The 112,086-nt window shown below is 68.9% G+C and carries 119 protein-coding genes (1 of these 119 only partly in view); 27 read left to right on the forward strand and 92 right to left on the reverse strand.

Annotated features, from left to right (window positions below; translation table 11 throughout):
* From AB0E69_RS09810 to AB0E69_RS09850, 9 genes are all read right to left on the reverse strand, one after another.
* Positions 1–614, reverse strand: partial view of a dihydrofolate reductase family protein gene (locus AB0E69_RS09810; protein WP_360142211.1) — the 5' portion only. The gene continues 154 nt to the left of window position 1, outside the view; only the first 614 of its 768 coding nucleotides appear in the window; the start codon lies at positions 612–614; its stop codon lies off the left edge, out of view.
* An 89-nt stretch (positions 615–703) separates the two neighbouring features.
* Positions 704–2,131: an MFS transporter gene (locus tag AB0E69_RS09815; RefSeq protein WP_360142213.1), complete on the reverse strand. Its 1,428-nt coding sequence runs from the start codon at positions 2,129–2,131 to the stop codon at positions 704–706.
* A 628-nt stretch (positions 2,132–2,759) separates the two neighbouring features.
* Entirely contained in the window at positions 2,760–4,061 is a 1,302-nt protein-coding gene (gene coaBC, locus AB0E69_RS09820; RefSeq protein ID WP_360142215.1) for a bifunctional phosphopantothenoylcysteine decarboxylase/phosphopantothenate--cysteine ligase CoaBC, read from the reverse strand.
* 29 nt (positions 4,062–4,090) lie between these two features.
* On the reverse strand, positions 4,091–4,393 hold the full coding sequence (gene rpoZ, locus AB0E69_RS09825; RefSeq protein ID WP_325039561.1) for a DNA-directed RNA polymerase subunit omega: 303 nt from the start codon (positions 4,391–4,393) through the stop codon (positions 4,091–4,093).
* Positions 4,394–4,395: 2 nt separating this feature from the next.
* Positions 4,396–5,010, reverse strand: a complete 615-nt coding sequence (gene gmk, locus AB0E69_RS09830) for a guanylate kinase (protein ID WP_360142217.1) — start codon at positions 5,008–5,010, stop codon at positions 4,396–4,398.
* A gap of 68 nt (positions 5,011–5,078) precedes the next feature.
* Positions 5,079–5,393: an integration host factor, actinobacterial type gene (mihF, locus tag AB0E69_RS09835; protein WP_360142219.1), complete on the reverse strand. Its 315-nt coding sequence runs from the start codon at positions 5,391–5,393 to the stop codon at positions 5,079–5,081.
* Between the two features lie 149 nt (positions 5,394–5,542).
* Positions 5,543–5,917 carry a hypothetical protein gene (locus AB0E69_RS09840; RefSeq protein ID WP_360142221.1) on the reverse strand — a complete coding sequence of 125 codons (375 nt, stop codon included), beginning with the start codon at positions 5,915–5,917 and terminating at the stop codon, positions 5,543–5,545.
* Positions 5,918–6,024: 107 nt separating this feature from the next.
* Positions 6,025–6,402, reverse strand: coding sequence for a hypothetical protein (locus AB0E69_RS09845; RefSeq protein ID WP_360142223.1), 378 nt, complete (start codon positions 6,400–6,402; stop codon positions 6,025–6,027).
* A gap of 9 nt (positions 6,403–6,411) precedes the next feature.
* Positions 6,412–7,377: an EamA family transporter gene (locus AB0E69_RS09850; protein WP_360142224.1), complete on the reverse strand. Its 966-nt coding sequence runs from the start codon at positions 7,375–7,377 to the stop codon at positions 6,412–6,414.
* A 69-nt stretch (positions 7,378–7,446) separates the two neighbouring features.
* On the opposite strand from AB0E69_RS09850, the gene AB0E69_RS09855 reads away from it, so the two are divergent.
* On the forward strand, positions 7,447–8,316 hold the full coding sequence (locus AB0E69_RS09855) for a LysR family transcriptional regulator (protein ID WP_360142226.1): 870 nt from the start codon (positions 7,447–7,449) through the stop codon (positions 8,314–8,316).
* Here AB0E69_RS09855 and AB0E69_RS09860 read toward each other — a convergent pair.
* Genes AB0E69_RS09860 through pyrR form a run of 9 tightly spaced genes read right to left on the reverse strand, consistent with a single transcriptional unit; the run spans position 8,289 to position 19,028 of the window.
* Complete coding sequence (locus tag AB0E69_RS09860; protein ID WP_360142228.1) at positions 8,289–9,245, reverse strand: DUF4037 domain-containing protein; 957 nt, start codon at positions 9,243–9,245, stop codon at positions 8,289–8,291. The two genes, AB0E69_RS09855 and AB0E69_RS09860, sit on opposite strands and share 28 nt — an antisense overlap.
* 11 nt (positions 9,246–9,256) lie before the next feature.
* On the reverse strand, positions 9,257–10,096 hold the full coding sequence (gene pyrF, locus AB0E69_RS09865) for an orotidine-5'-phosphate decarboxylase (protein WP_360142230.1): 840 nt from the start codon (positions 10,094–10,096) through the stop codon (positions 9,257–9,259).
* Positions 10,093–11,268, reverse strand: a complete 1,176-nt coding sequence (locus AB0E69_RS09870) for a quinone-dependent dihydroorotate dehydrogenase (RefSeq protein WP_360142232.1) — start codon at positions 11,266–11,268, stop codon at positions 10,093–10,095. The genes pyrF and AB0E69_RS09870 overlap by 4 nt, the downstream gene beginning before the upstream one ends.
* A complete protein-coding gene (gene carB, locus AB0E69_RS09875) occupies positions 11,258–14,605 on the reverse strand; it encodes a carbamoyl-phosphate synthase large subunit (protein ID WP_360142234.1) in 3,348 nt (1,115 codons plus the stop codon). Before carB ends, AB0E69_RS09870 begins: the two co-directional genes overlap by 11 nt.
* Positions 14,605–15,726, reverse strand: coding sequence for a glutamine-hydrolyzing carbamoyl-phosphate synthase small subunit (carA, locus tag AB0E69_RS09880; RefSeq protein ID WP_360142236.1), 1,122 nt, complete (start codon positions 15,724–15,726; stop codon positions 14,605–14,607). The genes carB and carA overlap by 1 nt, the downstream gene beginning before the upstream one ends.
* Entirely contained in the window at positions 15,726–16,208 is a 483-nt protein-coding gene (locus AB0E69_RS09885) for a hypothetical protein (RefSeq protein WP_360142238.1), read from the reverse strand. Before AB0E69_RS09885 ends, carA begins: the two co-directional genes overlap by 1 nt.
* Positions 16,205–17,497 (reverse strand): dihydroorotase, encoded by a 1,293-nt coding sequence (locus AB0E69_RS09890; RefSeq protein ID WP_360142240.1) that lies wholly within the window; start codon positions 17,495–17,497, stop codon positions 16,205–16,207. The genes AB0E69_RS09885 and AB0E69_RS09890 overlap by 4 nt, the downstream gene beginning before the upstream one ends.
* Positions 17,494–18,432, reverse strand: a complete 939-nt coding sequence (locus AB0E69_RS09895; RefSeq protein WP_360142242.1) for an aspartate carbamoyltransferase catalytic subunit — start codon at positions 18,430–18,432, stop codon at positions 17,494–17,496. The genes AB0E69_RS09890 and AB0E69_RS09895 overlap by 4 nt, the downstream gene beginning before the upstream one ends.
* Positions 18,432–19,028, reverse strand: coding sequence for a bifunctional pyr operon transcriptional regulator/uracil phosphoribosyltransferase PyrR (gene pyrR, locus AB0E69_RS09900; protein ID WP_360142244.1), 597 nt, complete (start codon positions 19,026–19,028; stop codon positions 18,432–18,434). Before pyrR ends, AB0E69_RS09895 begins: the two co-directional genes overlap by 1 nt.
* Positions 19,029–19,236: 208 nt before the next feature.
* Here pyrR and AB0E69_RS09905 point away from each other — a divergent pair, with 208 nt between their 5' ends.
* Positions 19,237–19,752, forward strand: coding sequence for a transcriptional regulator (locus tag AB0E69_RS09905; protein WP_360142246.1), 516 nt, complete (start codon positions 19,237–19,239; stop codon positions 19,750–19,752).
* Between the two features lie 301 nt (positions 19,753–20,053).
* On the opposite strand, the gene nusB is transcribed toward AB0E69_RS09905, so the two are convergent.
* Positions 20,054–20,464: a transcription antitermination factor NusB gene (gene nusB / locus AB0E69_RS09910; protein ID WP_360142248.1), complete on the reverse strand. Its 411-nt coding sequence runs from the start codon at positions 20,462–20,464 to the stop codon at positions 20,054–20,056.
* A gap of 24 nt (positions 20,465–20,488) precedes the next feature.
* The gene (gene efp, locus AB0E69_RS09915) at positions 20,489–21,052 is read right to left on the reverse strand and encodes an elongation factor P (RefSeq protein WP_360142250.1); all 564 of its coding nucleotides are present in this window, start codon (positions 21,050–21,052) and stop codon (positions 20,489–20,491) included.
* A 134-nt stretch (positions 21,053–21,186) separates the two neighbouring features.
* On the opposite strand from efp, the gene AB0E69_RS09920 reads away from it, so the two are divergent.
* Positions 21,187–21,993 (forward strand): hypothetical protein, encoded by an 807-nt coding sequence (locus AB0E69_RS09920; RefSeq protein WP_360142252.1) that lies wholly within the window; start codon positions 21,187–21,189, stop codon positions 21,991–21,993.
* Here AB0E69_RS09920 and fxlM read toward each other — a convergent pair.
* Positions 21,977–23,143 carry a methyltransferase, FxLD system gene (gene fxlM, locus AB0E69_RS09925; protein ID WP_360142254.1) on the reverse strand — a complete coding sequence of 389 codons (1,167 nt, stop codon included), beginning with the start codon at positions 23,141–23,143 and terminating at the stop codon, positions 21,977–21,979. The genes AB0E69_RS09920 and fxlM overlap by 17 nt on opposite strands.
* 6 nt (positions 23,144–23,149) lie before the next feature.
* The gene (locus AB0E69_RS09930; RefSeq protein ID WP_360142256.1) at positions 23,150–23,647 is read right to left on the reverse strand and encodes a MarR family transcriptional regulator; all 498 of its coding nucleotides are present in this window, start codon (positions 23,645–23,647) and stop codon (positions 23,150–23,152) included.
* A 73-nt stretch (positions 23,648–23,720) separates the two neighbouring features.
* Here AB0E69_RS09930 and AB0E69_RS09935 point away from each other — a divergent pair, with 73 nt between their 5' ends.
* Together AB0E69_RS09935 and AB0E69_RS09940 are read left to right on the forward strand one after the other, a co-directional pair.
* Positions 23,721–24,623: an EamA family transporter gene (locus AB0E69_RS09935; protein ID WP_360142258.1), complete on the forward strand. Its 903-nt coding sequence runs from the start codon at positions 23,721–23,723 to the stop codon at positions 24,621–24,623.
* A gap of 2 nt (positions 24,624–24,625) precedes the next feature.
* Positions 24,626–25,228, forward strand: coding sequence for an NAD(P)H-binding protein (locus AB0E69_RS09940; RefSeq protein ID WP_360142260.1), 603 nt, complete (start codon positions 24,626–24,628; stop codon positions 25,226–25,228).
* 12 nt (positions 25,229–25,240) lie between these two features.
* Here the strand turns inward: AB0E69_RS09940 and AB0E69_RS09945 are convergent, their stop codons facing one another.
* From AB0E69_RS09945 to AB0E69_RS09955, 3 genes are all read right to left on the reverse strand, one after another.
* Complete coding sequence (locus tag AB0E69_RS09945) at positions 25,241–25,918, reverse strand: response regulator transcription factor (RefSeq protein WP_360142262.1); 678 nt, start codon at positions 25,916–25,918, stop codon at positions 25,241–25,243.
* 424 nt (positions 25,919–26,342) lie between these two features.
* Positions 26,343–26,780 (reverse strand): type II 3-dehydroquinate dehydratase, encoded by a 438-nt coding sequence (gene aroQ, locus AB0E69_RS09950; protein WP_360143016.1) that lies wholly within the window; start codon positions 26,778–26,780, stop codon positions 26,343–26,345.
* Between the two features lie 53 nt (positions 26,781–26,833).
* Positions 26,834–27,436: a helix-turn-helix domain-containing protein gene (locus tag AB0E69_RS09955; RefSeq protein ID WP_360142264.1), complete on the reverse strand. Its 603-nt coding sequence runs from the start codon at positions 27,434–27,436 to the stop codon at positions 26,834–26,836.
* Positions 27,437–27,490: 54 nt separating this feature from the next.
* Here AB0E69_RS09955 and AB0E69_RS09960 point away from each other — a divergent pair, with 54 nt between their 5' ends.
* The 3 genes from AB0E69_RS09960 to AB0E69_RS09970 are packed head-to-tail and all read left to right on the forward strand — an operon-like array spanning position 27,491 to position 31,123.
* Complete coding sequence (locus AB0E69_RS09960) at positions 27,491–29,470, forward strand: AAA family ATPase (protein ID WP_360142266.1); 1,980 nt, start codon at positions 27,491–27,493, stop codon at positions 29,468–29,470.
* A gap of 19 nt (positions 29,471–29,489) precedes the next feature.
* Positions 29,490–30,131, forward strand: coding sequence for an RNA polymerase sigma factor (locus AB0E69_RS09965; RefSeq protein ID WP_360142268.1), 642 nt, complete (start codon positions 29,490–29,492; stop codon positions 30,129–30,131).
* Positions 30,128–31,123, forward strand: a complete 996-nt coding sequence (locus tag AB0E69_RS09970; protein ID WP_360142270.1) for a hypothetical protein — start codon at positions 30,128–30,130, stop codon at positions 31,121–31,123. Before AB0E69_RS09965 ends, AB0E69_RS09970 begins: the two co-directional genes overlap by 4 nt.
* 691 nt (positions 31,124–31,814) lie before the next feature.
* Here AB0E69_RS09970 and AB0E69_RS09975 read toward each other — a convergent pair.
* The 6 genes from AB0E69_RS09975 to AB0E69_RS10000 all read right to left on the reverse strand — a co-directional run bounded on the left by AB0E69_RS09975 (position 31,815) and on the right by AB0E69_RS10000 (position 36,912).
* The gene (locus tag AB0E69_RS09975; protein WP_360142272.1) at positions 31,815–33,461 is read right to left on the reverse strand and encodes a Gfo/Idh/MocA family oxidoreductase; all 1,647 of its coding nucleotides are present in this window, start codon (positions 33,459–33,461) and stop codon (positions 31,815–31,817) included.
* 113 nt (positions 33,462–33,574) lie between these two features.
* On the reverse strand, positions 33,575–33,811 hold the full coding sequence (locus AB0E69_RS09980) for a hypothetical protein (RefSeq protein WP_360142274.1): 237 nt from the start codon (positions 33,809–33,811) through the stop codon (positions 33,575–33,577).
* Positions 33,812–33,863: 52 nt separating this feature from the next.
* A complete protein-coding gene (gene aroB, locus AB0E69_RS09985; protein ID WP_360142276.1) occupies positions 33,864–34,964 on the reverse strand; it encodes a 3-dehydroquinate synthase in 1,101 nt (366 codons plus the stop codon).
* Positions 34,961–35,461, reverse strand: coding sequence for a shikimate kinase (locus tag AB0E69_RS09990; RefSeq protein ID WP_360142278.1), 501 nt, complete (start codon positions 35,459–35,461; stop codon positions 34,961–34,963). Before AB0E69_RS09990 ends, aroB begins: the two co-directional genes overlap by 4 nt.
* On the reverse strand, positions 35,458–36,657 hold the full coding sequence (gene aroC, locus AB0E69_RS09995) for a chorismate synthase (RefSeq protein WP_360142280.1): 1,200 nt from the start codon (positions 36,655–36,657) through the stop codon (positions 35,458–35,460). The genes AB0E69_RS09990 and aroC overlap by 4 nt, the downstream gene beginning before the upstream one ends.
* A 57-nt stretch (positions 36,658–36,714) precedes the next feature.
* Positions 36,715–36,912: a hypothetical protein gene (locus AB0E69_RS10000; protein WP_360142282.1), complete on the reverse strand. Its 198-nt coding sequence runs from the start codon at positions 36,910–36,912 to the stop codon at positions 36,715–36,717.
* 125 nt (positions 36,913–37,037) lie between these two features.
* On the opposite strand from AB0E69_RS10000, the gene AB0E69_RS10005 reads away from it, so the two are divergent.
* Positions 37,038–38,153 (forward strand): ADP-ribosylglycohydrolase family protein, encoded by a 1,116-nt coding sequence (locus AB0E69_RS10005; protein WP_360142284.1) that lies wholly within the window; start codon positions 37,038–37,040, stop codon positions 38,151–38,153.
* Between the two features lies 1 nt (position 38,154).
* On the opposite strand, the gene AB0E69_RS10010 is transcribed toward AB0E69_RS10005, so the two are convergent.
* From AB0E69_RS10010 to AB0E69_RS10100, 19 genes are all read right to left on the reverse strand, one after another.
* A complete protein-coding gene (locus tag AB0E69_RS10010) occupies positions 38,155–39,738 on the reverse strand; it encodes a BBE domain-containing protein (protein WP_360142286.1) in 1,584 nt (527 codons plus the stop codon).
* An 85-nt stretch (positions 39,739–39,823) separates the two neighbouring features.
* Positions 39,824–40,531, reverse strand: a complete 708-nt coding sequence (locus AB0E69_RS10015; RefSeq protein WP_360142288.1) for an A24 family peptidase — start codon at positions 40,529–40,531, stop codon at positions 39,824–39,826.
* Between the two features lie 19 nt (positions 40,532–40,550).
* Positions 40,551–41,570 (reverse strand): DUF2330 domain-containing protein, encoded by a 1,020-nt coding sequence (locus tag AB0E69_RS10020; protein WP_360142289.1) that lies wholly within the window; start codon positions 41,568–41,570, stop codon positions 40,551–40,553.
* 3 nt (positions 41,571–41,573) lie between these two features.
* Positions 41,574–43,025 carry an FAD-binding oxidoreductase gene (locus AB0E69_RS10025; RefSeq protein WP_360142291.1) on the reverse strand — a complete coding sequence of 484 codons (1,452 nt, stop codon included), beginning with the start codon at positions 43,023–43,025 and terminating at the stop codon, positions 41,574–41,576.
* A complete protein-coding gene (locus tag AB0E69_RS10030; protein WP_360142293.1) occupies positions 43,012–43,836 on the reverse strand; it encodes a shikimate dehydrogenase in 825 nt (274 codons plus the stop codon). The genes AB0E69_RS10025 and AB0E69_RS10030 overlap by 14 nt, the downstream gene beginning before the upstream one ends.
* Before the next feature lie 121 nt (positions 43,837–43,957).
* Positions 43,958–45,133, reverse strand: a complete 1,176-nt coding sequence (mltG, locus tag AB0E69_RS10035; RefSeq protein ID WP_360142295.1) for an endolytic transglycosylase MltG — start codon at positions 45,131–45,133, stop codon at positions 43,958–43,960.
* Between the two features lie 14 nt (positions 45,134–45,147).
* Complete coding sequence (gene ruvX, locus AB0E69_RS10040; RefSeq protein ID WP_360142297.1) at positions 45,148–45,606, reverse strand: Holliday junction resolvase RuvX; 459 nt, start codon at positions 45,604–45,606, stop codon at positions 45,148–45,150.
* Positions 45,607–45,638: 32 nt separating this feature from the next.
* On the reverse strand, positions 45,639–48,308 hold the full coding sequence (gene alaS, locus AB0E69_RS10045) for an alanine--tRNA ligase (RefSeq protein WP_360142299.1): 2,670 nt from the start codon (positions 48,306–48,308) through the stop codon (positions 45,639–45,641).
* Positions 48,309–48,313: 5 nt separating this feature from the next.
* A complete protein-coding gene (locus AB0E69_RS10050; protein ID WP_360142301.1) occupies positions 48,314–48,547 on the reverse strand; it encodes a DUF6167 family protein in 234 nt (77 codons plus the stop codon).
* Positions 48,544–48,954: a DUF948 domain-containing protein gene (locus tag AB0E69_RS10055; protein ID WP_360142303.1), complete on the reverse strand. Its 411-nt coding sequence runs from the start codon at positions 48,952–48,954 to the stop codon at positions 48,544–48,546. The genes AB0E69_RS10050 and AB0E69_RS10055 overlap by 4 nt, the downstream gene beginning before the upstream one ends.
* A 100-nt stretch (positions 48,955–49,054) precedes the next feature.
* Positions 49,055–49,663 (reverse strand): hypothetical protein, encoded by a 609-nt coding sequence (locus AB0E69_RS10060; RefSeq protein WP_360142305.1) that lies wholly within the window; start codon positions 49,661–49,663, stop codon positions 49,055–49,057.
* A gap of 53 nt (positions 49,664–49,716) precedes the next feature.
* Positions 49,717–50,025, reverse strand: a complete 309-nt coding sequence (locus AB0E69_RS10065) for a nuclear transport factor 2 family protein (RefSeq protein WP_360142307.1) — start codon at positions 50,023–50,025, stop codon at positions 49,717–49,719.
* Positions 50,022–51,509, reverse strand: coding sequence for a replication-associated recombination protein A (locus AB0E69_RS10070; RefSeq protein WP_360142309.1), 1,488 nt, complete (start codon positions 51,507–51,509; stop codon positions 50,022–50,024). Before AB0E69_RS10070 ends, AB0E69_RS10065 begins: the two co-directional genes overlap by 4 nt.
* Before the next feature lie 38 nt (positions 51,510–51,547).
* Entirely contained in the window at positions 51,548–52,531 is a 984-nt protein-coding gene (locus AB0E69_RS10075; RefSeq protein WP_360142311.1) for a hypothetical protein, read from the reverse strand.
* Positions 52,528–52,779, reverse strand: coding sequence for a hypothetical protein (locus AB0E69_RS10080; RefSeq protein ID WP_360142313.1), 252 nt, complete (start codon positions 52,777–52,779; stop codon positions 52,528–52,530). Before AB0E69_RS10080 ends, AB0E69_RS10075 begins: the two co-directional genes overlap by 4 nt.
* A 32-nt stretch (positions 52,780–52,811) precedes the next feature.
* Positions 52,812–53,690: a hypothetical protein gene (locus AB0E69_RS10085; protein WP_360142315.1), complete on the reverse strand. Its 879-nt coding sequence runs from the start codon at positions 53,688–53,690 to the stop codon at positions 52,812–52,814.
* Positions 53,691–53,693: 3 nt separating this feature from the next.
* The gene (locus tag AB0E69_RS10090; RefSeq protein ID WP_360142317.1) at positions 53,694–53,936 is read right to left on the reverse strand and encodes a hypothetical protein; all 243 of its coding nucleotides are present in this window, start codon (positions 53,934–53,936) and stop codon (positions 53,694–53,696) included.
* A 74-nt stretch (positions 53,937–54,010) separates the two neighbouring features.
* A complete protein-coding gene (secA2, locus tag AB0E69_RS10095; RefSeq protein WP_360142319.1) occupies positions 54,011–56,503 on the reverse strand; it encodes an accessory Sec system translocase SecA2 in 2,493 nt (830 codons plus the stop codon).
* A 71-nt stretch (positions 56,504–56,574) separates the two neighbouring features.
* Positions 56,575–57,372 carry a GNAT family N-acetyltransferase gene (locus AB0E69_RS10100; RefSeq protein ID WP_360142321.1) on the reverse strand — a complete coding sequence of 266 codons (798 nt, stop codon included), beginning with the start codon at positions 57,370–57,372 and terminating at the stop codon, positions 56,575–56,577.
* 63 nt (positions 57,373–57,435) lie between these two features.
* Between AB0E69_RS10100 and AB0E69_RS10105 the strand changes: the two genes are divergently transcribed.
* On the forward strand, positions 57,436–58,056 hold the full coding sequence (locus AB0E69_RS10105) for a hypothetical protein (RefSeq protein WP_360142323.1): 621 nt from the start codon (positions 57,436–57,438) through the stop codon (positions 58,054–58,056).
* A gap of 12 nt (positions 58,057–58,068) precedes the next feature.
* Here the strand turns inward: AB0E69_RS10105 and AB0E69_RS10110 are convergent, their stop codons facing one another.
* Positions 58,069–60,087, reverse strand: a complete 2,019-nt coding sequence (locus AB0E69_RS10110; protein ID WP_360142325.1) for a GxGYxYP domain-containing protein — start codon at positions 60,085–60,087, stop codon at positions 58,069–58,071.
* Positions 60,088–60,589: 502 nt separating this feature from the next.
* On the opposite strand from AB0E69_RS10110, the gene AB0E69_RS10115 reads away from it, so the two are divergent.
* Positions 60,590–61,309 carry a class I SAM-dependent methyltransferase gene (locus AB0E69_RS10115; RefSeq protein WP_360142327.1) on the forward strand — a complete coding sequence of 240 codons (720 nt, stop codon included), beginning with the start codon at positions 60,590–60,592 and terminating at the stop codon, positions 61,307–61,309.
* A 55-nt stretch (positions 61,310–61,364) separates the two neighbouring features.
* Positions 61,365–61,550, forward strand: a complete 186-nt coding sequence (locus AB0E69_RS10120; protein WP_360142329.1) for a hypothetical protein — start codon at positions 61,365–61,367, stop codon at positions 61,548–61,550.
* On the opposite strand, the gene AB0E69_RS10125 is transcribed toward AB0E69_RS10120, so the two are convergent.
* The 4 genes from AB0E69_RS10125 to AB0E69_RS10140 all read right to left on the reverse strand — a co-directional run bounded on the left by AB0E69_RS10125 (position 61,540) and on the right by AB0E69_RS10140 (position 64,310).
* Entirely contained in the window at positions 61,540–62,133 is a 594-nt protein-coding gene (locus tag AB0E69_RS10125) for a DinB family protein (RefSeq protein WP_360142331.1), read from the reverse strand. The two genes, AB0E69_RS10120 and AB0E69_RS10125, sit on opposite strands and share 11 nt — an antisense overlap.
* Before the next feature lies 1 nt (position 62,134).
* Positions 62,135–63,358: an RNA polymerase sigma factor gene (locus AB0E69_RS10130; RefSeq protein ID WP_360142333.1), complete on the reverse strand. Its 1,224-nt coding sequence runs from the start codon at positions 63,356–63,358 to the stop codon at positions 62,135–62,137.
* Positions 63,355–63,678 carry a YciI family protein gene (locus tag AB0E69_RS10135; RefSeq protein WP_360143018.1) on the reverse strand — a complete coding sequence of 108 codons (324 nt, stop codon included), beginning with the start codon at positions 63,676–63,678 and terminating at the stop codon, positions 63,355–63,357. Before AB0E69_RS10135 ends, AB0E69_RS10130 begins: the two co-directional genes overlap by 4 nt.
* 107 nt (positions 63,679–63,785) lie before the next feature.
* A complete protein-coding gene (locus tag AB0E69_RS10140) occupies positions 63,786–64,310 on the reverse strand; it encodes a hypothetical protein (protein WP_360142335.1) in 525 nt (174 codons plus the stop codon).
* Positions 64,311–64,378: 68 nt separating this feature from the next.
* Here AB0E69_RS10140 and AB0E69_RS10145 point away from each other — a divergent pair, with 68 nt between their 5' ends.
* Positions 64,379–65,302, forward strand: a complete 924-nt coding sequence (locus AB0E69_RS10145) for an aminoglycoside phosphotransferase family protein (protein ID WP_360142337.1) — start codon at positions 64,379–64,381, stop codon at positions 65,300–65,302.
* Between the two features lie 13 nt (positions 65,303–65,315).
* Here the strand turns inward: AB0E69_RS10145 and AB0E69_RS10150 are convergent, their stop codons facing one another.
* Positions 65,316–65,669 (reverse strand): GntR family transcriptional regulator, encoded by a 354-nt coding sequence (locus AB0E69_RS10150; protein ID WP_360142339.1) that lies wholly within the window; start codon positions 65,667–65,669, stop codon positions 65,316–65,318.
* Positions 65,666–66,538 carry a hypothetical protein gene (locus AB0E69_RS10155; RefSeq protein ID WP_360142341.1) on the reverse strand — a complete coding sequence of 291 codons (873 nt, stop codon included), beginning with the start codon at positions 66,536–66,538 and terminating at the stop codon, positions 65,666–65,668. Before AB0E69_RS10155 ends, AB0E69_RS10150 begins: the two co-directional genes overlap by 4 nt.
* Before the next feature lie 84 nt (positions 66,539–66,622).
* Between AB0E69_RS10155 and AB0E69_RS10160 the strand changes: the two genes are divergently transcribed.
* Entirely contained in the window at positions 66,623–67,159 is a 537-nt protein-coding gene (locus AB0E69_RS10160; RefSeq protein ID WP_360142343.1) for a hypothetical protein, read from the forward strand.
* Positions 67,160–67,173: 14 nt separating this feature from the next.
* Here the strand turns inward: AB0E69_RS10160 and AB0E69_RS10165 are convergent, their stop codons facing one another.
* Entirely contained in the window at positions 67,174–67,602 is a 429-nt protein-coding gene (locus AB0E69_RS10165) for a VOC family protein (protein ID WP_360142345.1), read from the reverse strand.
* A 33-nt stretch (positions 67,603–67,635) separates the two neighbouring features.
* Positions 67,636–68,064 (reverse strand): AraC family transcriptional regulator, encoded by a 429-nt coding sequence (locus AB0E69_RS10170; protein WP_360142347.1) that lies wholly within the window; start codon positions 68,062–68,064, stop codon positions 67,636–67,638.
* Positions 68,065–68,146: 82 nt separating this feature from the next.
* Between AB0E69_RS10170 and AB0E69_RS10175 the strand changes: the two genes are divergently transcribed.
* The 3 genes from AB0E69_RS10175 to AB0E69_RS10185 are packed head-to-tail and all read left to right on the forward strand — an operon-like array spanning position 68,147 to position 70,258.
* On the forward strand, positions 68,147–68,830 hold the full coding sequence (locus AB0E69_RS10175; protein ID WP_360142349.1) for a methyltransferase domain-containing protein: 684 nt from the start codon (positions 68,147–68,149) through the stop codon (positions 68,828–68,830).
* 43 nt (positions 68,831–68,873) lie between these two features.
* Positions 68,874–69,470 carry an RNA polymerase sigma factor gene (locus tag AB0E69_RS10180; protein ID WP_360142351.1) on the forward strand — a complete coding sequence of 199 codons (597 nt, stop codon included), beginning with the start codon at positions 68,874–68,876 and terminating at the stop codon, positions 69,468–69,470.
* The gene (locus tag AB0E69_RS10185; protein WP_360142353.1) at positions 69,467–70,258 is read left to right on the forward strand and encodes a hypothetical protein; all 792 of its coding nucleotides are present in this window, start codon (positions 69,467–69,469) and stop codon (positions 70,256–70,258) included. Before AB0E69_RS10180 ends, AB0E69_RS10185 begins: the two co-directional genes overlap by 4 nt.
* A 71-nt stretch (positions 70,259–70,329) precedes the next feature.
* On the opposite strand, the gene AB0E69_RS10190 is transcribed toward AB0E69_RS10185, so the two are convergent.
* The 4 genes from AB0E69_RS10190 to AB0E69_RS10205 form a co-directional block, all read right to left on the reverse strand.
* Complete coding sequence (locus tag AB0E69_RS10190; protein ID WP_360142355.1) at positions 70,330–71,280, reverse strand: glycoside hydrolase family 19 protein; 951 nt, start codon at positions 71,278–71,280, stop codon at positions 70,330–70,332.
* A 123-nt stretch (positions 71,281–71,403) separates the two neighbouring features.
* A complete protein-coding gene (aspS, locus tag AB0E69_RS10195; protein WP_360142357.1) occupies positions 71,404–73,182 on the reverse strand; it encodes an aspartate--tRNA ligase in 1,779 nt (592 codons plus the stop codon).
* On the reverse strand, positions 73,179–74,510 hold the full coding sequence (gene hisS / locus AB0E69_RS10200) for a histidine--tRNA ligase (protein WP_360142359.1): 1,332 nt from the start codon (positions 74,508–74,510) through the stop codon (positions 73,179–73,181). The genes aspS and hisS overlap by 4 nt, the downstream gene beginning before the upstream one ends.
* Positions 74,507–75,196 carry an MBL fold metallo-hydrolase gene (locus AB0E69_RS10205; protein WP_360142361.1) on the reverse strand — a complete coding sequence of 230 codons (690 nt, stop codon included), beginning with the start codon at positions 75,194–75,196 and terminating at the stop codon, positions 74,507–74,509. Before AB0E69_RS10205 ends, hisS begins: the two co-directional genes overlap by 4 nt.
* A gap of 236 nt (positions 75,197–75,432) precedes the next feature.
* Here AB0E69_RS10205 and AB0E69_RS10210 point away from each other — a divergent pair, with 236 nt between their 5' ends.
* The gene (locus AB0E69_RS10210) at positions 75,433–76,659 is read left to right on the forward strand and encodes a DUF349 domain-containing protein (RefSeq protein ID WP_360142363.1); all 1,227 of its coding nucleotides are present in this window, start codon (positions 75,433–75,435) and stop codon (positions 76,657–76,659) included.
* A gap of 53 nt (positions 76,660–76,712) precedes the next feature.
* On the opposite strand, the gene AB0E69_RS10215 is transcribed toward AB0E69_RS10210, so the two are convergent.
* From AB0E69_RS10215 to AB0E69_RS10225, 3 genes are all read right to left on the reverse strand, one after another.
* Positions 76,713–77,480: an SDR family oxidoreductase gene (locus AB0E69_RS10215; RefSeq protein ID WP_360142365.1), complete on the reverse strand. Its 768-nt coding sequence runs from the start codon at positions 77,478–77,480 to the stop codon at positions 76,713–76,715.
* Positions 77,480–78,307 (reverse strand): alpha/beta hydrolase, encoded by an 828-nt coding sequence (locus AB0E69_RS10220; RefSeq protein ID WP_360142367.1) that lies wholly within the window; start codon positions 78,305–78,307, stop codon positions 77,480–77,482. The genes AB0E69_RS10215 and AB0E69_RS10220 overlap by 1 nt, the downstream gene beginning before the upstream one ends.
* A gap of 70 nt (positions 78,308–78,377) precedes the next feature.
* Positions 78,378–79,091: an HNH endonuclease family protein gene (locus AB0E69_RS10225; RefSeq protein WP_360142369.1), complete on the reverse strand. Its 714-nt coding sequence runs from the start codon at positions 79,089–79,091 to the stop codon at positions 78,378–78,380.
* A gap of 80 nt (positions 79,092–79,171) precedes the next feature.
* On the opposite strand from AB0E69_RS10225, the gene AB0E69_RS10230 reads away from it, so the two are divergent.
* Both AB0E69_RS10230 and AB0E69_RS10235 read left to right on the forward strand, forming a co-directional pair.
* Positions 79,172–79,537 (forward strand): DUF2255 family protein, encoded by a 366-nt coding sequence (locus AB0E69_RS10230; RefSeq protein WP_360142371.1) that lies wholly within the window; start codon positions 79,172–79,174, stop codon positions 79,535–79,537.
* 2 nt (positions 79,538–79,539) lie between these two features.
* Positions 79,540–79,845: an antibiotic biosynthesis monooxygenase gene (locus AB0E69_RS10235; protein WP_360142373.1), complete on the forward strand. Its 306-nt coding sequence runs from the start codon at positions 79,540–79,542 to the stop codon at positions 79,843–79,845.
* Positions 79,846–80,287: 442 nt separating this feature from the next.
* On the opposite strand, the gene AB0E69_RS10240 is transcribed toward AB0E69_RS10235, so the two are convergent.
* Entirely contained in the window at positions 80,288–80,953 is a 666-nt protein-coding gene (locus AB0E69_RS10240; RefSeq protein ID WP_360142375.1) for an HAD family hydrolase, read from the reverse strand.
* A 100-nt stretch (positions 80,954–81,053) separates the two neighbouring features.
* Here AB0E69_RS10240 and AB0E69_RS10245 point away from each other — a divergent pair, with 100 nt between their 5' ends.
* Complete coding sequence (locus AB0E69_RS10245) at positions 81,054–81,563, forward strand: hypothetical protein (RefSeq protein ID WP_360142377.1); 510 nt, start codon at positions 81,054–81,056, stop codon at positions 81,561–81,563.
* On the opposite strand, the gene AB0E69_RS10250 is transcribed toward AB0E69_RS10245, so the two are convergent.
* The 4 genes from AB0E69_RS10250 to AB0E69_RS10265 all read right to left on the reverse strand — a co-directional run bounded on the left by AB0E69_RS10250 (position 81,560) and on the right by AB0E69_RS10265 (position 83,671).
* Positions 81,560–82,012: a GNAT family N-acetyltransferase gene (locus AB0E69_RS10250; RefSeq protein WP_360142379.1), complete on the reverse strand. Its 453-nt coding sequence runs from the start codon at positions 82,010–82,012 to the stop codon at positions 81,560–81,562. The genes AB0E69_RS10245 and AB0E69_RS10250 overlap by 4 nt on opposite strands.
* Entirely contained in the window at positions 82,009–82,332 is a 324-nt protein-coding gene (locus tag AB0E69_RS10255) for a YciI family protein (RefSeq protein WP_360142381.1), read from the reverse strand. Before AB0E69_RS10255 ends, AB0E69_RS10250 begins: the two co-directional genes overlap by 4 nt.
* Before the next feature lie 65 nt (positions 82,333–82,397).
* Positions 82,398–82,790 (reverse strand): hypothetical protein, encoded by a 393-nt coding sequence (locus AB0E69_RS10260; protein ID WP_360142383.1) that lies wholly within the window; start codon positions 82,788–82,790, stop codon positions 82,398–82,400.
* Positions 82,791–82,870: 80 nt separating this feature from the next.
* Complete coding sequence (locus AB0E69_RS10265; RefSeq protein WP_360142385.1) at positions 82,871–83,671, reverse strand: alpha/beta hydrolase; 801 nt, start codon at positions 83,669–83,671, stop codon at positions 82,871–82,873.
* 270 nt (positions 83,672–83,941) lie between these two features.
* Between AB0E69_RS10265 and AB0E69_RS10270 the strand changes: the two genes are divergently transcribed.
* Positions 83,942–84,805 carry a hypothetical protein gene (locus AB0E69_RS10270; protein WP_360142387.1) on the forward strand — a complete coding sequence of 288 codons (864 nt, stop codon included), beginning with the start codon at positions 83,942–83,944 and terminating at the stop codon, positions 84,803–84,805.
* On the opposite strand, the gene AB0E69_RS10275 is transcribed toward AB0E69_RS10270, so the two are convergent.
* From AB0E69_RS10275 to AB0E69_RS10285, 3 genes are all read right to left on the reverse strand, one after another.
* The gene (locus AB0E69_RS10275) at positions 84,788–85,363 is read right to left on the reverse strand and encodes a GrpB family protein (protein WP_360142389.1); all 576 of its coding nucleotides are present in this window, start codon (positions 85,361–85,363) and stop codon (positions 84,788–84,790) included. The two genes, AB0E69_RS10270 and AB0E69_RS10275, sit on opposite strands and share 18 nt — an antisense overlap.
* Positions 85,364–85,428: 65 nt before the next feature.
* Positions 85,429–86,196, reverse strand: coding sequence for a hypothetical protein (locus AB0E69_RS10280; RefSeq protein WP_360142391.1), 768 nt, complete (start codon positions 86,194–86,196; stop codon positions 85,429–85,431).
* Between the two features lies 1 nt (position 86,197).
* Entirely contained in the window at positions 86,198–86,776 is a 579-nt protein-coding gene (locus AB0E69_RS10285; RefSeq protein ID WP_360142393.1) for a papain-like cysteine protease family protein, read from the reverse strand.
* Positions 86,777–86,946: 170 nt separating this feature from the next.
* Between AB0E69_RS10285 and AB0E69_RS10290 the strand changes: the two genes are divergently transcribed.
* Positions 86,947–87,846: a hypothetical protein gene (locus AB0E69_RS10290; protein ID WP_360142395.1), complete on the forward strand. Its 900-nt coding sequence runs from the start codon at positions 86,947–86,949 to the stop codon at positions 87,844–87,846.
* Between the two features lie 14 nt (positions 87,847–87,860).
* Here AB0E69_RS10290 and AB0E69_RS10295 read toward each other — a convergent pair whose 3' ends face one another.
* From AB0E69_RS10295 to AB0E69_RS10350, 12 genes are all read right to left on the reverse strand, one after another.
* Positions 87,861–88,625, reverse strand: a complete 765-nt coding sequence (locus tag AB0E69_RS10295) for a hypothetical protein (protein WP_360142397.1) — start codon at positions 88,623–88,625, stop codon at positions 87,861–87,863.
* Positions 88,626–88,792: 167 nt separating this feature from the next.
* Positions 88,793–89,263 (reverse strand): hypothetical protein, encoded by a 471-nt coding sequence (locus tag AB0E69_RS10300; protein ID WP_360142399.1) that lies wholly within the window; start codon positions 89,261–89,263, stop codon positions 88,793–88,795.
* A 9-nt stretch (positions 89,264–89,272) separates the two neighbouring features.
* Positions 89,273–91,474, reverse strand: coding sequence for a bifunctional (p)ppGpp synthetase/guanosine-3',5'-bis(diphosphate) 3'-pyrophosphohydrolase (locus AB0E69_RS10305; protein WP_360143020.1), 2,202 nt, complete (start codon positions 91,472–91,474; stop codon positions 89,273–89,275).
* 318 nt (positions 91,475–91,792) lie between these two features.
* Entirely contained in the window at positions 91,793–92,332 is a 540-nt protein-coding gene (locus tag AB0E69_RS10310) for an adenine phosphoribosyltransferase (RefSeq protein WP_360142401.1), read from the reverse strand.
* Complete coding sequence (gene secF, locus AB0E69_RS10315) at positions 92,332–93,507, reverse strand: protein translocase subunit SecF (protein ID WP_360142403.1); 1,176 nt, start codon at positions 93,505–93,507, stop codon at positions 92,332–92,334. The genes AB0E69_RS10310 and secF overlap by 1 nt, the downstream gene beginning before the upstream one ends.
* Positions 93,507–95,294: a protein translocase subunit SecD gene (secD, locus tag AB0E69_RS10320; RefSeq protein ID WP_360142405.1), complete on the reverse strand. Its 1,788-nt coding sequence runs from the start codon at positions 95,292–95,294 to the stop codon at positions 93,507–93,509. Before secD ends, secF begins: the two co-directional genes overlap by 1 nt.
* Before the next feature lie 93 nt (positions 95,295–95,387).
* Positions 95,388–95,834, reverse strand: a complete 447-nt coding sequence (gene yajC, locus AB0E69_RS10325) for a preprotein translocase subunit YajC (RefSeq protein ID WP_360142407.1) — start codon at positions 95,832–95,834, stop codon at positions 95,388–95,390.
* A gap of 253 nt (positions 95,835–96,087) precedes the next feature.
* Entirely contained in the window at positions 96,088–97,143 is a 1,056-nt protein-coding gene (gene ruvB, locus AB0E69_RS10330) for a Holliday junction branch migration DNA helicase RuvB (RefSeq protein ID WP_360142409.1), read from the reverse strand.
* A gap of 13 nt (positions 97,144–97,156) precedes the next feature.
* Positions 97,157–97,759: a Holliday junction branch migration protein RuvA gene (gene ruvA, locus AB0E69_RS10335; RefSeq protein ID WP_360142411.1), complete on the reverse strand. Its 603-nt coding sequence runs from the start codon at positions 97,757–97,759 to the stop codon at positions 97,157–97,159.
* Positions 97,756–98,352 carry a crossover junction endodeoxyribonuclease RuvC gene (gene ruvC, locus AB0E69_RS10340; RefSeq protein ID WP_360142413.1) on the reverse strand — a complete coding sequence of 199 codons (597 nt, stop codon included), beginning with the start codon at positions 98,350–98,352 and terminating at the stop codon, positions 97,756–97,758. Before ruvC ends, ruvA begins: the two co-directional genes overlap by 4 nt.
* A 70-nt stretch (positions 98,353–98,422) precedes the next feature.
* Positions 98,423–99,583, reverse strand: coding sequence for a GNAT family N-acetyltransferase (locus tag AB0E69_RS10345; protein ID WP_360142415.1), 1,161 nt, complete (start codon positions 99,581–99,583; stop codon positions 98,423–98,425).
* A 9-nt stretch (positions 99,584–99,592) separates the two neighbouring features.
* Complete coding sequence (locus AB0E69_RS10350) at positions 99,593–100,057, reverse strand: hotdog fold domain-containing protein (protein WP_360142417.1); 465 nt, start codon at positions 100,055–100,057, stop codon at positions 99,593–99,595.
* Positions 100,058–100,199: 142 nt separating this feature from the next.
* Between AB0E69_RS10350 and AB0E69_RS10355 the strand changes: the two genes are divergently transcribed.
* Positions 100,200–103,184, forward strand: a complete 2,985-nt coding sequence (locus tag AB0E69_RS10355) for a S8 family peptidase (protein WP_360142419.1) — start codon at positions 100,200–100,202, stop codon at positions 103,182–103,184.
* A 133-nt stretch (positions 103,185–103,317) separates the two neighbouring features.
* Positions 103,318–104,130, forward strand: a complete 813-nt coding sequence (locus AB0E69_RS10360; protein WP_360142421.1) for a hypothetical protein — start codon at positions 103,318–103,320, stop codon at positions 104,128–104,130.
* Here AB0E69_RS10360 and AB0E69_RS10365 read toward each other — a convergent pair whose 3' ends face one another.
* The 5 genes from AB0E69_RS10365 to AB0E69_RS10385 form a co-directional block, all read right to left on the reverse strand.
* A complete protein-coding gene (locus AB0E69_RS10365) occupies positions 104,131–104,892 on the reverse strand; it encodes a YebC/PmpR family DNA-binding transcriptional regulator (protein ID WP_360142423.1) in 762 nt (253 codons plus the stop codon).
* Between the two features lie 33 nt (positions 104,893–104,925).
* Positions 104,926–105,525: a pyridoxal 5'-phosphate synthase glutaminase subunit PdxT gene (pdxT, locus tag AB0E69_RS10370; RefSeq protein ID WP_360142425.1), complete on the reverse strand. Its 600-nt coding sequence runs from the start codon at positions 105,523–105,525 to the stop codon at positions 104,926–104,928.
* A 34-nt stretch (positions 105,526–105,559) separates the two neighbouring features.
* Positions 105,560–106,126: a hypothetical protein gene (locus AB0E69_RS10375; protein ID WP_360142427.1), complete on the reverse strand. Its 567-nt coding sequence runs from the start codon at positions 106,124–106,126 to the stop codon at positions 105,560–105,562.
* Positions 106,127–106,135: 9 nt separating this feature from the next.
* Positions 106,136–107,035: a pyridoxal 5'-phosphate synthase lyase subunit PdxS gene (gene pdxS / locus AB0E69_RS10380; protein ID WP_360142429.1), complete on the reverse strand. Its 900-nt coding sequence runs from the start codon at positions 107,033–107,035 to the stop codon at positions 106,136–106,138.
* 72 nt (positions 107,036–107,107) lie between these two features.
* The gene (locus tag AB0E69_RS10385) at positions 107,108–108,460 is read right to left on the reverse strand and encodes a PLP-dependent aminotransferase family protein (RefSeq protein ID WP_360142431.1); all 1,353 of its coding nucleotides are present in this window, start codon (positions 108,458–108,460) and stop codon (positions 107,108–107,110) included.
* Positions 108,461–108,536: 76 nt separating this feature from the next.
* On the opposite strand from AB0E69_RS10385, the gene AB0E69_RS10390 reads away from it, so the two are divergent.
* Together AB0E69_RS10390 and AB0E69_RS10395 are read left to right on the forward strand one after the other, a co-directional pair.
* Positions 108,537–109,451 carry a GNAT family N-acetyltransferase gene (locus AB0E69_RS10390; RefSeq protein ID WP_360142433.1) on the forward strand — a complete coding sequence of 305 codons (915 nt, stop codon included), beginning with the start codon at positions 108,537–108,539 and terminating at the stop codon, positions 109,449–109,451.
* Positions 109,452–109,482: 31 nt separating this feature from the next.
* Entirely contained in the window at positions 109,483–111,138 is a 1,656-nt protein-coding gene (locus AB0E69_RS10395; protein ID WP_360142435.1) for a bifunctional 3'-5' exonuclease/DNA polymerase, read from the forward strand.
* A 654-nt stretch (positions 111,139–111,792) separates the two neighbouring features.
* Here the strand turns inward: AB0E69_RS10395 and AB0E69_RS10400 are convergent.
* Entirely contained in the window at positions 111,793–111,966 is a 174-nt protein-coding gene (locus AB0E69_RS10400; protein WP_360142437.1) for a hypothetical protein, read from the reverse strand.
* Positions 111,967–112,086 lie beyond the last annotated feature (120 nt).

A 112,086-nucleotide genomic window follows, 5' to 3' on the forward strand; every position in this document is an offset into this window, starting at 1 on the left:
AGTGTTACGTGGAGCTCGTCGATGAGGCCTGCTCTCAGTAGAGCGCCGTTGAGGCCGCCGCCTGCGGCCGACAGGATGCAGGCGATGCCGAGCTCGGTGCCCATCGCGGCGATGGCCTCCGCGAGGTCGACTCGGTGCTCGCCGACTACGAGGTAGCAGATGCGTTTTCGGCGGAGGTAGGCGAGATAGTCGGGCGGCGTTGAGCGCGTCACCAGGACCAGGGCGTCCCAGTTCTCGTTGTCCTCGGTCCAGCGCACTCGTCCGCGGCTGTCGACGACGGTGAACCACATGTGCGGCGGCGAAGGCTGTTCGGTGATATCCGCCGGAAGGAAGTGCTGATAAAGCACAGCAGCGTCACCGTCGTACTCCGGCAGCTTCTCCGGGACCTCGTCCTCGGTCACCAGGCTGCCGCTGCCTTCGAGGACGGCATTGCACCCGTACTGCTGCCTGACCAGCTCAAGAACATCAATCGCGACCGGATCAGCAGCCGGCGGCGTCATCGCAGCCCACAGATCCGTATTCGGTTGGCGCATCGAGAGCGCGTCCCGCCTCAGCGCTACCTTCCCGTCCACACTGGCCCCGACACTGACCACCACCCGCGGCCGCTCCCGCATCGTGCCCTCCTCCGTTGCCGGAGAACAGACCTACCAGCCACCACCGACAAGTACTGGGCCGATGTCGGCCCAGTACTCGCGAGCGCCGATCACTCGTGCGGTTCTTCGAGGGCCTTGCGGGGCATCAGTGCGACCAGAGGGACGCTGAGCGCGGTCAGGCCGAGGACGACGATCAGGCAGATTCGCATCGCGTGATCAAAGCCCGAGTTCGCGGTCTGGAAGAAGATCGAGGTGACGCCGGCGGATCCGATGCCGGCGGCGAGCTGCTGGATCGAACTCATCGAGCCGCTCGCAGTACCGGCTTCTTCGGGGCTGATGTCGCCGAGGGCCACGTTGAAGACCGTGCCGTAGCACCAGCCCAGTCCGATGCCGATCACGAAGACGGCAGGGACGAGTGCCCACAACCCGACGCCGGTACCTGAGACGCTGACCAGCGCGAGTACCCAGCCGGAGCCGGCCAGGATGACCGCCATTCCGATGAAGACCAGGGTACGGCCGAGCTTCGCAGCCAGCCCGCCCATCGCGGCGAACGCAGCGACCATGACGCCCAGCGTCAGCGGAAGCAACGCCAGCGCCGCGCCGCTCGGCGAGGCGTGCAGTCCTTCCTGCAGGAACAGCGACAGTACGTAGACCAATCCGGTCGTGACGGCGAAGATGACGAGCCCGAGGATCATGCCGGAGGTGAATCCGCGGTTGCGCAGCAGCGACGGCTTGACCAGCGGCTCCGCGGCGGTCGACTGACGGCGCGCGAAGGCGGCGAAGAAGCCGAGGCCGGCGACGATCGAGGCGATCGGGACCGTGGTCCAGCCGTTGGTCGAGCCCTCGATGAGCCCGTACAGCAGGCCGAACATCGCGCCGCCGAGCAGAGCCGAGCCCCAGCCGTCGACCACCGTCGAGCGGTCGCCGTCGTCGTGCGGAAGGATCCTGCTCGCCACCGCGATGCCGATCACGCCCAGGACCACGTTGATCAGGAAGATCGGGCGCCAGGACAGCCCGAACAGGTCGGCGGTGACGATGAAGCCGGCGAGGACGGGACCGCCGATGCCGGCGATGCCGAGCAGCGGGCCGAACAGCGAGAACGCCTTGGTCAGCATCTCCGGCGAGAACGTCTTCGTCATGATCGCCATGCCCTGCGGGATCAGCAGCGCGCCGAACCCGCCCTGCGCGACCCGCGCCACGATCAGCAACGCCGGATCGGACGCGAGCCCCGCCACCGCGGAGGCGGCCGTGAAGCCGGCCATCCCGATCAGGAAGAGCCTGCGCTGCCCGTACTTGTCGCCCAGCCGGCCGCCGACCACGAGCAGTACGCCCATGGCGAGCATGTACGCCGTACCCAGCCACTTGATCAGCCCCGGCCCACCCTGCAGGTCCGCGGCGATCGTCGGTGCCGCGATATTCGTGACGGACGCGTCGATCACATCCAGCGCGTCGGCGAGCAGCACCATGGCCAGAATCGCCCACATCAACCGGGAGGACGCCGGACGAACAGCCGTCACAGTCGCCGCCACGGCCGTCATCGCGGCACCTGCGTTACGGTCGTCAGTTTCATGATCGTGTCCCTGCTCTCGAGGGCCGCACCCTCCTGGCCGGCCTACCCCCGCAACGAACCCCGCCGCCCCAATCCGACAACCAGGCTCGCGCCACCTGCAGATTGCCCAACCCACCGACGCCCGGACATCCCCAGGACTGATGATTTGCAGCCCCGGCGTTCGATGGAAACCCGTAGGTCGTGCGCGTACGCCGCGAACGCCGCCACACGGCCTGTGGCGGGGGCGGAGCGGGTGAGGGCGAAGGGGTAGGGCAGGCGTGGCCTCTGGCCAGAACTTGGCGGGAGGTGCACACGCGTCGGGTCGCCCACGGATCGGGCTGTCCGGCGGAGAGCGTTTCGGCGGGACCGGGTTCCTGTAAGCACCGGCGTAGCGGGCGACGTAGGAGCACGCGTAGCCGGCGCGTCGGCCGTCGGGCCGGGTAGGTGATGAGGGCGCGGTCAGCCGCCGGCGGCAGCCGGAAGCCCGGCGCAGCCGAAGCTCCGCGCAGCGGAAAGTACGGCGCCAAGCCGGGGGTGGGTGGGAGCGCGTGAGCAGGTGCGGTGAGGAGCGTAGCGACGAAGGTAGCGCCCGCGTAGCGCGCGTGGGACTGATCCGGCTACCAGTGGGTGGCTACTAGGTTCCAGATGACGCCGGCCAGGGCGTCTTTGGAGCCGGAGGGGACGGGTAGGGACGTGCCGGTGCGGTCCAGGATTACTGCTTCGTTGAGGTCGCTGCCGAAGACCTTGCCGCCGGAGACGTCGTTGACGACCAACAGGTCGCAGCCTTTGCGGGCGAGTTTGGCGCGGCCCAGCTCGAGGACCGTGCGGTCGGCGTCGCCGGTTTCGGCGGCGAAGCCGACGATGACCTGGTCGGGGCGGGCGCGGTCGTGGGAGATGGTGTGCAGGATGTCGGGGTTCTGCACCAGGTTGACCGCGGGTACGGCGCCGTCGGCCGTCTTCTTGATCTTGTGCTCGACCACGTCCGCGGGCCGGAAGTCCGCCACCGCGGCGGCCATCACGATCGCGTCGGCATCGGCCGCGCGCGCAGTGATCTCCTCGTACAGGTCGCGCGCGGAGACCACCGGCACGACCTGCACACCGGCAGGGTCCGGGAGCTCCGAGTTGGCGGCGACCAGCGTGACCTTGGCGCCGCGCGCGGCGGCGATCCGCGCGAGGGCGTAACCCTGCTTCCCGGACGACGAGTTGCCGAGGTACCGGACCGGGTCGAGGTGCTCGCGGGTCCCGCCGGCCGAGATCAGCACGTGCCTCCCGGTCAGATCGGCGACCGACTGACCGGCCGCCCGCGCGGCCTGGTCCGCGAGCATCAGCTGGCTGATCGCGAAGATCTCCGAGGGCTCCGGCAACCGCCCGCGCCCGGTGTCCTTACCGGTCAGCCGCCCCACCGCAGGGTCCAGCACGGTGATACCGCGCGACCGCAGCGTGGCGACGTTTGCCTGCGTCGCCGGGTGCTCCCACATCTCCGTGTGCATCGCGGCCGCAAACAGAATCGGACACCGTGCGGTCAGCAGCGTGTTCGTCAGCAGATCATCAGCCAGCCCGTGCGCAGCCTTCGCGATCAGGTTCGCCGTCGCGGGCGCGACCACGACCAGCTCAGCGGCCTTCCCGATCCGCACATGCGGCACTTCCTGCACGTCGTCGAACGGATCCGCCGTCACCGGCTGCCCCGACAACGCCGCCCACGTCGCAGCCCCCACGAACTCCAGCGCGGCCGCCGTCGGCACCACGCGCACACTGTGCCCGGACTCGGTCAGCCGTCGCAGTAGGTCACAGACCTTGTACGCCGCGATACCACCGCCGACCCCGAGCACGACGTTCGGCTTGTGCCTACTGCCGGCGGGCACGACGTCAGCCCCCGGACCGACTGGGGTCACGGGGGTCTGGTCACCGGTTCCGGACATCACTGGCTCCGATCCCGGTCGTCAGTCAGTTACTCGGACTTCTCCGCGGCAGCGGCTTCCGCCTCGGCCTCGGGGTCGATGTCCGTGCAGGTCAGGACGCCTTCGTTGATCTCGCGCATTGCGATCGAGAGCGGCTTCTCCTGCACGTGGGTCTCGACCAGCGGTCCGACGTACTCCAGCAGGCCCTCGCCGAGCTGGGAGTAGTAGGCGTTGATCTGCCGCGCGCGCTTGGCCGAGTACAGCACCAGCTTGTACTTCGAGTCGGTGTGCGTGAGCAGGTCGTCGATCGGCGGCGAGGTGATGCCGATGGCGACGGGCTGGTTGCCAGACAAGTTCAGCTCTTTCCAGAGATGGAGGGTGATCGAATCAACTTTACCAACTGATCGGCCGCCTCCCGAACCGAGGCGTTCACGATCGTCACGTCGAACTCCTTCTCGGCCGCCAGTTCGAGGACGGCGGTCTCCAGCCGGCGCTCGCGCTCCTCGGCGGTCTCGGTCCCGCGCCCGACCAGGCGGCGTACCAGCTCGTCCCAGCTCGGCGGCGCCAGGAACACGAAATGCGCGTCCGGCATCGTGTCGCGGACCTGGCGGGCACCCTGCAGGTCGATCTCCAGCAGCGCGGGCCGGCCCTCGGCGAGCTTGTCCAGCACCGGCTGCCGGGGCGTACCGTACCGGGCCGCCTTGTGGACGACCGCCCACTCCAGCAGCTCACCGGCCGCGATCATCCGGTCGAACTCGGCGTCGGACACGAACAGGTAGTGCACCCCGTGCACCTCGCCCGGCCGCGGTTTGCGGGTCGTGGCGGACACCGAGATCCAGATGTCCGGGTACCGCTCGCGGATGTCGGCGGCGACCGTCCCCTTCCCGACCGCGGTCGGTCCGGCCAGCACGGTCAGCCGTGCCGGCGCGTCACCGGGGGCAGGGGCAGGGTCGTTCGGGAGCGTGGTCATCGTCACACCAGTGTCCAACGAGCCGGACCGGATATCGGTCCGCCCCTCGCGGCGAATTTCGGTCTGGCTCACTCGGCGAATTCGCGCTCGAGCGCGGCGATCTGGTTCGAGCCGAGGCCGCGCACCCGCCGCGTCTCCGAGATCCCGGCCCGCTCCATGATCTGCTGGGCCCGGACCTTGCCGACACCGGGGATGCACTGCAGCAGCTGGGTCACCCGCATCTTGCCGATGACGTCGTTCGTCTGCCCCTCGTGGAGCACCTCCGTCGGAGACGCTCCCGAATGCCGGATCCGGTTCTTGATCTCGGCTCGTTCACGCCGCGCCGCCGCGGCCTTGTCCAGAGCGGCCGCGCGCTGCTCCGGGGTCAAAGAAGGAAGTGGCACCGTTTCACCTGTCCCGTTGTGTGGCTTCGCAAGGGAACCTAACACGGGTTCAGACCCCGGTCAGGCCGTGGCCCGGGGCAGGCGCGGATTGGGCGAGGATTGGAACGATAAGCCTGTGCGGAACAGGAGGCCAGTGGCCGATCAGATGATCAGTTCAGTGCCGGTACGTCGACCTTGCAGGCGTCCTTCGCATGCGTACTGATGTTCTTGTACGCCGTCATCACGCTGCCGGTCTGCTTGCTCAGCCTGGCCAGCTCGACCCGGTCGGAACCGGCCTTCTTCGCCTTCTCCGCGAACGCGACGACGACACCCCAGTCGTCCTTCACGTCGGCCGGCGCGGAGTCCTGCAGCTTCTTCGCGTCGTCCAGGATCCTCACGTAGTCGACCGGTTGCTGCGGGTCGACGTCGACGGCCTTGGCGGCGTACTTGCCGAGGTCCACGCAGTACGCCTGCTCCTCGGTGCAGGCAGTGAGGGAGGCGGCACCGACGATCACGGTGAGGGCGAGGGCGAGTGTGCGCTTCACATCCCGAAGGCTACCGGCAGTCACCAAATCATCGGAAAGCGATACTTTCCGCCACCAAACCGGCGGACCGCCGCCCGCGCAGGGGGGCGGCGGTCCGAACGGATGGGTCAGTTACCGGCGCCGGGGACGTCGATCTTGCAGGTGTCCTTGGCCTGCTTGGTGATGTTCTGTAGTGCGGGCGCGATCTTCGAACCGTCCGCCTGCGCCAGCGCCAGCAGCTTCTTCTGGTCGCCCTTGGCGTCCTGCGCCTTCTCGGCGTAGTCGATGACGACCTTCCAGTCGTCCTTCAGGTCGTCCGGGGCCGACTTCGACACCTTCTTCGCCTTGTCGAGCATCTTGCCGACCTGGTCGGAGTTCTTGATGTCGACGTTCTTCGCGGCCTCGGTGTAGCTCTTGAGGTCACCGCAGTAGTCGCCACCCGAGCACGCCGTCAGGGCGCCGGCGCTGATGGTGACCACGGCCGCGAGGGCTGCCAGCTTCCGCATCGCATTCCTTCACTGTGTCGCGCGGGAAGACCGTCGCTCCCCGTCCCGCGCAACCCTTCCGAACCCCGGGGTCACCGGGAGCTCCGGCACGCCGTGAAGAACATCGCACGGCCCGGTTGGAACCGGGCCGTGATCTGCCGCGTCGCGGCTGAAGGCAACAGCCGCCGCGTTCGCCGACACGATCACCAGGATCGCGATCCAGTCGATCGCCGCGAGCTGCTGATGCAGTACGACGAGACCGACCAGCGCGGCGAGCACCGGGTTCACGCTCATGAACACGCCGAAGAACTGCGCCGGCACCCGCCGCAACGTCAACAGGTCAACCAGGAACGGCACCGCCGACGACATCACGCCGGCCACCAAGGCGTACGACGCTGCCGCGACCGTCGGCGGGTGATGCAGCAGCACGACGACGCCGACCGGGACGTACGCCAGCCCGGAAAGCCCGGCCGCGACGGCCGAACCCGTTGCTCCCGGCAACTCCCGGCCGACCGTGCGGTTGAGCAGAATGTAGAACGCCCAGCCGACCGCGGCCAGCAGACCGAGGCCCACGCCGAGGTAGTCCGTCGTGACCTGTGGACGGGTCAGCAGCACAACCGCGGGCGCGGCGACGAGCGCACAGACCAGGTCCAGCACGCGCCGTGAACCAAGAAGGGCAACAGCAAGCGGCCCGAGGAACTCCAGCGTGACCGCCAGGCCGAGGCCCACCCGATCGATTGCCGTGTACAACGACAGGTTCATGACCGCGAACACCAGCGCGAGCCCGACGACCGGGCGCCACTGGCGGGCCGTGATCGAACGTAACCGCGGCCGACCGACCGAAAGCAGTACGACGGCCGCTACCCATTGGCGGATCGCCACCACGCCCGCCGGTCCGATCACCGGGAACGCGAGCGCCGCCACCGAGGCACCGATCTGTGTCGACAGACCACTGCCCAGCATCATCGCCACACCGGCCAACCTGTTTCTCCTCACGATCATGAGCGTCGGTCCACGGCGGCCGCCGGCAAAATGCAGACCCGTGGCGATCTATACGCTGGAGTCATGGATCTCGAACTGCGGCACCTGCGCTGCCTGGTCGCGATCGTCGAGAATGGGACGTTCACGGACGCGGCGATCGAGCTCGGGATCTCGCAAGCTGCCGTATCCCGGAACCTTCTGAGCCTCGAGAAACGGCTGGGTGTTCGCCTCCTGCACCGGACGAGCCGATCGATCACGCCGACCACAGCGGGCGTGCAGGTGCTGGCGCGGGCACGGCAGGTCCTCGCCGAGATCGACGAACTCGTAAGCGAGGCGACGAGCGGTCACACCCGGCTGCGGGTCGGGCACGCGTGGTCCGCGTTCGGGCAGCACACGACGGAGTTCCAGCGCCGGTGGGCGGGAGCACATCCCGAGGTCGAGCTCCAGCTGATCCGCACGAACACCGCGACCGGCGGCCTGGCCGAAGGGCTCTGCGATCTCGCAGTGGTCCGCAGCCACCTGGAGCTCGGCCGGTTCGCGCACGTGCTGCTCACACAGGAGCAGCGGTACGGCGTGCTGCCGGCGGACGATCCGCTGATCCGGAAGCGGGCGCTTTCGCTCGATCAGCTCCGTGATCGGACGATCGTCATCGATCGCCGGACGGGGAGCACGACGATCGATCTGTGGCCCGAGGACGCGCGCCCGCGGATCGAGTACACGAACGACGTCGACGACTGGCTGGCCGCGATCTCGTCCGGCCGCTGCGTCGGCATCACGCCGCAGGCCACGATCACGCAGTACCGCCGCGACGGTGTCGTCTACCGCCCGCTCCGCGACGCCCCGCCCGTCGATGTCCACCTGATCTGGCACCGCGAGGACCCGCACCCGGCAACCCAGGCGGCCGTCGACCTGCTGACGAAGCTCTATCAGGAGTCGAGCAGCGCGACCAGGTGACGTCGATCCGGTGCCTTCCACAACACGTTCCGGACCTGCTCGATGCCGCCGACGGGCCAGCGATCGGCGATCCGCCGTACCTCCGGGTCCTGGATGCCGGCGGAGAGCGCGCCGATGAAGTCTCCCCAGACGACCTTGAACGGCCGTCCGCACAGCTGTTCGACACCGAGCTCGATCGGCGCGGTGACGCCGAGCCGGTTGTGCAGGTCGCCGACAGCGCGATACGCCGCCATCAGTGCCTCTTCGCGTTCCTGCCACGTCTCGGCCCGCAGGACCTCGCGCAGCACCGGCGCCATCGCCGGGCCGCAGGACAGCCGGCTGAACGCCGTACCGAACCATTTCGAGTACGGCGCATAGGTTCGTTCGATCAGGAAGCACAACCGCATCAGGTCCTGCACGAGCTGCGCGCCGATCAACGCCGATCCCAGCTCGTCGCCGACGTACCCGACCCGCCCGACGAGGTTCATCTCCGGATGGACCCGCCACCAGGCGGTGATCAGCAGATAGCGCCAGACATCGTCCGGGTAGTACGCCAGCCGAGCACGGATCGCCTCGAGGCCGAGGTCGTCGTGGAACACGCCACCCGCGGTGTGCTGCCGGAGAATCGACTCGGGAAACGTCAGCCAGTCGGCAGTGGTCAATCCGGCATCGACATCGAACGCCAACTGCGCGCGGAAGTATTCGCGGAGCGTGTGTACCTCGACCAGCGTCGGCCGGCCCTCGAACGTCGTCGGCAGCTCTGGTCGCAACTCGGTTCCCTCAGCGACGAAAAACAGGACGCGCGCGTCGCAGTCGTGGTCGGTCGACATCTCGTCGTCGAAGCCGAGCACCTCCGAGCCGCGGCCGAGCAACGCCGCGCTGTGCGGCGCGTCGACCTGCGGTCCGACCACCTCGTCATAGAACCGTGCGCAGATCTCCAGACCAGACATGCGACCGAAGACTAGTACCCGAGCACCGTCCGGTACGCGTCGTTTGCCCGATCGGCCGCGGCTTGCAGCCCGGTCGGGCTGGGCCCGGCACCGAGGATCTCCCGGGAGCTGGACGGGACGACGTTGCGGACCGCCGTACCGAACACCTGCTGCAGGCTCTCGGCCGTCCCGCCCTGGGCCCCGAGGCCAGGGGCGAGCAGCGGGCCGTTGATGTCCAGGTTCTCGTCGGTCGAGCTGATGGTGGCGCCAACGACCGCGCCGAACGAGCCCAGCCCGTCCACGTCGGCGTTCAACGCGCGAAGACCGTCGAGGACTGCCCCGGCAACCGTCGAGCCGTCGGCCGTCCGAGCGGTCTGGAACTGCGGACCCTCCGGGTTGGAGGTCAGCGCGAGCACGAACAGCCCAGCGCCGGACTCGCGTGCCTCGTCGATCGCCGGCTGCAACGATCCGAAGCCGAGGTACGGGCTGACCGTCAGCGCGTCACACGCCAGCGGACCCTTCTCGGCGAGGTACGCCGCCGCGTAGCCGGCCATCGTCGTTCCGATGTCGCCGCGCTTCGCATCGATGATCACCAGGGCGCCGGCGTCACGCAGGCGGATCGTCGCCCGCTCGAGTACGGCGACGCCGGCCGAACCGAAGCGCTCGAAGAACGCCGACTGCGGCTTGAAGATCGCGACCCGGTCGGCGAGCGCGTCGACGACGCCGTACGTGAACGAGGCGAGGCCTTCGGCGGTGTCCGGCAGGCCCCAGGCGTCGAGGAGGTGCTGGTGTGGGTCGATACCGACGCACAGCGGGCCGCGGGCGTCCATCGTGGCCCGCAGGCGGGCGCCGAACGGCTTGTTGTTGCTCATGGCAAACTCCTGTTGAGCTGGCGGATCAGGCTTGGTCCCCGGTAGATCAAACCTGTGTAGACCTGGACTAGACTGGCGCCCGCGTCGACCAGGCGGACGGCGTCCGACGGGTCGAGGATCCCTCCTACGCCGATGATCGGCAGCGCTCCCCCGGTCTCGTTGTGGATGTGGGCGACGGTCTTGGCCGAGATCTCGGTCAGCGGGCGCCCCGACAGGCCGCCGGTCTCGGCGGCCAACGGATGGCCTGCGACGGCGGACCGGTCGATGGTGGTGTTGGTGGCGATGATGCCGGCGACGCCGACGTCGGTGCAGACCTGGAGGAGCTCGTCGATCGCCGACGTGGTGAGGTCGGGGGCGATCTTGACCAGGATCGGCTTCGGGTCGAGGCCGGCAACCGTCATCGCGGCTGCTTCGGTGTGGAGCGCGGTCAGCAACTCGCGGAGGTGGCCGGCGTCTTGGAGCGCGCGCAGTCCTGGGGTGTTCGGGGAGGAGACGTTGACCGCGAAGTAGTCGCCGTACCGGTACAGGCGGCGCAGCGAGGTCACGTAGTCCGCGACCGCGTCCTCGAGCGGGGTGATCTTGGACTTCCCGATCGAGATGCCGAGTGGGTAGCCGAGCTCGCCGTACGCCGCCAGCCGCGCGGCCAGCGCCTCGCTGCCGAGGTTGTTGAAGCCCATCCGGTTGATCACGGCCTCGTTCTCGACCAGCCGGAACAACCGGGGCTTCTCGTTGCCGGGCTGCGGGTGCGCGGTGACTGTGCCGACCTCGACGAAGCCGAAGCCGATCGCGGGCCAGGCGCGCAGGGCGATCCCGTTCTTGTCCATGCCCGCGGCGAGTCCGACGCGGGACGGGAACCGGATGCCGAAGACCGAATGCACCGGGCCGGAGGATCCCGCGCCGTACACCCGGGACCCGAGAGCAGCAGCGCCCGGGACGCGCCCGAGCAGGCGCATCCCTCTCAGCGTCTGCTCGTGCGCCACCTCGGCATCACCCTTGCCCAACCGATACAGCACCGGCCGCACAAACCGCTGGTACGCCGTAGGCCGCACCGCGATCGGCTCGGCCATCGCCGGGTCAGACGTCGGCTCGGGCACCGTCGGCCCGGTCCCGGCCTGGCCGGACTCCGCCGGCCCGGGCCGGGTGGGCCCGGGGTCCCTGGAGTCAGACGCCATCGGCTCGGACACTCTCGGGCTGGGCGCCGTCCGGCTGGATGCCGCGGATTCTCGGGACCCAGTCCTGGAGGGATCTGACGCCGATGTCGCCGGCGCGCTGCGCCTCGATGCCCTGGACGGCGGCGGCCAGGCCCTGGACCGTCGTGATGCACGGGATGTTGCGAGCGACCGCCGCGCTCCGGATCTCGTACCCATCCAGCCGCGGCGACCCGCCCTGCGTGATCCCGATCGGGGTGTTGACGATCAGGTTGAGTTCGCCGTCCTGGACCATCTGGACGATCGTCGGCTCACCGTTCGGCCCCGGCCCCTGGCTGCTCTTCCGGACCGTGACCGCCTCGACCCCGTTGCGCCGCAGTACGTCCGCGGTGCCCTCGGTCGCGTAGATCTGGAAGCCGAGATCCGCCAGCCGCTTCACCGGGAAGATCATGTGCCGCTTGTCCCGGTTCGCGACCGACACGAACACCTTCCCGTCCGCCGGCAGCGGCCCACCGGCCCCGGCCTGCGACTTCGCGAACGCGGTCCCGAACGTGTCGTCGATGCCCATCACCTCGCCGGTCGACTTCATCTCCGGCCCAAGCACGGTGTCCACCGACCTCCCGTCCACGGTCCGGAACCGGTTGAACGGCATCACCGCTTCCTTCACCGCGATCGGCGTCGAAGTCGGCAACGTCCCGCCGTCGCCGACCGCCGGCAGCATGCCCTCCGAGCGCAACGAAGCGATCGAGGCTCCGAGCATCACCCGCGCCGCCGCCTTGGCCAGCGGCGTCGCCGTCGCCTTCGACACGAACGGTACGGTCCGGGACGCCCGCGGGTTCGCCTCCAGCACGTAGAGCACGTCCCCGGCCAGCGCGTACTGGACGTTGAGCAGCCCACGGACGCCGACGCCGCGCGCGATCGCCTCGGTCGAGCGCCGGATGTTCTCGATGTCCGCGTTCCCGAGCGTGATCGGCGGCAGCGCGCACGACGAGTCACCGGAGTGCACCCCGGCCTCCTCGATGTGCTCCATCACCCCGCCGAGGAACAACTCGGAACCGTCGAACAGCCCGTCCACGTCGATCTCGACCGCGTCGTCCAGGAACCGGTCGATCAGCACCGGGTGCTCGAACGCCTGCCCGCCGCCGAGCCGCTCCAGCGCCGCGCTCAGCTCACTCGAGCTGTAGACGATCTCCATCCCGCGCCCACCGAGCACGTACGACGGCCGCACCAGCACCGGGAACCCGATCTCCGCCGCGACGCCCTGCGCCTCCTCGGCCGAGAGCGCGGTCCCGTGCTTCGGCGCCGGCAGCTGAGCGTCCGCGAGCACCTTCCCGAACGCACCCCGCTCCTCGGCCAGGTGGATCGCCTCCGGCGAGGTACCGACGATCGGTACGCCGGCATCCGCGAGCCGCTGCGCCAGCCCCAGCGGTGTCTGCCCGCCGAGCTGCACGATCACGCCCGCGACGGGCCCGGCCTGCATCTCGGCGTACACGATCTCGAGCACGTCCTCGCAGGTGAGCGGCTCGAAGTAGAGCCGGTCGGAGGTGTCGTAGTCGGTCGAGACCGTCTCCGGGTTGCAGTTCACCATGATCGTGCAGTAGCCGGCCTCGCGCAGCGCCATCGACGCGTGCACGCAGGAGTAGTCGAACTCGATCCCCTGCCCGATCCGGTTCGGCCCGGAGCCGAGGATCAGGACCGCCGGCTCGGTCCGCGGCGCGACCTCGCTCTCCTCGTCGTACGACGAGTAGTGGTACGGCGTCTCGGCCTTGAACTCGGCGGCACAGGTGTCGACCGTCTTGTAGACCGGCCGGATCCCGAGCGCCTGCCGGACCCCGCGGACGACGTCCTCGGTGAGACCGCGGATCTCGGCCAGCTGCAGGTCCGAGAAACCGTGCCGCTTGGCCAGCATCAGCACGTCCGGCGTCAGCCGCGGCGCGGCCGCGACCTGCAGGGCGGTCTCGTGGATCAGGTACAGCTGGTCCACGAACCACGGGTCGATGTGCGTCGCTTCGAAGATCTGCTCCGGCGAGGCGCCGGCCCGGATCGCGTCCATGATGATCCGCAGCCGGCCGTCCTGCGGCGTCTTGATTGCCTCCAGCAACGGCTCCAGCTCGGTCGCGGGCTGGCCGGCCCAGGAGAACCGGGCGGCCGGCTTCTCCAGCGAGCGCAGCGCCTTCTGCAGCGCCTCGGTGTAGTTCCGGCCGATCGCCATCGCCTCGCCGACGCTCTTCATGTGCGTGGTCAGCGTGGCGTCGGCGGCCGGGAACTTCTCGAACGCGAACCGCGGCACCTTCACCACGACGTAGTCCAGCACCGGCTCGAAGCTGGCCGGCGTCTGCTGCGTGATGTCGTTCGGGATCTCGTCCAGGGTGTAGCCGATGGCAACCTTCGCGGCGATCTTGGCGATCGGGAAGCCGGTCGCCTTCGACGCCAGCGCGGACGAGCGGGAGACCCGCGGGTTCATCTCGATCACGATCAGCCGGCCGTCGGCCGGGTTCACCGCGAACTGGATGTTGCAGCCGCCGGTGTCGACGCCGACCTCGCGGATGATGCCGATGGCAAGGTCCCGCATGGTCTGGTACTCGCGGTCGGTCAGCGTCATCGCCGGCGCGACCGTGACCGAGTCGCCGGTGTGCACGCCCATCGGGTCGACGTTCTCGATCGAGCAGATGATCACGACGTTGTCGGCCTTGTCGCGCATCACCTCCAGCTCGTACTCCTTCCAGCCGAGGATCGACTCCTCGATCAGCACCTCGGTGGTCGGACTCGCGTGCAGGCCGGCCCCGGCGATCCGGCGCAGGTCAGCCTCGTCGTACGCCATCCCGGAGCCGACGCCGCCCATCGTGAACGACGGCCGGACCACCAGCGGGTACCCGAGCTGCTCGGCGGCGCCCATCACGTCGTCCAGCGTGTGGCAGATCACCGACCGCGCGACCGACGCGCCGAGCTTCTCGACGATCTGCTTGAACGACTCCCGGTTCTCGCCGCGCTGGATCGCGTCCACGGACGCGCCGATCAGCTCGACGCCGTACTTCTCCAGCACACCGTTCTCGTGCAGGGCGATCGCCGCGTTCAGCGCGGTCTGGCCGCCGAGCGTCGCGAGCAACGCGTTCGGGCGCTCCTTCTCGATCACCTTCTCGACGTACTCCGGGGTGATCGGCTCGACGTACGTCGCGTCCGCGAACTCCGGGTCGGTCATGATCGTGGCCGGGTTGGAGTTCACCAGGACGACGCGGAAACCCTCCTCGCGGAGCACCCGGCAGGCCTGGGTGCCGGAGTAGTCGAACTCGCAGGCCTGACCGATCACGATCGGGCCGGAGCCGATGACGAGCACCGACTCGATGTCTGTACGCCGGGGCATCAGGCCCGTCCTTCCATCAGCTCGACAAAGCGGTCGAACAGGTACGCCGAGTCGTGCGGACCCGCGGCCGCTTCAGGGTGGTACTGGACAGAGAAAGCAAGCACCCGGCCGTCGCGGCCGGTCAGCTTGAGCCCCTCGACCACGTTGTCGTTGAGCGAGATGTGCGACACCTCAGCGATTCCGTACGGCGTCTCCACGACCGAGTCGAGCGGCGCGTCGACGGCGAACCCGTGGTTCTGCGCGGTGATCTCGACCTTCCCGGTGGCCCGGTCGAGGACCGGCTGGTTGATCCCGCGGTGCCCGTACTTCAGCTTGAACGTGCCCAGCCCGAGCGCCCGGCCGAACACCTGGTTCCCGAAGCAGATCCCGAAGTACGGCGTGCCGCGCTGCAGCAGCTCCTTGAGCAGCGTCGTCGGGTGCTCGGTGGTTTCCGGGTCGCCGGGACCGTTGCTCATGAAGATCCCGTCCGGCTTGACCGCGAGCACCTCGTCCAGCGACGCGGTGGCCGGCAGCACGTGCACCTCGATGCCGCGCTCGGCCATCCGCTTCGGCGTCATCGACTTGATCCCAAGATCCAGCGCGACCACCGTGAACCGCTTCTCGCCTTCGGCCGGGACCAGATAGCTCTCGGGCGTCGTGACCTCGTCGGCGAGATCGGCGCCGGCCATCGCCGGCTGCTCGAGGACCTTCGCCAGCAGCGCCGCGGGATCCAGGATCTCGGTCGAGATCCCGGCCCGCATCGCGCCGCGCTCCCGCAGGTGCCGGGTGAGGGCGCGGGTGTCGATCCCGGAGATCCCGACGATGTTCTGGGCCTTCAGCTGGTCGTCGAGCGACCGCTTCGCGCGCCAGTTCGAGGGAACGCGGGCGGGGTCGCGGACGACGTACCCGGAGACCCAGATCTTCTGCGACTCGTCGTCCTCGTCGTTGATCCCGGTGTTGCCGATGTGCGGGGCGGTCTGGGTGACGATCTGCCGGTGGTACGACGGGTCGGTCAGTGTCTCCTGGTAGCCGGTCATCCCGGTGGTGAAGACCGCCTCGCCGAAGGTCTCTCCGGTTGCCCCGTACGACGTGCCGGCGAACGCCCGGCCGTCCTCGAGGACCAGCAGCGCTGGCTGGCTCATCATGCTCCGATCAGGGTCGAGATGGATGCGGTCAGGGCGGCGGTGTCGGCCTTGCGACGCGGGCGGAACCCGGTGTCGAGCTCGCGGCCGGCGTGGGTCCAGGTGACCACGACCAGGCCGGACTTCTCCGCGGTCACCTTGCCGGCGATGCCACGGTCGGTCCGGACGGCGGTCAGCTGGTCCGCGGGGATGAACACGTCCGCCGCGCCCTGCCGGTGGAAGATCAGGCCGGCCTCGCTGACGGCCAGGTCCGCGGTGGCGCGGACGCCCAGTTCGTGCACGGCGATCCGGTCCATCCAGTCGCCGGCACTGGTCGTCGCGACGTAGATCCCTTCCACGCCGCGGGTCTTGTCCTCGGGAACCGCGGGCAGCGGCGAGAGGTCGGCCTGCCGGGACTGACGGTTCCGCCAGCCCCGGTACATGCCGTAGTAGGCCACTGCCAGCACCAGCAGCGTGCCCAGAATGCCAAGAGCGGTCTTCACCGAGTCAGCTTCCCGTCCAGCACCGTCGGCGTACCGCGCAGGAACGTCGCCACCACCTGGCCAGGCAGCGTCATCCCGACGTACGGCGTGTTCCGCGACAGCGAGGCAGTCTGCTCGGGGACGACCGTGCGCTCGGCGGACGGGTCGACGAGCACGAGGTTGGCCGGCGCACCGGCCTCGAGCGGGCGGCCGTGGTCGGCGGCCTGACCGATCGCGGCCGGGCGGTAGCTCATCCGGTCCGCGACCTCGGCCCAGGTCAGCAGGCCGGTGTCGACCATCGCGTGCTGGACGACGCTCAGCGCCGTCTCCAGCCCGGTCATCCCGAAGGCAGCCGCGCTCCACTCGCAGTCCTTGTCCTCGACCGGGTGCGGCGCGTGGTCGGTGGCGACGATGTCGATCGTGCCGTCGGCCAGGCCCTCGCGGACCGCCTCGACGTCCGCCTTGGTCCGCAGCGGCGGGTTCACCTTGTAGACCGGGTTGTAGGACGCGGCCAGGTCCTCGGTAAGCAGCAGGTGGTGCGGCGTCACCTCGGCCGTGACCTCCAGACCGCGCTTCTTGGCGGCCCGGACGATCTCGACCGAGCCCTTGGTGGAGAGGTGGCAGATGTGCAACTTCGAGCCGACGTGCGCGTTCAGGAGGATGTCGCGAGCGATGATCGCCTCCTCGGCGACGCTCGGCCAGCCGGTCAGGCCGAGCACGCCGGACAGCGCTCCCTCGTTCATCTGCGCGCCCTGGGTGAGCCGTGGCTCCTGCGCGTGCTGGGCGATCGTGCCGTCGAAGGCCTTCACGTACTCGAGCGCGCGCCGCATCAGCGCCGCGTCCCAGACGCAGTCGCCGTCGTCGGAGAACACCCGGACCCGGGCGGCCGAGTCGGCCATCGCGCCGAGCTCCGCGAGCTGCGTGCCCTTGCGGCCGACCGTGACCGCGCCGATCGGGTACACGTCGGCGTACCCGGCGTCGCGGCCGAGGCGCCAGACCTGCTCGACCACCCCGGCGGTGTCGGCCACCGGGTCGGTGTTGGCCATCGCGAAGACGGCTGTGAACCCGCCGGCCGCGGCCGAGCGGGTGCCGGTGAGAACGGTCTCCGCGTCCTCCCGGCCCGGCTCGCGCAGGTGCGTGTGCAGATCCACGAGGCCCGGCAGCGCGATCAGCCCGGCGGCGTCGATGGTCTCGGCGTCCCGCGGCTTGTCGAGATCAGTGCCGACGGCAAGGATCTCGCCGTTGCCGACGAGCAGGTCGGCCGCGTCACCGCCCAGGATCTTGGCGCCGGTGATCAGGTACGCGGTCATGCGGTGTGCTCCTCGGTGTCGTTACTTCCAGATAGCAGCAGGTACAGCACGGCCATCCGGATCGCCACGCCGTTGGTGACCTGCTCGACGATCACGGATCGGGTCGAGTCGGCGACCTCGGCGCTGATCTCCATCCCGCGGTTCATCGGCCCGGGGTGCATCACGATCGTGTCGTCCGGCAGCTGTGCCATCCGGTGCACGTCCAGCCCGTACCGCCGGGTGTACTCGCGGGCGCTCGGGAAGAACGCGTCGTTCATCCGCTCGCGCTGGACCCGCAGCATCATCACCGCATCGCTCTTCGGCAGCGCCGAGTCGAGGTCGTACGACGTGACGCACGGCCAGCTGCTCATGTCGACGGGCAGCAGCGTCGGCGGCGCGACCACCGTCACCTCGGCCCCGAGCGTGGACAGCAGCAGCACGTTGGACCGGGCGACCCGCGAGTGCAGGACGTCGCCGACGATCGTGATCCGGCGGCCCTCGAGCGAGCCGAGGTGCCGCCGCATCGTGAACGCGTCGAGCAGGGCCTGCGTCGGGTGCTCGTGCGTCCCGTCACCGGCGTTCACCACCGAGCCCGTCATCCAGCCCGAGGTCGCGAGCAGGTGCGGCGCGCCGGACGAGCCGTGCCGGCAGACCACGCCATCCGCGCCCATCGCCTGCAGCGTCAGCGCGGTGTCCTTGAGGCTCTCGCCCTTGCTCACACTCGAGCCCTTGGCGGAGAAGTTGATCACGTCCGCCGACAGCCGCTTGGCGGCCGCCTCGAACGAGATCCGGGTCCGGGTCGAGTCCTCGAAGAACAGGTTGACTACGGTCCGGCCGCGCAGGGCCGGCAGCTTCTTGATCGGGCGGTCGTTCAGCGACCGCATCTCCTCGGCGGTGTCCAGGATCAGCTGGGCCTCGTCGCGGCTCAGGTCGCCGGCGCTCAGCAGGTGGCGCATCAGCTCTTCGCCCCCTTGTCGGCGATCAGGACGGCGTCTTCCCCGTCGTACTCGGTGAGGTGGACGGTGACCCGCTCGACCAGCGAGGTCGGCAGGTTCTTGCCCACGTAGTCGGCGCGGATCGGCAGCTCGCGGTGGCCGCGGTCGACGAGGACGGCGAGCTGGACCGCGCGCGGGCGGCCGATGTCGCCGAGCGCGTCGAGGGCGGCGCGGATGGTGCGGCCGGAGAACAGGACGTCGTCGACGAGGACCACGACCTTGCCGTCGACCCCGCCGGGCGGGATGTCGGTGTGCTCCAGGCCGCGCGGTGGCTTGAGGCCGATGTCGTCGCGGTACATCGTCACATCGAGTGACCCTGTCGGCACACTCTGCCCCTCGACCGCCTGGATCCGGGCCGAGATTCGGCGGGCCAGCGGGACGCCGCGGGTCGGGATACCGAGCAGCACGACCGGGTCGGCGCCGCGGTTGCGCTCGAGGATCTCGTGCGCGATCCGGGTCAGTGCCCGGGATATGTCGGAAGCGTCCAGGACCTCGCGGCTGCTGCGTTTCGGCGGCTGCGCGAGATCTGGTGTCTCTGCACTCTGGGCAGGGCACATTGCTACCGTTCCTCCTTTCCCGCCTCTCTGGACGGGTCTTTAAAGGACGTTCGGACCGCTTGACATGGTATCGGATGTGACACGCCGTCTTGACGCTGGCCTCCGACCCAGAATATTGTTACTCTGTGTAATCGAGGGGGGTTTCACCTTCCGGACCGTCACCAAAACGGGGCCGGACATGACGAAACTAGTCGGAGGGAAGACCAGCGTGCCTAGCGAATACGCGAAGACACTGGGTGGCAAGCTACGTGCCATCCGCCAGCAGCAAGGGCTGTCGCTGCATGGCGTGGAAGAGAAGTCCAAGGGTCGCTGGAAGGCGGTCGTCGTCGGCTCGTACGAGCGCGGCGATCGAGCCGTCACGGTCCAGAAGCTCGCGGAGCTCGCCGATTTCTACGGCGTGCCGATCCGTGAACTGCTCCCAGGTTCGGCCAGTGCGGCCGCCGCGGCAGCGGCTCCGCCCCGGTTGATTCTCGACCTGGAGGCCCTGCAGCACCTCGACGCGAGCGAGGCGGGTCCGCTGACGCGGTACGCCGCCACGATCCAGGCTCAGCGCGGGGACTACAACGGAAAGGTGCTGTCGATCCGGCAGGACGACATGCGGACGCTCGCCGTGATCTACGACGAGTCGCCGACGACGCTGACCGAGCGTTTCATCTCCTGGGGCGTGCTCAACCCGGAGGCGAAGGGCGACGTCGAGGACGCGTCCGAGGCAGCAGGCGCCTGACGAAGGCAGTAGAGACGGTCGGGGCTCGTAGCAGCTTGCCCACGGCCGCCCGCCTGCCACCTATAACCGAACAGAGCAGTACCTGCGGCAGGTACACCTCACCAGCCGCACGGCCGGGGCCGTTCCCCCCGAGCCACCAACGGGGAAGCATGAGTTGGCCCGGAGACCGTACCGAGACGGTCACCGGGCTTCGATCACCGGGAATCTCTTCCCAGACTGAGGATCACCCCGAGAGGGCTCGCCCCCCTCGCCCCTCAGCGAACGTCTTTCAGATGCCCAGGTTCTTTCAGATGCCCAGGGTTCAGATGCCCAGCGTCGGCTTCAGCTGCAGCAGCCGGGCCAGCAGGCCGTTGACGAACGCCGGCGACTCGTCGGTGGACAGGTCCCGCGCCATCGCCACCGCCTCGCTCACCGCCACCACGTCCGGCACCTGGTCGTCGAACAGCAGCTCGTAGCTCCCGATCCGCAGGATGTTGCGGTCCACGGCCGGCATCCGGTCCAGCGACCAGCCGACCGAGTGCGTCTCGAGCAGGTCATCGATCTGCTCGATGTGCTTCGCGACACCCTCGACCAGCGCCACCGTGAACTCGTTCACCGGCGGGTCGTTGTCGGCCACCCGGTCGGCCAGGGTGCCGCCGACCGGCAGTCCCCTGACCTCGGACTCGAACAGCACGTCGAGTGCGCGCTTGCGGGCCTTGCTACGGGCAGACATGTTCTGTTGTCAGTCTCTCGGGCTTCAGGAGGTGACGCGGCCGAGGTAGTCCCCGGTGCGGGTGTCGACCTTGACCTTCTCGCCGGTGGTCAGGAACAGCGGGACCTGGATGTCGTAGCCGGTCTCGAGCTTGGCCGGCTTGGTGCCGCCGCTGGAGCGGTCGCCCTGCAGGCCCGGCTCGGTGTACTGGACGGTGAGCTCGACCGAGGCCGGGAGCTCGACGTACAGCGGGAGGTCCTCGTGCACCGCGACGATGGCGTCCTGGTTCTCCAGCAGGAAGTGAGAGGCGTCACCGACCACCTCGGGCTGGATGTTCAGCTGCTCGTACGTCGACTTGTCCATGAACACGTACGCCGTGCCGTCGTTGTACAGGTAGGTCATGTCGCGCTTGTCGACGGTGGCGATCTCCACCTTGACGTCGGCGTTGAAGGTCTTGTCGACCACCTTGCCGGAGAGCACGTTCTTCAGCTTGGTCCGGACGACGGCGCCGCCCTTGCCCGGCTTGTGATGCTGGAACCACACGACGGACCAGAGCTGGCCGTCCAGGTCGAGCACCATGCCGTTCTTGAGGTCGTTCGTCGTCGCCACGCGGGTAAGCCCTTCGAAATTGATCAGCGGTAACACGTAATAGTAGCGGTCACTCCTGGTTTCTTCCGACTCCGGACCCGGGAGGGCCTACGCTGAGAGTCGGAGCGGCGACTGTTGGATCACGGAGGCGGCCGATGTGGGAGTTCGCGATCTTCGTCATCGTGTTCATCGTGGTGAGCATCATCGGCAAGGCCAAGCAGCAGTCCCAGCGGACCAGTGGTACGCCGAGCCCGCGGGTGCAGAAGCTGATCGAGCGGATCCAGGCCCAGCAAGGCGGTAACCAGCCGGTGCAGTTCCAGGGGCAGTTCACCCAGGCGGCCAACCAGGGCGGTCCGCTGCAGCCGGGCTCGTTCCCGGCGCAGGCCGGGACGCCCCCGACGAGCCAGCAGGTCACGGCCGCTCTCCAGCAGGTGCTCGCGGCGGGGCGGCAGCCACAAGGCCCCGGCTCGCGGAACACCCCACTGCCCTACTCGCCGATCGTGCAGTACAACCCGCAGGCGCAGTACCAGCCGCCGGCGCAGTACAACCCGGGTCCCTACCAGCCGCCGATGCACCGCGCGCAGCAGAACAACCTGCCGTCGACCAACCAGGACCTGGACGCCCGCGTGCGCGACCTGATGAAGGCGGGCAACGAGGTCGGCGCCGTCCGGTTGCTGAGCGAGGAGCGCCAGCTGGGCATCCTGGAGGCACAGCAGTACGCCCGCTCGCTCGTCGCACCTGCCAAGGCGGCCGATCCAGACAGAGAGCCCGACGAGGACGACAACAGGTACGTAGGGTCCGCCGCGTTCGCGGAGTCGATCTTCAACCTCGACGACCGCGAGGAGAACGTCTGGGCCAGCGGCTGGGTCGACAACCCGGAGCCGGACGACCGGTCCGACATCGACGAGCTCTGGCAGACCGTCCGCAACGCACCGCGGCCGGGAACTACTCAGGCCACGTGACAGCGATGTAGCTGTGCCGCCGGGCGATGCGGAAGCCCGCCGGCCGCTCTTCGCGCGACAGGTACACCTGAAACGCAGGCCCCGGACCATGCCGGTGCAGCGCGTGCCAGCGTCGTACCTGGTCGGTCAGCCGCGCTGTCAGCTCGGCAGCGGCCGGACCGAACCCATTGCAGCCGAGCTGCACGACCTTGCGCTGCCGGGTCGGTCGAGACGTCAGGTACGCGAGGCTGTCCGCGGTTGCCACAGCCGGTGCACCAGACCACTCGCTACCGGACAGGACGCAGTACCCGGGCAGTGTGCTCGCCAGCCAGAGGTGGAGGTCCAGCAACGGCTCCTCGCGACCCACTGTCGCCCCTGACCACACCTGTAGGCGCGGCTGCGCCAGGACGCCGTCCGGCGGGTGCGGCTCGTCCTCCTGGTCCTCGTCGTAGGTCACGAAGACCACCTCGTCCTCGATGGGGTGCAGCCGTTCGTAGTTCGCTCCGACGCCCTGCATGCTGACGAAGCCGCACAACGTGCTGGACCGGCTCTCCAGATGGTCCCCGACACGGTCGAAGGCGATCGACCGTGTCTGTCCCCGCGCGCGCAGCGGTACGACGATCCGTCCGTGCGGCCGCAGCTGGGCCACCCAGGCCGGTGCGATGTCCCACGCGGTCACCGTCACCACGATCCGGTCGTACGGCGCCCCGTCGGGCGCACCGAACTCGCCGTCGGTCCGCAGTACGGCGACATCGTCGTACCCGGCCGCTTCCAGCGTCGCCCGGGCCCTCTCCGTCACCTCCGGGTCGATGTCCAGCGTGGTGACCGAGCCGTCCGGGCCGGTGAGCTCGCGGAGCAGTGCGGCGTTGTAGCCGCCGGACCCGATCTCCAGCACCCGGTCGCCGGGCCGGACCGCTGCCTGCTCGAGCATCAGCGCGATGATGCTGGGTTGGGAGACCGAGCTGATCGCCTCACCGGCCTGGTTGCGCTTCATCAGCACCACGTCGTCGGCGTACGCGATCCTCAGCGGGGTGCGCGGCACGAAGACGTGCCGTGGGACCGCCAGGAACGCGGCTGCGAGCCGCTCGTCCCGGATGGTGCCCTCGGTGACCAGGTGCCGGGTCAGGGCCGCCCGCAGCGACTGCGCCGAGTCGTTGCCTAGGGCACCCATGATGGCTCAGTCCCGCTTGTCCCCGAGCGATTCCAGCAGGGTCCGGAGCAGGCTCGCCAGCTGGTCCCGCTCCCCCGCGGACAGGCCGTCCAGCAGCTCGTGCTCGGTGTCGACGTGGGTCGGCACCACCTTGTCGATCAGCTCCAGCCCCTCGGCGGTCAACGTCACGGTCACGCCCCGCCCGTCGGTCTCGCTCGGCGTCCGGGTGACCAGGCCGCGGGCTTCCAGGCGGTCCAGCCGCTGGCTGATCGCGCCGGATGTCACCATCGACGAGCGCATCAGACCGGCCGGGGTCAGCCGGTGCTCGGAGTTGCTGCGGCGCAGCGTCGCGAGCACGTCGAACGAGGCGCGATCCAGGTCGTACCGGGCGAAGTTGCGCCGGATCGCGGTGTCGAACAGCGCGTTCAGCCGGCTGAGCCGCCCGATGATGCCCATCGGCGACGCGTCGAGGTCAGGCCGTTGGGTCGCCCACTGCTCGAGCACCAGGTCGACGTGATCTGCCATCTCCTCACCTTACCGCCAGATTGCTTAGCGCTGAGGGATTGAAAGTTGCTTAGTGCTGAGATACTTTATCTTAGTGCTAAGCAATCGACTCTCACTGCTCCTCGTCACCGCGATCACGCCGGTGATCTGGGGAACCACCTATCTGGTCACGACGGAGTTCCTTCCGCCCCACCGTCCGCTCCTGGCCGCGCTGCTGCGGTCGCTACCGGCCGGTCTGCTGCTGATCGCCATCACCCGGGTCCTGCCGCGCGGTGACTGGTGGTGGCGCGCTCTGATCCTCGGAACCCTCAACATCGGTGCCTTCAACGCCCTGCTCTTCGTCGGCGCCTACCGGTTGCCCGGTGGGGTGGCAGCGACGGTCGGAGCGATCCAGCCGCTGCTCGTCGCGCTGCTGTCGGCCGGTCTGCTTCGCCAGAAGCTCTCGCTGCGCACTGTGCTCACCGCGATCGCCGGTGTGTTCGGCGTCGGCCTGCTGGTACTGCGGGCGACCGCACACCTGGACACGTTAGGCGTGCTGGCCGCGCTTGGCGGGGCGGTCGTGATGGCGCTCGGCGTCGTACTCAGCAAGCGCTGGACGTCGCCTGCTCCGCTGCTGGCCACTACCGGGTGGCAGCTCGCGGCTGGTGGTCTGGTGCTGCTGCCGGTCGCCTTCCTGGTGGAGGGGGCGTTGCCGACCTTCACCTTCCGGAACATCGCCGGCTACACGTACCTGGCCCTGGTCGGCTCGGCCTTTGCCTACACCCTCTGGTTCCGTGGCATCCGGGCGCTCGCTCCGACCGAGGTGACCTTCCTGTCGCTGATGAGCCCGGTCACTGCGACCACGCTGGGCTGGCTGGTGCTGGACCAGCACCTGAGTGCTCTGCAGGCTCTTGGCGGGCTGATCGTCCTCGCTGCTCTGATCACTGCACAGGTACGCCGTCGGACGAAGGTAGCGCCGGAGACGCCAGTCCTCGTCACCGCTGGGGAGAGGAGCTGACCATGCGGATCCTCGTCTGGGGTGCCAGTGGCGCAGTTGGCAGTCGGGTCGTGCAGGAAGCACTTGCTCGCGGTCATCAGGTGACCGGAGTCAGCCGGGCGGGTCCGGTCCGTGGAGACGCGGCGAATCCGGAGGACGTCGCCCGGCTGAGCTCTGGGCACGACGTAGTGATCAGTGCGACCCGCCCGCGCGCCGGTCGGGAGGACGAGCTCGTCGGTGCGGCGAAGGGGCTGCTGCTCGGGCTGCGGGCCAGCGGCGTACGGCTGATTCTGGTCGGTGGCGCGGCCAGTCTGCTCGTCCCAGGCCTGGAGGTTCAGTTGGTGGAGGCTCCGGACTTTCCGGACCACCTACTGCCGATTGCCCGCGCCTGCAACGAGCAGTACGCCGTGGTGCGTGCTGCGGCCGACTTGGACTGGACGTACGTCAGCCCGCCGGCCCTGCTTGAACCGGGGCAGCGGACAGGCAGCTACCGAAAGGGTCTCGACCACCTGGTCACCGACGAGGCGGGCAACTCGTCGGTGTCGCTGGAGGACTTCGCCATCGCCCTCGTGGACGAGGCGGAGCACCCGCAGCACTCCCGTGGTCGTTTCACCGTGGGCTATTAGCGCCGGGTGGTTTCAGATGAGGCCTTCGCGGAGGGCGTAGGCGACGGCGTGCGAGCGGTTCCGCAGTTGCAGGCGGCTGGTCACGTCGTGGAGGACGTTCTTCACCGTCCGCTCCGAGTACGACAGTTCGCGGGCGATCTCCTGCGTGTCCTTGCCGTCGGCCACCAGCCGCAGTACCTGCGTCTCGCGGTCGGACAACCCGGTGTGGGACAGACCGCGCGGCGCCAGCACGTGCCGCTGCATCCGCGACACCTGCCCGAGCAGCCGGCCCAGCAGATCCGGAGGCAGGCTGCCGTCACCCGCCGCGGCGGCCCGCAGCAGGTGCACGATCCGGTCGGCGGTCGCCTCGGAGCGCCGGAGTACGCCGGACACCCCCAGCTCGACCGCGGTCATCAGCGCGTCGTCGTCGATCGTGCTCCCGATCAGGACGGTACGGCGACAGCCGCGCTGCGCTGCGGCCCGCAGTACCTGGACAGCCCCCGCATCCAGCGAGTCGACGGCGACCAACGCGACCACTGGCGGGGCGGTGCGCTGGTAGTCGTCGACCGATTGACCCTGCTGCAACGCCGCCAGGTCGGCGTCACTGATCAGCGCAACCTCCGGCCGCTGCCTGAGCGCGTGCACCAACCCGAACTGCGACAACGGGTCGAGCGCCTTCACCCAGACAGGAATACGGTGCTGCGTCGTCATGCTTGCCACTCCCCCAGAGCGTTGAGAAACGGAACGGATCGAATCCGTAGTCATACGAACCCCCAAAATCGTCGATTCCGATCGTGCCCCCGACCCTTCAGCCAGCCTTCAGACCAGCGCCGGCCGGTGCTGGCTGGTGCTGGCCAGCGCCGGCGAGTGCCGGCCGGTGTCACGACCCAACGCCAAGGGTGAACCACCGGCATTTCACCGGCATCTCACCCGATCGCTTGTCCCGTCGCCCCGAAACCTGCCCACACCCCCTAGATGCCCGAAAGGGCAGCGTAGTTACGACCAGATCGGTCGTGGCAGGAGATGAGGGTGAGTCAGGTGTCGGGGCGGCAGGTGTCGGGGAGCCAGGTGTCGAGATGGGTTAGCTGCCGACGGTGCGTCAGGTGCCGACGGTGCGTCAGGTGCCGAGGGTGGGTCAGGTGTCGAGGGTGGTGAGGGCGCGGAGGGCCAGACGGTAGGAGTCCAGGCCGAAGCCGGCGATGGTGCCGGTGGCGACGCCGGCGACGACGCTGGTGTGCCGGAACTCCTCGCGGGTCGCGGGGTTGGTCAGGTGGATCTCGATCAGCGGCGCGGTCCGTTGGGCGATCGCGTCCCGGAGCGCGTACGAGTAGTGCGTGAACGCGGCCGGGTTCAGCACGACCGGGAGCTTCCCGTCGGCCGCTTCGTGCAGCCACCCGACCAGCTCCGCCTCGTCGTCGGTCTGCCGGACCTCGACCTCGAACCCGAGCTCGACCCCGGTCTTCTCACACACCCCGACGAGCTCGGCAAACGTCGTCGTCCCGTACTTCTCCGGCTCCCGCGACCCCAACCGCCCGAGGTTCGGCCCGTTCAGCACCAGCACCCGCCTGCTCACATCCGTCACAGCCTCACCCTAGTAGCCCAATCACCCTAGATGTCCGAGCGCCGCTAGTGGAGGCGTGAGCGCAGGGGCTGGATTCTTGCGAACGCTTCGTCCGCCTCGGCTGTCGCGGCTGGGAAGCGTTGGGCGGCGGTGCGGCCGGTTGAGAGGGCCAGCCAGTTGCGGTAGGCGAGGATGCGGCGCGTGGAGAGCAGCTGCGCGGCCAGCAGCTCCGCTGCGAGGCTTCCGCCGAGGACGTCGGAGAGGGTCTTCTCGTCGTCGTCCGCGAACTCGCGCAGCCGTGTCGCCAGCGCCGGCGTGGTGAAGACGAGCTTGTAGTACGCGAGCACCTGGGGGTGGTCGTTCAGACCGGTGGTGGGTTCGCGCGCGGCGAGGCCTTGGAAGAAGTGCTCGCGCAGGACGTCGACCGGCGGGGCCGTGGTCGCCGCGACGATGCGCGCCGGCTCACCGAGGTGGTCCAGGATCCGGTGCATCACCAGGTCTTCCTTGCTCGCGAAGTACTTGAACAGGGTCGGCTTGGAGACGTCCGCGGCGGCGGCGATGTCGTTGACCGTGACCTCGTCGTACCCGTGCTTCAGGAAGAGCGCGATCGCGGCCTCCGAGAGGGCGTCGTACGTCTGCTGCTTCTTGCGTTCGCGAAGTCCGGTCACCGGGCTATGTTAACCTAGGCAAAAGATTGACCGAGTTAATCTTTTGGGAGGACGATGCGGGACCTGAGTGCGGAGCGCGAGTACGCCGAGCGGTGCCGGGAGGCGTTGCGCCGGATGGTGACCGGCGCGCGGGAGAACGTGGTGGTCGGCGAGGACACCTGGGGCGACCGGTACACCGCCGAGCGGCTCGGTTTCTACCTGAAGACGCTGGCCCGGGACATGGGCGAGGAGGGCGACAACCCGCCGTTCTTCGGTCTGACGCGGTACGGCGACGACGCGACGGCTGCTGATCATCGCGGGCAGACGTACTACCTCGGCCGACGGCACATCTCCGACGCGATCGGGCGGCCGCCGATGGTGATCGATTGGCGAGCCCCGGTGTCGGCGGCCTTCTACCAGGCATCAGCGACCGATCCGCGCGGGATCGAGACCCGTCGGCGCTTCGGGTGGTCCGGGAACACGCTGACCAGCTTCGAGGATGAGCGACTGATCGCGGGCGAGCAAACGAACAGCGACCTGGTGCGGCGCGAGATCGAGCGAGCACGGGTCGGACCGATGCGAGACATCGTCGCGACCATCCAGCCGGAGCAGGACACCCTGGTCCGGACCGAACTCGAGGTCTCCGTCTGTATCCAGGGCGCTCCGGGCACCGGCAAGACCGCGGTCGGCCTGCACCGGGCCGCCTATCTCCTCTACGCCCACCGGTCGCGGCTGAAGCGCAACGGCGTCCTCGTCCTGGGCCCGAACCGGGCCTTCCTGCACTACATCTCCGCCGTACTCCCGACCCTCGGCGAGGTCGATGTCGAGCAGACGACCATCGACGGCATGCTCGATCACGACGCCCGGGCGACCGACTCGCCGGCCGCGGCTCAGGTCAAGCACGACGTGCGGATGGCCGACGTACTGCGGAGAGCGGTTTATTCGCGCATCGGACAGCCGGAGCATGCGGTCGTGGTCAGCGACGAGTCGTACAAGTGGCGGGTGAACCAGCACGAGTTCGCTGAGATGGTCACCGAGGCTGCGGCGGATGCGACGGCGTACCTGATCGGGCGTGATCGAGTGATCGCGCGGCTCGTCGCGGCGCTGCAGCGGCAGGCGGAGGCGCGCGGGCAGAACTGCAACGGGGTCTGGCTGCGGCGGATGGCGCGAGCGGTCACGCCGGACGTCGATGTGGTGTGGCCGAAGCTGAAGGCCGACGACGTACTGGCCGAGGTGCTGAGCGATCCGGCGCCGGCGGCCGATGGAATCTTGACCGAGTCAGAGAAACGCGCCATCGCTTGGCCGCGGCCGCGGAAGGCGAAGACCGCGCGGTGGACGACGGCGGACGCAGTACTGCTCGACGAGGTCAGCGCGTTGCTGGAGCGCGGAGCGACTTACGGACACGTGATCGTCGACGAGGCTCAGGACCTCTCCCCCATGCAGTGCCGGGCGATCGGCCGCCGGAGCGAGCACGGATCGGTCACGGTGCTCGGCGATCTGGCGCAGGGTACGACGCCGTGGGCGACGGCAGACTGGAAAACGCAACTCGGTTACCTCGGGAAGCCGGCGGCGGAGATCGTTGCCTTGACCACTGGTTATCGGGTGCCCGCGACCGTGGTCGAGCTGTCGAACCGGTTGCTCGGGCCGCTCGGCGTGTCCGTGCCACCGACCAGGTCGTTCCGCTCCGACGGCGAGCTGATCGTTCGATCGGTTGACGATCTGGCGGTCGCCTGTGTCGAGAACGTCCAAAGAGCGCTCTTGGTCGAAGGATCGATCGGAGTGATCGCAGCTGATCATCAGCTCCCGGCGTTGACGGACGCGCTGAAGGCGGCCGGGATCGAGGTGGTTGCAGCGGACGGCGACGGGCGGGTGGCCGCCGTACCGGCGAGTCTGGCGAAAGGGCTCGAGTACGACCATGTGATCGCGGTCGAGCCGGCCGAGATCGTCGCGGCCGAGCCTCGTGGCCTCAACCGGCTCTACGTTGTGCTGACGAGAGCGGTCTCCCGGCTGGACATCCTGCACAATCTTCCGCTGCCGACCGAACTCCTGGGCTGACCGCCGGACTCTTCCGGGTATGAGTCCACGATTGCTGGGGGTCACGATGCCGCAGAGGCCGAACGGGCCTGGGCAGGTGGTCGGTACCGACCGCGCGCTGTGGGAACGGTTGCGGCTGGCCGATGAGGAAGCGTTGTCCGAGTTGTTCCACCGGCACAGCGATGCCGTGTACAACTTCGCGTTCCGGCGTACGGCGTCCTGGTCGCAGGCGGAGGACGTCGTCCAGGCGATGTTCACCACGCTCTGGCGTCGGGCGCGAACCGGGCGGGTCGACGAACTGCAGCTCGACTCGGCGCGACCGCTGCTGCTGGTGATGGCCGGCTACGAGTGCGGCAACGCGCTCCGAACCACGCGCCGGCAGGCCGCGTTGCAGCAGCGGATCGAACTGGTCGACGCCGGCGGTACGGCGGAACCGGACCACTCCGCCGCGACAGCGGCCCGGGTCGACGACGAGCGCGCGATGAGCGACATCCGCCGCATCGTCGACCGGCTGCCCGCGAAACAACGGGAGGTGGTCGAGTTGGTCATTTGGTCCGAGTGCTCGATGTCCGAAGCCGCCCGCGCCCTCAGCATCCCCGAAGGCACCGTCAAGTCCCGCCTGGCCCGAGCACGTACGACGCTCGCCGGCCTCCTCGATCTCGGCCCGGAAGGTCAGTCATGATCACCAAACTCCCCGCGAACCGCCCACTCCCGCACAAGCAGGACATCCTCGAACGCGTCCTCTCGGACGACCCGAGCTCGACCGCGAACGCACCGACCCGGCACGCAGGCCATCGACGCCGTACCTGGTTGGTGCCGGTCGGCGCGGCAGCCTCGATCGCGCTGGTCGCCGGCGGCGTACTCGTTGCCACGAACCACAATCGCTCCCAGGCACCGGCCGCCGGCCACTCCCCTTCGACCGGTACGTCGGCCCACACGTCGACGTCGGCGCCTTCGAAGTCTCGACCGGCCGGGGACGTCCACATCGACCTCGGTCCGCTGTCGGCCGCGGAAAAGAAGGACGCGGCTGCGAAGTGCCTGGCTGAACTGGGCATCTCGAGCCGGGCGACGCAGCTCACCCACGCCGTGAGGGTGCGGAACTGGGTGCCGGGCAAGGAAGCGATCACGATCGCGTTCACGACTGAACCCGAGGGCCTGCGGTACGCCTGCGAGGGCACGCTCAAGGGACTGTCCGCATCGGTGGTCGGCGGCGACCCGGTGGAGGCCCGGAAGAGCAAGATCGCCCTCAACCCGCCGGACGCCACCCACCCCGCGGCGCCGACCGAGGGCAACAGCGGGTACTACTTCATCGAATTCGACAAGACGCCTGATCTGCTGGTCCGGGAGCTGTGGTACCGGGTCGACGACCGGGTCGCGTCCGTCCGCCAGCGCTGGATCGTGGGCGGCCACACCGGCCCGTGGTACGTGGGCGACGCCGTGGACGGTCTGGTCTACCTCAGGTCCTGGGACAAGTCGACGGCGTTGAAGCCCGGTGACCAGGTACGCCTCGAGACCCAGGTCCTGGACCACGCCGGCAACCTCTTGGACGCCCCCGGAGACCAAAAGGGCGGCGGCGGCCTAACCCCCACCCCCGGCACCACCCGAGTAGACACCGCCAAAGTCACCCCCGACAACTTCCGCCCCCACGCAGGCACCCTCGACATCTGGCGCTGAACAACCAACCGGTTGACCGGCGACGCCCCCACCAACCACCCGGTAAGTTGCCAGCGGCTCCACCAACCAACCGGTCGGTCGACTGGGAACGTCGTCGACCAACCGGTCGGTTGACTGGAGCGTTATCGACCAACCGGTTGGTCGTCTGCGGTTTGTTGACCAACCGACTAGCTGTCTGGCGCTTGGCCAGCCGACCGGTCGGTTGTCAGCAGCCTCGCCACCTCAACGGCGGCTACTTCCAGCACCTCGACGAGCTGACCACCGGATTAGCTGTCAGCAGCTCCGCTGACCAAGCGGCTAGTTGCCAGCGGCCTGGCCAGCCGACCGGACGGTGGACAGGAGCCTCGCCAGCTAAACGTCGAGCACTTCCAGCACCTCGACGAGCCGACCAACCCGGAGTACCTGTCAGCAGCTCGCGCTCCAGCATCTTCTACCGCTTCGCGTCCTCCTCCGCCGACCAACCGGCTCTAGTTGCCAGCGGCTTGGCCAACCGACCGGACGGTCGACAGCAGGCTCGCCAGCTCAGCGTCGAGCACTTCCAGCACTTCGACGAGCTGACCACCGGGTACTTGTCAGCAGCTCTGCCGACCAATCGGTTACGTGTCAGCAGCTCGCTGACCGGCCGGCTCGTTGTACCCGGCCTGGCCGGCCAGCCGGTTGGTTGGCTGGGTTTGTCGGCCGGCCGGGGTGGCTACCAGGGGGTGCCGGGGCCGCCCATGCGGTGGGCGTAGGGGGAGTCTTGGGTGAGGTCGCCGCGGTGGATTGGTTTGTCGGTGAAGGCGGAGGCGTAGATGGCGGCGGCGAGTTCCATGGTGTTGCGGGCGTCCGCGAGGGTGACGGGTGGCGGAGTGCCGGCGGTGAGGGCGTCGAGGACAGCCGCCAACTGGGCGGCGTGGCCGCTGGGGATGTCGGGCAGGTTGGCGGACCAGGCGTCGGCGACGTCTTCATGGCCGGGAGCCGGGGTGATGGTCCAGTTGGGGTTCTGGTAGCCGTAGAGGTGCTCAAGCTCGACGGTCGCGTTCTCGCAGTCGAAGCGGAGCTGGGAGGTCTGACGCGGGGAGACGAGCGAGTTCATGATCGACGCGACCGCGCCGTTCTCGAACGTCACCATCGCCATCGACACATCCTCGGTCTGCGTCGGCCGCGCCTGCCGGGCCGCGAGCGCGATCACCTTCTCCCATGGGCCGAGGACCGACAGCAGCAGGTCGTACTGGTGGATGCCGTGCCCCATCGTCGGCCCACCCCCCTCGACGTCGAACGTCCCACGCCACGGCACCGCGAAGTACGCGTCATCCCGAAACCACACCGTGTTACACAAGGCAACCAACGGCCGCCCCAACACAGCCCCGCCAGCGGCGGCGACACCGGCGGGGCCGGCGGGGACGGAGGTGGCGGCCGAGGCGGTGGTACTGCCGGAGGTGGCGGTGGCACCGCTGGCAGTGGTGGTGTCGGCAGTGGTGACGCCACCGGTGGCGGCGGAGGCGGGGGCGGAGGCACTGGCGGGGGCGGACATACTGCCGGAGGTGGCGGGGGCGGACGTACTGCCGGAGGTGGCGGGGGCGGACGTACTGCCGGAGGTGGCGGGGGCGGACGTACTGCCGGAGGTGGCGGGGGCGGAGGTACTGCGGGAGGTGGCGGGGGCGGCGGCGTCGCTGGCAGTGGTGGCGGCGGAAGTGGCGGCACCGGCGGACGTGCTGCTGGCGGCGGCACCGGCGGACGTGGCGGGGGCGGCGGCACCGCTGGCAGTCGCACCGGTGGCAGTGGTGGCGTCGGCGGAGGTGACTGCACCGCCGGAGACGGACTGGCCGGGGGCACCGGCGGAGCCCGTGGTACCGCCGGTGGGGGCGGAGGCGGCCGTACCACCGGCGGAGGTGGCGGTGGTACGGCCGGTGGCGGGACTCGGCGTGGTGGGGGTGAGGAGTTCTCGTAGGCGGATGGCGCCGGAGCCGAAGCGGTGTTGGAAGATGCAGGCTACTTGGGCGGAGGAGGCTGCTTCGGCTTCGAGGAGGGCGTCGAGCTCGTCGAGGGTGAGGGTGGGTGGTTTCTCGACCAGTACGTTGACGTTCGCGGCGAGGCATTCGGTGATCAGGGGTGCGTGCGAGCTGGGCGGCGTACAGATGTGGACCAGGTCGACGTGGTCTGCCGCGAGCAGGTCGGTGAGGCTGGAGTAGGCCGACGGGACGTCCCACTTCGCGGCGAACTCCTTTGCCCGCCCGAGGTCGACGTCTACGCCGGCGACGAGCTCGGCCCGCTTTCCTTGCGCCTTCACCGCCTTCGCGTGCGAATTGGCGATCCCACCGGTTCCGACGATCGCGATCCGGAAACTACGGTCACTCATATGGAAAGCCCTTTCCAAGGGTTTACCAGGATGCTCGACCGATCACCCCGGAGGCAAGCACGAGCCCACATCCTGACCGGATCTGGTCAGCCGAGCATCTCCCGATCACTCGATCACCTCCGGCGGTCAGGTACACAGCCGAGGCGGCCAGCTGCTCCGTCGTACGCCGTGGCCGGCTGCTCCGCGGTACGCCACGGTCGGCTGCTCCGTCGTACGCCGCGGCCGGCTGACCCGTCGTACGCCACGGTCGGCTGACCCGTCGTACGCCGCGGCCGGGCCGGCTGACCCGTCGTACGCCACGGACGGCTGACCCGCCGTACGCCACGGTCAGCCGCTCCGCCGTACGCCACGGTCGGCTGACCCGCCGTACGCCACGGCCAGCTGCTCCGCCGTGCGCGGCGGTCAGCTGATTTCGGTGTAGGCGGCGATTAGGAGGCTGGGGTCGGGGGCTTCTAGGATCGTGGGCTTTGCCAGGCCGTCGAGTACTACGAAGCGGAGGCGGTCGGCGCGGGTTTTCTTGTCCAGCTTCATTGCGTCCTGGAGATGCGGCCACGCGTCGGGGCGGTACGTGACGGGGAGGCCGAGGGACTCGAGGATGGTGCGGTGGCGGTCGGCGGTCGGGTCGTCCAGGCGGCCGGCGGCGCGGGCTAGTTCGGCGACGAAGACCATGCCGATGCTGATGGCGGCGCCGTGGCGCCACTTGTAGCGTTCGAGGCGTTCGATCGCGTGGCCGAGGGTGTGGCCGTAGTTGAGTGCCTCGCGGCCGATCTTGCCGCCGGCGGTCGTGGTGCGCTCGCGGAGATCTGCGCCGACGGTGTCGGCCTTGACCTGGATCGAGCGGGCGATCAGCTCCTCGGTCGCGGCGTACGACGGGGTGGTGGCGCCGGACGGGTCCTTCTCGACCAGGTCGAGGATCACGGGGTCGGCGATGAAGCCGCATTTGACGACTTCGGCGAGGCCGCTGACGTAGTCGTTGTGCGGCAGGGTGTCGAGGGCCGCGAGGTCGCAGAGTACGCCGGCGGGCTCCCAGAATGCGCCGACCAGGTTCTTGCCCTCGGCGGTGTTGACGCCGGTCTTGCCGCCGACCGCTGCGTCGACCATGCCGAGGAGGGTGGTCGGGATGTGTACGACCTTCACCCCACGTAGCCACGTCGCGGCGACGAACCCGGCGAGGTCGGTGGTCGTCCCGCCGCCGACGCTGACGATCGCGTCCGAGCGGGTGAAGCCGGCCTGTCCGAGTACGGACCAGCAGTACGCGAGCACCTCGGCGGTCTTCGCTTCCTCCGCGTCGGGGATCTCGATCGCGTGCGCGGTGTAGCCGGTGCCGGTCAGGTCGTCGCGGATCGCATCACCCGTCGACCGAAGTGCTCTCGGATGGATGACAGCAACCCGCTGCACACCTTCACCAAGCAGCCCCGGCAACTCGCCCAACAAGTTGTTGCCAACAACAACGTCGTACGGCGCCCCAGCCGCTACCCGAATCCTGATGGGCTCGGACGTCATCCGAGGTGCTCCTGGATCTCGTCGGCGATTTCGGCTGGGGTTTTCTTGTCGGTGAGGACTGTGAGGGTGGCTACTTCGGTGTAGAGGGGGCGGCGGGCTTCCATGAGGTTGCGGAGTTGGGTTCGGACGTTGCCCAGGAGGAGGGGGCGGGCGACGCTGAGGCCTACTCGGCTGGAGGCTTCGGCGAGGGTGACGTCCAGGTAGATGACGGTGTGGTTGGCCAGGTCGGCTCGGGTTTCGGGATCCAGGATGGCGCCGCCGCCCAGGGACAGGACCTCGCCGTCGGACGCGAGTGCCGCCACGATCGCGGCGCGTTCGAGTTTGCGGAAGTGGGGTTCGCCCTCGTCGACGAAGATCTCGGAGATGGGCTTGCCGGCTTCCGCCTCGATGTCGGCGTCGGTGTCGCGGTGCGGGACGCCGAGGCGGGTGGACAGGAGGGCCGCGATTGTCGACTTGCCCGAGCCCGGTGGGCCGACCAGGACGACGAGCGGGCTCACTCCCACTCCCGCGGGGCGATCGTCTTCGGCAGGTTGGCGAGGTACGTCTCGTGGTTGCGCGCCGTCTCCCCCACCGAGTCGCCGCCGAACTTCTCCAGCGAAACCTCCGCCAGCACCAGCGCGACCATCGCCTCGGCCACGATCCCGGCCGCCGGTACGGCGCAGACGTCGGAGCGCTGGTGGTGCGCCGACGCTGCCTCCCCGGTCGACGTGTCGATGGTCCGCAACGCCCGCGGCACCGTCGCGATCGGCTTCATCGCGGCTCGCACCCGCAGCGTCTCGCCGGTGCTCATGCCGCCCTCGGTACCACCCGAGCGGCCACTCGTGCGCCGGACGGCACCATCGGAGGCCACGATCTCGTCATGGGCCTTCGACCCCGGCATCCGCGCGAGCTCGAACCCGTCGCCGAGCTCGACACCCTTGATCGCCTGGATGCCCATCAACGCACCGGCCAGCTTGGAGTCGAGCCGCCGGTCCCAGTGCACGTAGCTGCCGAGCCCCGGCGGCAGACCGTCGACCACGACCTCGACCACGCCGCCGAGCGTGTCCCCGGCCTTCTGCGCGGCGTCGATCTCCGCGACCATCTGCTTGCTCGCGTCCGGGTCCAGACAGCGGACCGGATCCGCGTCCAGCGTGGCGACATCGGAGTACGCCGGGATCACGCCGTACGGCGCTTTGACCGTGCCGAGCTCGACCACGTGGCTGACGATCGTCACGCCGTACGCCTGGCGGAGGAAACGGGCCGCGACCTCGCCGAGCGCCACGCGGGCGGCGGTCTCGCGGGCACTCGCCCGCTCGAGCACCGGCCGGGCCTCGTCGAACCCGTACTTCTGCATCCCGGCCAGGTCCGCGTGGCCGGGCCGCGGCCGGGTCAGCGGGGCGTTGCGGGCCAGGCCGGCGAGCGTTTCCGCGTCGACCTGGTCCGGGCTCATCACCTGCTCCCACTTCGGCCACTCGGTGTTGCCGACCTGGATCGCGATCGGGCTGCCGAGCGTGCGTCCGTGCCGGAACCCGCCGACGAACGTCACCTCGTCCCGCTCGAACTTCATCCGGGCGCCGCGGCCGTAGCCGAGCCGTCGACGAGCCAGGGCGTCGGCCACGTCGTCCGTGGTCACCTCAACGCCTGCGGGAAGACCTTCGAGTACGGCGACGAGCGCTTGTCCGTGCGACTCGCCGGCGGTGAGCCAGCGCAGCATGCCGCAATTCTTCCATGCCCGGCCCAGCCCCCGGACAGCGGTCTCACCAGCCCGAGGTCAGCTGCAGGTCGCGGGGGTCTGGGTGGCGGAGGGCTCGCGGACGGCGAGGACGGCGTTGAAGGTCTTCACGATCGGCGAGCAGCTGGTGGTGGCGTGGGCTGCCTGACCGCCGGCGATCGCGGCGCCCGTGAGGGCGGTGGTGGCGAGGGCCGCCACGGCCAGGCGCCCGGCGGTACGACGGAATGCGGTGGTCATCATGCGCTCCTTCGGAGGACTCGATTCGTTCTACCCACGACGTTATGGGTCGGAGGCCGCCGGGAAACTGGCTCTGGAACCCGTCTTCGGGGTAGCGCTGGCACCACCCCCGATAGGGTCCTGGCATGACTCGGGAGGCGGAAGAGACGTGGCGGTCGCGGGTCCGCGGGTGCCTGCTGGGCGGTGCGATCGGCGACGCGCTGGGTGGTCCGGTGGAGTTCCAGGACGCGCGGACGATCCTGGCCGAGCACCCGGACGGCGTCCGCAGCTTCGTCTCCGGCGGCCCGGGCTGGCCGGAGGGCACGATCACCGACGACACCCAGATGACGCTGTTCACGGTCGAGGGGCTGATCCGGGCGAGTGTCCGCACCGACCGCGGGCTGGGGTTCACGGTGGGCGTCGTACAGCATGCGTACGACCGCTGGCTGGACACGCAGCTGCTGTCCGGGCCGAGCGGCGACCGGGATGGCTGGCTGCAGGCTGAGCAGTGGCTCTACGTACGGCGTGCGCCGGGCAACACCTGCCTCAGTGCGCTCACCGAGGCCCGCAAGGGTGAGCAGAAGATCCCGCAGTTCGGTGCGGAGGCGGTCAACGACTCCAAGGGCTGCGGTGGGGTGATGCGGGTCGCGCCGTTCGGACTCCTCCCCCAGCCGGCCACGACGGAGTGGGTCTTCGACTCGGCCGCCACCGCTGCGGGCTACACACACGGGCATCCGACCGGCAAGCTCGCCTCAGGTGCGCTGGCGGCCATCGTCCACGAGCTGTGTGCCGGCGCCACGCTCGACGCAGCCCTGGACACGACCACAGCTCTGCTCACGCAGCACCCGGGCCACGAGGAGAGCAGTACGACGCTCGCGTTCGCCCGGCACCTAGCTGCGACCGCTCAGCCCGGACCGGTCACGGTAGAGCGGCTCGGTGGGGGCTGGGTCGCGGAGGAGGCGCTGGCGATCGCGGTGTACGCCGCCTTGGCCTACCCGGCGCCTGAGCAGTTCCTGGACGCCCTGGCGCTTGCCGTCACCCACTCCGGCGACAGTGACTCCACCGGAGCGATCTGCGGCAACCTGCTAGGCGCCCTCCATGGCGAGACTGCCCTACCTGCAGAACTCGTCTTCACCGTGGAGGGCCGCCCGGTCATCCTTCAACTGGCCGACGACTTCGCCCTGGAGTTCACCCGGGCCACGCGACTGCACGGCGACTACGGACCGCACACCGCGTGGACCACCCGCTACCCCGGCTGGTGACTCACCTGGATGGCTCGATCGACAGCGTGTGCCGGAAGACGTTGCGCGGGTCCCACTTCGTCTTCACTTGCTGGAGCCGCGGGTAGTTGCCCAGGTAGTACAGGTCGTGCCACGGCACGCCGGACTTGTTGTACGCCGGGTCGGCCAGGTCCACGTCCGGGTAGTTGATGTACGACCCCGCGTTCGTCGCGTTCGGCACCGGTACGCCGCCGGTCGCGGCGTACAGGTCGGCGTACCACTTCCGCGTCCACGCGAGCTCGGTGTCGTCCTCGGCCTCCGACGACCAGCTCACCGCGAGCACCATCTTCGCGACCACGTCCCGCTGCGCGGTGGCCGTCGCGTCCGGGCGGACGGTGTTGACCTTCCCGCCGTACGGGATCAGCAGCGCGGTCGTCTCGGCGGTCTTGTGGTCAGGGTCCTGCAGGCCGCGGTAGATGGTCTCGATCTGCGCGTCGGTGTAGCCCTTGCGCAGGTAGCCGGCCTTCCACTTGTTCCGCGTCGTGTTCGGCGCCTCGGCGATCGAGCGCTGGATCGTCCGCTGCAGGAACGGCCCTTCCAGTACCTCGATCACCTGCGGCTTCGGGTCCAGGCCCTCGAGCATCGCCGCGTGGAAGGTCTTCAGCAGCCCGGCCGCGTTCGGCGCAGACGCGTCGATCTGGTTCGACATCAGGAAGTTGCCGGCAGCAACGGACGTCAGCAGGAACGGCGCGTAGAGCGTCGCGTACGGCGAGTCCGCCGTGTTGTGCGCCACGAAGAAGTCGAACCAGTTGCGTACCGCCCGGACGAACCCGGCCTGGTCGATCTTGGACCAGTCGTACAAGATGATGCTGGACAGCAACGCAGCCGGTGCCTTGGGCAACGACTTCTCCGGCGTCCGCCCGTCCGAGCCGGCCGACCGCATCAGGTACCGGGTGACGACGCCGAAGTTCCCGCCGCCACCACCGGTGTGCGCCCACCACAGGTCGCGGTACGCGTTGTCCCGCGTCGCGACCACCGACCGTGCGCGGCCCCGGGCGTCCACGACCACGACCTCCACGCCGTACAGGTGATCGACGACCGAGCCGTACTTCCGGGATAGCGGCCCGTACCCGCCACCACTGAAGTGCCCGCCCACCCCGACACCGAGGCAGCCGCCGCCGGGCACCGTCACACCCCAGCCGTAGAACAGCTCCTTGTAGACGGTCTCGAGGATCGCACCCGCACCGATCGAGAACGCCCGGTACCTCGGGTCCCACGTCACCTCGTCGTGGGTCGACATGTCGAGCAGCACCTCGACCGCGCTGTTGTCGACGAAGTCCTCGAAGCAGTGCCCACCACTCCGGACCGCGATCCGCTTACCGGTCCGGACGGCCTCCTGCACGGCCTGGACGGCGTCATCGGTCGAGTGGATCACCCGCGCGTACTCCGGTCGCGCGGTGAAGCGCTTGTTCTGGCCACGCTGCACGAGGTCCTGGTACCGCGCATCGTCCGCGCGGATCTTTCCACTCGGTGCGGCAGCCGGCGCCGCGGACGCAGTACCCGGGATCGCGAGTGCGGCGCCCGCGACGGCGGTTCCGGCCAACAGGCCACGACGGCTGACTGGCATAACTTCCTCCCCAGATCGAATGCTTCGACCCTAGAAAGCAAGGCATCGCGCGCACATCCACCATCCGGCTGAGCCGGCGCATCAGCTATCCGGCGTACAAGCCCGCCAGCGGCGGGCCGAGCACCACGCCGGCGAGCGCGCCGACCAGCATGAACGGCCCGAACGGGACCATCTGCTTGCGGGTCATCACCCGCGCCGCGATCAGCACGATCCCGACCACCGCCCCGAGGAAGAACCCGCCGTACAGCCCGGACGCGAACTCGCCCCACCCGAGCCAGCCCAGCGCCAGCCCGAGCAGTCCGGACAACCGCACATCCCCGAAACCGACCCCGCGCGGGAACGCGAACCACAGCAGGTAGAACACCCCGAACCCGATCGCCCCGGCGAGCGCCGCCCGCCACAACGCGTCCCACTCCCCCGACACCAGTGCCGCCGCCAGCAACGCCACCCCGACCACGAGGTACGTCGGCCAGATGATCACCGACGGCAGGAACCGCGTCCGCGCGTCGATGTACCCGAGCACCGCACCCGACACCGCCAGCACCAACCACGCCGGGAGTACGACGTCCATCCCGAGCAGCCACCCGAGCAGCCCACCCGCTAGCGCGGCCACCCCACCACACCAGTACGCCGCCCGCGGACCGGCCAGCGACGCGTACGGGATCTTCGTGTCGCCCTCGTCCAGCACCGGCTCGGGAATGCGCCGCATCAGCCACGGCCCCAGCAGGTACGCCGCCGGCCCGCACACGAGCACGCCGATCCCCGCAGCGAGCAATCCGTGGTCAGCCGGCACGAAGCACGAGCCTAGACGATCAGGCTCGTCTCCGGGCACGCCCTGTGGACAACCGCCAGACCAGAACCACCACCGCACCGAGCAGCACGACCAGAACGCCGATCGTGCTCCACGACCCGTCGTTGCGCGTCACGTAGTCGACCCGCTGGAAGCTGTCGTCGTTCGCAGCGGCCGCGAAGGTGAAGTCGTCGCTGATCCGACCCGGCTCGTTGTACGTCGCGGTGTAAGCGGTCAGGTAGTCAGCCGGAGCCGTGAGCGCGGCGTCCTCGACCCTGCCTGCGAACAGCAACTCGGGCTTGACCTCAGCCGATGGCGACTTGGTCGCGTCGACCCGATGCGCGGTCGCGACGTACACCGTCACGGTCTGCGGTGTCGTCGCGCCTTTGCTCAGCCTCATCGGGTACACGATCCGGTCCGACGCGAACGTCAGCTTCAGCGGCGGCGTCGCGCCGTACATGGTCTCGCCGGCCCGCTTCGGCGCGAGCTTGACCGCGACGATCTCCCACTTCTCGCTCAGGTACGGCGTGAGGTTCGCGGCCAGCGTGGCCGGTACGACGTACCCGTTCGTGCGCAGCCAGTCCGTGACCGCGGACCCGCTCGACCCGTCCAGTCGCGCGACCTGGAACGGCCCGAGCACCATCTGCTGCCGGACGTTGACGCCCGCCCCGGGCGCCGCAGCGCTGCCGGCGGAGTCGCTGCGACCAAGGCCGACGTTCCGGAACGGCCAGTAGGTGTGACGAATGACCGTCTTCGGCCGGGTCAGCTGGTTCAGCCGATAGAACAGCTCGCTGTCGCCGAGCTCGACCTTGGCGGCGGCCGGGACCGGCATGATCCAGGCGGCCTTCTTCGACTCGCCGTTGATCGCCATCGAGAGCGTGATCTGCTCGGTCCCGGCGTCCTGCCGGACGAACGCGTTCTCGCCGTATGCCCTGGCCCGGGACTGCGCGTCCGGCAGGTAACCGCCGCACGCGCAGGCCCAGGCGGGCGTGACTCCGATGCCCAGCACAGCCAGTGCCAGGACGATGCGCCAAAGCCTCACGCGCTAGACGATGGTGTACGCGGTGTGGAAGAAGTTCGTGGGGTCGTACTTCTTCTTCACTGCCCGGAGCCGGGTCAGGCTGGCGCCGTAGTAGGTGCTGACCGAGCGGTAGTTCTCCAGGTAGTTCACGTACCCGCCGGCGGAGTAGGCCCGCACCGCACGGTGTCCGTTGGTGATGAAGGTCTGCCCGGCGGTGCTCTGGGCCGAGGTGTACCACTGGACGACGCCGAGCGCGGTCCGCCACGGCCACGCCGCACCGCCGGCCGGCTGCTTCGCCGCCTGGCCGCCGAGCGGGTCGAGGATCGCGGACGCCGGAGTCTTCGCCCGCGCGGCCGCCTTCACCGCGCCGATCAGGGCGGCAATCGTGGCCGAGTTCATCGGGCCTTTGATGACGTCGGAGCCGGCCAGGAAGCGCGTCCGCGGGCTGGTCGTGCCGCCGCCGAGGTACTTCACCGCCTCCATATGCGTCTTCACGGTGATGGACCGGGTCGTCGCCTTGACGCCGACGAGCTTCTCCAGCTGCGCGGCGGCGGCGGACGCGTTGCCGGTGGTGGAGACGCCGAGGACGTGGACCGACAGCGTCCCGTTGCTCACGGCATCGATGTGCAGGTTGCCCCAGGAAGTGATCGGCGCGGTCGCGGCGAACTTCTGCCAGCCCGCGACCACAGCGGCCGCCTTCGACTCCGGCCAGGTCAATCGGAAGAAGCCGAGCTTCGTCGCCGGGATCGTCGAGATCCGGAACGACGTGACCACGCCGAGGTTGCCGCCACCGCCACCGCGCAGGGCCCAGAACAGGTCCGGCTCCACGGTCGCGCTGACGTTGTGCGGCTTGCCGTCCGCGGTGATGATGCCGATCGACAGCACCCGGTCGCAGCTCAGGCCGAACGCGCGGGTGTGGACGCCCATCCCGCCACCGAGCACCAGGCCCGCGATGCCCACGGTCGGGCAGGTCCCGGTCGGCAGCGCGCGCCCGTACTTGTCGAGGAACGCGTGCACGTCGTACAGCCGGGCGCCGGCGCCGACGGTCAGCACACCGGCCGAGTAGCTCATCCCCCGGAGCGCGCCGACGTCGACCTGCATGCCGTTGCTGATCGTCGAGGCGCCGACGTACGAGTGGCCGCCGCTCTTCGGGACCAGGACGAGTTTGTTCGCGCGGGCGAAGTTGATCGACTTCTGCACGTCGGTCGCGTTCGCGGCCTTCACCACGGCGGCCGGCTTGACGGTGTCCCAGCGCGGGTTGAACAGCAGGTGCGACGACGCGTAACCGGACGACGCCGGCAGGTACAGGCGGCCCTTGAGCGAGCGCGCGAAGCTGTTCCAGTTCGGCGCGGCGGCGGCGGTGAGCGCGTCCGCGGTGCCGGCGCTGGCGGTCTTCGGGTCCGAGCAACTGGTCAAGGCGACGGCTGCGGCGGCGCCACCGGCCTTCAGCAGCGTACGACGGTCAAACTGACTCACGATCCCCCAACTCCTCACGGGCTGCGGCCCTCATGGCCGCCAGAGGAGCCGGCGACCTACCGGTCATCATCTCTACCTGGAGGGTCGCCTGGTGCACGAGGAGGTCAAGCCCGTTCAACAGCTCTGTACCGATCCGGTGCGCCGCGAGCGCGAGCCTGGTCGGCCAGGGGTGGTACGCGACGTCGAACACCACCGGCGCGACGCTCGCGAAGTGCTCGGCCCAGGGGTCGACAGCGCCGCCGGGCAACGTGGACACACACAGGTCGAAGCCACCGATCTGCTCCACCTGCGTGAAGTCCGCCACCGACGTCCGGAGTCCCAACTCCGCGGCGAGGTCCCGCAACCGCTCGGCCTTGGCCAGGTCGCGGACCACGACCGTCACCTCGGTGACCTGCATGCCACGCAGAGCCGCGAGCGTCGAGGCGGCCGTCGCGCCGCCACCCAGCACGACCGCCGACTCCGCTGCCGTGATGCCACGCTCGGCGAACGCGTTCACCAGCCCGGGTACGTCGGTGTTGTGCGCGGAGCGCGTTCCGTCCGGCTCGAACAGCATCGTGTTGGCGGCGCCGATGAGCTCCGCGACCGGATCGACCCTGTCGACCAGGTCGAGCGCGACCCGCTTCAACGGCATCGTCAGCGACAGCCCCCGTACGTCGTCGCCGAGCGAGGCGACGAACCCGCGCAGCTCGTCCTCTTCGACCTCGAACGCGTCGTACCGCCAGTCGAGACCGAGGGCAGCGTACGCAGCCCGATGCATAGCCGGTGACAACGAGTGCGCAATCGGCGAACCGAGGACGGCGCAACGCGTCACGGGGCCTCCCGTCCTGGACTGAGGAGCGGAGGGAGCGAAGCGACCGGAGCGACGAGGGAAGGACGGGAGTCACAGCCCCGTGACCCCGCCGTGCCGGAGGCGCGGCAATCCAACACCGTCATCAGCATCGGCCCTTATGGGCTTGGCACCAGGCCTGCAGCTTGGCCACGTTTGCGTCGTGCTCGGCCTTGGTGACGGCGAAGGCGGTCTCGCCGGTGTCGAGGTTGACCAGCGTGAAGTACTTCCAGTCGCCCTTCGGCGCGTTCAGCGCGGCGCTCAGCATCTCCTTGGTCGGCGAGTTGATCGGCGTCGGCGGCAGGCCCTCGTTCAGGTAGGTGTTGTACGGCGACTGGTACTTGCGCTGCTGCTCGGAGGTGAAGACGCCACCGTCCTTGCCGACCACGTAGTGCACGGTCGAGTCCATCTGCAGCCGCATCCCGGCCGCCAGCCGGTTGTAGATCACCCGCGCGACCTTGCCGTAGTCCTGCTGCCGGTTCGTCTCGCCGCCGATGATGCTGGCCACGATCACCGCCTGGTACGGATCCAGCTTCTTGTGCTGGGCGACCTGGACCAGGTTCAGGTCCTTGGCGATCGAGGCGTACTTCGCGGTCATCAGCTTGAGCATGACGGTCGCGTTCGCGTTCTTCGGCACGTCGTACGTCGCCGGGTAGAGGAACCCCTCCGGGTTGCCGCCGGCGTACGACGGCAGGCCCAGCGCGGCGGGGTGGTTGATCGCGTTCGCGGCCTGTCCGGACGGCAGCTTGAGCTTGGTCTGCAGGATCACCGCGACCTCGCCCTTGGTCTTCCCGGACGGGACGCTGACCCGCATCACCTTGATCGACTCGGCCGTGTTCAGCATCAGCGCCAGCGCGGCCTTGGCCGACATGTGCTTGTGCAGCGTGTACGTCGCGGCCTGGAGCTGCAGCGACCGCGGGTCGTCGCGGGCGACCCGCTCGAAGGCGCGGGCGCTCTTCACGACTTCCTTCTTCTCCAGGGTGTCCGCGATCGACGAGACCGCCTGGCCCTTGGAGATCTCGACCTGCACCGTGCCGGTGCCCTGGCCCTCGTAGTCGGGGGCCGCGAACACCTTCTCGATCGCGTCCTTGCCCTTGCCGAAGCCGACCACGGCGCCGGCGATGATCGAGCCGACGACGACCAGCGAGATCAGGCCGGCGAAACAGCCGAAGGCACGCCGGCCGCGGGCCCGCTTCCGGTTCGCCCGGCGCTCCATCCGGGTCTCCGGGCGGAGCCCGAGCCCGGTGCCCAGATCCTCACCCTCGTTCGTGTCTTCGTCCACCGATGGTCCGTTTGTCACAGGGGCCTCCCGGGCGGGTTGCCGGTCTCGCGCTCGAAGTCGAGTGCGTGTTGCAGAATCACCACAGCCGCGGCCTGGTCCACCACCGCGCGCCGCTTGGGACCCTTCTTGCCCCGGTCCCGCAGCATCCGCTCGGCGGTGACCGTGGTGAACCGCTCGTCCACCAGCCGCACCGTCAGCCCCGAGTCGCCGTCTTGCACCAACTTCCGCACCTGCTCCGCCGTCTCCCGGATCTTCGCCGCGGCCGGTCCCTCGCCCCCGGACAGGGAGCGCGGCAGGCCGACCACGATCTCGAACGCCTCCAGTTCGGCGGCGAGTGCGGCGATCCTACCCAGATCCCCGGGTCCGCGGCGGACCGTCTCCACCGGGGTGGCCAGGATTCCGTGCGGATCGCTGCTGGCGACGCCGATCCGGGCGTCCCCGATGTCCAGCGCGATCCGCACGCCGCGTCTCATCGGCGGCCACCGGGAAGCGGCACTGTCACGGGCTAGCCCGTGACCAGGTGACCGACGGTGTGCTCGACCGCCGCCAGCGCGGCGTCGGCACCGGACGCGTCCGTGCCACCACCCTGCGCGACGTCGTCCTTGCCACCGCCCTTGCCACCGAGCTTCTCGGCCGCGACCCGGACCAGGTCACCGGCCTTCAGCCGCCACTCGCGGGCGGTGTCGTTCAGCGCGATGACGATGCCGGGCTTGCCGTCGTTCACGCTCAGCACCGCGATCACGGCCGGCTTGTCGTTCGACATCCGGCCGCGGACGTCCAGGGCCAGCTTGCGCAGGTCCCCGCCGTTCACGCCGTCGGGTGCACGGTGGCCGACGTACTGGACGCCGAAGACGTCCCGCGGGTTGCTCGCCAGCTCGGCGGCCGCCTGCAGCACCTGCGCGGCGCGGATCTGCTGGAGCTCCTTCTCGGCGACCCGGAGCCGCTCGGCGAGGTCCGCGACCTTGGCGGGCAGCTCCTCCGGGCGGGCCTTCAGGTTCTCGCTGAGCAGCCGGACCAGCGCCCGCTCGCGACCCAGGTAGTGCAGCGCCTCCATGCCGACGAAGGCCTCGATCCGGCGCACCCCGGCACCCACCGACGACTCACCGGTCACGGCCAGCGCACCGACCTGCGACGAGTGCTTCACGTGCGTGCCACCGCAGAGCTCACGCGACCAGGGGCCGCCGATCTCGACCACGCGGACCTGCTCGTCGTACGTCTCACCGAACAGCGCCAGCGCACCCCAGTCCCGGGCCTCGGGGAGCGTCATGTACTGCGCCGACACCGGCAGGTCCTGCCGTACGGCGAGGTTGGCGACCTCCTCGATCTCCGAACGGGTCGCCGGGTCCAGCGCGGACGACCAGGCGAAGTCGAGCCGCAGGTAGCCGGGCTTGTTGTACGAACCGCTCTGCAGCGCGTTCGGGCCGAGCACCTGGCGCAACGCGGCGTGCACGACGTGCGTGCCGGAGTGCGCCTGGCAGGCCGAGACCCGCCACTCGTGGTCGACCTGGGCGTGCACGTCGGTGCCGGGACGCAGTACGCCTTCGACGACCTCGACGCGGTGCACGATCAGGCCCTTGACCGGACGCTGGACGTCCAGGACCTTCAGCTTCAGGCCGTCGCCGACGATCAAGCCCTCGTCCGCGATCTGACCGCCGGACTCGGCGTAGAACGGGGTCTTCTCGAGCACGACCTCGACGGTCTCGCCCGGCTCGGCGAACTCGGCGACCGCGCCCTCGCGGAGCAGCCCGCGAACCTGCGAGTCGGTGGCCAGCTCCTGGTAGCCGGTGAACTCGGTGACGCCCTTGTCGCGCAGCTCGCGGTACCCGGAGGTGTCCGCGTGGCCGGCCTTCTTGGCGCGCGCGTCCGCCTTGGCCCGCTCGCGCTGCTCCTTCATCAGGCTCTTGAAGCCCTCGGTGTCGACCTGGAGGCCCTGCTCGGCCGCCATCTCGACGGTCAGGTCGATCGGGAAGCCGTAGGTGTCGTGCAACTGGAACGCCTTGGCACCCTCGAGCTGGTGCGCGCCGCCGGCCTTCGTCTCCTTGACCGCGACGTCGAAGATGCTCGTCCCGGCCGTGAGGGTACGGCGGAACGCCTCCTCCTCGGCGTACGCGACCTGGCTGATCCGGCCGAAGTCGGCCTCCAGTTCCGGGTACGACTTCTTCATCTGCTCCAGGCTCGTCGGCAGCAGCTCGACCAGGCTGGGGTCCTCGTACCCGAGCAGGCGCATCGAGCGGATCGCGCGGCGGAGCAGCCGGCGCAGGACGTAGCCGCCCTGCTCGTTGCTCGGGGTGACGCCGTCGCCGATCAGCATCAGCGCGCTGCGGACGTGGTCGGCGACGACCCGGAACCGGACGTCGTCGACGTGCTCGGAGCCGTACTTGCGGCCGCTGAGCTCGGACGCCTTCTCGATCACCGGGAAGATCTCGTCGATCTCGTACATGTTGTCGACGCCCTGCAGCAGGTACGCGACCCGCTCCAGGCCGAGACCGGTGTCGATGTTCTTCTTCGGCAGCTCGCCGAGGATCTCGTAGCCGTCCTTGCCGCCGCCCTCGCCGCGGATGTTCTGCATGAAGACGAGGTTCCAGAACTCGAGGTAGCGGTCGCCCGCCTCCCAGTCCCGGTCGGCGCCGAACTCCGGGCCACGGTCGATCAGGATCTCCGAGCACGGGCCGCACGGGCCGGGGATGCCCATCGACCAGAAGTTGTCCTTCATGCCGAGCCGGACGATCCGGTCGTCGGGCAGGCCGGCGACCCGCTTCCAGATGTCGATCGCCTCGTCGTCCTCGTAGTACACCGAGGCGTAGAGGACCGACTCGTCGAACCCGTAGCCGCCCTCGTTCTGCGGCTTGGTGACCAGCTCCCAGGCGAACTCGATCGCCTGCTCCTTGAAGTAGTCACCGAAGGAGAAGTTGCCGTTCATCTGGAAGAACGTGCCGTGCCGGGTGGTCTTGCCGACCTCGTCGATGTCGAGCGTCCGGACGCACTTCTGCACGCTGGTCGCGCGCGCGTACGGCGGGGTCTGCTGGCCGACGAAGTACGGCACGAACTGGGCCATGCCGGCGACGTTGAACAGCAGGTTCGGGTCCGGCGACGGGAGCGGCGCGCTCGGCACCACGGTGTGGCCCCGGTCCTCGAAGTACTGCAGGAACCGCCGCCTGATCTCACTGGTTTCCATGGGTGTTACCGGTAGTCCTCACGTTCTTGGGCCTCGATGCCGAGGGCATCCCTGAGCTCGGTCTCCCGCTCGGCCATGCCCTCGCGGACCTGGTCGCCGAAGTGCCGGACCGCGGCGGCCAGCTTGGCCGCGGACTCCTGCATCCCCGCCGGGGCGAGCACCTGGGCACGCTTCTTCAGCCGGGTGACGGCGTACACGCCGACGGCGATCCCGACGATCAGCCAGATGATCCGCTTCACCGCTTCCGCGCCTTCCGCTCGGCCTTCATCTCTTCCTTCACCCGGCGGCTGACGTCCTTGCGCTGCTGGTCGCCGAGGGCGCGGCGCACGCCGTACGTGAACGCGGCCGCCTTCACCAGCGGGCCGCCGGCGGTGGCCGAGAACAACGACATCAGCGCGGCCGCGTTGGTGGTCACGGTGGTGGCGTTGTCGGTGATCGTGTCGACCTTCGCCAGCTGGGCGTTCGTCGTCGCGACCGTGTTGGTCACCTCACCGAGCAGCGGGACGCTGGAGTCGGAGACGCCCTTCACCATGATCCGGGTCTCGTCGAACACCTTGCCGAGCTTCAGGATCGGATAGGCCAGCAGGCCGACCAGGATGAGCAGCGCGCAGGCGGCTATCAGCCCCGCGACTTCACCGACGCTCATGGAAACGATCCACCTTCCGTGACTTCGTCGTACCCGTGTGGACCGCCCGACCTTATCGCGCGCCCCTACCGCACTCCGCTCCAGGACACCATCCCTCACATCACAGTCCGTCTCCAAACCGGGTCAGCCACTCGGGGATCCCGTGGATCGGGCCGGTCGCGGTCGGGGTCGGCGTGGGGGTGGCCGGTGTCGTCGTGGCCGGGGTGGTGGGGGTGCCGGTCGGGGTCGGCGTTGGGGTCGTTGGCGTTGTCGGTGTTGGCGTTGTCGGTGTTGGCGTTGTTGCCGGCGGCGCGGTCGGTGCCGGCGTTGGTGTCGCCCTCGGTGTGGGGGCGGGGGTGGGCTTCGGTGTTGCGGTTGCCGGTGTGGTTGTTGCCGACGGTTTGGCGGTGGTCGGCTGCCCGGTGGCGTGGCGCGGCACTACCAGGGGCGGTCGGGGCGGAGCGGGTTCGACAGCCGTCGTACTCGCGGTCGGCACCGGGAGCAACGGCTTCCCCACCGGCAACGACGGCCGGGTCTGGGATCTCGACGTACCTTGCGTTCGCTCGACCGACGGGCCGGCTTCGTTCGACGGTGTCTGGGTGCTGCCGGTGTCGTGCGCACCGAACGGAACCAGGAACCAGGCGCCGCCGAGCAGCACCACAGCTCCCGCACCAGCACTCAACTTCAGGACGGATGGACGCCGGCGGGCATGCCGGCCAAGCTGCCTCACAACCACAAACCTTTCATCCCCAGGCCGCCAGGCAGCCTACCCAGGGGATCGCCTCAATCGAAGCTCACGGTGAGTGCCTGGACGCTGCCATCGGGTGCCCAGCGCAGCCGCATCGAGCCGGTGCCACCGCCCGACCAGCGGAAACGCGCCTGCTCGTCGCCGTCCTCGAGGAGCGTCATCGTCTCGGTCGGCGGATTCTCCTGGTACGCCGAAGCAATCGCCGTCCGGCCTTCGAACGGACCGACCTGGATATCGGCGAAGTCCATCGTCGCGTCCGGGGCGAACCGCTCCGCGAACGTGTCCCAGTCGCCGCTCGTGACGGCGTGGTTGAACGCCGCGACGTGCTCGGACGTCCGGCTCACTTGCGGTCCCGGAGGATCTTGCGGATGGCCGCGACCCGGTCGGCGTACGCCGCTTCGCCGCCGCGGCGCGTGGGCGTGTAGTAGTCGGTGCCGTCGACGACGTCCGGCGCATACTGCTGCGGGACGATGCCGCGCGGGTCGTTGTGCGAATACTGGTACGACGCCCCGTGGCCGATCTTCTTCGCACCGGCGTAGTGGGCGTCGCGCAGGTGCGGCGGGACCGGGCCGACCTTGCCGGCCTTCACGTCCGCGATGGCGGCGTCGACGGCCATGATCACCGCGTTCGACTTCGGGGCCAGCGCGAGCGCGACGACCGCTTGCGCGAGGTTGATCCGGGCCTCGGGCATGCCGATCAGCTGCACGGCCTCGGCGGCCGCGACCGCGACGCCCAGTGCGGTCGGGTCGCCCATCCCGATGTCCTCGCTGGCCGAGATCACCAGCCGGCGCGCGATGAACCGCGGGTCCTCCCCCGCCTCGATCATCCGCGCCAGGTAGTGCATCGCGGCATCGACGTCCGATCCACGGATCGACTTGATCAGCGCCGAGGCGACGTCGTAGTGCTGGTCCCCGGCCCGGTCGTACCGCACCGCGGCCCGATCAACCGCCGTTTCCAACGTCTGCAGGTCAATGACGGCCCGCCGAGCCTTGTCTTCTGCCGCACCGTCCTCTGCCGCACTGGTCGCCGCAGTTTCGCCGTCCGCCGCCTCCGCGTCTGCCGCCGTCCTGCCGCCCAGAGCCTCGGCCTTCGCGGATGCCTCGTACTTGGCCCGCGCCCCGCCTGCCGCAGCTTCCAGGTAGGTGAGGGCCCGCCGAGCGTCCCCGCCTGCCATCCGCAGCAGGTGGTCCCGGGCGTCCTGAGCCAGCTCGAACTCGTCGTTCAGGCCTCGCTCGTCGACCAGCGCCCGGTCGAGCAGGGTGGAGATGTCGTCGTCTGTGAGCGACTCGAGCGTCAGCAGCAGGCTGCGGGACAGCAGCGGCGAGATGACCGAGAAGAACGGGTTCTCGGTGGTTGCGGCGACCAGTGTCACCCAGCGGTTCTCCACACCGGGCAGCAGCGCGTCCTGCTGGGCCTTGGTGAATCGGTGCACCTCGTCGATGAACAGAACGGTCTCGACGGTGCCGGACGGCCGCGAGAGCTCCCGCCGGGCCGCGTCGATCACCTGACGGACGTCCTTGACCCCAGCCGTCACCGCGGACAGCTCGACGAACTTCCGGTTCGTCTGGTGCGACACGACAGCCGCAATGGTCGTCTTGCCGGTGCCCGGAGGGCCCCACAGCAGCAGCGACATCGGCTGGTCACCCTCGACCAACCGGCGCAGCGGCGAGCCGGGCGCCAGCAAGTGCTGCTGCCCGACCAGCTCATCCAGACTCCGTGGCCGCATCCGCACTGCCAGCGGCGCCGCCGTGTGGTCGGCATCCGCCAGACTCCCGCCGCCTCTGGCAGGCGCGGGCGCTCCCGGCAGATCGAACAAACCGTCACTCACGCCAAGAGCCTAACCGCCCCCACCGACAGCCCTACGGATCACCTGTCCCGGCCGGTAGGCCGCTGCTTCTCGATGGCCCGCGCATCACGACCGGGGAGAGCCGCGGCCCCGTCCCCGAGCTTGCCGGCGAGGTCGTTGCGAACCGACGAGAGCTGAGCTTGAGCGGACTCGAGCCGGTGCTCGTGGACCTGCTGTCTGTCGGCGGACTCGGCGGACTCTCGCAGGGTCTTGAAGGTCGAGTGGAAGAACATGGCGGTGGCCGGGGTACCCAACGCAATGTTGGCCCACGGCGGCAGACCAGCTGCGTGGTAGCCGAGCGAGTAGGTGAAGTAGGCCGCATTGATACGTGCCAGGTGCGGCACGACAGAGTGCGTGCCGGGTTTCCGCGCCGCGGTCGCAGCCACCTTGAGGCGCTCGTTCCTCAGGCGCCGCCCCTCCTGCACCAACTCGGCGGCCGCCTGGCGGGTCGGCTCGCTCACGCGCACTCGAGCACCGGTAGCCACCACGTCCCGAAGCAAGGCTGCCTGCCCCAGACGGGTCAAGGACTCCCCCAGCCACCGATCAGCGTCCTCCGGCAGCTGGACCTGTCCGCCGTACGCCTCCGTGAGCTCCTGCCGAAAGTCCTCGATCCCACGCGCGGGCATGGCCTCCAGCTTGTTCGCAGCCCGGTTCTGCGCCTGTGCCGTCGCTTCTTCGATGGTCACGCCCCACTTGTTGTCCCGGTCGAGAGCGAGCTCGGCTGCCATCTCGAGAATCTGCTCGGCGGCCGACTCGGACCGGTCCTGCCCGGCGAGCGGCTCGATCTGTGCCTTGTCCAGCTTGAGCTCTCGCCACCAGAAGGCCAGTTCGTCGGCCGTCTCGCGCGGCTGGGCGGGAGAGTCCGCCGGGAACATCTGCTCGTACCGGTCCAGGGCAAGCAGGGCTTCGGTCGCGAACAGACTGACCACGCGCTGGGCCGCCTCGACCTCACCCGGCACCGGTTCCAACGCCTCGCCGTTACGGCGCCAGAAGCGCCACTTCACGACGGCTTCTCCAGCCGCGCTGCCACGCTCTCGATCGCCTCGGCGCGGACGCGTAGCCGGTCGAACTCGGCCGACAGCTCCGGTCCGGCCACCTCGTAGTCGGCGTCGTCGGGGGCGTCGCTGGGGACGAACCACCAGTGGTCGTCGTACCACGTCGGCCCGACCTCGGTGCCGCCGAGCAACGGCGTCGCCGCGCCGCTCTGAACCAACTCGCGCACTTCCTCTGCTGACAGTGTCCCGTCGGTCACTCCTCGAACTTTATGCTGCCGAGGGGCGACCGCTAACGGCTCAGGCCGTCCCGTCGCGTGGACGATTCGCCGGCGCGGTGGGCAGCCGACTGGTCGAGCGCGGTGGTCAGCCGCCAGCTGGCCAGGCTCTGCTGCTTCTGCGCCTCGCCGACCATGCCCCGGTCCTCTTTGAAGTCCGCGTACGACTGGCTCCATCTCCTGCCCATGTACGCCGCGGCCGCGGCGAGCACCGCCGTCTGGACCGGCTGGGGCAGCTGCGCGATCGCCGCGAGTGCCTCGACGCCGATTCCCTTCGCGCCTGTCGCCAGGTAGTCGGCGTACTGCTCGGCGCGTGACGGCGCCGGATGCTGGTCCAGGAAGCGGCGATGGGTCGTCACGAGCTGCGCCTGCTCGACGAAGCCCGCGGCCGCGTCCCGGGCCTGCTTGTTGCCACGGACCTTCACGCCCAGGGCCGCCGTGCGGTGCAGGATCGACGCTTCGGCGGTGCGAGCGAGCGACTCGCGCAGGCCGGGCGCCGGTACGCCGCCATCGCCGTAGTACTTGTCGTAGGTGGCGCGCAGCTCCTCCGCCGGCCTGCCGTCGAGCCCTGCTCGAGCGGCAGCCTTCTCGAGGGTCAGACCGGCCTCCGGCTCCAAGGCGAGCTCACCTGCGGCGACCAAGAGGAGCTGGGCCCTCGTCGGCCCGACCGGTGGCACCGGCTGCAGATCACGTACCGGTTGCTCGGGGCGGTCGAATCCCAGCTCGCGCAGGGGTCCGCTGAGGTGCTGTGCGACCAGTAGCGGCGTCTGCGGGTCGTCTGCCGGGAGGGACCGCTCGAAGCGGTCCAGCATGAGCACTGCCTCGGTCGCGCACAGGTCCATCGCCAGCTGTGCAGCCAGGGACATGTCCTCCGGCCGTGGGGTCGTCGCCATCGGCTACGCCTCCCCGTCCCGTACTGCGGCGACTCGGTCCGCGCGGACACGGAGCTCGTCGAGCTGCTCCGCCAGCGCCGGGCCGGCCGCGCGGTAGTCGCCGTCGTCAGCGGCGTCGCTCGGTACGTACCACCACTGCCCGTCCCATGAGACCGGACCGACGTCAGTGCTGGGTAGCAGCTGTACGGCGTCGCCCGCGTCGATCAGGTCGCGGACGACGGCCGCCGTCAGGGTGTGCTCGGTCATCTGCTGCCTCCTCCAGAAAGTCGAGGCGACAGTAGGGCCGGCAGAGGTTCAACGCGGGAGGTTTGTGCGCGGGCTCAAGCCTTGTTCTCCGGCTTTTCATCCTCGGGGTCGTCCTCGGCTTCGACCTCATCGGTCTCAGCGTCGGCGGCCTCGTCGTCCGTGTCGTCGTTCGCGTCGCGAAGCTCCTCGGGGAGGTCGTCCGCGTCGAACTCCTCCGGCAGGATCTCCTCGGACTCGGAGACGGCCTCGGGCTTGATCGCGTTCCGCAGCCGGCCGAGGATGCGATCGGCCTCGGTACCGAACGGGTTGTCGTTGACCAGGTACGTCCAGGTCGCCGTCGGCCGCGGGATCCCGCTGACCTCCTCGTTCAGGCCCTCGGCGGTGATCTCCGCGCTGCCGAACGTCTCGACCGCGTCCTTCCACGCGTCCTCGACGAGGGTGTCGAACGACGCGATCGCGGACTTGTTGAACTCGTCGATCGGCTTCAGGTGCACGATGCCGCCGGCCAGCGAGCGCAGGTGGATGCCTTCGCGCAGGTCGGACAGGTATGCGAGGTGGTCGGTCCAGCGGCGGTCCAGATGGCCCAGCGCGATCCGCCGCGCCGCGTCCTTCACCACGTCCTCGCCGTGCTCCTCCACGAGCTCGTCGTACCGCTCCTTGGCCCGCTCGGACAGCTCCTCGGCGGCCAGGTCCTCGGTCAGAACCTTCTCGCGGGTGTCGAGCAGGATCGCGCGCTGCTGACCGGTCAGCCGGTTGTACTGCCACGTCGTCCGGTGCAGCTCCGCGTTGGCGCCGTCGGCGACCCGCTGCGCGTGCTCGAGCATGCCGACCGACTTGCGGTCGGTCAGCCGCCCGCTGTCGTCCGGGTGCGGCCGCAGACCGGACGAAACGGAGTACCGCGTCACCAGCTCGTCGGCCAGGGAGGCGAAGAAGAGAGAGCCACCCGGGTCACCCTGGCGGCCGGCGCGGCCGCGCAGCTGGTCGTCCAGCCGCCGGGAAGCGTGCAGGCCGGTGCCGATGACGTAGAGACCGCCCAGCTCGATGGCCTTGTCCTTGTCGTGCGACTCGTCGCGCCCACCGAGCCGGATGTCGGTACCGCGGCCGGCCATCTGGGTCGACACAGTGACAGTGCCGGGTACGCCGGCCTCGGCGATGATCGCCGCTTCCTCGGCGTCGTTCTTCGCGTTCAGCACGACATGCGGGATCCCGGCAGCCTCGAGCCGGTCGCTGAGCTGCTCCGACTCCTCCACGCTGTGGGTGCCGATCAGGATCGGCCGGCCGGTCTCGTGCACCTCGGCGATGTGCTCGACCAGTGCGGTGTTCTTCTGGTCGACCGTCAGGTACAGCCGGTCCGCGTCGTCCTTGCGGATGTTCGGCTTGTTCGGCGGTACGACGGCCACGTCGACGTCGTAGAACTCCTGCAGTGACTCACCGACGACGACCGCGGTACCGGTCATGCCGCAGAGCGTCTTGTAGCGCTTGATCAGCGCCTGCACGGTGATGCTGTCGAGGATCTCGCCGGAGTCGCTGACCGGTACGGCCTCCTTGGCCTCCACCGCGGCCTGCAGGCCGTCGGGCCAGCGCTGCAGCTTGGCGATGCGGCCCCGGTTGTTGTTGATCAGGCTGACGCGGCCGTCACGCACCAGGTAGTCGACGTCGCGACGCAGCAGTACTTCGGCGTGCAGCGCGACATTGATCTGGGTCAGCCGGTCCAGGTTGTCGTCCTCGTACAGGTTGATCCCGTCGAGCGCCTTCTCGACCTTGTCCGTGCCCCTGTCGGTCAGCGCGACCGTACGGCCGTCGCCATCGATCTCGTAGTCCACACCGGCCCGCAGCGTCCGGACCAGTTGGACCACGTCGTCGTCCAGTGCCTCGTTGCGGGTGGCACCGGCGAGCACCATCGGTACCCGGGCCTCGTCGATCAGCACGGAGTCGGCCTCGTCGACCAGTGCGACGTCGGCCTCCACGGTGACCCGGTCCGCGACGTCGGTGACCAGGCGGTCCCGCAGTACGTCGAAGCCGATCTCGGTGACAGGCACGTAGCAGACCTCGGCCTGGTACGCCTCCCGGCGCTCCTCCGGGGTGGACGCCTGGCCCACGTGCGACACGGAGACCCCGAGCAGCTCGTACACCGGGCCCATCCACTCGGCGTCGCGCTTGGCCAGGTAGTCGTTGACCGCCAGCACGTGCACCCTGCGGCCGCCGACCGCGTAGCCGGCCGCAGCGATCGCACCGGCCAGCGTCTTGCCTTCACCGGTGGCCATCTCGACCACGCGGCCCTGCAGCATCGCCAGCGCGCCGACGACCTGGCCGTCGAACGCCCGCTCGCCGAGCTTGCGGTTGCCCGCCTCCCGAGCCAGCGCGAGGAACTCGATCTGCTCGTCCTCGTGCAGGCCACCGGTGGTCCGTAGCTCCGCGACCGACTCGGTCAGCTCTTCGTCGGTCAGGGACTGGACCGATTCCTCCGCCTCGTTGACCAACTGGGTGAGCCGCTCGTACGGGCCGAGATCGATCGAGCCGGGGCGCTGCAGCAGCCGGCGGAAGCGAGAAGCGATTTTCAGGGCCATGATGCAGGCAACGTACAGCCTTGGGCGGTCGTTCCGCTCGTCAGGGGCATGGCGAGCCGCCATGCCCTAAGTCAGGGTGTCCACTCGTAGGGTGTCGTGGTTGTAACGGCGTGGAGGCCGAGTTTCTGGAGGATGGGGCGGGAGTCCTCGGAGGCGTCGACGCGGAGGAACTCGTAGCCGCGCTCCTTCGCCAGGCGGGCGCGATGGGCGAGCAGTGCGCTGTAGATGCCCTGCCGGCGCCACTCCGGGTCCGTGCCGCCGCCCCACAGGCTCGCGAAGCCGGTGCCGGGGTGGAAGCGGATCCATGCCGCGGACACGGCCGGGCTGTCCGGTCCCTTGAGCGCGTCCTGGACCAGGAAGACCGACAGGCGGTCCGGGAACATCCGCGCCTCCGCCGCCAGCCGCTCCTCGATCCGCTCCAGCCCGTTGCGCCACAGCGAGTCGGTCAGTACGCCGATCCGGTGGTAGTCGGCCGGTCCGTCCGCCTCCCGCAGTACCACCTTGGACGGCAGCGCCGACGGCCGCTGCAGGATCCGGTCGACCTCGCCGAGGATCAGCGTCTCCGGGTCCTGCCGGCTGAACCCGGCCCGGACCAGCCGCTCGCCCAGATCGGCCGGCTCGTCGTACGCGTAGGTCTTCCACTCGAACGGCAGCCCCCGCTGCCGGAAGAACTCCACCTCGTGCGCGATGACCTCGTCGGCGTCGTCCCCCAGACCCCGCGGCGCCTCGACGAAACCAGCTCCGTCCGGCCCCTCGACGTACGACCGGTAGACCGCACCGTCGTGCTCCTGCTTCCAGCCGGGGATGGCGTCGGCGTCCGGCAACCGGATGCGGCGATGGAAAACCTCGAGAAGTTCAGCCGGTGTCATCCCCGAAGTCAACCAACCGTCGCCTCCGTGCGTCCAACGAGTAAGTCCTGAAGGGGGGACATCATGAAACTTCACCACAGCACCCCCAAGACGATCCTCGCCGCACTCGCGGTGATGGCAGTCCCCGCCGCCGCGTTCGCGGCGCCGGCGCTGGCCGGATCGTCCACCGCCCCCCACCTCGCCTCGACGACGACCACCACGACCGCGGCGTGCCCCCGCGGCTGGGGTTCGCTGCCCGAGGTCAACAACCACGTGCGGTCGCAGACGACCGCACCCACCGCGGTCACCAACGTCCGCACCGGCCGCCATGCCTGCTTCGACCGGCTCGTCGTCGACCTGAGCGGCGGACCGACCGGGTACGACGTGCGGTACGTGAGCAGTGTCCGGCAGGACGCCTCCGGTCGACTCGTCCCGCTCCGAGGTGGCGCGCGGCTGCAGATCGTCGTACGCGCACCGGCGTACAACATCAACACCGGCAAGGCGACGTACACGCCTCGCAATCAGCGGGAGCTGAGCAACGTGGCCGGGTACAGCGCGTTCCGGCAGGTGGCGTTCGCCGGCAGCTTCGAGGGGCAGACCACTGTCGGGCTCGGTGTCCGCGCCCGGCTCCCGTTCCGCGTGTTCACGCTGGCGGGGCCGGGCACGAACAGCCGGCTCGTGGTGGACGTCGCCCACCACTGGTAGGGGTTCTGGGGGTTACAGCACCCGGTTGAGCAGGTCGTAGAAGGTGTTCGCCAGTACCAGCTCGTAGGGGCCGGTGAGCATCGGTCCGAGCTCCGCCATGTCGGACGGGGTCCAGGACCAGGCACCGATCAGACCGGAGATGAACAGCGGGCTCGCGCCGTCCCAGCCGGCGATCCGCTGGTCCATCGCGGCCTTGAACTCGGCTGCTTTACCGGGTGCACCCCAGCCACCGGTGATCGGTATGCCGCCCTGCCGGACGGTCAGCGGGTCACCGTCCCAGGTCTGCATGATCCCCTTGGTCGGGGTGTAGTTCGCGTACCCCTCGGCGATCTGCTTGGACAGCAGGATCCACTTGTTGTCCTGGCGGCCGCTGTAGGCGTAGACGATGTCCAGGCCGGTACGGCGCATGAAAGAGCCGGACATCTTGAGGTACTGCGTCAGCTCGTCGGCCTGCCACGACGCGGGGTATGTGTAGCCGCCACCGGACGGGCCGCAGACCAGCAGGTCGTTCGCGGTCGCCGTGCGCTGGTAGTAGCTGTACAGACCGGGGCCTGTCTCGGCCAGCAGCGGGCTGACGGTCCAGTTGGTCGGTACCTCGCCGCGCTTGGGGTCGTCCCAGATCTCACGCAGGCGGCGCTGGCAGTACTGGATGTTGTCGCCCTCACCGAAGGTCAGGGTCACGTAGACCTTGTTCTTCGGCTTGCTGATCCTCCTGATCGGCCGTGGCCTGTCAGAGATCGGTGCGGCGAAGCCCGCGTGCACTGTGCCGTTCATGTAGAAGTCGGCCGCTACTACAGGCGAACCGCCCTTCGAGGCGAGGTCGACACCGTCCCACTCGCCGGAGACGTCGTTGGCGAACCAGCCCATGTACGGGGCGAGCGTGGGGTACTTGGCGAAGTACTCGATGAGCAGGTCGCCTGTAGCACCGCCTGGCGGTAGCCAGCTCACCATGGCCTTCGTCGCCACCACGTAGTCGCGGAAGTAGGCGAACGGCTCGATGCGGGTGGGTGCTGTGTCGGTGATCGTGACCAGGTACTGGTTCCACATGGTCACGGTGACGACGAGGGACGTCGTACCTGCCGGTGGCGCGAACGCGTAGATGTAGTAGCCGCCGCCGTCGCTGAAACGGTTGGCGTCACCACCGATGCTCGAGTTGGCGCCGTCGAACAGGTACTGCGCCTCCTCCGGGGTGTTCGGCTTGAAGTGGGCGATCTCGGTGCCGTTCGCCTTCACCCAGACCTCGGAGACGGACGGGCCCCAGCCGTCGTCGGTGAACGAGTCCTGGAAGCGGACGAACACCTTCTCCTTGCCGAGCTTGGCGGAGACGTCCAGGTCGTAGTTGCCCCGGTTGGACGAGTCGCGGATCTGCCGGGTCTCCCGCGCGATCTCCTGCCACTGCACGTTCTCCACGCTCACCACGTGGGTCGGCGGGAGGCCGGCGAGCAGCTGGTGCGTCACCCGCGGGTACAGGTTGTCGAGCTGCCACCTGTAGGTCTTGACGCGGTCGGCGTCGAACATCCCGCGCAGGTCCTTGACGATCCTGAGCCCGTGCGCCTTCGCCTGGTCCGCGTCCGCGACGACCGCGTTCTCCAGGCCGGCCAGGGTCGTGGCCACGTTGATCGAGTCCGGTACGGCGGGGTCGTGCACGATCGCGCCGCGGATCCGGGAGCGGTACTTCGCCACCAGGTCCAGCGGGTTCGCGTACGTCGTCGTCGGCAGCCGCATGTCCTTGAGCCACTTGAGGTCCGGCGTGCTCTGGGTGCCGGTGTCGTAGTTGAAGTACAGCTCCGGTTCGGTCCGGTTGACGACTCCTTGCAACGTTGTCAGCAGGGTCTGGTCCCCGCCGGTCATTTTGCTCAGATCGCCGTAGTTGAGGTGCTTAGGGCGGTTGAACCCCGGCAGCAGCCGGACGGGGCTGCCGGACGTCGATGAACCCACAGCCTGCGCTGACGTTTCGAGGCCTGGCACCACGCCCAGACCCCCCGCCGCCACCACACCACTGCCCGCCAGGAACGCTCGTCTCGAGACCATCGCGACCCACTCCTGTCACTGACATCGATGTCAAACTTGCGCCGGACAGTAACAACCCCAAGACACCGTGTACATACCTCACGCACGATTTCTGGAATCGTTTCCGTCCGAAACGGCCCACGCGTGCTCCGCGGGCGCTACTTCGTCGCTCCGCTCCTCAACGCACCCACTACGCGCGCTCCCACCCACCCCCGGCTTGGCGCCGTACTTCCCACTTCCGGCTACCGCCGGACCTTCCGGCTGGCGCCGGGTCTTGCGGCTGCCGCCGCGCTTTCCGGCTGGCGCCGGGGGGTTGCTCGCTGGCGCTCGCGAGTGACTGCCGCGGGCCGGCGCACTTCGCGGACTGGCTGCCCGTCGCGGCGATCCATCAGCATTGAAGCGGGCCTGCCGTGGCCTGCAGGTACCCCCACCTGGGACCCTGGGGATCCGGCGGGCGGAAGGACTGGAATTGACGACTCACAGCGGTGATGAGCACAACCGTCTCAGGTCGTCGTTTGGTCAGGTGGCTGAGGCGTATGACCTGCATCGGCCGGACTATGCGGAGGCTGCGGTTCGTTGGGTGCTTGAGTTTGCGCCTGGGCGGCGGGTGGTTGATCTCGGTGCTGGGACTGGGAAGCTCACCGCGGTGCTGGTGGAGCTTGGGGCTGAGGTCATTGCTGTTGAGCCCGATGAAGCGATGGCGGGTGAGTTGCGTCGGGCGCTGCCCGCTGCGCTTGCCCTGCCGGGTAGTGCCGAGTCGATTCCGCTGCCCGACGAGTCGGTCGATGCAGTGGTGGCCGGGAACGCCATGCACTGGTTCGACCTGGACATCGCAGGGCCCGAGATCGCCCGAGTCCTGGGGCCGAACGGGGTTCTCGCCGGGCTCTGGAACGTCATGGACGACCGGGTCGACTGGGTGGCCGGGCTCGCGCAGGTCAGCGGACCCGCAGCCATCGGACCGCGCGACACCGTGACCAGTTGGCGCGAAGCAACAGCCCACCTCCGTTCCTCGCGCTTCGGCCAACCCGAGCACGCCGAGTTCCCGCACGGCCAGCGCCGTACCGCGGAATCCCTGGTCGCGACCCTCGGCACCAGAGCAGGCATGCTCGTCATGCGCGAACCAGACCGAACGATCACCCTCGATCGCATCCGCGCCTACCTGCAAACCCGGCCCGAGACGGCGGGTGAGTTCTCCCTTCCACTCCTGACCGGCGTCCTGCGAGCCCGCCGGCTCAACCCGTAAGCGTGAATGTCAAGAATCGCCGCACAGGTTCGACCTGCGATCGAGGACGGTGCCGGTGGGTCTTGCCCAGTTCGGCGAGGACACCAAGCCGGTCCGGCGGTTCGTCCATCGCGACCACCAGAGTCTCGTGTCCTGGAACGTCTACGACCGGCCCGGCCACTTCGCGGCCACCCAGTCCCCCGAACTGCTGATCGCCGACATCCAGACCTTCTTCGGAAACCTCCGCAAATTCAGCGGTTGAGCTCGGAGGCGGCTCTGGCGGCGGCTTCGATGGTGGTGCGGCGGGCTTCCCAGTACTCCGGGGTCTTGCCGTGGAGGGATTTGGCCAGCGGGCCCTGGCCTACTTGACCGTCGAGGGATTCTCGGAGGATGTCGGCGTGGCCGGTGTGGCGGGTGGTTTCGGTCAGGACGTGGGTGAGGATGTTGAAGAGCTTGACGTTCGGGCGCGGCCACCAGGGGACGTAACCAGGAGCGTCGATCGGGAGGGCCTTGATGGTGGCGTCGGTGTACTCGGCTGCTAGTTGGTAGCGGTCGAGAATGTCGGCGCGGGACTCGTGTTCGGTGGCCCACATGTCTTCGCCGGTCCAGGCTTCGTCGCTGTCCCAGGCCGGGAGCGGCCAAGGGGCCGGGCGGTCGAAGATTTCGCTGAAGTAGCGGCCCTCGGTCGCGGACAGGTGCTTGACCAGGCCGAGCAGGTTCGTACCAGTCGTGGTGAGCGGGCGGCGTACGTCGTACTCCGAGAGGCCGTCGAGCTTCGAGAGCAGCACCTCGCGGGTCCACACCAGCTCGTCGTGCAGGTACTGCTTGGCGAAATCGTCGATCATGTCACCCCAGTTGCTCGCGGCGGCGCTTCAGATAGGCGGTCTCGGCGGTGTTGCCGGCGAGCTCGATGGCTTTGTCGTACGCGGCGCGTGACTCCTGGCTGTTGCCCAACCGGCGGAGGAGATCAGCTCGCGCCGCGTGAAAGGCGTGGTACCCAGCCAACTTCGGCTCGAGCCGGTCGATCGTGGCCAGCGCCACCTCGGGGCCGTCGAGCTCGGCGACGGCGATGGCGCGGTTGAGGGCGACGATCGGCGTGGGATCGATGCGAACCAGCTGGTCGTACAACGCGACCACCTGCGACCAGTCGGTGTCCCGCACGTCGCGGGCCGAGGTGTGTACGGCGTTGATCGCCGCCAGGATCTGGTACCGCCCAGGAGCGACCCCAGCCGCCAGCCGCTCCCGCACCAGCCGATGACCTTCGGCGATGAGCGCGGTGTCCCAGCAGCCGCGGTCCTGATCGGTCAACGTGACCAGCTCGCCGTCGGACGAGACACGCGCCGTACGGCGAGCCTCGGTGAGCAGCATGAGCGCCAGCAGCCCAGCAGTCTCGCCGTCGCCCGGCAGCAGCGCCCGGATCAGCCGCGTCAGCCGGATCGCCTCGGCCGTCAGCGTGTGCCGCACGGGATCGGTGTCGGGCCCGGTCGCCAGGTACCCCTCGTTGAAGACCAGGAAGAGCACCGAGAGTACGCCGGACACGCGCCCCGGAAGGTCTTCCGCGGAGGGCACCCGGTACGGGATGCGGGCGTCCTTGATCTTCGCCTTCGCCCGCGTGATCCGCTGCCCGATCGCGGACTCCTGCGCCAGGAACGCCCGCGCGATCTCCGGCACGGTCAGTCCCCCGACCATCCGCAGCGTCAGCGCGACCCGCGCCTCCAGCGAGAGGGCAGGGTGGCAACAGGTGAAGATCAGCCGGAGCCGCTCGTCGTCGATGACACCGAGAGGCTCAGGCGGTTCGTCGTACAGCATCAGAGCCTCCTTGTGCTTGTCGTCGCGCTTGTTCTCCCGCCGGAGCCGGTCGATGGCCTTGCGGTTCGCAGTCGTGGTCAGCCAGGCGCCGGGGTTCGGCGGTACGCCGTCCTCCGGCCACCGCGCCACCGCCGTCGCGAACGCCTCGGCCGCGGCTTCCTCGGCAATGTCGAGATCGCCGAACCGCTTGGTCAGCGAAGCGACCACCCGGGCCCACTCCTCGTGGTGGGCCGCGGTGATCGCGGCTTGTACGTCGCTCACAGGATCGGTCGCACCTCGATCTTGCGGTTGCACGCCTTCGACGCGCCCTCGGCGAGCTTGAGCGCCAGGTCCAGGTCGTCCGCGTCGATGATCCAGAACCCGCCGACGAACTCCTTCGACTCGAGGTACGGGCCGTCGGTGAACATCGCCTTCTCCCCCCGGTTGTCGATCACGGTCGCCGTCGACGGCGCGCCGAGCCCGGCGCCGAACACCCAGTGCCCGTCCGCCTGCAACTGAGCGTTGAACACGTCGATCGCCGCGTCCTCCTCCGGCGTGGCGAACCCGACCTCGTCGAACAGCACCGAAAACACGTACTGCATCTCAGCTCCCGTCATCCAGGCCGCCCTCGTCAGCAGCCTCTCACCCCCGCTACGAACTCCCCTCCCCCAATCCGACAACACTCCCCAGATCTTTTCGGGTCAGGGGGTTACGCGACGTCATTGCGCCTCCGCCGGGTGAAGCGGGAACGGAACTTCGAGTCGTACTCCAACTGCACGTACCCCGAGGAGTGCACCCCGACCGCGACGAAGCCGGCCAGCAGGAACACGGCCCCAGCCACCAACGAGATGTGCCAGAAGGCCGCTGTCAGCCCGACGAAGGAGGCACCCTGCGCGACGGCCTTGGCCACACTGACCGTCCGCGACCGCGTCACCTGTCGCCGGAACGCCTCCTGCCGGTTGAGCACCGCCAACCCCGCCAGCAACGGAAGCGACACCGCAAAGGCAACCACGCACACGGTCGCGGGCACATCCAGCGAATCCACGGTCAGGAACGGCTGTACGACGACCAGCCCGGCCGCCGCCAACCCGCCGTACACCAGGTTGGACTGGCGGATCCACTCCTCCTGCGCAGCCGGCTCACCGACCGTTTGCGCAACCTCCTGCTGCACCCGCTCGGCGTCGGCCTCCGCTGCCTCGACCTGGTCGGCGACGAAGTCCTTCTCCTCATTCATAGCCAGCATCTTCCCCGACGCGGGTGGCGTACCCTCGTCCGACGCCGCGATTTCACGAAGGGGGCAGCGTGACTCAGACACCGGACCTCGGTCCCGTCCCGGTGCGCGTCGCCGTCGAGACCGAGCAGGTACGTCGTCTTGTCGCGACGCAGTTCCCCGAGTGGGCCGGGCTTCCTGTCGAGCCCGTGGCGAAGGGCGGGTGGGACAACTGGACGTTCCACCTCGGGACCGAGCTGGTCGTGCGGCTGCCGAGCGCCGCGGAGTACGCCGAAGCCGTCGAGAAGGAGCACCGGTGGCTCCCGGTCCTCGCTCCTCAACTCCCGCTGACCATCCCCGTCCCGGTGAGCTTGGGGAAGCCGACCGCGGACTACCCGCACCCGTGGTCGATCTACCGCTGGCTCGACGGCGTCACCGCGACGTCCGACCGCATCGCCGACCCGGAGCAGTTCGCCCTGGACCTGGCCGGCTTCCTCGCCGCCCTGCAGAGCGTCGACGCCACCGACGGCCCGCAGCCCGGGATCCACAACTGGTACCGCGGCGGCACTCTCCGCACCTACGACAAGCTCGTCCAGCAGGCACTCGAAGAACTGGACGGGTACGTCGACGTCGCCCTCGCGCGCCAGATCTGGACGGACGCCCTTGCCTCGCGCTGGGACGGCGTGGACCGGTGGTTCCACGGAGACGTAGCCGAAGGCAACCTCCTACTCGCCGACGGCCGCCTCACCGCCATCATTGACTTCGGCACCTGCGGCGTAGGCGATCCCTCCTGCGACCTAGCCATCGCATGGACCCTCCTGACCCCCACCGCCCGCACCCTCTTCCGCAACCACCTCTCAACAGACAACCCGACCTGGTCCCGAGGCCAAGGCTGGGCCCTCTGGAAAGCCCTAGCCACCGCCCTCTACACCTACCAAGACCCGGCAGCCGCCCCCGAGTTCCAGGCCGCCCACCAAACCCTCACCACAATCTTCACCGCCTACACCACCACCTAGCACGTGGGGCTGACTACCAGGCGCGGTGGAGGAGTTCGGTGGCTTCGGCTAGGGAGAGGTTGGCTCGGCGGGCGGCTCTTGCGAAGACGGTCGCGGCAGCTTGGGATTCTTCGTCGTCGACCCGGCTTCGGGAGGCCAGGACGAAGGTGCCGTTGCGGCCCCGGGTCTCGATCAGGCGGGCGCTTTCCAGTTCTTTGTAGGCGCGGGCGACGGTGTTGACGGCCAGCCCCAGGTCGCCGGCCAGCTGGCGGACGGTCGGGAGGCGGGTGCCTTGGGCAAGTTCACCCGCACGGATCAGCCCATCGATCTGGTCCTTCACCTGCTCGTACGGCGGTTTCGCTGCCGCCGGGTCGACCGAGATGATCATCCGACGACCCGCTCCACCCGCCGCAGCGCGCTCCCGCTCCGGCCGACGATGGTGGACAAGCACAGCAGCCCGAGCGAGATCAGGAACAACACGCCCGCCAGCCCCGAGAAGTACGCCGGCGCATCCGCCGGCCACTGGAACGACATCGGAATCGCCGCACCGAGCAGCCAGCAAACCGTCAGCCCGGACGACGCGATGTCCCGCAACGTCGTGGCCCGCAACGCCTCCTGCCACCGCAGCTCGGCCGCACCCCGCGACGGCTGGTTCACCTCCAGCGCCTTTCGCTGCAGCAAGATCCCCAACCCCCACAGCGGTGCGGCGGCGATCCCACTCCCGATCAGGATCCAGCCCCGCCCCGGATGATCGCTGCTCCGCAGTATGACGATCCCCATCACCGCGGCGACCGCGGGCAGCAGCAAAGCGCCGTACTGGATCGCGATCTCGACCGGACTCAGGTAGTCGCGCAGCTGCCGCGGCCGGAGCGTGGCCGTCCGCGGACCGTCGAAACGCGACGCCCGCACGGTCCGGTAGCTGTGGACGAGCGACGCCAGCCCACCGACCGCCGCCGTCACCGCGATCATGCCCGTCAGCAACCTGATGTCGAACTCCGACGCGAGCCTGAAATCCCCGCCCGGCCGAAGAATCAGCACCACGGCACCACCCAGCAACGCGCCCGCCACCATCCCGATCAGCAGCACCACCTGGCGACGCATGTACCACCCCTGCGCCGCCTCGATCAGCTCCGGCTCGGCGGGCAAACCACCGTGCTCGACCAGCCGCCCGACCTCCCGGATCGCGGTCCGCCGGCGAGTCAGCAGGAACAGCAAGGCCGTCCCGAGCAGCAGCACCTCGATTGTCAGCACGACCATCACTCCCTCCGGTTCTTTGTACCAAATGTATTGATACAAAGAGCCGGAGTCAAGTGACCCTTTGGGTCCGGGAGAGTGGGCGGCATGTCGTTCTCGGGGAACAACACGTCGCGGGCCGGTGGCGTCCGGGCGCTTGTGCTCATCGCCGTGCCACTGGTGGTCCTGCTGCTGGCTCTGGTCGGACTGGGACAGCTCGGTGTCATCGATGGGCCAGGGCCGTTCGGCAAGCATGTGCCGAAGGTCCAGCAGCTGGCGAAGTGGCCGGCGACAGCCGGCGAGCTCAAACTCGTCGGTTCGGACAAGCCGCAGTACGCGCTCGCCGGCCTCGACTACGACTGGGAGGTGAGCACGTCCTACAGCACCGGTTCCGGCGACGACTACCAAGAGCACCACGTCAGCGTCGCCGGCTCGACGAACCAGGTGAAGGACGTGATCGGCGACATCGACGTCAAGAAACTCGAGCCCGGGTACTGCGGGACTCGCGTCGTCGGCCGGCTCCTGACCCGGGAGTGCGGCGTCGCCCGCGGCAGCATCGTCGCGATGGTCGAGAGCCCGCCGGTCGGCCCGTCCGACGAAGAACTGATCAAGTACGCCACGGACCTCGCTCAAGCCGTCGCGTAAACCCGCGCGCAGGCTCAGGCGAAGTCGGCCGGATCGTACGGCTTCTGCTCGACCAGGACCAGCCAGTTGCCCGAGTTGTCCCTCAGCACCGCCTCCACGCCGTACGGCCGGTCCGCCGGCTCCTGGAGGTACTCGACGCCCTTCGCGGTCAGCTCAGCGAACGTCTTCCGGCAGTCGTCCGTCGCCAGCCCGACCCCGTGCATCGACCCCTTCGCCATGATCCGGCTGATCCACCCGGCCGACTCCTCGTCCAGCGGCGGACCGGGGAGCATCAGCGCCAGCTCGAGCTCCGGATGGTCGGCCTGGTGCACCGTGCACCAGCGGAAGTCCTCGCTGAGCGTGATGTCGTCACCGAGCTCGAACCCCAGCTTCTCGGAGTAGAACGCCTTCGCCTCGTCGATGTCGTTCACGTAGACCGTGACCAGACTGACGTTGGTGATCATCAGTTCCTCCTGCAACTCGTCGTGGGTACGACGCTACGGCCGCGACTCCCGCGCAGGCTTCTCCGGAATTGCGGAGTTCAGCCCGAGCATGAAGACGAAGCACCCCGGGATCCGCGCCCCGCTCTGCGTCTTCTGGTACTCCGTCGGCGTCAGCCCGACCAGCTCCGTGAACCGCTGCGAGAACGACCCGAGGCTGCTGTACCCGACAAGCCCGCACACCTCGGTCACGGTCAGGTTCGTCGCCCGGAGCAGGTCGGTCGCCCGCTCGATCCGGCGCCGGGTCACGTACTGCATCGGCGTCTCGCCGTACGCCGCGGCGAAGCAGCGCAGGAAGTGGTACTTCGACACGCCCGCGGCCGCCGCCAGCCCGGCCAGGTCGAGCGGCTCAGCGTAGTTGCGATCGGCAACATCCCGGGCGCGGCGCAGGTGCGGCAACAGCTCGGCCGGTACGACGATCCCCACCCGGCGAGCGTAGTACGCCCGCGGACTTTCGGCCGGTACCGAAAGACTGGCAGGCCTTCGGCAGCGTGCCGACGGTAAGACCATGAGAGTCGGACAGAGTGGCACCGGACCGGGACCGCACACGCCGGACGGCAGCGCGGTCGAGCTGTACGAGGTGACGCCCGCCCACGGCGAGGACGAGTTCATCAACGCCGCGATCGAACCCGGCAGCAGCATTCTCGAGCTCGGCTGCGGCACTGGCCGGATCACGCGCCCCCTGCTCGACTTCGGGCATCAGGTGGTCGCGGTCGACGAGTCCCCCGACATGGTCGCGCGGGTCGTCGAGAACGCGCCGGGAGCAGAGCCGATCTGCGCCGGGATCGGCGAGCTCCACCTGGACCGGCGGTTCGACGTGGTGCTGATGATGTCGTACCTGATCAACGTCGCCGACGACGAGGAACGCGCGCGACTGCTCCGGACCTGCGCACACCACATTCGCCCCGGCGGAACGGTTGTCCTCCAGCAACAGGTTCCGGGCATGCTCCGCGGTCCCGCGGTACTGGAGAACGAGTACCGCAAACTCGTGATCTCCGACGTCGAGGAACGCCCGGGAAACATCCAGGCCGCGACGCTGACGCACACGATCGGCGGCCGCACCTGGTCCCAGCACATTCTCACCAAGAACCTCTCCGACGAGGAGCTCGTCTCCCAACTGACCGCGGCCGGGCTGCGACTCGCGAAGTACCTGACCCCCGACAAGACGTGGGTGAGCGCTCGCCCGCTCTGAAACGCGCCGGCAACCCGATCGGGACCTGCGGACCCTGTTGGGTATGACCATGACTTCGAGCCGGCCGGAGAAGCCTCCACCGGCGCAGGACGACGTCCTCCTGTGGGACGCCCTGCGCCGGCAGGAACCCGAGGCCCTGGGCGAGCTCTTCACCCGGTACGCCGCCGCCGTCCACGCGTACGCCGTTCGGCACACCGGCTCCTACGCGACCGCTGACGACGCGGTCCAGGCCGCCTTCGTCACCGTCTGGCGAATCTTCAAGCGCGACGATCCCGGCGCCCTGCAACACGACAGTGCCCTCCCCTGGCTCCTCGCGATCACCCGCAACGAGCTCCGCAACGCCACCCGCGCCCGCCGCCGACTGGCCCAGTTCCTGCTCCGCCAGCCGACGCCGCTCCACCACCCGGACCACGCCGAGTCCGTCGCCGCCCGGCTCGACTCCGAGAAACGCATCCGGGACGTCCGGAGAGCGCTCTCTGCCCTCCCTGGCCACGAGCGGGACACCGTGGAGCTCGTGTACTGGGCAGAACTCTCCATCGCCGATGCCGCAACCGTCCTCGGAGTCGCCGAGGGCACGGTCAAGGCCCGCCTGCACCGCGCCCGCCGACGCCTCCCCGCTCTCCTGGAGGACCACCGATGAACCTGACCACCCCACCCCCGGTCGAGACACTCGATGCCGAGTACGCCGACGATCTGCGCCACCAACTGGTCAGTAATGCCTACCGGCGAGCACGCCCACCAAAATGGGTCCCGGTGCTCGCCGCGACCTGCGGAGTGGCAATCATCGCCACGGGAGTCGTCGTACTCAGCAAAACCAGCCCCCAGCCGGCCGGCGCCCCTCAGGTCGCGCAGGTACCAGCCGACCAGTCCCCGGTGGAGTCCGTCGACCTCGGCCCCGCCAACCCGGCCGAGGGCAACAGCACGCTCGCCACCTGCCTGGCCCAGAAGGTCGACCACGACAAGGCCCCGGTCTCCACCGGTGCTCCGGCCACGCTGGATCCGTCCCGCCCCCGCACGGCGCACTGGCTCACCGTCCCAGAAGGCACGCGCCTGCTACAGACGGCGTACAGCACCGACGGCTGGTGGTACCAGTGCCTGGACGACGACGTACTGCGCACCGCTGGTAGCCCCGGCGAGTTCACCGACCTCAGCACACCGATCTCCGGCCGCTGGGGCATCGCGCAAGAGGACCACGCCGTACGAGTCGAGTACAGCTTCATGGCTGCCTCCAACGTCGCATGGCTGGAGCTACGGATCCGCTGGACCGGCGGCGCCTCCTCCTGGTACCGCACACCAGTCGTCGACAACGCCGGGTACGTCGTGGCCGTCCAGCCCGGAGCGGTCGACCAGTCCGGCCAGGTCGACGCCGACATACGCGCGTTCGACCAGGCGGGCAAGCAGCTCTACTCCGACAGCCTCTACAGCTGACTCTCTAGCGGAGCAGGCGAGCCGGCCGGGACTTGGGGGACCCGGCCGGCTCTGCTGATAGGGCTGATAGGTCAGCCGAGACCGCTGGACCCGTTCTTGGCCAGGCTGTCGAACTGACTGCGCGTGAGCTTGGCCGTGTCACCGGCCAGCTTCGCCGGACGCGTGCAGATCACTCCGGCGGGCACCGACCCGGTCAGATACTGCAGCGCGCTCTTGAACGAGTCACAGCGCCGCTGGTCCTCTGCGCCGGCCGGGTACCCGATCGCTGCGTTCACGCGGCCCATGTCGAGGTTGTCGGCGTACGGGTTGATGTTGCGGGCAACGGTCCAGTACCAGCGGGCGATCGGCGCGCTCCACTGCAGCGACAGCGCGAGATCCGGGTTCCCGATCAGGTCGATGCCGAAGTACTGCCCGGCCGGCCGGTAGTTGAAGTCGCCAGTCAGCTGGATGTACCCGCGTCCGCCGTACAGCCGGGTGTCGCCGATCTCGCGGATGTTGTACTCCAGCCGCGACTCGTGCACCAGCGTCGCCAGGAACGCCGCCTGCCGGTACGGCGTGTTGATGTTCGCGTCCCGCATCGCCTGGTTGAGCGACGGCAGGCCGGTCTGCACGATCGACGGGTTCGCGATCCGGCTGCCGAACATCGCCTGGACATCGGCGAGCGTGATGTCCCCGGCCGGCGGGTTCGGATCGCCGCCGCACTCCGGCACGCCGGGCAGCTTGTCCTCCGGTACGGCGACGTACACCACCGTCAGGTAACCACCGAGCGCGGGCACGTGCGCCCACCACTCGCTGGTCCCGTCGGAGGTGGTGACCCGGTCGCCGTGCTTCTGGCAGTCGACGTCGATCGACGTCGGGCCGGACAGCGTCCGGACGACCGGCGAGGAGAGGAAAGCGTCGGCGCGGACGTTCACGCCGCTGCCGTAGGTCTGGAAGACAGTCGCGTACGCCGGTGACGCCGCGACCAGGGCTGTGCTGACCAGACCGGCCGCGGCCAGCAGGGCAGTAACGAGTCGACGCATGAGCAACTCCCGGGCGGAAGGAGAAGGGGCGGCGCCGTGAAAACCTAACCAAACATTCTCACGACGCCGCCAGTTTCCTCCAAGACCGCGGCGGTGCTCAACCTTTTCGACCCAAATGCAGCCCTATTCGGCGGCCTTCTTCTCCGGCTTGGCGTCGACGCCGGCCTCCTTGCGCTGCGCGGGCGTGATCGGCGCCGGCGCCGAGGTCAGCGGGTCGAACCCGCCGCCGGACTTCGGGAACGCGATCACGTCCCGGATCGACTCCGCACCGGCCAGCAGCGCGGTGATCCGGTCCCAGCCGAACGCGATCCCGCCGTGCGGCGGCGCGCCGAACTTGAACGCGTCGAGCAGGAACCCGAACTTCTCCGAGGCCTCCTCGTCGGACAGTCCCATCACCTTGAAGACGCGCTTCTGCACGTCCTCCTGGTGGATACGGATCGACCCACCACCGATCTCGTTGCCGTTGCAGACGATGTCGTACGCGTACGCCAGCGCCGACCCCGGGTCGGTGTCGAACGTCGCCATCGAGTCCGGCTTCGGCGAGGTGAACGCGTGGTGCACGGCGGTCCAGGCGCCCGACCCGACCGCGACGTCACCCGCGGCGGTCGCGTCGTCGGCCGGCTCGAACAGCGGTGCGTCGACGACCCACAGGAACGACCAGGCCGACTCGTCGATCAGGCCGCCGCGGCGACCGATCTCCAGCCGGGCCGCGCCCAGCAGCGCCCGCGACGACTTGATCGGGCCGGCGGCGAAGAAGATGCAGTCGCCCGGCTTCGCGCCGACGTGGTCGGCCAGCCCGGCGCGCTCCTCCTCGGACAGATTCTTCGCGACCGGCCCACCCAGCTCGCCGTCCTGACCGACCAGCACATAGGCCAGGCCGCGAGCGCCGCGCTGCTTTGCCCAGTCCTGCCACGCGTCCAGCTGCTTGCGCGGCTGGTCCGCACCACCCGGCATCACGACAGCACCGACGTACGGCGCCTGGAACACCCGGAACGGCGTGTTCTTGAAGTACTCCGTGCACTCGACCAGCTCGAGGCCCATCCGCAGGTCCGGCTTGTCGGAGCCGAACCGCGCCATCGCCTCGCCGTACGTCATCCGTGGGATCGGCGTCTGCACGTCGTACCCGATGAGCTTCCAGAGCGCGGTCAGGATCTCCTCGGACAGCGCGATGATGTCGTCCTGGTCGACGAAGCTCATCTCGATGTCGAGCTGGGTGAACTCGGGCTGCCGGTCGGCGCGGAAGTCCTCGTCGCGGTAGCAGCGCGCGATCTGGTAGTACCGCTCCATCCCGGCGACCATCAGCAGCTGCTTGAACAGCTGCGGGGACTGCGGCAGCGCGTACCACGAACCCGGCTGCAGACGGGCCGGCACCAGGAAGTCGCGGGCGCCCTCCGGCGTGGACCGGGTCAGCGTCGGCGTCTCCAGCTCGACGAAGTCGTGCTTGCCCAGCACCTCGCGCGCGGCCTTGTTCACCTGGCTGCGCAGGCGCAGCGCCGCACCCGGACCCTGCCGGCGCAGATCGAGGTACCGGTACTTGAGCCGGATCTCCTCGTTCACCGGGGTCGCGTGGTGCTCCTCGACCGGGAACGGCAGCGGGGCGGCCTCGTTCAGCACCTCGACCTCGGTGGTGAGCACCTCGATCTCGCCGGTCGGCAGGTTCGGGTTCGCGTTGCCCTCGGGGCGCGGCGACACCTCGCCGACGATCTTCAGGCAGTACTCCGAGCGCAGGCCGTGCGCGGCGTCCTCGTCGCGGATCACGACCTGGACGGTGCCGGTCGAGTCACGCAGGTCGATGAACGCCACGCCGCCGTGATCGCGTCGCCGCGCCACCCAGCCCGCCAGAATCACCGTCTGCCCGGCGTGCTCGGCACGCAACGAGCCTGCGGAATGGGTACGGATCACGAGTTCTCCTCTTGCGCTTCGATACTTGGACGTAGGTCTTCCATCGGCGGGGCCCAGGTGGCGGCGTCCGCGGGCACCTGCTCGCCGCTGCGGATGTCCTTCACCTCGGGCCCGTTCTCGGTGCTGAACCAGACGAACGGGATGCCCCGACGGTCCGCGAACCGGATCTGCTTGCCGAACTTGGCGGCGGCCGGAGCGACCTCGACGGGGATCCCCCGGCTCCGCAGCTGGATCGCCGTACGCATCGCGTCCGCTCGGTCGTCCTCGGAGTTCAGAGCAATCATCACGGCGGTCGGCGTACTGCGGCTCGCCTTCAGCAACCCCTTGCTGATCAACCGGTGCACCAGCCGCGACACCCCGATCGAGATCCCGACCCCCGGGTACGTCGTCTTTCCGTCCGACGCGAGCGAGTCGTACCGCCCGCCGGAGCAGATCGACCCGTACCCCTCGTCGCCGATCAACTGCGTCTCGTAGACCGTGCCGGTGTAGTAGTCCAGCCCACGCGCGATCTTCAGATCGGCGACCAGCAGCCCAGGAGCGTGCTCGTTGGCAGCCGTCATGATCTGCGACAGCCGCTCGAGCCCTTCGTCGAGGATCTCGTGCTGGACGCCGAGCGCCCGCACCTGATCCGCGAACGACGCATCCGTCGACGAGATCTCCGCGAGTCGCAGGACCTGCTTGGCGGTCTCCGCGGACAGACCGGCGGCAGTCAGCAGGTCCGTGACCTTGTCCGGGCCGATCTTGTCCAGCTTGTCGACGATCCGGAGCGCGCCGGTGATGTCCTCGATGCCCAGGCCGCGGTAGAAACCCTCGGGAATCTGGCGGGTGTTCACCTGGATCCGGAACGCCGGGATCGGCAGCTTGCGGAACGCGTCCGCGATCACCAGCGGCAGTTCGACCTCGTAGTGGAACGGCAGCTCACCGCTGTCGATGATGTCGATGTCCGCCTGGGTGAACTCGCGGTACCGGCCCTCCTGCGGGCGCTCGCCGCGCCACACCTTCTGGATCTGGTAGCGCCGGAACGGGAAGGTCAGCTTGCCGCTGTGCTCCAGCACGTACCGCGCGAACGGGACGGTCAGGTCGAAGTGCAGGCCGAGGGCCGCGTCCTCATCGGCGCCCGCGGCGAGCCGCCGAACGCCGTAGATCTCCTTGTCGGCGTCCTCGCCCTGGTTGGACAGCCGCTCGACCGGCTCGACCGCACGGGTCTCGATCGACGCGAAACCGTGCAGCTCGAACGTCTCCCGGATGGTGTCGAGGAACTGCAGCTCGACGATCCGGTCGGTTGGCAGAAATTCGGGGAACCCACTTAGCGGGGTTACCTTGCTCATGTTTTTGGTATCTCCAGGTCCTGCAAATAGGGGTTGGTCGCCTTCTCCCGGCCGATCGTGGTCTGGCCACCGTGACCCGGCAGGACGACGATCTCGTCGCGCATCGGCAGGATCTTGGTGGCCAACGTATGCAGCATCGCCGGATGGTCGCCGCCTGGCAGATCCGTCCGGCCGATCGACCCGGCGAACAACACGTCACCGGAGAACAGCACCGCGGGCACGTCTTCTGGTCCGTCGTACGGCGTGGTGAAGGTGACCGAGCCCCTGGTGTGGCCGGGGGTGTGGTCGACGGTCAGGGTGAGGCCGGCCAGCTCCAGGCTGAGGCCGTCCTTGAGCTCGGCGACGTCGTCCGGCTCGGCGAACTCGTGGTTGCCGCCGAGCAGCAGCTGCGCCGTCTCGGGGCTGATGCCCGCCATCGGGTCGGCCAGCAGGTGCCGGTCGTCGGGGTGGATCCAGGCGGTCGCGTCGTACGTCCCGCAGACCGGGAGCACCGAGAACATGTGGTCGATGTGACCGTGGGTGAGCAGGACCGCGACCGGCTTCAGCTTGTTCTCCCGGACCACCTGCTCGACGCCGGCGGTCGCGTCCATCCCGGGGTCGACGACGATGCACTCCGCGCCTTGGCCGGTGGCGACGACGTAGCAGTTCGTACCCCACGACCCCGCGGGGAACCCGGCGATGAGCACGACAGACCTTCCTGGAACGGTTTCCGGACTCACCAAGGTTACCCGGGCGGATCGGGGTACTTCGCACCGGATTGTGACGCAACACCGTTGCGCGTGAGCTGGGAGTTTGTGATTGTTCAGGGATAAGCGCCGAGAAAGCAGCTCGACGCGCCCAGGCGGGCCCTGTCCACGCGGTTGGACCGGGGACTGACCAGAATGGGCACGAGCGCAGTGCATACCGCCGGAAGGGGCGAGTTGTGGCCGGAGAGAACTGGGGCCGGGTAGCTGAGGACGGAACGGTCTTCGTACGGACGAAGGACGGTGAACGGGCGGTCGGCCAGTGGCCGGACGCGAACCCCGAGGAGGCACTCGCCTTCTACACCCGCCGGTACGACGCGCTGGCTTTCGAGGTCGAGCTGCTGGAGCAGCGTGTCCAGGCCGGCACCGTGTCACCGGACGACGCCCGCGCCGCGGTGAAGAAGGTGACCAGCTCGATCGAGGACGCCCAGGCGGTCGGCGACCTGGACGGCCTGATGTCCCGGCTCGAAGCGCTCACCCCCCTGGTCGCCCAGCAGCGCGAACGCCGCAAGGCCGAACGCGCCGCCAAGGTCGAGGAAGCCCGCGACGCGAAGACCAAGATCGCCACCGAGGCCGAGACCATCGCGGCCGGCACCGACTGGCGCCACGGCGTCACCCGCCTGCGCGAGCTGCTCGACGAGTGGAAGGCCCTCCCCCGGCTCGACAAGTCGTCGGACGACGAGCTGTGGCACCGGTTCTCGTCCGCGCGGACGACGTACACGCGGCACCGCAAGCAGCACTTCGCCGAGCTCTCCTCGAAGCGTGAGGAGGCGGCCGTGGTGAAGGAGCGCCTCGCGGCCGAGGCCGAGTCGCTGTCCAGCTCAACGGACTGGGGACCCACCTCCGGCCGCTTCCGCGACCTCATGCGGCAGTGGAAGGCCGCCGGCCCGGCGCCCCGCGAGGTCGACGACAAGCTGTGGGCGCGCTTCCGGGCGGCTCAGGACCAGTTCTTCGGCGCCCGGGACGCGTCCCAGGCCGAGGAGAACGCCGAGCAGATCGAGAACCTGGCCGCCAAGGAAGCACTGCTGGCGGAGATCGAGACGATCCTGCCGGTCACGGACGCCCGCACAGCCCGCGACCAGCTCCGCGACTACCTGGACCGCTGGGACCAGATCGGCAAGGTCCCCCGCGACTCGATGCGTGCGATCGACAGCCGTTTGCGCGCTGTCGAGCAGGCCGTCAAGGCAGCCGAGGACGAGGTCTGGAACCGCTCCAACCCTGAGGCCCGCGCCCGCGCCGAAGCCACGGTCAAGCAGCTCCAGTCGCTCATCGCGGACCTGGAGAAGCAGGCGGCCAAGTTCGAGTCCCAAGGCAACACCCGCAAGGCAACCGAAGCCCGCGAGGCCATCGCCGCCCGCCGAGAATGGCTGGCCCAGGCCCAGAACGCCCTCGCCGACTTCAGCTGAGGCATTCTCCGCTCGTGGCTGGCCGTTATCGGGCTTCCCGGTAGCGGCTGGAGTTATCGGGCCGTGGCTCCGCCGTCGATGGGCAGCGCAGCCCCGGTGATGAAGGCGGCTCCGTCGCTGAGCAGGAAGGCGACGAGTCCGGCGATCTCGCCCGGCTCGGCGACGCGGCCGGTGGGGTTGGGTGCGTCGAGTTCGGTGATGGGTTGTTGCGGCGAGGCGCCGAGCAGCCGGCGGTACAGCGGCGTGTCGACGTTGCCCGTCACCAGCGTGTTGACGCGTACGCCGCGATCCGCGCATTCCAGCGCTGCGGATCTGGTCAGGCCGACGACGCCGTGCTTGGCGGCGCTGTAAGGACCCAGACCCGGCACGGCAACCACGCCGGCCGTCGACGCGTTGGTGACGATGGACCCACCACCGCTCGAGATGATCGCGGGGATCTGGTGTTTGAGGCCGTAGAACGCGGTTGTCAGGTTCAGTTCCATCTCCTCGTGCCAAGCGCGACCGGAGACCTGGTCGAGCGGTCCTGAGGCAACGACACCGCCGACGTTGTTGAACGCGCCGTGGAGCTGCCCGAATGCGGAACGAGCGGCGGGTACGGCGGCCGCCACGTCGTCTTCCACGGTCGCGTCACAGGTGACGAACAGCGCTTCACCGCCGCCCGCGCGGATCTCCGTGACGAGTTGTTCGCCGAGGTCGGTGCGCCTCCCCGCAGCGACAACCGCCGCCCCCTCTGCTGCGACGCGCCGCGCCACCGCGGCGCCGATACCGGAGGTGGCGCCGACAACCAGCACGACCTTGCCGACCAGAGAAGCTCGCTGCATCAGAAGAGATCCGGCGTAGTCGGCGTCACGTCATCCAGGAACGCACTCACCATCGGCGCCAGTACCGCCGACTCCGAGAAGATGCCGACGTGGGTCGTCGGGAGAATCACCAGGCGCGCGGCCGGAACCCCTGCCGACGCTGATGCATTCGCATCGCCGCCACCGCGCAGCTTGAACAAAGCGAGCGTGTGTTCCGGTTTCACATCCTCCGTGTCACCGGCGATGACCATCGTGTTCGCAGCGATCGAACGCATCTCGGCGTCGCTGAGGTTCTGCTCGTCGATGCCGAACTGCCGCATCTTCGCGAGGTACGTCTCGAACGCCGTGGCATCCGGCGTGTGCGCCAGGAACGCCTTCTCGACCGAGGTACCGGCCCACCGTGCGGCGCCTGAATCCTCGACCCCTGCTTCCACCGACGAGCTCCAGCCGTCACGACGGTAGGCGGCCGACAGCGTGACCAGCTTGTTGACCAGCGTCGGGTGCCGGAGCGCGAGCTGCAGCGCGACCCCGCCGCCTTGTGAGTAGCCCATCACGTCGGCACGCTCGACCGTCAACGCCTGCAGCAACGCCGCGGCATCGTCGGCGAACGCGGGGTACGACAGCTCGCGCGACGTGTCCGGTGTGCGGCCATGACCTTGCTGGTCGAAGACGATCACGGTGCGCTTGTCCGCGAAAGCCGCCACCCAGGACTTCATCGATTCGGTCGCCATGTGCGCACCAGGGATGAGCAGCAACGGGGGTGGTCCCGACGGTCCGAGCTCGCCGTACACCTCGTGATAGAGGCTCAAACCATTGATCGGCAGGTTGCCGCTGCGCGAAGGCTTCAACCCTGGCTCCACTCAGTCATACAGCCACATGGTGTGGCAATTCAGCACACTATCTCGGCCGCCGGTTCTCTCATGGACAGGTTGGGAGGATTGTCTTCGCGGCGTTGGAGTCGTCCGTGGTGATGGGTAGCGCGTACTTGGTGGCGACTCGCAGGTATTTCAGGACGTACGTGCAGCGGTAGGCGCGGTTGAGGGGTAGCCATTCGCCGGGGCCGGCGTCGTTCTTGGAGGCGTTGGCGGGGCCGTCTACCACCAGGAGGTTGGCTGCTTCGTCGTTGGCGAAGTCGACTCGGCGTTGCATCGGCCATCGGGCGGCGCCCATGTCCCAGGCTCGGGCCAGCGGGTAGACGTGGTCGATCTGCAGCTTCGACGCGTCGGCCTTGCGGAACTCCAACCGGCGGCCGGTGTACGGGTCCGCGGGCAGCACGCCGGCGATCACGACGCATTTCGAGCGAGCGCGGTACTGAACCGCTTGCAGCTGCGCCGCCAGCATGTCGTTGCGGGTGTCGCAGCCGTTGTGACCGCCGGGACCGTTGTGGTCGTCGGACCACGTCTGTCCGAATTGGTCCCGCCTGTACCCGGCCACCTTCGGCCGTACGGCGACGCGGACCTTGGCGAGCTCGGCCGCGATCAACTTCGCCGTACCGGTCGTCGGTGGAATCTTCGGGGGTTTGCCGATCGTGATGGGCGCCGGCGAGCTGGTTGCTCCTGATCCGTCGACCGAAACGGTGCATCCGGTCAAGGCGAAAAGGAGTACGGCGAGGGCGGCAAGGGCGGTGCGCATCAGGCGACCTTAGGGCACGGGAGTGGCCTCCGAACGCGACTTCACGGAACTCCTCTCAACGGCGTGCAGAATGGGGAACCATGACTGCCTCGTGGTCCGTGGACGAGCTGCGTCGCTTGGATGCGGCCAGGGAGTTGGAGATCGCTGTCGCACGCTCCGACGGTGGCTTGGGGCGGTGGGTGGTGATCTGGGTGGTGTGCGCCGGCGGGCATCCGTACGTGCGGACCTGGTACCGGCGCGACACCGGGTGGTTTGGTCAAGCTCTCCGTACAGGTCGTGGACGAATCCGGGTGCCGGGTCTGGAGGCCGAGGTGTTGATCGAGGACGTCGGCGGGGAGGTCACAGCTGAGGTCGACGCCGCCTATCTTGCGAAGTACGGCGGCGCCGGCTCCATGGTCACGACCGAGGCCGCGGCAACCACACTGCGCCTCGAGAAAGCGGACTGAACATGATCGTCCGGATCTGGCGTACCGGGATCGTTGAAGAACGCGCGGCGGAGTACGACGCGTTCGCCCACACGCGTTCGCTGCCGATGTTCCGGCGCCAGCCTGGTTGTCGCGGCGTGTACTTCACCCACACCGAGACCGGCCGCGCGGTTGTCACGATCTGGACCAATCAAGAGGCCGCCGACGCACTGGCCCACTCCGACGACTACCTCGCCACAGTCGCCGCCATCGAGGCCACCGGCTTCCTCCTCGGCCCACAGTCAGTAGAACTCCTCAACGTCAACGACCACTGGCAACCCGACACCTAACCCAACCACTTTAGTTGCCCACGGCACCGATGAGAGGTGGATGTGACGCTGTACTGGGCGCCGCTCGCAAGACAGCTGCGCGGCGGTGGGTTGCCGGCGGCGGGCCATGACATCTGCTTCCCCCCCGGTGTCACGTCCTCGTAGCTGCTCGGTCGAGCGGTCGCTTCGGTCAGACGGTCGGCGAGCTCGTCCGCGAATCGAGGGCCGGTCATCGTGGAGGTGCTGTACTCGTGCACTTCTGAGGTGAGGGCCGAGTACGCCACTTGGCGATGTCTTCGACGTCGATCGGAGCCAGGGTCGTGTCGCCGGCGGCAGCCGCAGTACGCCGAGGGCGGCGATGTCCGGTGCCTCCTCGAAGTACACCTGCACGAACTGGCTCGGCCGGAGCGCCGTCCACGGCACGCCGGCCGCGACCGGCCCGAGACCGTTCGATCGTGACCGATCAGGCGAGGGGGGTGTCGTCCAGGGAGTTCAGGAGGTCGGCGGGGGTGTCGTAGATGGCTTTGGCGCCGGCTTTTCGGAGTTCGTCGTCGCCGAAGCCGCCGGAGCGGACGACGATGGACGGCATGCCGATCTTCTGGGCTGCTTTGACGTCCCAGACGGCGTCGCCGACCATCACGCTCGATGCGTCGGGCGGGGCGCCGACCTTCTTCAGTGCCACCTGCAACAAATCCGGCGCCGGCTTGGACTCCTCGACATCATCGCTGGTCGTCCAGTCGTCGACGATGTCCCTTGCGTCCAGCTTGTCCAGGAAGACGTCGACGTGGCGCTCCTTGGCAGAGCTCGCCAGTACCAGCCGGTGACCGCGCTCCTTGATCGCGACAAGCAGGTCGCGAGCGCCGGGCAGCGGCGACATCTCCTCGAGCAGCGCGTCGACCTCCTTGCCCTGCCGTTCGCGGACCTCGTCTCCGACGCGGCGTTCCAGATCCTCACCACCGAGCGCCGCGACCAGCTGATCCCCACCCATACCGATCAGCCGGTGCAGACGCCATACCGGGTAGATCTCACCGACCGACCGCAGCGCCCGGTACCACGCCAGCGCGTGCTGGTAGTTGGAGTCGATGAGCGTCCCATCGATATCGAGTACGGCAATCGCTGACTCAGTCACGCCCCCGCAGTACCCGCCAGCTCGCCGCACGAACCACGCCGGCCGACTGGACGGCGAACCACGGACCTGGCAGATTGCTGCTCTGCTGGGGAGGGGACGCATGCGGACTTTCTTGTTGACGGCGCCCGGATGGCGGGTAGCGGTCGCTTTTGGCGTGCCGTTCGCGGTGGCGGTGGCGGCCGCCGGGTGGTTCAAGGGCGAGGGGCTCGAGGTCTCCGGGATCAGCGGAGTGTGCGGCGGGGTGCTGCTCGGAGCGACAGCGACGCTCGCAACCAGGGCTCCGCGGCGCGACCACCGGGAGCTGCTTGGCCGGGTTTCCTTTCCCGAATGGAAAGCCGTACGCCGTGCCGTATGGTCCGGGCCGGTTCCTGAGGATCCGCGGCTCCGAGCGGACGCACTCGAGCTCGCCAACCGCCAGCTCGCGAGACTCCGGCGCTTGCGTGTCGCGACAACGATCATCTTCGGCCTCAACGTCGTCCTCCAGCTGATCGCCTTCGCCTTGGGCAACGAATCGTCGCTTCTGGTGGCCGGTTTCTCGATCGTCGCCCTCATCGCCCAGCGGCGCACCTACCACCGCCTCACCCAACGCGTCGCCGCACTGAAGGCTTAAGGTGACAACTGGCGCGGTACCAGTGCGGGGTCCGAGGTGCGGCGCATGAGTCGTGAGTTGCCGACTTGGTTGGTGAAGCCCCACCGACTGTAGAAGGGTACGAGCTCCGGCTGGCAGACCAGTTCGATGCTCCGTACCTGGGACAGTTTCTGGACGACGGTGTCGACCAGCAGAGCGCCGTACCCCGATCCCCGCGACTCTGGCGCGACGACGACGTCAAGCACCAGCGCGACGTGGGCGTAGTCCGTCAGAGCCCGGGCGAAGCCGACCACCGTGTCACAAGCCGAGTCGATCAGTACCACCAGAAGGTCCGACTCGCGCAGGATCAACCTGGTCTCTTCGACCGTCCGACCCGCCATCCACCACGCGGACCCGAACAGCTCCATCAAACCGGCCAAATACTCTTCGCCGACCTCATGCTGGATCCGCACCGCCTGCAGGTGGCTCATTGGAAGGGGCGTACTTCGATCTTTCGGTCGCAGGCTTTTGAGGCTTCGGTGGCTAGTTTGAGGGCTACCTCGAGGGTGGGGGCCTCCCAGACCCAGACGCCGGCGAGGTACTCCTTCGACTCCAGGTAGGGGCCGTCGGTGAGTACCGGCCGGTCGCCGCGGTTGTCGATGACCGTGGCGGCGTCGGTGTCCGCGAGACCGCCCGCGAAAACCCAGTAGCCGTCGGCGATCAGCCGTTCGTTGAACTCGCTGATCGCGGGCTGCCTGTCCGTACTGCCGGGGTTGCTCTTGTCATCGATCACGGAAACCAGGAATCGCATCTTCAGATCATCTCCTTTGGCAACAAGACAGGACGGTTCGACCAGATCCTTCCCCAGCCACCGGGTCAGGCGTCGCCACCCACTCCCTCGGCGCGGCGTGGGGATCGACGTAGTAGCCGAGCGACGGCCAGGCTGATGTACGCCAGGACGATCGCCGCTCCAAGTCCGAGCCACACCCTGGTCGCTGCGCAATAGACAGCCACTACAAGCCACGCGGCGAGCTGCACCAGGAAGACCTTTGACATCTCGCGGTTGACGAGCGCAGCCGGCGGCCGGTCAGCCTCGTCGGCGGCATACCAGCCGAGGCGGCGAATGCGGAAGAGCAGCACGATCCGGGTTATCAGTCCGAGCGTCGGCGCGGACCAGATGACGGCTGCCGACCAGGACCCCAAGACCAGAAGCCAAATGACGAGGCCCGCGAACGCCGCGGCCAAGGCCACCTGCACGGCGAGTTGCACACCGAACCTCTGCCGCCTGCCCGTCACTCGTCCCCTCCGCAGCACTGGCTTCTTGGACCAGGTACCCAACCGGGGATCCGCTAAGGGATGAAGGTGCGGATCGCGGTCGCGATGGCTTGGGGATTGGCGACGTGGCCCTGGCCGGGGAGGCGATCGCGGTCGGCGTTCGGGAGTGCCGCGGTGATTTCGTCTGCTGCGAGGTCGAAGAACTCGGTTGGTAGGCCGGGAGCGGTGGGGTCGTGGGCGGTGCCGGTGAGGACGAGGGTTGGGCGTTTGACTGTCGCCAGGCGATCGCGCGGTACGGCGCCGTCGCCCAAGCAGGCTGCGTCGTGGGCCAGGGTCGGGGCGAGGTCTTCGAGAGCCGCCCACACCGGCGCGCTGCGAGCGCCCGCGATGTCCTCGTCGGACGCGCCCGCCAAGCGCATGAACAACTCCACCGCCTCGCCGCGCCGTCCCGCCGACAGCGCCGCCTCGAGATCATCGACGTACGCCTGCCAGTACTCCAACGCCTCACTACCGACGCTGTACGGAACCTCGTAGACGATCACTCGGTCGACATTGAGGCCCGCCGCGGCGGCCTCCAGAGCCAGCGCGCCGCCGGACGAGACGCCGTACAGATGCGCCATCCCGCCGGCGGCCTCGATCACCGCGGCGATGTCCTCGATCTCCCGCTGAAGACTGTACGGCCGGTCGTTGCCGCTGCCCGCGCGACCACGGCGCCGCAGGTTGTACGTCGTGAATCCGGCGGCCAGCTCCTGCGCCAGGGGTTCGTTCTCGGCGCCGTCATCCAGGTTGCCGGTGAGGAGAACCAGCGGAGACCCGGAGCCGGCGCGGTCGTAGTTGATCGAGGTTCCGTCAGCAGAGATCACGGTCGCGCGCACACCACACCTCGAATCCAGAACGCCGTACGGGTTATGCGCAGACTTTATCCAGTCCGCTGCCGGCGATCGACCTCGCCGGCATCACCCGAACCGCCGTACGGCCCGCCGACACCGAAGTCCTCTACTGGCACCTGAGTGGCAAGGATGACCTGTACGAAGGTCTGCCTCGACTGCCTGTTGACCGGTCTGCAGCACGCGTAACCCCGCGTCGAGCACGGTCCCTGTGGACAACTTTCTGCGCCGGCGGGGCGTTTGAGTCATCCTGCTGGGATGCTTCCAGCTGACTTCCCGTACTACTTCTGTGGACTTCCGTTTCGCGCTCGTCAGGTGAAGGGGAAGCTCAAGTGGTTGCTGTGTCATGGGGAGATTCGCGAGGTGATGAAGGGGGTGTACGTCGACGTCCGGGTGCCGGACTCGCCGGAGCTGCGGGCCGGTGCTGTCCGGCTGCTGGTTCCATCAGATGCAGTCGTATGTGGCTCTACGGCCGCCTGGTTGCACGGGATCGAGACCACCGCGCTGGGGCCGGCTGAGCTGCCTGAGGCGCACTGGACTCGGTCGCCGACGGACGAGGTCGAGGTGTTCGGCGTCCGGGTGACCAGTCCGATCGCGACCGCGGTCGAGCTCGCCAGGCGGTTGCCGCGGCCGTTTGCGTTGTCGGCGGTTGATGCGTTTCTGCGGACGGGCAAGGCGGATCGATGGGCGCTACGGGCCGCATCGGCCGCGCATGAAGGGCGTCCGGGGTACTGGCAGTCGCAAGATGTACTGCGGTACGCCGACCGGCGGGCTGCCTCGCCTGGCGAGTCGTGGCTGCGATTGCGGCTGATCGATGCGGGCTTCGGTGTGCCAGACCTTCAGGTCAGGGTGCTGGGACCGCGGCTGACTTGTCGGCTGGACCTCGGGTTCCCGGATCGGCCTGTGGATGGGCGGTGGTTGGGGTTGGAGTATGACAGTGATGCGTGGCATTCGTCGGTGCGGCAGCAGGTTCGGGATGAGAGTCGGCGGGTTGAGCTGGAGAAGGTTGGGTGGCATGTGATTTCGGTGCGGCGGACTGATGTGTGGGGGGCTTATCCGGCGCTCGAGCTGGCGGTTGGTGCGTTCTTGTGTCAGCAGCCGCGGTTACCGCGCAGGTGGTGACCAGGTGGTTGCGGTGGCCCACGCCTCGGCGGCGGTCATGAGGACCTCGGTGGCGGGGACCTTGATTTGGCCGTAGTCGGCTAGGTCGGGGACCGAGGTGGCCAGGCGGACTTTGAAGGCGCCCCAGGCGTCGCGGGCGCGGGGTGTGGCTCGGAGGTAGTCGCGGAAGAGGAGGGCGTAGCGGGCGTTGGGAGCGCCGTGCCGGCGGAGGTGGACGTTGGTGGCTCGTTCACCGGGTGGTGGGGCGAAGACGAGTTTGGGGCTCCGGTGGCCGTTCGACGTCTCTTCGCGGTTCCATGGTTCGGGGCGGCAGCGGAAGCCGGCGGCGGACATGCGAGATTCCAGCGTGGGATCAGCCAAGTCGGCGACGCGGACCTGGGCGTCGATGCAGTCCTTTGCTGCCAGCCCAGGGACCGAGGTGGAGCCGAAATGGTCCACAGCGAGTGCGAGGTCACCCATCGCCGCTCGGAGCCGGTCGGCCAGTACGTCGAACTCGGCCGGCCACGCGGGGCGGTATTCGAGCACGGACACGGGACGGATCTCGTCGGCGAAGGGCATGTGAGGCAGGATCGCAGATCGGCCCGTTCGCGGTACTCAAAGGGACAGCGAACGGGCCGATGGGATCAGGCGGTCTTGCGGCGATACACCAGGAGGCCGGCCAGTAGGGCGGTCGCGGCGCCAGCAGCTGCAATGAGGCCACTGTCGAACGACGGGGCAGGGCTGGCGGCTGTCGATCTCGCAGTGGTGTCGTAGCCGCCGGCTACGCCGTGGGCGTTGTAGGTGGAGCCGGGGAGCTTGTCCGAGTAGCGGGTGGAGACCAAGGCTTGGTAGGCCTTGATGGTGATGGGGTTGGGGCCAATGGCCTTCTTGGCCGACAAGTTCAACGGGCGGACCTGCGTGGCGGTCAGGGCGTACCAGGCGCCGATTTGGGGTTCGGTGAAGAGGGTGGCGCCGTGGGCGGCGGTGATCATGCGCGACTCGGTGTTGCCCGAGGCGATGTTGACCGGTTGCCAGGTGCCGCTGGAGTCGGGGGCGGTGAAGACCGTGAGCGCCTGGCCCGACTTCGTGGCCGACGTGGCGGCGTACCAGAAGGTGGCGACCGGGGCCGAGGCGTCGCGGACGAAGGCCGGGTTGAGGGCGTAGATCGGGTGCGTGTCGGAGGCGACGGTCGGCGCGGACTTCGCCGTACCGGACAAGCCGGCGGCCGGGATCTTGCTCAGCAGGTGGAGAGCGGTTGGCGAGTGCGCGGCGGTGGTTGCCTTGGACAACTCAGTGGGCGCGATCGGCTGCGGGCCGGCGGCGCCGGCGGTGGCGGCCGCGGCGACGGTCAGGCCGAGGGCGGCGGCCACAACGGCACCGGTGCGGAACAGGACATTCTTCAGGCGGAACATGTCAGGCTCCGATCCGGTACAGGGAGTGGGTCCAGGTGAACTGGGAGTTGGACCGGTACCAGTTGTAGGTCGAGTAGTTGTAGCGCGGGTCGTCCGGCCACGGGTTGTAGTACTCGAGCGTCGAGTCGGACGAGTCGTACCCGATGATGTCCATCATGTGACCGCCGCCGGAGGTCCAGCCGATCCGCGTCATCACCGGACGGCCGGACGCGAGCTCGTTGACCAGCGTGCTGAAGCTGAGCGTCCCGGAGATGTAGCTGCCGGAGCTGATCCCGATCGCGTTGAACGCGCGCTGGTCGTTCGCCAGCGTGGCTTGGTTGTTCGGGCAGGTCGCGTTCTGGCTGTACCCGAACGCGAGGTTGCAGAACTGGTTCTGCGAGTACGAGCGCCCGTAGAAAGCGGCGATGCTGTTGCCGGACGCGGCCCAGCACCAGTTCGACTTCTGCTGGGACTGGCCGGTCACGTTCAGGTAGTAGCTGCCGGGGGCGGCCGACGCGCTCGGGGCGAGCGGAGCCAGGGTGGCCAGTCCGAGGATCGTGGCCAGGAGCAACGACCAAGGCTTGAGGCGGAGCCTGCGCATGCTTCCTCCTAGGTACTGCGGGGTGGGCGGGCTCCATCGTCGGTACGGCGAACAGCTCCCGGCAAGCACCAGGAATCCGGGTGTGAACAGCCGACCGGCGTGAACAGCGCGTGACGAGGCGGTGCCGGACAGTGCCGTGAATGTTTACACTGCCCCAAAGGAGCGTGCTCATGACCGAATCGACAGTTCCTGTGGTGACTCCGGACGCGTCGTTCGCCGAGGCGCTGCGGCGGGCGATCGCGCAGCGTGGGCTCGCCCTGAACCGGATCCGGGCCCACCTCGCCGACCGTGGCCTGCACGTCGGCGTCGCGACGCTGAGCACCTGGCAGAGCGGTCGCCGCGTGCCGCGCGACGACTCGCTGGCGATCATCACGGCGCTCGAGGAGCTGCTGCACGTTCCACCGGGCTGGCTGACCGTCCGTATCCCGCCGGCTCGCACTGAGCCCACCTGTGTTCCCCAGCCGTACGCCGTGGTCGACTACGCCGCGGCGCTGATCCGACTGCTCGACCGCCTCCGCCGGGACGCCCACGGACGGCTGCGAAACGTGACCGTGCTCGAGGAGGTACGCATGGGGGCTGACCGCAGCGCGCACTGCCGACAGGTGATCCAGAGTGTCGTCGCCGTACAGCCGGTGGACAGGTTGATCATCGCGCACCAGGGTGAGCCTGGCTGCGACGTGGACCAGTTGGCGCTCCGGGCGCTGAGCGGGTGCCGGACTGGTCGGATAGCTCGCTCCCACGAGGCCGGAGCGATGCTGGGCGAGCTGCTGCTCGACCGGGTGCTCGCGGTGGGAGACACGGCCGTCGTGCACTACGAGATCGAGGACCGGACCGGGCTGCCGTCAACGGAGTACCAGCGCTTCAGCGAGTGGGGCGGGATGCACTACGTGCTCGAGGTCCAGTTCGACCGGGCTGCGCTGCCGGTGCGGGTGCGTGAGTACCGGCGACGCCATACAAGCGGACCTGAGCTGCACCAGCGAGACCTGATGCTCACGCCCGACGGACGGGTCCACGTCGTCGAGCCCTCCGCGACCAGCGGGACCGTAGGGATCGCCTGGGAGTGGGACTAGACGCAGGCCCGATGCTAAGTACGGAAGCCGGCGTGGACGTGGTCGTGGTGGGTGCGGTCGGAGAAGTAGGCCGCGCCGGAGAGCTGGTACGGGCCGCCAACGTTGTAGGAGCCCAGAGATTCGGCGGCACGCATGTACGACGTGACGAGTGCACGTGAGGTCGACGGCGAGACGACCGCGTGGCCGTCGATCTGCCACGTATCGAAGGCACGGCCGAGGGGGTGGTCGCTGGGGCGGTTGGTGCCGAAGACGTCGAGAGGATGGCCGGAGCGGATGACGCTGATACCGATCCGGTAGGTCTTCGCAAGCTCGAGCATGGTGGAGAGGACCGAGTCGTGGACCTGGCCGGACCGGATGTCCGCGGCTGATGCCGGGGGCAAGGAAATCCGCTCGCTGGACAGGACTTGGCGGGCTGCCGAGGTCAGCCGGCTCGCGGCGGCGCCGGGCTGCGCTGGATGGGTCGCGGTCACGCGCCAGGTGCCGCCGGCTTTCACCAGCCGTACGTCGACCGTCGTACCGCCGGACGCGACGTGACCGCCGCTGACGGTGTAAACGCGGCATGGGACGAGCACGCTGGATGAGGTGCTGAGGATCCCGCCGTACTGCGCGTCGATCACCTCGACCACCGCGCGGGTTCCGGCCGGCCGGAGCAGTTTCACGACGGCGGCTACGGCGAGCCGCTTTACCTCAGGCTCGATCTCGCCGGCACCTGGCGCCCACGCCCGCACGGTCGGCAAGGCAACCGGCGGCGTCGAGGTGGCCGGCGACGGCGTACTCACAGAAGGCGTCAACGAGGGGCCAGAGCTGGGCGCAGAGGTCGGCGGGGAAGTTGCCGGCGCGGTAGGTGCCGAACTCGACGACCCGCTGCACCCGGCCAGCACACCTACGCCAGCCACCAACAACCCACGCCGCCCGACACCACTCATACCCGCAGTCTCGCAACCGCTCACAAACACAAGCGGCAGTCCGTGTAGTCGCCAACGAACAACCCATGCTCCAGACACTGCCGAAACGCCTCGGCGGGCGGCGCCGGATCCCAGAACCGAGCCAACTCCCCCGTCTGCCTGGGCTCGAAGTCGACCAACAACTGCTCGTACTCACCCAGGTGATCGGCGACGTACGGCGGGTTGTACGACAGCAGGCCCCAACGAAAGCCGGTCGCCGCCAGCTGCACGACCCGGAGCAGGAACGACCGCTCGGCGACCCATTCCTCCGACCACGGCAGCTCACACAGGTCGAAGCTCTCGTTGCCCAGCCCGATCCGCGAGTTGCACAGCAGCAACGCGAACCCGCGCTCGAACGGCGACTCCGCCAACTCACAAGCCGCCAGCGCCAGTACGTCGAGGAACACCTCCGAGCCGCCGTTCGACAGGTGCATCGAAGGCCCACCGTCGTAGGTCCCGAAGCTGTTGCCCACGGCGACGAACTACTGCGTCACGCGGTACACGTCGAAGACGCCCTCGACCGACCGCACCGCCTTCAGCACATGCCCGAGGTGCGTCGGATCGCCCATCTCGAAGGTGAACCGCGACTTCGCGATCCGGTCCCGGGTCGTCGTCAGCGCCGCCGACAGGATGTTCACGTGGTAGTCCGACAGCACCCGCGTGATGTCCGACAGCAACCGAGCCCGGTCGAGCGCCTCGACCTGGATCGCCACCAGGAACACCGACTGCGCGGTCGGCGCCCACTCGACCTCGACGATCCGCTCCGGCTGCGTCTTCAGGTTCTCCACGTTGGCACAGTCGGCGCGGTGCACCGAGACACCGGCGCCGCGCGTGATCCAGCCGATGATCTCGTCCCCCGGCACCGGCGTGCAGCACCGGGCGAGCTTCGACAACACATCGGTCGCACCCTTGACGATGACACCGGCATCGCCACGGGCCGTCCGCTTACGACGCTCACGCGACTGCGGCAGCCGGAGGCCCTCGGCCAGGTCCTCGGCCGCGCCCTCCTCACCACCGTACGTCTCGATCAGACGCCGTACGACGGCCTGCGCGCTCACGTGCTGCTCGCCGACCGCGGCGTACAGGCCGGTCACGTCCGGGTAGCGCAGCGAGTTCGCGACCGCGGTCAGCGTCTCGTGCGACAGCAGGCGCTGCAGCGGCAGGCCCTCCTTGCGGAGCTGCTTGGCGATCGCGTCCTTGCCGTGCTCGATCGCCTCGTCGCGGCGCTCCTTGGAGAACCAGTGCTTGATCTTGTTCCGCGCGCGGGGGCTCTTGACGAAGCTCAGCCAGTCGCGGGACGGACCGGCGCCCTGCGCCTTCGACGTGAAGACCTCAACCACGTCGCCGTTCTCGAGCGTGCTCTCCAGCGGAACCAGGCGGCCGTTGACCCGGGCGCCGATACAGCGGTGCCCGACCTCGGTGTGGATCGCGTACGCGAAGTCGACCGGCGACGACCCCGCCGGCAGCGACATCACGTCGCCGCGCGGGGTGAAGACGTAGACCTCGGAGTTGTTGATCTCGAACCGCAGCGAGTCGAGGAACTCCGACGGGTCGGAGGTCTCCCGCTGCCAGTCGACGAGCTGCCGCACCCAGGGCATCTCGTTCGGCCCACCGATCTCGGTGGTGGGCGGGGCGCCGGCCGCGGCCGCGGCGGTCGTGTTCGGGTCTTCCTTGTACTTCCAGTGCGCGGCAATGCCGTACTCCGCGCGGCGGTGCATCGAGAACGACCGGATCTGCAGCTCCACCGGCTTGCCCTGCGGGCCGATCACGGTGGTGTGCAGCGACTGGTACATGTTGAACTTCGGCATCGCGATGTAGTCCTTGAACCGGCCGGGGACCGGGTTCCACCGCGCGTGCAGGATGCCGAGGGCCGCGTAGCAGTCGCGGACCGACTCGACCAGGACCCGGATGCCGACCAGGTCGTAGATGTCGCCGAACTCGCGGCCGCGGACGATCATCTTCTGGTAGATCGAGTAGTAGTGCTTCGGCCGACCGGTGACCGTCGCCTTCACCTTGGCCGCGCGCAGGTCCTCGTGGACCTGGTCGATCACGGACGCCAGGTACTCGTCGCGGGACGGCGCGCGCTCCGCGACCAGGCGGACGATCTCGTCGTACACCTTCGGGTGCAGGGTCGAGAACGACAGGTCCTCGAGCTCCCACTTGATCGTGTTCATACCGAGCCGGTGGGCCAGCGGCGCGTAGATCTCGAGCGTCTCGCGGGCGATCCGCTCCTGCTTCTCCTGGCGGAGGAAGCCGAGCGTGCGCATGTTGTGCAGCCGGTCGGCGAGCTTGATCACCAGCACCCGGATGTCCTTGGCCATCGCGACGACCATCTTGCGGATCGTCTCGGCCTGCGCGGACTCGCCGTACTTGACCTTGTCCAGCTTGGTGACACCGTCGACCAGCATGGCGATCTCTTCGCCGAACTCGGTGGTCAGCTCGGCCACCGTGTACGGCGTGTCCTCGACGGTGTCGTGCAGCAGGGCCGCGCACAGGGTCGGCGCGGTCATACCGAGCTCGGCCAGGATGGTCGCGACGGCGAGCGGATGCGTGATGTACGCGTCGCCGCTCTTGCGGAGCTGGCCGGTGTGGTACTTCTCCGCGGTCCGGTAGGCACGCTCGATCATGCCGAGGTCGGCCTTGGGGTGGGTCGCGCGGACCACCCGGAACAGCGGCTCGAGCATGGGGGCCCGGTTCGGGTGCCGGGTGCCACCGAGGCGGGCGAGCCGGGCGCGAACCCGAGCCGGGGCGATCCGCGGGGGCTGGGACGGCGGCTGAGCGGCAGGCGCCGGCGACACGGGGGCCGGGCGCACCGGCGACGGCGCGCGCGGAGGCTCCTGCGGTACGACATTCGGCACCGCAGATGTCATCGCCGGGTCTTCGCCCACGTTGTGTCCCTCCGCCGACAGACCACCAGTCTAGAGGCCTGCGTCCAACGACACAGAAACCCCCTGTGGACAACACGCCGCGTCAGCTTTCGGACGCGGAGAGTTTGTCCGAATTCAGACCGTGACGAGGGCGGTCAGCTGCTCCTCCGCCAGGCGCTTGCGCCCCGGGAGGAAGGAGAGCTCCAGAAGAACGGTCGTACCCACAACCTCTGCCTCGCATCGGCGGATCAAGCGGAGGCAAGCCTCCACCGTGCCGCCCGTCGCGAGGACGTCGTCGATGACCAGGACGCGGTCACCCGGAGCGAAAGCGTCCTGATGGACCTCGATGGTCGCCTCGCCGTACTCCAGCGCGTACGACTCCTCGTACGTCGCCGCCGGCAGCTTGCCCTTCTTCCGGACCGGCACGAACCCGGCGCCGAGGGCGAGCGCGACCGGGGCGGCCAGGATGAACCCGCGCGCCTCGATCCCGACCACCTTGTCGACCACCGGCTTGCCGTCGTCGTCCCGCCCGGTCGCGGCCAGCGCCTCGACCACCTGGGCGAACCCGCTGTGGTCGGCCAGCAGCGGGGTGATGTCCTTGAACACCACCCCGGCCTGCGGGTAGTCCGGGATGTCGCGGATCCCGTCCGCGAGCACCTGCTCCAGTGAGCGCATCACTTACCGCGCTTCGAGCGCGGCTTGCGGGTCGGCTGCGGGCGCCCCGACCCGGTCGCCTTCATCGGCCGAGCGGCAGGCGTCGGCGCCGTACCGGTCTTGCGCGGCGTGTCCTGTACTGCGGACCGCGTCGCGGCCGCAGCCGGCGCCGTACCGGCAGCGACCGCCACCGGAGCGGGCGCCGCGGCCGCCTGGGCCCGCTTCGCGGTGATCCGGCGGTTCAGCGCCTGCATCCCCGGCTCGCGCTCCTTGAAGACCGCGAGCAGCGACGGCGCGATGAAGATCGACGAGTACGCACCGACGGCGATACCGACGAACAGCGCGAGCGACAGGTCCTTCAGCGGGCCGGTGCCCAGCACGACCGTGCCGACCACGAGGATCGCGCCGACCGGCAGCAGCGCCGTGACCGTGGTGTTGATCGACCGTACGACGGTCTGGTTGACCGCCAGGTTGGTCGCGTCCGAGTAGGTGAACCGCGTCGACCCGGTGATCCCCCGGGTGTTCTCACGGACCTTGTCGAACACCACGACGGTGTCGTAGAGCGAGTACCCGAGGATCGTCAGGACGCCGATCACCGTCGCCGGCGTCACGTCGAACCCGATCAGCGCGTAGATGCCGACCGTGATCGTGACGTCGTGGATCAGCGCGATGATCGCCGCCATCGACGCCTTGGGTTCTCGGAAGTAGCCCCAGATCACCAGGAACACCAGGCCGATGAACACGATCAGCGCGATGATCGCCTTGTTCGCGATCTGCTTGCCCCAGGAGGCGCCGATCTGCTGCGAGTTGACCTGGGTGACCGGGATCCCGGCCTCCTTGGCCACCGCCTCCCGGACCCTGTTGATGTCGTCCTGGGCCAGCGGCTTGGTCTGCACGCGGACCTGGTTGCCGTTCAGGGTGGTGACGACCGGGTCACCGAGGCCGTGCGCGTTGGTCGACTTCACCGCGTCGGTGTAGTCGCCGATGGTCGAGCTGGTGACCTTGATGTCCTTCACCGTGTACTCGACGCCGCCGCGGAACTCGATACCGAGCGCCAGCCCGCGGACGAACAGGCCGCCCAGCGAGATCACCACCAGGGCCAGGGACAGGCTGAACCAGAACTTCCGGTGACCGATGAAGTCGTAGGAGACCTCACCACGGTGCAGCTTCGCACCCAGTTGACCGAGCTTCGACATCAGACCTCCCCTCCCACCGGCTTGCGCGTCGACGGCTTCTTGGCCGGGCGCCGGCGCCCGGTACTCGTCTGCCCTGGCAACCGCTCCACCCCGAGGTGCTCGGGGTCGAGACCGGACAGCTTGTGGCCGTGGCCGAAGAAGTCGGTCCTGGCCAGCAGCGTGACCAGCGGCTTGGTGAACAGGAACACGATCAGCAGGTCGAGCAGCGTGGTCAGGCCGAGCGTGAACGCGAACCCGCGGACGCTGCCGATCGCCAGCACGTACAGCACGATCGCCGCGAGCAGCGAGATCGAGTCTGCCGCGATGATCGTGTGCCGGGCCCGGGTCCAGCCGGTCTCCACCGACGACCGCAGGCTGCGGCCCTCGCGGACCTCGTCCCGGAGTCGTTCGAAGTAGATGATGAACGAGTCCGCGGTGATACCGACCGCGACGATCAGACCCGCGATACCGGCCAGGGTCAGCGTGAACCCGATCGATTTCCCGAGCAGCACCACCAGGGCGTACGTGAGCACGCCCGCGATGCCCAGCGAGGCGATCACGACCATGCCCAGACCGCGGTAGTACAGGAAGCAGAAGACGACGACCGCGATCAGGCCGATGATGCCGGCCCAGATACCCGCGGACAGCTGGTCGCCACCGAGCTGCGGCGAGACCGAGTCGACCGAGGAGACCTCGAACTTGACCGGCAGCGAGCCGTACTTCAGCACGTTCGCCAGGTCGCGCGCCTCGTCCTCGGTGAAGCTACCGGTGATCTGCGCCTGACCACCCGGGATCGGGTTGTCCACGCTCGGGGTCGAGATCGTCACGCCGTCCAGCACGATCGCGAACAGGTTCTGGCCCTGGCCGCGCTGGGAGATGTTCTGGGTGGCCTTGAGGAACTTGTTGCCGCCGTCACCGGTGAAGCGCAGGTTGACCTGCCACTGCAGGCCGTTCTGCGGGATGGCGGCGCTGGCGTCGGCCAGGTCGGTACCGGCCATGACTGCCGGTCCCAGCAGATACTTGTACTGCTTCTGCTTGTCGCAGGAGAACAGCGGCGTGGCTGGCTGGTCGGTCTGCTTGTCGCCGCACTTGAACGCCGCGAACGCGGCCTGCGTGCCGGCGTCGGGCTTGTACTGCAGCGGGTCCCCGCTGACGGCGGCCGGCGTCGACGGCGTGGCCGCCGGGGTGCTCGGGGTGGTGCTGGCCTTCGGGGTGGTGCTGGCCTTCGGCGTGGTGCTCGGCTTCGGGGTCGGCGTGGCGGTCTTGCCCAGCACGCTGGTCCAGGCCCGGCGCTTCGGGGTGGTGCTGGTGCTCGGCTTGATCGTCGCGCTGGGCTTGACGGTGCTGCTCGGCTTCGTGCTCGGCTTCGGCGTCGTACTCGGCTTCGTGCTGGGCTTGGGCGTCGTGCTCGGCACCGGCGGTGCCGCCGTGGCCTGCGCGTCGTACACGATCCGGAAGAAGAGCAGCGCGGTCTGGCCGACCTGGTCCACCAGCGATTCCTTCGTGGCACCCGGCACGGCCACGGTGATCAGGTTCCGACCGGAGGTGGTGATGTCGGATTCCGCGACACCGGCTCCGTTGACCCGCTGGTCGATGATGTTCTTCGCCTCGTTCAGCTGGTCCGGCGTGACATCACCGCCACCGTTCAGCGCACTGGCCGTCAGCGTGATGGTGGTGCCACCGCGCAGGTCCAGGCCGAGTTTGGGCTTCCAGGTCTTGGTCAGCGCCATGATCCCGAACAGCAGAACCACGATCACCACCAGGGCGATCAGGCTCCGCCCGGGGCGGGATGTCGAAGTCGTTGCCACGTCAGATTCAACCTTTGGCTTCGGTGAGGAACTGGGCGCGGCGCGGCGTCCGAGGACGCCGGTCGCCGCGCCGCAGGCCGTAGTGGGCGGAAATCAGTTCTCGGTGTGCGTCGGCGGCAGCTTCGGCGCGTCCTGCACCTTGCCGTCGGTCTTGCTCGCACCCGGTACGTCGACCGGGTCCTTGTCGGCGGCCTCGTCCGCAGCCTCGTCAGCGGCCTCCACCGGTACGGCGGACTCGTCGGCGGCGTCCTCGTCCGGGATGACCCGGCCGACCGCGGCCTTGACCACCTGCACCAGCACGCCCTCGGAGATCTCGAGCGTCACGTACTCGTCGTCGGTCTCCTCGACGATGCCGACCAGGCCGCTGGTGGTGATCACCTTGGTGCCGGGCCGCAGGGCGGCGACGGTTTGCTGCTGCCGCTCGCGCTGCTTGCGCTGCGTGCGGCTCATGAACCAGATCATCCCGACGATCAGGATCAGCGGCAGCAGCAGCGTGATGCCGCCGCCCCCGGAGGCCAGTGGTACTGCGAGGAGTTGCATCGGTCTCAGAATCCTTCGTCGATCGGGAGTACGGGCGTCCGGCACGCTCTGCTCACAGCGTGCAGGTCGCAGCGGAACGGCCTGGAGGTCAGGCCACCGGGGAGTCTAACCCTGGGCGGCAACAAGTGCCTCATGACACCGGGTCACGTTTGAGTTACTCGCTACACAACAGTTACGCAGTGTCTACGTTCCGGCGCCCGTGGACGTTCCCGCCCGTCGAACTCTTCAGTTGGGGTCGAACTCCTTGTGCTGCTCAGTCTTCGTCGGAGTCGAAGAGCGTGTCCGCGAAGGTCGCGCCCTTGGGGACCTTCAGCCCGATGTGCCGCCAGGCCGCGGGCGTGGCGACGCGGCCGCGCGGCGTACGGGCCAGGTAACCCGACCGGACCAGGAACGGTTCGGCCACTTCCTCCACGGTCTCACGTTCTTCGCCGACCGCAACCGCCAAGGTGGAAAGACCGACCGGTCCCCCGCCGAACCGGCGGCACAAGGCGTCCAGCACCGACCGGTCGAGCCGGTCCAGGCCCATCTTGTCCACCTCGTACAGCTCGAGGGCCGACCTGGACAGCGCGAGCGTGATGATGCCGTCCGCGCGGACTTCGGCATAGTCGCGGACGCGGCGGAGCAGCCGGTTCGCGATCCGCGGCGTACCCCGGGACCGGGAGGCGATCTCGGCCGCGGCTTCGGGGGTGATGTCGACCTCGAGCAGCGCGGCCGACCGGTTCACGATCTTCTCCAGCTCGGCGGCCTCGTAGAACTCGAGGTGGCCGGTGAAGCCGAACCGGTCCCGCAGCGGGCCCGGCAGCAGGCCCGCGCGGGTGGTCGCGCCGACCAGCGTGAACGGCGGGATCTCCAGCGGGATCGCGGTCGCGCCGGGGCCCTTGCCGACGATCACGTCGACGCGGAAGTCCTCCATCGCCATGTAGAGCAGCTCTTCGGCCGGCCGGGACATCCGGTGGATCTCGTCCAGGAACAGGACTTCGCCCTCGCTCAGCCCGGACAGGATCGCGGCCAGGTCGCCGGCGTGCTGGATCGCCGGACCGCTCGTCACCCGCAGCGGCGCGGAGAGCTCGCTGGCAATGATCATCGCCAGCGTCGTCTTGCCAAGGCCTGGCGGACCGGAGAGCAGCACGTGGTCGGGTGCCCGGTTGCGGCCGCGGGCGGCGTGCAGGACCAGCTCGAGCTGCTCGCTCACCCGGCGCTGGCCACCGAACTCGGCCAACGTGCGCGGCCGGAGCGCCGACTCGATCTTGCGCTCCTCCAGATCCACCGCGTCCGCCGACACCAGTGGCCGGACGTTGTTGTCCTCCATGTTCTACGCCGTCCTACGCCTTCGACAGCACGCGCAGCGCGGCACGCAGCAGGTCGGGAACGGATGGATTCGGGCTGTCGGCAGCCAACGGCGACACCGCAGTCACCGCGTCGTCGGCGTCCCGGGCGGACCAGCCCAGGCCGACCAGACCGGCGTGCACCTGCTCGCGCCACGCCTCCTGGGCCTGCAGCGGACGCCCGGTCACCGTCCTCGACGGCGCACCGATCTTGTCCTTCAGCTCCAGCACGATCCGCTGCGCGCCCTTCTTGCCGATCCCCGGAACCTTCACGAGTACGGCGAGGTTCTCGGTCGCGACCGCCTGCCGCAGCTCGTCCGGGCTGAGCACCGCCAGCGCCGCCTGCGCCAGCCTCGGACCCACCCCGGACGCGGTCTGCAGCAGCTCGAACAGGCTCTTCGCGTCGTCGTCGGCGAAGCCGTACAGCGTCAGCGAGTCCTCCCGCACCACCATCGACGTCGCGATCCGGGCCTCCTGCCCCGGCCGCAACCCGGCCAGCGTGCCGGGGTCGCAGTACACCTGCAGGCCCACGCCGCCGACCTCGACCACCGCACTGTCGATCCCAATGGCCGCCACCGGCCCCCGCACGAACGCGATCATCGCTTGCCTTCCTGCGCCGCGACCGCGGCACGCAATCTCGCCACCTGCAACCGCGACTGGGCCTGGGCGGCCGCTTCCAGATTCGCCCGGCTCGCCGCGGCCTGCTGCAACTTGCTCGTCACGCCACCGCGCCAGACGTGGCAGATCGCCAGCGCCAGCGCGTCGGCCGCGTCGGCCGGGGTCGGACGCTCGGCCAGCCTGAGGATCCGGGTGACCATCGTGGTCACCTGCTCCTTGCCGGCCCGCCCGGACCCGGTCACCGCGGCCTTGACCTCACTCGGGGTGTGCAGCGCGACCGGGAGTCCACGCCGGGCCGCGACCACCATCGCGACCCCGGACGCCTGCGCTGTCCCCATCACGGTGCGCACATTCTGCTGCGCGAACACTCGCTCCACCGCGACGGCGTCCGGCTGATGCTCGGCGATCCACCGCTCCAGACCGGCCTCGATCTGGACCAGCCGCTCGGCCACGTCCAGGTCGGCCGGCGTGCGGATCACGCCGACGGCGACCAGCGTCGGCGGCTTGCCGGGCGTGCCCTCGACCACGCCGAGGCCGCACCGGGTCAGCCCCGGGTCGACGCCGAGCACCCGCATGGATCACCTCCGAACGTTTGTTCGACAACCCTAAGCGGAGCGCGCCCCGGCGAGAAATCAACTCGCCGCGTCAGAAATAGTCGAGTACGTACGGCGTCGGCCCGCCGAACGCGGTATCCAGCGCGTCGTCGCCCTCCGGCGTTCCACCAGCGGCCAGACCGGCTGCGCGGAGGCTGGCGAGCGGCGTACCGGCATACAAGGCCGCCAGGCCCCGCGAGCCGAGCCGCAGGGCGTCCACACTCGGCTCTGCTGGGGTCAGCTGACCTGCTCCCCCAGCGACCGACAGGTGCCATCCACCGGTGTTGCCCGCGAGCTCCTGGTCGACCAGCTGCAGGTCGACCTCGACCGTGACTTCTGGGAAGCCACGGGCCGCGATCGCGGCCGGAGCGTCGATCATGCGGAGCATCCAGCGGTTGATGCGGGTGTCTGTGTCGGCCTCGTGCTCGACCATCAGGTGGATGGGGTCGGACGGAGCGCAGTACGCGTGCACTGTCCTTGCTATGGAGGCACCGGAGCCGACGGTGGCCCACAGGGCCCGGGCGGTCTCCTCGGAGCCGGCAATGAGCTCGTCGACGGCCAGGGCGCCGTCGGACCAGTTGTAGACGACAAAGCCGTCGTCGGCGACGTACGCGAAGTTGTCCTCGTCCTCCAGCCACCCCTGTACCTGTTTGAGCGGCCAGATCAGCGGTCCGCTCGAGCGCTGGCCCTCATGTGCTTTCGACGCGAGCTGGAGGAACAGCTCGGCGTCGCCGGGGCCCGCCTTGCGGATCGCCGTACCTTTGCCGCCCAGTGTGCGCAGGTCGGCCGCCTGGAAGGAGAACTTGTACCGGTGGCCGGCGAACTCGTAGCCGAGGTGCCGGTAGAGCACTGTGGTCGCTGGGTAGAGCGCAGTGAGTGGATAGCCCTTGTCGACGCAGCGCTGCAGCACGGCACGCATGAGCAGGCTGGCCACACCACGGCCGCGGTACTCCGGTGCCACGACAACGCCGGCCACTCCGCCGAGCTGGACCCGCCGACCGTGCCACCACTGCTCGAACGGCCAGATGCGGGCCGCGGCGACCAGTTCGTCCCCGTCGACGACACCGAGGTACCGGCCGTCGTCGAGGAACTCCAGCGCCGTCTTGCGCCACTCGTCGCGGTCGCCGCCAGGGCCGAAGGACCTGGTCCGCACCTGCCACACCGAGTCCAGCTGGTCCTCGGCAACATCCACCACCCGCAGGGAATCAGTCACCCGCCGACCCTACGACTTCCGGTCAGTCACCCACAGGTGAATTGTTCCCTCCACCACGACCGTGCCGTCGTCCCTGGTCGCCTTGACCCGCACCGGTACGTCGGGGCCAGTCGCCCAGTCCGCCGGGTCAGTCTCCGCCGAGCAGGTCAGGTCAGAGGTCGACTTGGCGAGGTACTGCACCTCCATGCCCTTCGGAAGCCACCGCTTCCCCGCCGGCACGGTCGCCTCGGCCAGCGCACCCATCGCCGCCTCCAACCCGTTGCAGACGGCAATAGCGTGCACGGTCCCGATGTGGTTCTGCACGGCCCGCCGCTTGGGCAGCCGCAGCGCCGCATAGTTCGGGCTCACCTGCACGAACCGCGGCCGCACCGACCGGAAGTACGGCGCCTTCCACGTGAACGCCAGCGAGAACACCCGCTCGCCCCCGGGCACCCCGCGCAACCGCTCCCACATCTGCAGCACCTGGCTCGCCATACCGCGAATGTTACCCGCGAGTCACTTGACCGTCGAGCCGTGGCTGCGGGCAACAAACCCTTGCCCGTGCCCGCGACCAGGAGGCACAGTGTGCCCTTGGGGAGCGCCCGCCCGGCGCCACATCTGATGGGGGAACACCGCCATGTTCAACCTCGCCACACGCCCGCTGACACTGTCTGTCACCGCGGCTCTGGTCCTCGCCGCCGGCGTCACCGCTCAGCCGGCGGTCGCCGCACCGAGTCCTGGACCGACCGCGACCTACATAGTCCAGCTCGCCGAGACGCCGGCGGCCGGCTACACCGGCAACGTGCGCGGGTACAAAGCGACCCGTCCGTCGTCCGGTGCGAAGTTCAACGGCCGCAGCGCCGACGCCGGCCGGTACCGCGGCTACCTGAAGACCCGGCACGACACGGTGGCGCGGCAGGCCGGCATCACCAAGCTCTACGACTACTCGATCGGCTTCAACGGGTTCGCCGCGACCATGACCGCGTCCAAGGCCGCTCAGCTGGCCCGGACGCCCGGCGTACTCAGCGTCAGCAAGAACGAGATCCGGTCCGCCGACACCGTGAGTACGCCGGGCTTCCTCGGACTGGACAAGCCCGGAGGCCTGTGGGAGCAGCTCGGCGGCCCGTCGAAGGCGGGCGGCGGCAAGAACCTGGTGATCGGCGACATCGACAGCGGCATCTGGCCGGAGAGCGCGTCGTTCGCGCCGCTCGCCAACCCTGGTCCGCTGACCGGGTTCCACGGCAGCTGCGCCGCGGCCGAGCAGTGGGCCACCACGAACTGCAGCAACAAGATCGTCGGCGCGCGGTACTACAACGCCGGCATCGGCGGCGACGCCACGGTGAAGGCCGCGCCGTACGTGAACGAGGTCGCCTCGCCGCGCGACATCAACGGCCACGGCTCGCACACCGCGTCCACCGCGGCCGGCGACTACAACACCGACATGGTTGTCAACGGCAACTCGCTCGGCAAGGGCAGCGGGATGGCGCCGGCGGCCAGGATCGCCGTCTACAAGGCGTTGTGGCACACCGGCGCCAGCGCGTCCGGCAGCACCGCCGACCTGGTCCAGGCGATCGAGGACGCGATCCTCGACGGCGTGGACGTGATCAACTACTCGGTCTCCGGCAGCCAGACCAGCGACGTCGACCCGGTCGAGGTCGAGTTCCTGTACGCCGCCGCCGCGGGGATCTTCGTGTCCGCGTCGGCCGGCAACAGCGGACCGGGCAGCGCCACGGTCGCGCACAACTCGCCGTGGCTGACCACGGTCGCCGCCGGTACCCACGACCGCCAGTTCCAGGCGACGGTCACACTCGGCAACGGCGCGTCGTACACCGGTGCCGGTATCGGCGCCGCGGTGCCGAGCAGTCCGATCATCCTCTCGACGAGCGCTGGGCAGGCCGGGGCGGCGGCGACGGGGACGCGGTTGTGCTTCTCGAAGACGTGGGACCCTGCGCGTCCGCAGGGGTACCTCGACCCGGCCCTCGTGGCCGGCAAGATCGTCGTCTGCGACCGGGGTACCAACGACCGCACGGACAAGAGCAAGGCGGTCCGGGAGGCCGGCGGTGTCGGCATGGTGCTCGCCAACACCAGCCCGAACTCGCTGAACGCCGACCTGCACACGCTGCCGACCGTGCACGTGAGCGACGTCGACGGCGCCGCGATCAAGGCCTACGTGAACGCCAGCCCGGGCGCCACCGCCAGCCTGTCGGCCGGCACGAAGGTCGTGGGCGCCGAGGCGCCTGCCGTGGCCGGTTTCTCCTCCCGCGGCCCGGCGCTGGCCGGCGCGGGCGACCTGCTCAAGCCCGACATCATGGCGCCCGGCGTGGACGTGCTCGCCGCCGTCTCCCCCGCGTCCGGCGGCCTCAACTTCAACTTCGAGTCCGGTACGTCGATGGCCGCGCCGCACATCACCGGGATCGCGGCGCTGCTCCGGCAGCTGCACCCGACCTGGACGCCGATGATGATCAAGTCCGCGCTGATGACGAGTGCGTCGACGCTGGACAACAAGGGCAACCCGATCCCGAACGCCGGTCCGCTCGACTACGGGTCCGGCCAGGTGACGCCGAACTCGGCGGCCGACCCGGGCCTCGTCTACAACAGCGGTCCGATCGACTGGACCCGGTTCCTCTGCGGCACCGGCGAACTGCCGAGCACGAACCTGCTGTGCAAGCTCTTCGGCACCCGGGACCCGAGCGACCTGAACACGCCGAACATCGCCATCGGTGACCTCGCCGGGTCGCAGACGGTGACCCGGACCGTGACCAACGTCGGCACCAAGCGGGCGACGTACAAGGCGGCCGTGACGGCACCGCCGGGGGTCACGGTGGCGGTGTCGCCGAGCACGCTGACGGTCGCGCCCGGCCGGTCGGCGTCGTACAAGGTGACCTTCAGCCGTACGACCGCGGCGTACGACGTGTACACGACCGGTAGCTTGCAGTGGAGCGACGGTACGCACTCGGTACGCAGCCAGCTCGTGGTGCGGCCGGTCGGCGCGAAGGCCGTTTCCGAGGTCACGCTCACCGGTCAGTCCGGGTCGACGGGTATCACGGTCACGCCTGGGTACATCGGGACGCTTCAAACCACGGTGGCGGGGCTCGCAGCCGGAGCGCAGCACACTGCGACGCTGACGGCCGGTGGTACGTCGTTCCCGACCGGTTCGCCGGCGGTTGGTCCGCACACGGCCAAGTTCACGGTGACGGTGCCTGCGGGGACGAAGCTGGCGCGGTTCGCGACGTTCGACTCCGACGTACAGGCGGGGACTGATCTCGATCTCTTCGTGTACACCGCGGGGACGAACACTCTGGTCGGGTCCAGCTCGGGGTCTACCGCGCAGGAGCGGGTCGACCTGGCGAACCCCGCGGGCTCCTACGACGTGTACGTCGATCAGTTCGCGCTGCCGGCGGGCGTCACGCAACAGGCGGTCAGCGAGTTCGACTGGGCGGTCGGCGCGGCGACGGGCAACCTGACGGCGACGCCGGCCAGTGCGGCGGTCACGGCAGCCACACCGTTCACCGTGACAGCGAGCTGGTCCGGGCTCACCGCCGGGACGCGGTACCTCGGCACGCTGACGTACGGCGACGGCACGAACACCTACGGCCGGACGGTGATCGCGGTCAACGCCTGAACCAGGCCGGTGGCCCGGCCGATCTCGATGAAGGCCCTGTGGTGGTGAGGACCCTTTGCACGGGCACGCAACGGCAAACTTCTTCCTGCCCGTGTGCATCTTCCCTGGTAGACGTACGACTCCAGGGGGAACCATGTCCGCACGAACCGCAGCTCTCGCCGTCCTCTTGGTCGTCCTGGCCACCGGCTGCAAGAACACCGACCACCCCACCGCAGCCACCAACTCGGTCCCGGCGCCGGCAACGGTCAGCACACCCACTCCGTCGGCACCGCCGTCCACGCCGCCGCCTACGCCCACCCCCAAGCCGACTCCGACCCCCACCGTGGACATCGGCAAGCTCTCGGTGACACAGATCGCCGCCAAGACGGAGGCGGCGGCCAAGGCTGTGCGGAGCGTGCACGTGCAGGGAACCATGACCAGCGGCAAGGACCGGATCGGTATGGACGTCCGGCTGACCCAGACCGACGGCGGCGGCACGGTCAGCATGAACGGCGACCGGTTCTCGGTCGTCGTCGTGGGCCAAACCGCCTACCTGCGGTTCAGCGACGCGTTCTGGCGTCACCATGCCAAGTCGAAGGCCGAGGCCAAAGCCATCACCCAGCTGATCAACGGCCGCTGGATCAAGACGACCACGAGCAACAAGGACTTCCGCGAGCTCGCCGTCTTCGCCCGGAAGAGCGGCTTCTACGACACGCTGTTCGTGGACAGCGAATCCGGCGACCCGACCGGCGTGAAGAAGAAGGGCCGGCAGACCGTGGCCGGTGTGACGTGCATCGGTCTCGGCGACAGCGACGTCACGGTCTGGATCGCCCGGGCGACGGCGTACCCGATCCGGTTCGACGCGCCCGGCACCGAACTGACCTTCACCGAGTACGACCACGTCGTACCGCCGAAGGCGCCCCCGGCCGACCAGGTGATCGACGGGGACGCCCTGGACTCGCTCTGACTAGCCGACCTTCTCCATGATCTCGTCGCTCACGTCGAAGTTGGCGTAGACGTTCTGGACGTCGTCGCTGTCCTCGAGAGCGTCGATCAGGCGGAAGATCTTGCCGGCGCCGTCGGCGTCCAGCTCGACCGTCATCGACGGGACGAACTGCGCGTCCGCGGACTCGTAGTCGATCCCCGCGTCCTGCAGCGCCGTCCGGGTGGCGACCAGGTCGGTGGCCTCGGTGATGACCTCCCAGGACTCGCCGAGGTCGTTGACCTCGTCGGCGCCGGCCTCCAGGACCGCCTCCATCACGTCGTCCTCGGACAGCGACCGGCCGTCCTGCTCCTTGTTCAGGACGATGACGCCCTTGCGGTTGAACAGGTAGGCGACCGAGTTCGGGTCGGCGAGCGAGCCGCCGTTGCGCGACATCGCCGTCCGGACGTCCGCGGCGGCCCGGTTCCGGTTGTCGGTCAGGCACTCGACCAGCATCGCCACGCCGTTCGGGCCGTAGCCCTCGTACATGATCGTCTGGTACTCCGCGCCGCCCGCCTCGGCACCGGATCCGCGCTTGACCGCGCGGTCGATGTTGTCGTTCGGGACCGAGGACTTCTTCGCCTTCTGGATGGCGTCGTACAGGGTCGGGTTCCCGCCGGGGTCACCACCGCCCATCCGGGCGGCCACCTCGATGTTCTTGATCAGCTTCGCGAAGAGCTTGCCGCGCTTCGCGTCGATGACGGCCTTCTTGTGCTTCGTGGTGGCCCACTTGGAGTGGCCTGACATGGCGAACCAACCCTTCTACCTACCAACAACGACTCAGCGGGCCCTGACCAGCTCGGCGAAGTAGCCGTGCAGCCGCGCGTCCCCGGTCAGCTCCGGGTGGAACGACGTGGCGAGCAGCCGATCATGGCGGACCGCGACGATCCTACCCGTGGCGGGGCCCGAGCTCACTGTCGACAGTACCTCGACGTCGCGGCCGACGCGTTCCACCCACGGTGCGCGGATGAACACGGCGTGGTACGGCGTCTCGAACGCGGCGAACTCCAGGTCCGCCTCGAACGAGTCCACCTGCCGCCCGAACGCGTTCCGCCGGACCGTCACATCCAGCCCGCCGAGCGTCTCCTGCCCGTCGATCCCGCCGGTGATCTCGTTGGCCAGCATGATCATCCCGGCGCAGGTCCCGAACACCGGCATCCCGTCCGCGATCCGCTTCTGCAACGGCTCGAACAGCTCGAACGCGCGGGCCAGCTTGTCCATCGTGGTCGACTCACCACCCGGCAGCACCATCGCGTCGACCTGCTCCAGCTCGCTGGGCCGCCGTACCGGACGCGCCTCGGCACCGACCGTGGTCAGCATCGCCACGTGCTCGCGCACGTTGCCCTGCAACGCGAACACGCCGATCACGGGCTTGCTCACTGCTCCTCCTTCAGGTGCTCCTCGGGTGCCGGCGTCACAGCTCCACCCGGCGTTGCCAGTTGAGGGTGACCTCGATGCGGCCCTCATCGAAGGTCGACGGGAGGTTGTGGTCGTTCAGGAGCGCCAGGACGCTCTCCAGCAGGGGCTCACCGGGGGCGACGTTGGCCGTGTCGGGGTGCCAGACCTTCAGCTCGAGCATGCCGAAGTCGACGGCGTGCCAGACGTCGGTGTCGGTGAAGAACACCAGCCCCTGCGGGTCGTCCGCCTTTTCGAGCTCACGCTTGGCCGCGTGGTGGTCTGACGTGTACCGGACCACCACCAGTCCCAGCCGCTCGAGCTCCTGCAGTACGGCGTCCAGCCGGTCCGGGTCCGTGGTCGCAGGCCAGTCCTCCGCCTCTGCATTGACGTCCACGACGGCCTCACCGATCAGCAGCGGCACCAGCCCGGCGGGGTCGATCGCCGGTGCGTCCTCACGAACCGCCTCTGTCAGCGCAGCGGTGATCGTCGCGTGGTCGGCGTACCCGGACCGCACCAGGACCCGCGCCAGGCCGCGCAGCTCCCGGGCGGTCCGCTCGTCGACCGCTTGCAAGCTCTCGGTCACCGTTGTCCGCTACCAGCCGCGCTCGGCGAGGCGGTGCGGCTGCGGGATCTCGTCGACGTTGATGCCGACCATGGCCTCGCCCAGCCCACGGGAGACCTTGGCGAGCACGTCCGGGTCGTCGTAGAACGTCGTGGCCTTGACGATCGCCTCGGCGCGCTGCGCCGGGTTGCCGGACTTGAAGATGCCCGAGCCGACGAACACGCCCTCGGCGCCCAGCTGCATCATCATCGCCGCGTCGGCCGGGGTCGCGATGCCACCCGCCGTGAAGAGCACCACCGGCAGCTTGCCGAGCGCCGCGACCTCCTTGACCAGCTCGTACGGCGCCTGCAGCTCCTTGGCGGCGACGAACAGCTCGTCCTCGGGGAGGCTCTGCAGCTTGCGGATCTCCTGGCGGATCTGGCGCATGTGGGTGGTCGCGTTGGACACGTCACCGGTACCGGCCTCGCCCTTGGAGCGGATCATCGCCGCGCCCTCGGTGATCCGGCGCAGCGCCTCGCCCAGGTTGGTCGCGCCACAGACGAAGGGGACGGTGAAGTTCCACTTGTCGATGTGGTTCGCGTAGTCGGCCGGGGTGAGCACCTCGGACTCGTCGATGTAGTCGACGCCGAGGCTCTGCAGCACCTGCGCCTCGACGAAGTGACCGATCCGGGCCTTCGCCATCACCGGGATCGAGACGGTGTTGATGATGCCGTCGATCATGTCCGGGTCGCTCATCCGGGAGACGCCGCCCTGCGCGCGGATGTCGGCCGGGACCCGCTCCAGCGCCATCACCGCGACCGCGCCGGCGTCCTCGGCGATCTTGGCCTGCTCCGGGGTGACGACGTCCATGATCACGCCGCCCTTGAGCATCTCGGCCATGCCGCGCTTGACCTTGGCGGTGCCGGTCCGGGGAGTCTCGTTCTCGGTCACTGCATCCTCCTGATCGTCTGTCTGCTTCCCAGGTTAGGAGGTGGTGGGCATCGATCTTCAGTCCACCTCGGATCAAGTGGACTTAAGTGCGTGCTGGAGTCGTGCGGTCACCAGCCGGAGCGTCGCCGGCGGCGCGGTGAACGGGATCCTGATGTGCCTGCGGTCACTGCCCTCCGGCGTGAAGAGGTCGCCTGCGCCGAGCAGCAGGTTCTGCTCGCGCGCTGCGTCCAGCACTCTGCGCGCTCGCGTCTCGGTCAGCTCCAGCCAGAGCGTCATACCGCCTGTGGGCGTGGCCCACGCCACACCTGGCAGGGTGTGGAGGCCGGCCTCCAGGGCCTGCAGGTTCGCTCTGAGACGCGTCCTGCGGCGGCCGATCACCTTGTCCAGCTTCGGGACAATCGCCCGGGCCAGGAGGTCGTCCAGCGCGCTCGGCGACGCTACGGACAGCTGTGCGGCCGTGTTGATCCGTCGCCTGAGCTGCTTGCCGGTCCTGACCCAGCCAACCCGCAGCCCACCCCACACGGTCTTGGACAGCGACCCGACGCTTACCGTCCTGGGATAGCGGCTGAGCGGCTCCGCTTGTTGGGCGCTCGCCAGCCACAGCGGCCGCATGGTCTCGTCGCTGATCAGGGCAGCGCCGTACCGTCTTGCGATCTCTATGACGGTTTGGCGCCGGTCCGCCGGGATGCTGAGCCCAGTCGGGTTGTGGTTGTCGGCCTGCAGGTAGATGACCTTTGGCCGGTGCCGTCTGCACAGGTGGGCGAGCTGGTCGGTGTCCCAGACCCCTGCAGGCCAGCCGGCGACGTCCAGCCGGTGCTTGCGCAGCAGGTCGAAGGCAGCCGGGTACGTCGGTGTCTCGGTGATCGCTACGCCCGGTCCGAGGTCCAGCCCGGCCAGGGCCGCGTTCAGCCCGGCTGCTGCACCCACGGTGAGAGTCAGTTGGTCCGGCTCGGTCGGAACACCCTCTGTGGTCAGCCGGCCCGCCAGTGCCTCTCGTAGCTCCTGTGAGCCGCCCGGAGGTGGTCCGTCCCCACCCATGGCCTGTGGCAGCCCGTCGTCTATGAGTTGCGCCAGCGCCTCAGCCACGTCATGCGGCGCCGCGGTCGTGGCGAACCGTAGGTCTAGTACCGGCTGGTCCCCCGCGGTCACGGTCGACGCCGGCGCGATGGGGTCCAGCAAACGGTCCAGTGGCCGTACGACGGTCCCGGAGCCACGCTTGGTCTCCAGTACGCCGTCGCGCCGCAGGTTCTCCAACGCCCGTACGACGGTCACCCGGCTGACACCCAGCCGCTCGGCCAGCACCCGCTCGGACGGGAGCCGCGACCCGATCGCCAGCTCACCACGCTCGATGCGCCGGAGCACCAGGCCCTCGACCTGCTCGGTCTTGGTCCCGTCGGCCGCTTCCAGGTCCCCGGTCCGCCACATAAGTCCAGTCTCGCACTATTGGCCTGATCGCCGGTTCCGGAAGGCTTGTGTCCGGAATGCGGTTTAGCATCGGGCCATGGACCACGAGTTCACCGGTGAGGTCATCGAGTGGCGCGGGCCGGCGCCGTACTTCTTCGCGCTTGTCCCGCCCTCCGACGTCGCTTCGTTGCGGGAGGCGGCGCTGGCGGCCGGGTTCGGCTGGGGGATGGCGAAGATCCGCGCCGAGCTCGGGTCGACTGCGTTCAAGACCGCCCTGTGGTCACGGGACGGCGGCTACCTGGTGCCCCTGAAAGACGCCGTACGCAAGCCGGCCGGCATCGACGTGGGCGACGAGGTAACCATCCGCTTCACCTTCGAGACCCCGGTCAAGCGTCCGACCACCAAGCGTGCGCCTGCTCGCCGCCCACGCGGCTCCCGGGAACCGGTCGACCCCGCACAACTCACCATCGTCCCCGCCAACCAGGCAACCTGGGAGGATCTCGAGGCGATCTTCGCCGGCGGCGACACCAGCCGCTGCTGGTGCCAACGCTTCCGCATGCTCCCGGGCGAATCGTGGGCGTCCGAGGGACCTGAAGAACTCTCCGCCCGCCTCCGCGACCAGACCTCCGGTCCTGGTACGACCGGGTTGGTTGCCTACCTCGACGGCGAACCAGTCGGCTGGTGCGCCGTCGCGCCACGAGCAGGCCACCCTCGGTTGCTCCGCGACTTCCGCGTCCCGTGGCAGGACCGCACCGAAGACAAGACCGACCCCACAGTCTGGGCCGTCACCTGCTTCGTCACCCGAGCCGGCTACCGCCGCCGCGGAATAGCTACCGCACTGGCCGCCGCCACCGTCGACCACGCCCGTCGCGCCGGCGCAGGCTCGATCGAGGGCTACCCAGACCTGGTCGACGGCGGCTCCGTCGGCACCCTGACGATGTTCACCAGCGCCGGCTACACAGAGGTAAGCCGGCCGGGCAACCGCCGCGTCGTCATGCGCATCGACTTCTGAAGTTGTCGGCGGCGAATGTGAAGATCTAGTCATGGACGAACGGTGGTTGATCGCGCCAACTGACGGCGCCGGCGCGATCCTCGTCCGACTGCACCCGGACGGTCAGCCCGCCGGGGAGATCTTGCACGAACCTTCGCTGGTGAGCTCCGTTGCCGCCCGTCCACACGTCACCCGCTGGGTCTGGCGGTCGACGGCTGAGATCTATCCGCGGTTGCTGGCTGCCGGCGTACGGGTCGAACGCTGCTACGACATCGAGAACACCGAGGGTCTGCTGCTCGGCCACTTCGGCCGTCTGGGCGAGCCGCGATCGGCCGCCGCGGCCTGGGCCCGGTTGAGCGGTCGGCCAGTCCCGCCCGATCCGCCCTTGCGGGCCGTCGTACCGGGTGAGCAGTCGTCGCTGTTCGACGTACCCACTGAGTCGGTGCCGTTCGAAGCCCTCCTGCGCGTGTACGCCGACCAGTTGGCTCGGCACGCGCAAACGGAGTACCCGGACCGCATGCGGTTGCTCACGGCATCGGAATCGTCCGCGATGCTGATCGCCGCCGAGATGGACCAGGCCGGTCTCCCGTGGAGCGCGGAGGAGCACCGCAAGCTGCTGACGGAGCTGCTCGGCGAACGCTTCGGCGGTACGGGCGAACCTCGCCGACTGACCGAGCTCGCCGAGGAGATCTCCACCGCGTTCGGCCACCGCGTACGCCCGGAGTTGCCCGCGGATATCCTGAAGGCCTTCAAGACCGCCGGCCACCAGCTCAAGTCCACCCGTCGCTGGGAGCTCGAGCAGATCGACCACCCGGCCGTGGCGCCGCTGATCGAGTACAAGAAGCTCTACCGGATCTATACCGCGAACGGCTGGACCTGGCTCAACGACTGGGTCCACGACGGCCGCTTCCGCCCCGGCTTCGTCCCCGGCGGCACCGTCTCCGGCCGCTGGATCACCAACGGCGGCGGCGGCCTCCAGATCCCGAAGGTCATCCGCCGGGCGGTGGTAGCCGACCCTGGCTGGTCCCTCGTCGTGGCCGACGCCTCCCAGTTGGAGCCACGCATCCTCGCAGCGATCTCCCGAGACCCGGCGTTGATGCAGGTAGCCAGCGACCCCGGCGACCTCTACAAAGCCGTCTCCGACGAAGCGTTCTCCGGCGACAGGGCCCAAGCCAAGGTCGCCATCCTGGGAGCGATCTACGGCCAAACCTCCGGGGACGGCCTCAAAAACCTAGCCATGCTCCGCAAACGTTTCCCGATCGCCGTCGCCTACGTAGACGACGCCGCGAGAGCCGGCGAAGACGGCCGCCTGGTCCGCACCTACCTGGGCCGCACAAGCCCACCCCTAGGCCACCCCGTCGACGACGCCTACCTAGAAGGCCCAGCCACCGACCTCCCCCTCACAGACCCCCGCCGAGCCCGCTCCTGGGGCCGCTTCACCAGAAACTTCGTAGTCCAAGGCAGCGCCGCCGACTGGGCCCTCCTAATGCTCGCAGCCCTCCGCCAATCCCTAACCGGCTTGAAAGCCGAACTAGTCTTCTTCCAACACGACGAAGTAATAATCCACTGCCCCACCGAAGAAGCCGCCCAAGTAGCGGCCGAAATCCAATCCGCCAGCAACCTGGCCGGCACCCTAACCTTCGGCCCCACCCCCACCAACTTCTCCTTCACCACCACCACCGCGAAAACCTACGCCGACGCGAAGTAACAAACCACCCTCAAGAAAGAGGGTTATTCAAAGTCTCAGGCTAGGCTTTCAGGGAAAGAGATTAAGGAAAAAGAACAGAGAAAAGACAAATTCAAAGTGGTGGCTGGCTCAGCGGCCGGCCGGAGGTTTCCCTGGGTGCGGCCACGGACGGTGGCCCGACCGCCGACCTTGGGGTTGTACCGGCAGGTGGCGCGCTGGCGCAGATGTACCTGCAGCAGAACGTTTCCCCAGTCGGTGTTAGCCGACGTACCGCTCCATCACGCCGCTGCTCGACCAGGGTCCTCTGCCTGCACGAACCCGAACTTACCAGCGTGTTCGTCAACCGCGACATCCTCGTCGACGGCCCGCCGGTGCCGACCGGGAGCCGCGCACACAGATGCACAACTACTCCAGCGAGCGGCTGGGGAGCCAGTCCTGAACGACTACAGTTGGTACGCCGACGCCGCCTACATCGGCACCGCCGCCACCGTCCCGTACAAACGCAGCAAATACCACGACCTCACCGGCCACAAACAAACCGTCAACCGCACCATCTCCACCCGGCGATCAGCCGTCGAACGAGCAGTCGGCCACTCAGGAACTGGAAAATCCCCGCCACCGGCTGCCGCGGCCGACTCACCGAGCTGCCCAACATCATCAGAATCACAGCCGACGTCATCTCGGATTCTGCACGAAAGACCCGAGTTCCTCCTCACTGATGGTAGAAACTGCGCCGACGATCGCCTCGCGCGTCACCTCAGAAACAATCAGCGTGTTCCCAACAGCGAAATATCCTTCAAGCCGGACCTCGTCGGCCACCTCCTGAGCGAACCGCACCGGGTCGTACACCCGTCACGCTCCACTCACGCCGCCCGCTCCGGAGCACAAGACCTACGAGGTAACCCTTGGATTCTGTCTCCAACTCATACCCCTTAAGATAAGCCGGAAATTCAATCTCCACCGGCGAAT

The organism is Kribbella sp. NPDC026611 (assembly GCF_040638345.1).
Lineage (GTDB): Bacteria > Actinomycetota > Actinomycetes > Propionibacteriales > Kribbellaceae > Kribbella.

Coding starts and splice junctions, on each gene's coding strand:
- AB0E69_RS09945 (WP_360142262.1), bottom strand. CDS start 25,918: ATGACGACGCAGCACCGTATTCCTGTCTGGGTGAAGGCGCTCGACCCG.
- AB0E69_RS10310 (WP_360142401.1), bottom strand. CDS start 92,332: ATGCGCTCACTGGAGCAGGTGCTCGCGGACGGGATCCGCGACATCCCG.
- AB0E69_RS09890 (WP_360142240.1), bottom strand. CDS start 17,497: ATGACCGCGTACCTGATCACCGGCGCCAAGATCCTGGGCGGTGACGCG.
- hisS (WP_360142359.1), bottom strand. CDS start 74,510: ATGAGCAAGGTAACCCCGCTAAGTGGGTTCCCCGAATTTCTGCCAACC.
- AB0E69_RS09960 (WP_360142266.1), top strand. CDS start 27,491: ATGCGGGACCTGAGTGCGGAGCGCGAGTACGCCGAGCGGTGCCGGGAG.
- AB0E69_RS10110 (WP_360142325.1), bottom strand. CDS start 60,087: ATGGTCTCGAGACGAGCGTTCCTGGCGGGCAGTGGTGTGGTGGCGGCG.
- AB0E69_RS09975 (WP_360142272.1), bottom strand. CDS start 33,461: ATGAGTGACCGTAGTTTCCGGATCGCGATCGTCGGAACCGGTGGGATC.
- AB0E69_RS09855 (WP_360142226.1), top strand. CDS start 7,447: ATGGATCTCGAACTGCGGCACCTGCGCTGCCTGGTCGCGATCGTCGAG.
- AB0E69_RS09965 (WP_360142268.1), top strand. CDS start 29,490: ATGAGTCCACGATTGCTGGGGGTCACGATGCCGCAGAGGCCGAACGGG.
- alaS (WP_360142299.1), bottom strand. CDS start 48,308: ATGGAAACCAGTGAGATCAGGCGGCGGTTCCTGCAGTACTTCGAGGAC.
- yajC (WP_360142407.1), bottom strand. CDS start 95,834: ATGCAACTCCTCGCAGTACCACTGGCCTCCGGGGGCGGCGGCATCACG.
- AB0E69_RS10155 (WP_360142341.1), bottom strand. CDS start 66,538: ATGGTCGTGCTGACAATCGAGGTGCTGCTGCTCGGGACGGCCTTGCTG.
- AB0E69_RS10235 (WP_360142373.1), top strand. CDS start 79,540: ATGATCGTCCGGATCTGGCGTACCGGGATCGTTGAAGAACGCGCGGCG.
- ruvC (WP_360142413.1), bottom strand. CDS start 98,352: ATGCGGGTGCTCGGCGTCGACCCGGGGCTGACCCGGTGCGGCCTCGGC.
- AB0E69_RS10355 (WP_360142419.1), top strand. CDS start 100,200: ATGTTCAACCTCGCCACACGCCCGCTGACACTGTCTGTCACCGCGGCT.
- AB0E69_RS09815 (WP_360142213.1), bottom strand. CDS start 2,131: ATGACGGCCGTGGCGGCGACTGTGACGGCTGTTCGTCCGGCGTCCTCC.
- ruvA (WP_360142411.1), bottom strand. CDS start 97,759: ATGATCGCGTTCGTGCGGGGGCCGGTGGCGGCCATTGGGATCGACAGT.
- secA2 (WP_360142319.1), bottom strand. CDS start 56,503: ATGGCCCTGAAAATCGCTTCTCGCTTCCGCCGGCTGCTGCAGCGCCCC.
- AB0E69_RS10255 (WP_360142381.1), bottom strand. CDS start 82,332: ATGCGATTCCTGGTTTCCGTGATCGATGACAAGAGCAACCCCGGCAGT.
- AB0E69_RS09895 (WP_360142242.1), bottom strand. CDS start 18,432: ATGCGCCACCTGCTGAGCGCCGGCGACCTGAGCCGCGACGAGGCCCAG.
- coaBC (WP_360142215.1), bottom strand. CDS start 4,061: ATGTCCGGAACCGGTGACCAGACCCCCGTGACCCCAGTCGGTCCGGGG.
- AB0E69_RS10395 (WP_360142435.1), top strand. CDS start 109,483: ATGGACGAACGGTGGTTGATCGCGCCAACTGACGGCGCCGGCGCGATC.
- aroB (WP_360142276.1), bottom strand. CDS start 34,964: ATGACGTCCGAGCCCATCAGGATTCGGGTAGCGGCTGGGGCGCCGTAC.
- carB (WP_360142234.1), bottom strand. CDS start 14,605: ATGCCCCGGCGTACAGACATCGAGTCGGTGCTCGTCATCGGCTCCGGC.
- AB0E69_RS10350 (WP_360142417.1), bottom strand. CDS start 100,057: ATGGCGAGCCAGGTGCTGCAGATGTGGGAGCGGTTGCGCGGGGTGCCC.
- AB0E69_RS10140 (WP_360142335.1), bottom strand. CDS start 64,310: ATGAATGAGGAGAAGGACTTCGTCGCCGACCAGGTCGAGGCAGCGGAG.
- pyrF (WP_360142230.1), bottom strand. CDS start 10,096: ATGAGCAACAACAAGCCGTTCGGCGCCCGCCTGCGGGCCACGATGGAC.
- AB0E69_RS10105 (WP_360142323.1), top strand. CDS start 57,436: ATGAAACTTCACCACAGCACCCCCAAGACGATCCTCGCCGCACTCGCG.
- AB0E69_RS09970 (WP_360142270.1), top strand. CDS start 30,128: ATGATCACCAAACTCCCCGCGAACCGCCCACTCCCGCACAAGCAGGAC.
- AB0E69_RS10365 (WP_360142423.1), bottom strand. CDS start 104,892: ATGTCAGGCCACTCCAAGTGGGCCACCACGAAGCACAAGAAGGCCGTC.
- AB0E69_RS10165 (WP_360142345.1), bottom strand. CDS start 67,602: ATGATCACCAACGTCAGTCTGGTCACGGTCTACGTGAACGACATCGAC.
- AB0E69_RS10290 (WP_360142395.1), top strand. CDS start 86,947: ATGACCGAATCGACAGTTCCTGTGGTGACTCCGGACGCGTCGTTCGCC.
- AB0E69_RS10135 (WP_360143018.1), bottom strand. CDS start 63,678: ATGCAGTACGTGTTTTCGGTGCTGTTCGACGAGGTCGGGTTCGCCACG.
- AB0E69_RS10230 (WP_360142371.1), top strand. CDS start 79,172: ATGACTGCCTCGTGGTCCGTGGACGAGCTGCGTCGCTTGGATGCGGCC.
- pyrR (WP_360142244.1), bottom strand. CDS start 19,028: ATGTGCCCTGCCCAGAGTGCAGAGACACCAGATCTCGCGCAGCCGCCG.
- AB0E69_RS10190 (WP_360142355.1), bottom strand. CDS start 71,280: ATGCGTCGACTCGTTACTGCCCTGCTGGCCGCGGCCGGTCTGGTCAGC.
- AB0E69_RS10100 (WP_360142321.1), bottom strand. CDS start 57,372: ATGACACCGGCTGAACTTCTCGAGGTTTTCCATCGCCGCATCCGGTTG.
- AB0E69_RS10010 (WP_360142286.1), bottom strand. CDS start 39,738: ATGCCAGTCAGCCGTCGTGGCCTGTTGGCCGGAACCGCCGTCGCGGGC.
- AB0E69_RS10160 (WP_360142343.1), top strand. CDS start 66,623: ATGTCGTTCTCGGGGAACAACACGTCGCGGGCCGGTGGCGTCCGGGCG.
- AB0E69_RS10090 (WP_360142317.1), bottom strand. CDS start 53,936: ATGACCGAGCACACCCTGACGGCGGCCGTCGTCCGCGACCTGATCGAC.
- AB0E69_RS10005 (WP_360142284.1), top strand. CDS start 37,038: ATGACTCGGGAGGCGGAAGAGACGTGGCGGTCGCGGGTCCGCGGGTGC.
- AB0E69_RS09920 (WP_360142252.1), top strand. CDS start 21,187: ATGTGGGAGTTCGCGATCTTCGTCATCGTGTTCATCGTGGTGAGCATC.
- AB0E69_RS10275 (WP_360142389.1), bottom strand. CDS start 85,363: ATGCCCTTCGCCGACGAGATCCGTCCCGTGTCCGTGCTCGAATACCGC.
- carA (WP_360142236.1), bottom strand. CDS start 15,726: ATGAGCCAGCCAGCGCTGCTGGTCCTCGAGGACGGCCGGGCGTTCGCC.
- AB0E69_RS09845 (WP_360142223.1), bottom strand. CDS start 6,402: ATGCGGAAGCTGGCAGCCCTCGCGGCCGTGGTCACCATCAGCGCCGGC.
- AB0E69_RS10280 (WP_360142391.1), bottom strand. CDS start 86,196: ATGTTCCGCCTGAAGAATGTCCTGTTCCGCACCGGTGCCGTTGTGGCC.
- AB0E69_RS10085 (WP_360142315.1), bottom strand. CDS start 53,690: ATGGCGACGACCCCACGGCCGGAGGACATGTCCCTGGCTGCACAGCTG.
- AB0E69_RS10225 (WP_360142369.1), bottom strand. CDS start 79,091: ATGCGCACCGCCCTTGCCGCCCTCGCCGTACTCCTTTTCGCCTTGACC.
- AB0E69_RS10270 (WP_360142387.1), top strand. CDS start 83,942: ATGCTTCCAGCTGACTTCCCGTACTACTTCTGTGGACTTCCGTTTCGC.
- nusB (WP_360142248.1), bottom strand. CDS start 20,464: ATGTCTGCCCGTAGCAAGGCCCGCAAGCGCGCACTCGACGTGCTGTTC.
- AB0E69_RS10385 (WP_360142431.1), bottom strand. CDS start 108,460: ATGTGGCGGACCGGGGACCTGGAAGCGGCCGACGGGACCAAGACCGAG.
- AB0E69_RS10055 (WP_360142303.1), bottom strand. CDS start 48,954: ATGAGCGTCGGTGAAGTCGCGGGGCTGATAGCCGCCTGCGCGCTGCTC.
- AB0E69_RS09870 (WP_360142232.1), bottom strand. CDS start 11,268: ATGGCGTCTGACTCCAGGGACCCCGGGCCCACCCGGCCCGGGCCGGCG.
- AB0E69_RS10215 (WP_360142365.1), bottom strand. CDS start 77,480: ATGCAGCGAGCTTCTCTGGTCGGCAAGGTCGTGCTGGTTGTCGGCGCC.
- AB0E69_RS10125 (WP_360142331.1), bottom strand. CDS start 62,133: ATGATCGACGATTTCGCCAAGCAGTACCTGCACGACGAGCTGGTGTGG.
- AB0E69_RS09930 (WP_360142256.1), bottom strand. CDS start 23,647: ATGGCAGATCACGTCGACCTGGTGCTCGAGCAGTGGGCGACCCAACGG.
- AB0E69_RS10175 (WP_360142349.1), top strand. CDS start 68,147: ATGAGAGTCGGACAGAGTGGCACCGGACCGGGACCGCACACGCCGGAC.
- AB0E69_RS10245 (WP_360142377.1), top strand. CDS start 81,054: ATGCGGACTTTCTTGTTGACGGCGCCCGGATGGCGGGTAGCGGTCGCT.
- fxlM (WP_360142254.1), bottom strand. CDS start 23,143: ATGGGTGCCCTAGGCAACGACTCGGCGCAGTCGCTGCGGGCGGCCCTG.
- AB0E69_RS10360 (WP_360142421.1), top strand. CDS start 103,318: ATGTCCGCACGAACCGCAGCTCTCGCCGTCCTCTTGGTCGTCCTGGCC.
- AB0E69_RS10305 (WP_360143020.1), bottom strand. CDS start 91,474: ATGCTCGAGCCGCTGTTCCGGGTGGTCCGCGCGACCCACCCCAAGGCC.
- AB0E69_RS09940 (WP_360142260.1), top strand. CDS start 24,626: ATGCGGATCCTCGTCTGGGGTGCCAGTGGCGCAGTTGGCAGTCGGGTC.
- AB0E69_RS10185 (WP_360142353.1), top strand. CDS start 69,467: ATGAACCTGACCACCCCACCCCCGGTCGAGACACTCGATGCCGAGTAC.
- gmk (WP_360142217.1), bottom strand. CDS start 5,010: ATGACCACGCTCCCGAACGACCCTGCCCCTGCCCCCGGTGACGCGCCG.
- AB0E69_RS09860 (WP_360142228.1), bottom strand. CDS start 9,245: ATGTCTGGTCTGGAGATCTGCGCACGGTTCTATGACGAGGTGGTCGGA.
- secF (WP_360142403.1), bottom strand. CDS start 93,507: ATGTCGAAGCTCGGTCAACTGGGTGCGAAGCTGCACCGTGGTGAGGTC.
- AB0E69_RS10150 (WP_360142339.1), bottom strand. CDS start 65,669: ATGATCATCTCGGTCGACCCGGCGGCAGCGAAACCGCCGTACGAGCAG.
- AB0E69_RS10000 (WP_360142282.1), bottom strand. CDS start 36,912: ATGACCACCGCATTCCGTCGTACCGCCGGGCGCCTGGCCGTGGCGGCC.
- AB0E69_RS10285 (WP_360142393.1), bottom strand. CDS start 86,776: ATGCGCAGGCTCCGCCTCAAGCCTTGGTCGTTGCTCCTGGCCACGATC.
- AB0E69_RS10180 (WP_360142351.1), top strand. CDS start 68,874: ATGACCATGACTTCGAGCCGGCCGGAGAAGCCTCCACCGGCGCAGGAC.
- aroC (WP_360142280.1), bottom strand. CDS start 36,657: ATGCTGCGCTGGCTCACCGCCGGCGAGTCGCACGGACAAGCGCTCGTC.
- ruvX (WP_360142297.1), bottom strand. CDS start 45,606: ATGAGACGCGGCGTGCGGATCGCGCTGGACATCGGGGACGCCCGGATC.
- AB0E69_RS10250 (WP_360142379.1), bottom strand. CDS start 82,012: ATGAGCCACCTGCAGGCGGTGCGGATCCAGCATGAGGTCGGCGAAGAG.
- AB0E69_RS10390 (WP_360142433.1), top strand. CDS start 108,537: ATGGACCACGAGTTCACCGGTGAGGTCATCGAGTGGCGCGGGCCGGCG.
- ruvB (WP_360142409.1), bottom strand. CDS start 97,143: ATGGAGGACAACAACGTCCGGCCACTGGTGTCGGCGGACGCGGTGGAT.